The sequence below is a fragment of the Bacteroides sp. HF-162 genome (genome assembly GCF_015679285.1).
In the GTDB taxonomy this organism is placed as follows: domain Bacteria; phylum Bacteroidota; class Bacteroidia; order Bacteroidales; family Bacteroidaceae; genus Bacteroides; species Bacteroides uniformis.
Map to the genome: position 1 here is coordinate 3,631,570 of NZ_CP064937.1, position 115,343 is coordinate 3,746,912.

Genomic DNA, 115,343 nt, shown 5'->3' on the forward strand with positions numbered 1-115,343 from the left:
CAGAGACGTTGGGCATTCTTTCAAAGACCCTCTCATCCGGGTATTTGATGCCCGAAACCACCACCGGTATCTGATAAGGCAGGGAATCACCGCAATGGGTCAATGTGAAGAAAGCCTCATCGCTGGAAGTCACAATCAAGTCCGTTTTCCGTTGCCTGGCACGCTGGCAAATGCGGCGCATGATGAAACATTCGGAAGCGAAAGACCAGTAATCGGCATTCAGATATTCGGTAATGATATTGGCTCTAACTCCCCCCTTTTTCAGTCCGTTCTCCAGATTTTCTGTCAGGAGGCTGTGCCAAGGAGTATTTTTTGTATAAGACTGTATGAAAAGTACATTGTACGTACGTTCCGCAGCCGAAAGTGTTCCCGACATCAACCACAACAAGCCTGCAAGCAATGGAAAGAAAAGGCGTTTCATCATAATATAGATTTTGTATACTCAACGCAAAAACTCTTATTCGTCACGCAAATATACAAGTTATATTGAGAATGAGTACAGATTACTCAAAAAAAACTCATTCATCATGCAATGCTTCGGCAGGCTGCACCTCCATGGCCCGTGAAGCCGGATACCAGATTCCTGCAATCACCATTAGTGCCATCAATACCCAGACAATAGAAACGCATATGACAAATCTCCCCCAAGTGGCATCCGTGGCTTCTGTAAAAGTGACATCTGCCATAACCATGTTAATACATATTATCAAAGCCGGGATAGAAGCAAGCGCCAACAGCAGCAACCCTTCACCCAGCAATTGCCAACGTATCCTTCCACGGCTGCTGCCCATGGCCATGCGCAAGGCAATCTCGCTGCGACGATGGCGGGTACGGAACCAGAAAGTTCCCATCAGCCCAATGAATACATTGAAAACGAAGAATATCACAATGAGCCTTGCACTACGGATATATGGGGTGATTCCTTCGGCAGCATCCCGTTCTATCTTCTGGTCCTTATAGCTCTGTATGTCGAAAAGATAGAATGGAGCGACCTGCAGCTGCGACGTCATATCCTGATAGAAACAGGCTGCAAAATTATCCGTATCTGCCTCCGGACGTATCCGTAGGGAGATGAACGGAAGGTACTGGGCCTCATAGAACCAACCAGGGAAAGGAGTCAGAACAAAAGGTCCGTAACGGGCGTAATCATCCGTCTTCTGCAAGGCACAGACTGCAGAGACACGGTAACGGAGACCTCCGCTGTAATAATCCAGGAACTCGCGGCCCACCGCCCCAGTACTTGTCTGAAAAAGGCTGTCTGCCAGATCACAGGTCACCACGGCAGGCAAAGGACTAGCAGTGGAATTCCAGTCTACGACATTCCCCTGCAACAACGGAATGCGCATGACGTCGAAATATTCTGGAGACACATAGCGTACTGTAGTCTCGACAACATGTACGCTGTCCGTCGTATACCCCTGGTAAACACGCCCGCGGGTATAGGTATCGGTACCCAACCACATGGCCGCACTCTCCACAGCAGGATATTGCCTGATACGCCGGAGCACCTCCTCCATCGGTTTGAACCAGAAGGTCTGCAGACTGTCTTCCGACGTGCACGGTACTATCTGTGTGGGGTTGCAGGAAATCCTTATCTTATAGACATGCTCCAAATCATACCCCTTAGGCTGCCGTTCTGCATGGGTAAAGCCATAGAGCACATCCACACAATACCACATCAATGTAAATACAATCAACAGCTCGGCAAACAGCCAGCCATTACTGCGGCGCTGGTTCCATATCTGATGTAAAATAGAATGTATCATACTCGTTACTGTTTTTTTAATTGGGATTCGTTTATCCGTTCATTCTCCACCAAGAACCTCGGCTATGGGACGGCGGGTGGCATGCCAGGCCGGAATAAACACAGAAAGCAGGTTGAACAACAGGCACACCACCAATACAGCCACGAAAACCGTGGGACGGAAGAAAAGCCAGACACTTACATCAAAATTCGTTCCGGGAGCGCCATAGCCAAGCATCCAATCCTTACCCAGCCATAGGAATATGCATGAAAAGAGAAAACCGAGCAATGCGCCGGCAAATGCCAAAGCCAGATTCTCACGGAGCAACTGCACCATTAAAGTAGAACGGCTGGCACCGTATGCTTTCCTTACCGCAAGCTCAGCCATGCGACGGGACATTTGCGAAGATATAAGTCCGCTGACATTGATAGCAGGTACAATCAGTAATATCAGACCCAGAATTATGCAGGTTACGGCAGGGCTCATCGTATCATTACGGAAGAACTGCCGTTCCGTATAAGTGCTGAGATCGGGAAGTTCCAGTTTATACTCAGTCAGTGTCTCGTTGAAGCGGGCAAGCGACTGTTCTATCTGCCGCTTGAGCTCCTCTCTACCGACACCGGGCCTGACAAGGGCCACAGCCTCGAAATCTCCCCGTAGCCCTTCACTGCCCAAATCGGAATTCCGGGTGGAATAAGGCATCCACAACTCTCCATAGGCAAATGTGAACAGAGAGCTCACATCTTTGGTGACCCCCACAATGCGTTTAGGGCGAAAGTTAACAAAATAATTCTTGCCAATGGCTGCTTCGGCAGACCCGAAAGCTTCGCGGGCAAGCTGTTCACCTATAACCACAACATCCCGGCAAGCATCGAACTCTTCGGTACTGAAAAGACGACCTGCCACAAGAGGGATGTCGTAGACACGCCAATAGTTCAAATCCACCTGACGAACCGTGCGGCGCATTCCCCGCGCTGGCGACTCCCCACAGTATCTAAGATAGGTAGGTCCCAGATAGGTGACAAGTTCTGCTCCCGGAAGTTCCTTAAAAATAGCGTTGACAGCCCGATAAGACATACCCGTATTGGAATTGCTGCGGTCGGACTTACGGTAAGAATATCCATAAGAAGAATATACCATACTACTGCGGTGCGACTCAGGAGCCAAGTCAGCCGTCTGGATGTCATACACCATGTAAATGACCATGACAAAGGTGATGCTCACTGCCGTACCGATGACGGAAACAGCACTGAAAAAGGGATTCTGGCGGATAAGAGCTAAAATTTGTTTCATAACTTTCTATTCATCATGTAATGCTTCGGCAGGCTGCACCTTCATGGCACCTCTTGCCGGATACCAAATACCTGCAACAATCATGACAGCCATAAGCGACCAGGTTGCCACAACAGCTGCCAGAAAACGCCCTCCGCCGAAAGGAAGTTTCTCAACATCCACCAACTCCGCCATTCCCACATTGAAGGCAATAATGACGGCAGGAACGGCTGCAAGGGTAAGCAGCAATATACCCTCCGACATCAGACGGAGGAAGACACCTTGACGCGAACTTCCCATAGCCATACGGAGTGCCACTTCACGGCGACGCTGCTGTGTACGGAACCAGAAAGTGCCGATAACGCCCAGAAAAATATTCATCAACAGAAAGCCGAGCACACAAAGCTGGGTTTTGGCTTCATTCATGTCCTCACGTTCGCATATCTCGCGCAAATCCTTGAAAGAAGTTACATCGAGCAGATAGAGATTCCCTACTTGATAGAGGCGGTCAGCATCCTCCATAAGCTTCTCCATAAAGCCGGAATCGGCATCAGGACGGACACGAAGACTGAGAGTGATGTATCGTGGATTTCCATATTCTTTCAGTCTGTCAAGGTTAAGATGCAAAGCTGCATAAGTACCTCCCCACTCTGAAGAAGTATAGAAGTGCGACCAACGTACGGGTGTGCCGACAGCCCCTACGCGGCACCGTTCATCACTACCGAAATTCAACAGTGTAAGTTCACGGTCTTGTAAAGAAGCTGCATTGTTCAGGTGCAATTCAGGATAGGCTGCAAAAAGATTGGAAGAAACGACCATATGGTCATCCCGTATGGCAGCGGCCATGTGGGTCAACATCTCCTCATCCGAGCTACCATAACGGAACACACGGAAAAAATCAGGTTCCACCCAAAGCAGATGAACATTCTCCGATATAGTATCCAGCCCCAGATTGAGACCGTTGCTACCGTCATTATAAGGAAAGCAATTCTGAGAAAGTGCCACAGCTTCCACACCTGGACGATGCCTCAAACGTTCGGCAAGTTCCACAAGATGCCGCATATCATCGTCCTTGGTCAAATCGAAATTATAAGCAGTAGACTTGAGAGTAAGCTTACTGACTGCAATATTATAGCAATGTTCCGTATCAAAACCCATCGGGGCATTGTAAACACGAAGAGTAACCAGTGTCCAGTCCACAATGTACCAAAGCACCACAAAGACCAGCAGCAGTTCCGTAAAAAGGAAAAGGCTGGAACGCCATTCATTCTTAATCTGAACCAATATATTCTTCATATGTCATTCCCCCCTCTGATTGATTGCATCCACTATATTCATCCTCGAAGCCCTCCATGCCGGGATACCGGCTGAAAGCAAATTCATCAGCAAACAGAAACCGAAAGCCGACAGAAAAGCCCATGGAGAAAGTAACATGCCAGGTGTCAGTGAAGTGTCTCCATTTAAATAGGCATTGGCGCTATTGCCAAAGAGGAAGCCGTTCAATAAAAAAGTAGCACCGTAACTCAAAGCCAGCCCCAGCATACCCGCCAACAGAGAGAGCAGCAGGTTTTCGAAAAACACCTGTCTTACCAGTTCACTACCCGTAGCGCCGAAAGCTTTGCGTACCCCGATTTCACTCATACGCTTCCGCATCCGCGAGAGGGTCATGGAAGAAAGGTTGATGGCAGGCACCAGTAGCAAGATGGTGATGACAAGCGCGTAACGCAAAACAATCCCCTTCATATCCGGCAAATGGTCCCATTTACGATACAGATTGGCAAACACCCCATCGGGTTGGTCACGATAAAAGGTTTCCGCTTCGGATAGACCGGCGTTATACGCAAGGCGCAATCTCTCCGCCTCTTCACGAATAGCCGGAAAATCGGCCGACGAATGTGCTAATATCACAGCCTTCATCTGCCCCATCGTATTTTCCCACCAGGCAAAACCAGCAGCATCGGTCGAATTATAAGGTACCCACACTTGCCCGTATGCTGAAGTGGCAAGCATGGAAACATCGGCCACGACACCTGAAACCCGGTAATCCACATGATTCAGTTGCAATGTCTGCCCCGTTACCTCCGTAGTGCCGAACAACCGACGCGCCACGGTAGCCGAGATAACGGCACAAGGTATTCCGGCATCGCTGTCTGCCTTGCTGAAACCTTTACCACTCAAAAAACGGAAACGGAAGATGTGCCAGAACTGTTCGTCCGTCTGCACCATATCCGCTGTCAGCTTTGCTCCAGCGAGCAACGACACACGCACTTTTTCCGGTAAAGATATAAGCGTGACGGCCTCTGCCGTAGAAAGCTGTTTAAAACATCCCTTACCCGTCTGTACAGACATGTGCCCATATGCCCCATGGTCAGTTCCTTTATACCTTACTGCCATGGTAGAAACATAAAGCGAACGCGAGCGGTTTATCTCCGGCTCACAATCTACCATACGTACTTGCAGGGTGATGACAAGCACCATAATCATGCAAATGGCAAGAGCGGTACCTATCACGGACACCCAAGTGATAATGGGATTCTCCCGCAAATGGTAGAAGGCTTGCTGAAAGTAGAGACGTATCATAAATAATTAAAAATTGAAAATTAAATTATTCGTCGTGCAGAGCTTCGGCGGGCTGTACCTTCATCGCCTTGCGGGCGGGGATGCCGATGCCGATAATAATCATGAGGGCTATCAACACAAAGCTGATCGCGGCACAGAGCAGCAGACGGCCCCACTCCAATGTCGTACCGTTCCTCCAGGAGTTCAATTCCAGATTCGCCAGATTATAGTCGATGAGCAATGCAACAGGAGTGACAATTGCCAACAATAATATCCCTTCACTAAGCAGCCGGATGAAGATGGCACGGTCTGTCGCTCCATGCGCTTTGTGCAGCGCTATTTCCGAACGGCGTTGCTGCGTACGGAACCAGAATGTTCCGAGCAAGCCGAGGAAGATGTTCAGCAGCAGGAATCCCATACCCATCACATAGTTACGGATATCATTGGTCCATGCCTGCTGGAAGTTGCGGCGGATGTCCTTGAAAGAACGTATCTCCGAAATGAAGATGTTTCCTACGCGAAACTGGCTCTCACTGTCTGCCTTCAACCTCTCAATGAAGTCATTGTCCTGCCCTTCACGGACACGGACACAAAGTTCGAGACCGACATAGTAGAAATTCTGCTTCACCATCATGGAATATGAGCTTCGTGCCTGGTCGTAATCGTGATAGCGTACATCTTGCAATGCGGCACCCAGCCGGTAGGTCTTCGTTGTGTCCCCAAAGAGATGGAACCGCTGGCCCACAAAGTCGGTCATCCTACGGTCATACTTACTAAAAAGGTTGTCCGAAGCCATGAAATCTCCGCGTTCCAACATTTCAGCCAATTGTTCGGGTGTCTCGCCACGCGTGCCCCGATAGCGAAATACACGGGGAAAATCCGGTGTCACCAACCTCCGGATAGTCCAACCGGGAGAACGCAACGTATCGTAGCTCACTTCAGCGCTTGAATTGCTTCCATTGTAAGGGTACGAATTCTGTGAAAGGCTCACCGCCTCTATCTCTGGCCGGTGGCGCAGACGCTCCAGCAACTTGGCTATGTCATCGTGGGTCTGCTGAGAGGTATGCCCGGCTATGTAGTCGGGGCTTTTGGGTGTCAGTTCACCCAACTCGATGAGGTAACAATGCTCGATATCAAAGCCTTTCGGCTCCAGGTAGGTAGCGGCGCGAGTATAGAGATAGTCCACCACGTACCACATCACTACGCTCACCACCAGCAGCTCCAGCACCAACCATAGGTTTGAGAGCCATTCATTCTTTATCTGTATAAGAAGTTTCTTAGTCATTTTCTTCAGCGATTAATGTTTAGTGACACGGGATTATTTATGCAAGCGTCCACCCAATGCATTTACAATGCCTACCCTCGATGCACGCCATGCGGGAATACCGGAACTCAATAAGTTCAGCACAAAGCAGAACAGCAGTGCCCAGCCAAAAGTAGAGCCATGCAGCAATATACTTGCATCCACGGCGGGAGGGCTCAGCGTCTGGCTGAATTCCTGGGCAAACAGCAGAGTATTTCCCAAATAAGCAAACACGACGCTCAGTAACAATCCCAGAATCCCTGCCAACAGTGTCACCACCAAATTCTCTGCAATGATTTGCCTCATCAGTTCCAGTCTTGTTGAACCGAATGCCCGGCGTACACCGATCTCAGCCACACGCTGGCGCAAACGGCTCTGTGTCATCGAGCTGAGGTTGATGGCAGGAACAATCAGTAGGATGATGAAGATAATGAGGCGCTGTCTGCGCGCCTGGTCCACGTCCGGTTCGATGTTGGCAGCCATGCCCGCGGCACTCTTCTCCTGGTCGTAGGGACGGTTGCGGTAAATCAACGAATAACCGTTCTCACCGATTATCGTGTTGTACTCCTGACGGCGGCGCTCCGTTTCCTCGCGGATGGCTGGAAAATCTTCGCGGCTTTTTGCCAGGATGGTGACGCTCATCATCCCCATGTGTTCGTCGCTCCAGGTATCCTTCGTTATCTCAGTAGAGGTATAGGGTACCCATACCTGCGCGTAAGCTGTGTTGGCTAAAGTAGAAACATCCTTCACTACGCCGGCCACTGTATAAGGAGCATGGTTCAAGAGGAATTCACGGCCCACGGCCTCCGTTGTCTGGAATAGCCGGCGCGCCACACTTTCCGTAATCACTGCCACGGGCAGTCCGGCGTCGAACGTAGCCCGGTCATAGGCCTTTCCTGCAACAAACGAAAAATCGAATACATGCCAAAAGGTATCATCTGTCTGCAACAAATCGATACCCGTTGCAGGTTGTCCCGGCAGATTCACGGGGGTAGAAACCACCATGCAGGTATAAATCGTTACCGCTTCCGGTGTCTTCAGCGATTTAAAGCACTCGAGCGCCGTCTTTATACCCATCGGTCCGTTGCTGGTTCCATCGCCCCAACTCTTGTTGGTAATGCTCATATAATGGGCGTGCAGAAAGCGGTCACGGTTACTTTCAGGGGCAAACGGGGCCACCTTCACCTGCTGCATCATCACCACCAGCATGATGAGGAAGATGGCAAGTGCCGTACCGGCTATGGTGACGGCACTAATCATCGGTTGCTGCCGCAACTGTGCCCAAGCTTGTGTGAAAAATTGCTTTATCATCTCAACGGCCTATTTTCAAATTATCAGTATTTACCTCGCCTATGCCTCCTTTAGAAATGTCAGCATGCCCGGCAGTTCCACTCAAAGTAATTTCACCGACTCCACCTACTTTGGCAGAGAGATAATCGCAAACTACATGGATGTCGGCACTGCCCACACCACGTAAAGCCACCCTCAGGTCACGGCAAGTCAAATCCTTCACATGTACATCACCCACGCCTTTCACTTCAAACTCCAGCTTATCCAGCTTCAAGGGTTCCTCACAGTTGAATTCACCCACACCGATAAATTCCACCATCTTTAAGTCCGGAGCCGAGAGACGGATGGTAACACCGTCATTTTGGTTGCGCACCTTCTTATCCTTGAAGCCGATGGTGAGATGACCATCCTTCACTGTGCTCTCCGTATTCTTCACGTACTTCTCCCGTCCTTCAATCTGTAGGGAGTAACTGTCGCTCTGTGTGAAATAAACCGTACCCACAGAAGTTATCCTGATGGATGAGAATGCCTCCACCTTACGTACTTCACTCACTTTGTTATCTTGTCCCCATGCACAAATTACGCCTGCAAATGCCAATGCCAATGCGATGATAACACCTATAATATTTGTCTTCATATTCTTGCTTATTTATTACGATGATTACTTACTCAAAAAACAGATAATATATTTAGTACGAACGGATGATATATTTGCCCCAAACAAGTGATGTGTGCGATACAAACAGATGATACGTTCTTTTTTATCGTTGATATTATTTTCTTATTCTTCATGTAACGCCTCTGCCGGCTCTATCTTCATGGCTTGCCGGGCCGGATACCAAATACCCATCATCACCATCAGTGCTATCAACAGCCAAGCACCTAATGAGCCTATCAGGAAACGTATCATGCTCCACTCTACCGGCCAGGTCGCAATCAATGCAGTACGTCCAATGGTGAATTCGCCGACACCTACGTTGTAACATACCAGCATAGCAGGCAAAGTAACCAACGCCAACAGCAGTAACCCCTCCCCCATAAGAAGGGAAAAAACCTGATGCTTGGTACTACCCATCGCCAACCGTAAGGCTATTTCCGAGCGACGACGGCGCGTACGAACCCAGAAAGTGCCTATCAGCCCCAAAAAGACATTACCCAAAAGGAACAATACCACTATTGTCTGACTATTCACTTTGTCCGTATCTCCATACATCACTTCAAACTGTGCCTGCATTTGCGTGTAAGGTTCCGCATCGGCAACAAATATATTGTCCGTATCCAGCCTCGGTGCTATCTCGCGGAGAAATTGTTCCCGATAGTCCGGTCCGTCGGCTGCAGGCTTTACACGGAAAACTATCTGTGCCTGCTGACTACCGAATTCCTCACGCATAAGTTGCTCGCCCAGGCGCATAAAAATCCAATGAGCGTCATTACCATAGCGGTAATCGCGGAAACTGCCGACAATGCCACCTTGAGTAACAGTATTCACAGTATCTCCACGCCATTTCATCGGTGTGTTGAGTGAAAATTCCGGTAGCCGTTCCTTGAAGGCATCGGCAATAGCCTGACTCAACATCACATTATTGATGCCGATAGGCAAAGCGGCAAAAGTCCGTCCTTGTTCCTCCTGCATATGGAAAACCCGGGTATATCCACCGGTAGCATAAATCATACGCCCGTTCTGCCCGATGGTATCTTGTACAGCCAGCGAGTTATAACTATTTGCGCCACTCATAGGCAAACTCCAATAACTCAATGAAGCGGCCTCTACAGTCGGTTCTTGTTCCAGCCTTTTCAGGATATTCAGATACTTGTCGGCATCGAGCAATGCAGTATCACGACTCTCGCCTCCCTGAACCGTAGTAAGACGATAAACATGGTCGATATCATATCCCAACGGACGATAGAAAGTATATTTCATACATCCCAGAGAGTCGCAAAGAAACCACATCACGATGAATACCAAAAAAAGTTCGGCCAAGACCCACCCACTATTGCTCAGGCGTGCCCATATCATGCGTAAGTTGTGTAAAATGAATTTCATAATACTTCTTGTTTTATTTATCGTTCAGTGAATCTACAATTGTCCGTCTTGCTGCCATCCATGCAGGCAGTCCGGCACTAAGCGTATTGATGACCACGCAGAAAGCAAAAGCCAGCAGAAATACCCAGGGACTGAACAATGCCTCCATGCTCAAGCTAAAGTCACCGGCTGTACCGACATTCTGGCTATTGGTAAAAAGCCAGGTACGCATTCCCCATACAGCTACGTAGCTGAACAATAATCCTACCACACCACCAAGCAGTGTCAGTACCAGGTTCTCATTCAGAATTTGGCGTATCAGTACACCGCGCGTTCCTCCGAAGGCCTTACGTACCCCAAGCTCCGAGGTACGCTGCTGCATCCGGCTGTTACTCAGCCCGCACAAATTGAGCGACGGCACCAACAGAATGATGAACAATGCAATGGCATATTGCAGGTATAGCATCGTCACATCCGGTCCTACGTTAGCCCATACATGGTTCACATGCGCCACGATGTCATCCGGTTGCTCCATGATGTCTATCTGCATATCTCCCAATCCTGCATTGACAGCCTCTATCCGTTTGGCAATACCTTGACTGATAGCCGGAAAATCGTCGGATGTACGTGCCAGCACAGCAATATGAACACTACCACCATAACTCCATACCGAAGTCACTTCCAACTTATCGGCCGGATACATACTCCATACTTGTGCGTAAGCATCCTTTGCGGTGACAGAAACATCCTTTACCACTCCTATCACACGCGCCGGTTCGCGGTTCAACAATAACTGCTGTCCCACCGCATCTGTCGTACCAAACAGTTTCCGTGCCACAGAAGCACAAACCACAACAGCCTTTGTACCTCCTGCACGATCCTCTTCGCCAAAACCGTGTCCTGCCATGAACTGCAGGCTGAATACCTTCCAAAAGCCCTGATCGGTCTGCATAGCATCCACCTTTACCCGGTTGCTACCATCTGTAAGAGACACCAAAGCGGCACTGGCCGGAACAAAAGCAGTACAAGCTTCCACTTCGGATAACGGCTGTATACATTCTTTCATAAATGCCGGTGAAGGAGTATTATAGTTTTGTACCCCCTCCTCTGTCTTGCTGCTTATATGCATGGCAGAAAAGTAAAGGCACCGGCTACGGTTCACTTCCGGTTCCAAATCGGCATACTTCGTTTGCCAAATAATCACAATAGCCATAATCATGGTAATGGCAAACGCCGTACCCAGTATGGAAATTGTACTCAGCAGCGGATTCTGCTTCAAGATAGTAAAAGCTTGTCTTACGGTTTGCATTTCATTTATTGATAGTTGATAATTAATAGTTGATAGTTTCTAAGCAGTAATTATTCCACCTGACGTCCGTCGAAGAAGCGGATGGTACGCGAGGTCTGTTTGGCCTGCTCTTCATTGTGAGTCACCATCACAATGGTACGTCCGTCTTCCTTGTTCAGCTGATGCAACAGCTCCATGACTTCGGCACCCATTTTGGAGTCCAAATTACCGGTAGGCTCATCGGCGAGGATTATCTCCGGATTGCCGATGATGGCGCGGGCAATGGCTACACGCTGGCACTGTCCACCGGAGAGCTGTGTAGGCATGTGGCGCATGCGGTGGCTCAAACCGACCTTCTTCAACACCTCTTCCGCCAGACGACGGCGTTCTTTGGCAGACACCTTTCTATACAGCAAAGGCAGCTCCACATTATCCAATACATTCAGCGAGTTAATCAGATGGAAAGACTGAAACACAAAACCCAGCTTTTGGTTACGGAAAGCAGCCAGCTCCTTGTCCTTCATGCCGTCCACTTTCGTACCGGCTATTTCGATGGTACCGCTGGTGGGTGCATCCAGTAAACCCATAATGTTCAGCAACGTAGATTTTCCGCAACCGGAAGGTCCCATGATACTGAGAAATTCTCCCTTGTTCACTTCGAGGTTTACATTTTCCAATGCCACGGTTTCAATCTCGTTTGTACGATAAATCTTGTTGATGCCAGTTAACTTAATCATAATGGTAAGTATTTAATTGTTATTATTCTGTTCTGTTTCTATTCCGCACAATTTCTGCTTCAAGAGGTCAAAAGTTGTACCAAAATCGTTTATTATTGATTATCTGCTATTTATACATGCAGTAAGGTGTCCGAAAATGAACACCTTGTCCGTTTTCATCTATCCGTCACGCAGGGCTTCCGTAGGTGGAATGCGACTGATACTGCGCGCCACAGTTTGTTCTGCTTCAACAGTTCCCAGACTTATTTAAGTAAGACTTTATCATTTCAATTTCAACTTATTCTTGTTCTTATAGTTACTCATATCACTCACCACCACTTCATCACCCGGTTGCAAGCCACTGACCACTTCTACAAACTCAAAGTTGGAATCGCCCAACTGCACCTTGCGCTTTACGATTTCCTTATCGGAATTGCGTACAAAAAGTTCATACTCCCCACGTCCCACATAATAGCTGGCATTGGCTATGCGCATCACGTCTTCCTTCACCGCATTCATCACGTACACATCTGTCTTCAGACCGGAACGGAGACGGCGGTTATTATCTTCATTCAACTGCACGGTAAAGGATATTACACCATTCTTTGAAAGCGGAGTAACACTGCTTACGGAACCTTCCAACTTTTCGCTGCCAATCTTCACAATGGCCTTGCCGCCGGCAGCCACACGGTCACCGTAAGTATCGGCAATCTCGCCTTCCACCTTGAAGTGGCTCAAGTCGGAGATGACGGCAATCTGGGTCCCTTCAGGAACCTGAGCTCCAATCTGATTGTTGATATAAGTAAGGATGGCCTTCCGGGGCGAACGCACCTGCGCGTCATCGAGCGTACGTTTGGTTTCGGCCAGTGTCTTCTGGAACATGCTGAAATCCAATTCCTGCACTTGGTATTCCGCAGCCAACACTTCCTTCTCGTTGGCATACTGCTGCTGTAATTGCTCGTATTCCAGTTGTGCAACGTTGTAGCTCAGTTCTGCTTGGCGCACTTTGTCAGTGGTGCCGGAACCGAGGCTATCGAGGTACTGCTCGTTGCGCAGCTCCACCTTCATGCGGTCAAGCTTCATGGCGGAGACTTTGATTTTCATCTGAAGGTCGGTCAGCTTGGTTTGGTTGTCAAGTTTCAGCTGCTTTAGCTTGTAGCTGCGCATCTGCTCTTCGTCCAGCATCTTCTTGTAGTCGGTTTCGGCACTCTGTAAGTCCAGTTTCAGGATAGGAGTACCGACATCCACACTATCGCCACCTTTTCTGTACACCTCCAAAATGCGGGTATTGATGGGCGAGTTGATAATTTCCTCGAATGCCGGAACCACCTTGCCGGAGGCGCTGACACTGACTTCAATCGTGCCCTTGCCTACTTTGGAGAACACAAGATCTTTCTCTTTCACTCCCGCACGCATCAATGAAATGAGTACACTGACCACTACGATACCTGCCACGCCGATAGCACCGTAGCGGATAATTTTCTTATTGCGTTCTTTATTACGCACTTCTTTCGGAATTTCTCTATCCATATCTTTAAATTTTATTGTTTGCGAACATAACGCTTAATATATACTAAATTCATGCCAAAATCATAACCCACTGAAAGTAAGCGAAAAGACAAAAAAGAAGGGTGTCCGTTTTCGGACACCCTGTACATTTTCGGATAGATTCTTTATCTTAATCTCAAACGGTCGCCAATCTCCGGCACGTATTCCGCATCCTTGCGATTCATCTTATAAAGGTTCTTCAGACGAATGCCGTACTTTTGGGAAATGGAGTGCATGGAATCACCATCCTTCACAATGTAGACAGTATGGGGTTTAGCGGCTTTCTTACGCTTTTCTTTCAAGTAGATGATGTCTCCCGCCTCCAGTGTATATTCTTTATGGAGGTCGTTGTATTTCACCAGCTTCTTCCAGCTGATGTCAAACTCCTTGCCCAACACCTGGAAGGTGTCTCCGTCGCGTGCCACTACATAAGCTATATCGTTGGCAATGTACACCTGATGCGGATTGGCCAGCCAAGGCTTCTTTTTCAGTTCCTTCTCCCAGCTGCGGGCATCGCGCTTGCTCATGCCACGGCTGTCGTACTTATACAGTTCATAATCCTCGATAATGGTTATCAGTCGGTTGGCATACGACGGGTCGGTAGCATAGCCAGCCTTCTTCAAGCCGCGCGCCCAACCCTTATAATCCGTAATCTTCAGTTTGAAAAGAAAAGCATAACGTGCTCCCCTTTTCAAGAAATCGGAATGGTCTTCATAAGAGTCTTTCGGATTGCGATAAGCGCGGAAACATTCATTGCGGGCATCGTCATCATGCCTCACTGTCCGTCCGCGCCAGTTGCCTCCGCACTTGATGCCGAAGTGGTTGTTGCTCTTGCGCGCCAGCGCGCTGTATCCGGCACCGCTCTCCAACAGCCCTTGGGCCAGCGTGATGCTGGCAGGTATCTTATGACGCTGCATCTGCTCCACGGCAAGGGGGGCATACTGTTTGATATACTCATTGTAGCGGGCATTCCGGCGTTGTGCCTGCACTGTTGTAATGGAAATAAAAAGAAATGCTATGATAGCAGTCAGTCTGAAAATCCGTTTCATGCTTAAAATGTTGAGTTCTGCACAAAAGTCCGTAAAAGAATTGAAATAACCAATCTCTTTTCTATCTTTGTAACATTAATTACAATATAACCCTTTGCCTTATGAAAGAATTAAATATCGAAATCGCCGTCAAGATATACGACTATGAAGAACTGGATGCCGCCGACCGCGAACTGATGGATGCCGCCCGCGAGGCTACCAACCGCAGCTATGCCCCTTACTCCCACTTCTCGGTAGGAGCTGCAGCCAGACTGGCAAACGGTATTGTAGTGACCGGCACCAACCAGGAAAACGCCGCCTATCCTTCCGGGCTGTGTGCAGAACGCACCACCCTATTCTATGCCAACTCCCAACATCCCGACCAGGCAGTAACCACCCTCGCCATTGCTGCACGCAACGAGCACGACGAGTTCCTGGAGTCTCCCATCCCGCCCTGCGGCGCCTGCCGGCAAGTGATGCTCGAAACGGAGAAGCGCTTCAAGCAGCCAATGCGGGTGTTGCTGTATGGCAAAAAGGGAATCTACGAGCTGAAGAATGTGGGAGAATTACTGCCACTCTCGTTCGATGCTTCGGCCATGAAGTAACAGAACCAATAAAGTATTAACATCGTGTCTGCAGGAAGTTAATTTCTTGCAAACACGATATTAACTTCTTGCCGACACGATATTAATATCGCAAAAAGCCTTTGTTATTCAGTGGAAATCATTACCTTTGCGCCCACTAACCAATTAATTCCACCGATGAGAATATCCGACTAAAGACAACACATTCCGGTAAACATCACTATCAACATGCTTTTTCAGACTGAACGCTGAGCATCACCTATATAGATGTTTAGCCAATACTGTGTTTGTCTGTACCCCTCCCCTTCGAGAATTTCAATTTCGGGGAATGCTTGCATCTCCCCTATCATTCTTACTTCTAAAAACACAGTAGAAACTTATGAGCTTTATCATTAAAGACCTTAGCTATATCCATGCAGATAAGGAAATCTTGTTTTCACACCTCCACTTGAGTATCAACTCCGGAGATAAAATAGCCCTGACCGGAAATAACGGTTGCGGCAAGTCTACCCTCATGCGTATTTTGGTAGGAGACTTGTCTCCAAGTTCGGGAACGGTGCTACGCCCCGAACATCTGTACTACGTACCCCAGCACTTCGGACAATACGACCGGCAGACAATAGCACAAGCTTTGGGAATCAGCCACAAGCTATCTGCCCTGCATGCCATCCTAAGCGGTGACGCTACCGAAAAGCACTTCAATACGCTCAATGATGACTGGAACGTGGAAGAACGCGCCCAGACTTCTCTCGACAGCTGGGGACTGGACGGTATCCCACTCTCCCGTCCGATGGAAGGACTTAGCGGCGGCGAAAAGACCCGCATCTTCCTGGCAGGCATGGAGTTGCACAACCCAACAGCCATCCTGCTGGACGAACCGACCAACTATCTGGACGCGGATGGACGGGAACGTCTGTATAACTTGATACGACGGACATCGGCTACCGTGCTCGTCATCAGTCACGACCGCACGCTACTGAATCAGTTGCCTGCCATCTGCGAACTCTCCTCCCAGGGATTGACGTATTACAGCGGAAACTACGACTTCTACAAAAAACAGAAGACCCTGCAACAAAACGCCCTCACCCAACAACTGGAAGAGAAGCAGAAAGCCCTGCGCCTTGCACGCAAAGTGGCACGCGAAGTAGAAGAACGGAAGGCCAAACAGAATGTGCGGGGAGAAAAAAACTCCATTAAAAAGGGGATTCCCCGCATCATGATGGGAGCACTGAAAAACAATGCGGAAAACAGCAGCAGCAGACTCAGCAGCATTCATACGGAGAAAACGGAAAAATTGCAGGCAGAAATGTCAGGTATCAAAAGTTCACTGCCACAGACAGACAAACTGAAAACAGACTTCAATGCCTCTCATCTGCATGTGGGGAAGGTTCTAGTCAAGGCAAAGGACGTCAACTTTCATTATCCCAGCCTCGCGGCTTCTCCTATGGAGACAACCCGTCCGGAGGCAGTAAAGGAGCTCTGGTCTTCCTCCCTCACCTTCCAGCTAAGAAGCGGCGACCGCCTCAGCTTGAAAGGAAAAAACGGCAGTGGAAAAACAACCCTGCTGAAACTCATCATGGGCGAATTGCACCCCACCGACGGAGTGATGGAGCGTGCCGGCTTCACCTCCGTCTATCTGGACCAGGAATACTCCCTCGTCCGTAATGAGCGCAGCGTACTCCAACAAGCAGAAGCCTTCAACCACCGCCACCTGCCGGAACATGAAGTGAAAACCATCCTCAACCGCTATCTCTTTCCCCGCGACGTGTGGAACAAGCCGTGCAGCAAACTGAGTGGCGGCGAAAAGATGCGTCTTTCCTTCTGCTGCCTGATGATTGCCGACAACACCCCGGACATGTTCATTTTGGACGAACCCACCAACAATCTGGACATCGAGAGCATAGAAATAATAACGGCAACGATACGCAACTACGCCGGCACCGTAATTGCCATCAGCCACGACCGGGAATTTCTGAAAGACACCGGCATCGAACGGGAGATACTTTTGGAATGAATCAGTAATTTAGGTAACAACAACCGTAATTTGTATACTGCCGTTCTCATAAAACCGGCCTATTTTTGTAGCACGTAATCATTTACTAACTAACGAACAACGAATATGAGCAAAAAAGTATTAATCCTCTCCTCCAGTCCCCGCAGGAATGGAAACTCCGACCTCTTGTGCAACGAATTCATGCGCGGTGCCGCAGAAGCCGGACATCAAGTAGAAAAGATTTTCCTGAAAGACAAGCACATCAACTACTGCACGGGATGCAGCGTATGCAGCATGTACGGCAAACCCTGCCCGCAAAAGGACGATGCCGCCGAAGTGATGGAAAAGATGATTGCCGCCGACGTCATCGTCATGGCAACTCCCGTATACTTCTACACCATGAGCGCGCAGATGAAGACACTGATTGACCGTTGTTGTGCACGCTACCTTGAAATAAAGAACAAGGAGTTCTACTTCATCATCGCCGCCGCCGAAGAAAGTGTCCCCATGATGGAACGTACCATTGATGGTTTCCGTGGCTTCCTCGACTGCCTGGAAGAGCCCAAAGAATGCGGCACCATTTATGGCGTGGGTGCCTGGAAGGTAGGCGAGATAAACGACAAGCCTTCCATGCACGAAGCCTACGAGATGGGGAAAAAAGTATAAAGAACGAATACTAAACATTTATGCTACGTACCATCAGACTGACCCTTGCCGTCATCTTCTTTGCATTCATCACGCTGTTGTTCCTCGACTTCACGGGAACACTGCATGCCTGGTTCGGATGGATGGCGAAAATACAATTCCTGCCGGCCGTGCTGGCACTGAACATCGGTGTAGTACTGTTTCTTGCAGTGCTGACCTTGGTATTCGGACGCATCTACTGCTCCGTCATCTGCCCGTTAGGAGTATTCCAGGATATTGTTTCCTGGCTCTCCGCCAAACGGAAGAAGAACCGTTTCCGCTATTCGCCTGTACTGAAATGGCTACGCTACGGTGTGCTGGGAGTATTCGTACTTGCCATTATCGGCGGACTGAACTCTTTTGTCGTGCTACTGGCCCCTTACAGCTCATACGGGCGCATCGTTTCCAGCCTTTTCTCCCCGCTCTACCAATGGGCAAACAACGGACTGGCCTACCTGGCCGAACGTGCTGACAGCTATGCCTTCTATGAAACGGATGTATGGATGAAGAGTCTCCCTACCCTGCTGATTGCCACGGTCACTCTGGTGGTCCTCATCGTGCTGGCATGGCGAGGCGGACGTACCTATTGTAACACCATCTGTCCGGTAGGTACAGTGCTTGGCTTCCTCTCGAAGTATTCCTTGCTGAAACCGGTAATTGACACAAAGAAGTGCAACAGTTGTGGACTTTGTGCCCGTAACTGCAAGGCATCGTGCATCAACATCAAGGCACACGAAATAGATTACAGCCGTTGCGTGGCATGTATGGACTGTATCAGCAAGTGCAGGAAAGGTGCCATCACTTACACACGCCGCAAGCCGGCCTCCGCTGCAGTCTCTCAGGAAACCTCCGTGGCACCGGAGCAGGTAAACGACGCCCGCCGCGCATTTCTCTCTACAACCGCCGTGTTTGCTGCTACGGCAGCCCTCAAGGCACAAGAAAAGAAAGTGGACGGTGGACTGGCTGTCATCGAGGACAAAAAAATCCCCGAGCGCGCCACTCCCATCACTCCCCCGGGCTCACTGAGCGCCCGCCACTTTGCACAACACTGCACAGCCTGCCAGCTCTGCGTATCGGTATGCCCCAACCAAGTGCTCCGTCCTTCTTCGGACTTGACAAAACTGATGCAGCCGGAAATGTCTTACGAACGCGGTTACTGCCGCCCCGAATGCGCCAAGTGTGCGGAGGTGTGTCCTACCGATGCCATCCATCTGACGAGCCTCGCCGAGAAATCGGCCATCCAAATCGGTCATGCCGTATGGATTAAGGAGAATTGCATCTGCATCACAGACAAGATGGAATGTGGGAACTGTGCCCGCCATTGTCCGGCCGGTGCCATACAGATGGTTCCTTCAGACCCGGAAGACGAAGCCTCCATCAAGATACCGGTAGTCAACGCCGAACGCTGCACCGGATGCGGAGCATGCGAGAACCTTTGTCCGTCGCGTCCGTTCAGTGCCATTTATGTGGAAGGCCATGTGATGCACAGAACTGTCTAAAGCAGCTTTATCACCCAAATATCCATTTATAATTTCAGTCCTATCACAATGAAAGAAGACAAGAACAAGATAAACCGCCGCGATTTCTTCAAGCTCGCCGGTGCAGGAACGCTTGCCTCGGCAGCAGCCCTGTACGGCTGTTCGGGCAACAAGAACAACGGGGAGAGCGAATCGGCCGCGCTGGGCGAGATACCAACCGACAAGATGACCTACCGTACCAATCCCAACACGGGCGACCGGGTTTCCCTGCTAGGATACGGATGCATGCGATGGCCCACCCGCAAACGCACCGACGGGAATGGAGACGAAATAGACCAGGAAGCCGTGAACGACCTGATAGACTATGCCATTGCCCACGGAGTGAACTATTTCGACACCTCCCCCGCCTATGTGCAAGGTCTGTCGGAGCGCGCCACGGGCATTGCCTTGAAACGCCATCCACGGGAGAAATTCTTCCTTGCCACAAAGCTGTCCAACTTCAGTCCCAGCACGCACAGCCGCGAAGAGTCCCTTGCCATGTATCACCGCTCCTTCCGCGACCTGCAAGTGGACTACATCGACTACCTCCTGCTGCACGGCATCGGCATGGGCGGCATGGAAGCCCTCCGTTCCCGCTATCTGGACAACGGCATGCTGGACTTCCTGCTGAAAGAGCGCGAAGCCGGACGCATCCGCAACCTCGGATTCTCCTATCATGGAGACATCGAAGTCTTCGACTACCTGCTCTCCCGCCACGACGAACTGAAATGGGACTTCGTACAAATCCAGCTGAACTACGTAGACTGGCGGCATGCCAAAGAAGTGAATACCCGCAACACGGACGCCGAATATCTGTACGCCGAACTGGTGAAGCGAAACATCCCGGCCGTCATCATGGAGCCGCTGCTGGGCGGACGCCTATCCCGCCTGAACGACCACTTGATGGCACGTCTGAAACAACGCCGCCCGCAGGAGAGCGTGGCTTCCTGGGCCTTCCGATTTGCAGGTACTTTCCCCGATGTGCTGACCGTACTGAGCGGAATGACGTACATGGAGCATCTGCAAGACAACCTGCGTACCTTCTCCCCGCTTGTTCCATGTACGGAAGAGGAGTTTACCCTGCTGGAAGATACCGCCCAGCGAATGCTGCAATACCCCACCGTGCCGTGCAACGACTGCAAATACTGTATGCCGTGCCCCTATGGGCTGGATATTCCAGCCATCCTGCTGCACTACAACCGCTGCATCAACGAGGGCAACGTGCCGCAGAACAGCCAAGACGAGAATTACCGCGAGGCACGCCGCGCCTTCCTGATAGGCTATGACCGCAGTGTTCCCCGTCTCCGCCAAGCCAACCGCTGCACCGGTTGCGGCCAATGCAACCCGCACTGTCCGCAAGGCATCGACATCCCGGCGAAACTGCAGGAGATAGACCGATTTGTGGAAGCGCTGAAGCAGGAAACCCTTTAACGGACTTACCTTCAACCCTGGTTGTCCATTTTAAGGATTACCAATCATATACAGATTCTTCTTTTTGTATAACTTTGCAAAAAGAACCATAGATAAACGATGAATAAAAAGATTTTAATCGCAATTTTAATAAGTATCGCCCTTCCGGGTAGTATGCTGTCCGCACCTGCCGACAGCCTCCGGCTGAAAAGCTACAAGCTTGATGAAGTCGTGGTGACCGGGACAAGAAATGAAACAGACATCCGCCACCTGCCAATGACCATCTCCGTAGTGGGTCGTCGGCAACTGGAACAGACCTACCAGCCCTCCATCCTGCCTACACTGACCGAGCAGGTGCCCGGACTTTTCACCACAAGCCGCGGCATCATGGGCTACGGCGTATCCACGGGAGCCGCAGGAGGCATGAGCCTGCGCGGTATAGGCGCCGGGGTAAATGCAGCCGGAGGACCTACAACCAGCCTGCTGGTGCTGATAGACGGACACCCGCAATACATGGGCTTGATGGGACATCCCATCGCCGACGCCTACCAGAGCATGATGACCGAACGGGTGGAAGTGCTGCGCGGTCCCGCCTCCGTCCTCTACGGGTCCAATGCAATGGGCGGGGTTATCAACATCGTCACCCGCAAGATGCAGGAGGACGGGGTGAAAACCAATGCGCAGATAGGATACGGTTCCTACAACACCCTGCAGACGGAAGTCTCCAACCGCGTAAGAAAAGGGCGTTTCAGCAGCGTGGTGACCGGCTCGTACAACCGTACCGACGGACACCGTGACGACATGGAGTTTGAGCAGTATGGCGGCTATGCCAAATTGGGATACGACTTCAGCAACACCTGGAAGCTGTGGGGCGACGTGAACATCACCCGCTTCAACGCCTCCAATCCCGGCGAAGCCGACAATCCGTATATAGACAACGACTCGCGCATCACACGCGGCATGACCTCCTTCGCACTGGAAAATCGTTACGACCGCACTTCCGGCGCCGTGAGCTTCTTCTACAACTGGGGCCGGCACAAGATTAATGACGGCTACCACCCCGGAGGAGAGCCCCAGAAGTCGCACTTCAACTCCAAAGACCGGATGCTGGGCATATCGTGGTATCAAAGCGCCACGTTCTTCACCGGCAACCGCCTGACCGTAGGTTTCGATTACCAGCACTTCGGCGGAGAGTCCTGGAACAAGGTTGTCGCCATCGACGAGGCAAAACCCGGACAGCAGATTGGCGACCGTATCCCCGGTGTGGACAAGCAGATGGATGAATTTGCAGGCTATGTGGATTTCAGGCAGGACATCAACAGCTGGCTTTCACTGGACGCCGGTGTCCGCATAGACCACCATTCGCACGTAGGCACGGAATGGATTCCCCAAGGGGGACTGGCTTTCCATCTGCCGCGGCAGGCAGAACTGAAAGCAATGGTGAGCAAAGGATTCCGTAACCCCACCATCCGGGAGATGTACATGTTCCCTCCACAGAACCCCGATTTGAAAGCGGAGAGCCTGATGAACTATGAACTCTCCTTTACGGGGCAGCTTTTGGGAGGGGCCATGTCCTATGGGGTGAACCTCTACTACATCAATGGGGACAACATCATCATGACAGACCCTGCCCTGCGCAAGAACGTCAACTCCGGAGAGATAGAGAACTGGGGCGTGGAAACCAACCTCGGCTACCACATCAACCGCCACTGGCAGATAAACACCAACTACAGCTGGCTGCACATGGAGAATCCGGTACTGGCTGCTCCCGAGCACAAACTTTATGCCGGTGCGGACTTTACGCAAGGACGTTGGGGCCTGTCTACCGGTATACAATACGTGAAGGGGCTTCATACCTCAGTCACCCCGGGCAAGGAGAAGCAGGAAAGCTTCGTACTCTGGAACCTGCGTGCCAACTACCGTCTGTGCAGTTTTGCCGACGTCTTCGTCAAGGGCGAAAACCTGCTGGCACAACGCTATGAAATCAATGCAGGCTTCCCCATGCCGAAAGCCACGGTGATGGGAGGCGTAAATATCAACTTTTAATACTGTCGCGAAGGAGTATACTCCGCCCGATAGATATGGTCGAAGAATGGTGCCCACTCATTGTCCGTGATGCCAATCTGCAGACCGTAGAAGTGTGTACCGGCTTCCCGACAACGGCGAATCTCCTCCATAAAGGCAGGTGAAGAATGAGGAATCTTGAAGTCGCTGACCCAAAGCACATCGGCATTCATATACTCCTTGCCTTCTTTGAGCAGGCGGAACGTGGCTTCCAACATGCGGGTGGCATCTGTATCCCCGCAAGCTGTCTTTGAGAAGAATTCGAGCAGCCTTGCCCGCTCTTTCCTTACGTCAATCGGATGAATGGAGACGGAAAAGGCTATCAGAAAGCAGTTCCGCCGTTGACGGTCGGCTATCTCCAGGAGCTTTATCAGCAGGGAGTGGGCAATCTTCTCCGGCTTGCCAGCCATGCTTCCCGAGGTGTCCAGACAGACAATCATCGGACCTTTGGGACGGGCGGGCTTGGTTTCGATACGCCGGGCAGGCTGCATGATTTCCGATTTATAGCGGAAGGTCTGGAGCTTGCGGGTGAGGTATTTGTAGACGAACAAATCTTCCAGTTCGCTGTCGGCGGAATGGGCAAGCTCAATGGGAAGCAGGGCATTGAGGTCGTTGCCGGTACTGATACCCAGGATGTCACATTTGGAGGAGTGCTCCATTTTGTAGACGTTTCCCTCGGCAACGCGGATTTGCTCACGTCCTTCGTCGTCTGCCATACGCCCCATCTTGCGGGCCACTTTCACTATCTCGGGGCAAGAGCGCTGGATGCGCACGATTTTCCGTATACGCTCAAAGTCGACAGTATTCCACAAGCCGCTCATCATGCCCCAGGTCTGGAAGAATTCGTCCTTATCCACCCGGTTCTGGCGGATGTACTCGGGGATGTCTTTCAGATTGGAACGGAGCCTGCGCTCGAGGGCATCTTTGCGGAAAGCAATCTCTTTCTCCTTTTCTTCGTGCATCTTCAGTTGGAAGGCGTCTTCCCAGTCGTCCACCATTTTCTCCCAGACTTCATCGTCCGCATATCCTCCTTCGGTACCGAAGTGGCTGCGATAGAAGCGGGAGTCGAAGCCGTACTCCCGGTATTTGTCGGAAATCTGCTGAAGCAAGGCTTGCCAGCCGTCTTTCCGCTTTGCCATGGACCACTCCAGCACGAGTTTCATCTCATTCCGTTCCGACTGGCTTTTCCGGAGGTTGTACCTCTCCTTCTCCAAATTCAAGTGGATAAACTGAATCATGGTGTCGTAAAAGATACGTGCACAGACCTCATTGCCCAGCACCTGCACCTTGACCATGGAGTCGTTCATCACGGAGAGCAGATAGGCATACAAGGGCTCGGTGTCCGTCTCCGCACACTCTCCGGTGGCTACGAAACGGTCCAGTGCCTGCACATAGAAAGCGGTGTCATATCGGGTGGTATTCATGGCTGTCATCCTATTTGTTACCGGAGATTATTCGTCTCCATACCTCAATTTCCGCATATCCACACGCGCCCAGGCTATCTCCTTGCGGATGGTGGATACGTATTGAGCCACACTCTTTTTGTCCTCTTCGGAAACGAAGATATTGTCGGACAAGTCTCTTACCAGACGGTCTATATTCGTGGCAGCAGTGTCCAGTTCCGTCTCATAGTCGCGGTCGGTAATGGAGAGGTTCCCCAGCCAGAGCTGTTGCTCCTCACCCCGTTGCAGGCGCCGCATAGGGAAGCGCACACCGTTGATATAGAGATGCTTGTCGTCGCGGTAGAGGGTGACGCGTTCGGTGCCTTCCTCTTTCACGGCACTGGTGTCGGCAAAGGCGCGGATGATGGTACGCTTGGGATTGATGGGGTCGGCATACATTACGCCCAAGGTGAGGGCATCTTTGGCGCTGTACTCCTTCAGATTTTTGTAGTCCACGATAAAGATGTAGGTGTTGCCCGTACCATGTTTCTCCACCTGGTAGTAGAAGTGTTCCGTTATCAGCAGGTCATCGTCCCTACGGTCGCCGGCAAGGCGGGCTTTGTCGATGGCTTCGCGCACACGGCTGACTTTCAAATCGGATTTCAGCGAGGAGGCGATACCGGCAATCTGTTTTGTGTGGGACACGAATAAGGCACGGATAACGATGCCACGGATGGCAACGCTCTCATCAGGCTCACTCCATAGGCAGTGGTAGACGGGAAGCAGGTCGGTCATGGAGACTTCCGTGCGGCCGTGGACGAAGGCGGAGGCCTTGAGCAGCTTCACGATGTTCTTCCAGCGACGGTCGCTGACGTAGACATTGCGGCGCAGGTCGGAGTCTTGCATCTCTACGCTTGTCAGTCCGTGGCGAATGGCTGTGATGCAGGAAAGAACATCGAGAGGCAAGGTTACGCGGCGTATCTCAGCTTGCCATTCGGCATACTCGCGGTCGGAGATTTGCCATTCGCAGGCAGTCGTTTCCGGATGGTCGGCAGAATCGTCCAGCAGCATTTTGTAGAAAGATTCTTCCTGCTTGACACAGGTGCAGAGAATGCGGATGAGGAAACGGTCCCATAGGGCTTCCAGTCCCTCGCCTTGAGCGGGCAGTTCGTTGCTGGCAGCTACGAGCAGTTTGAGGGGGAGATGCAGTTCCTTGTCGCCATTGCGGAAAAGTTTCTCGTTGATGACGGTCAGCAGAGTGTTCTGTATGGCAGGGCCTGCTTTCCATATTTCGTCCAGAAACACGACATCGGCTGTGGGCAGATAGCCGTCGATGGCACGTTCATACTTGTCGGATTCTTTCAGTCGGCTAATGCTGACAGGACCGAAAATCTCGTCGGGCGTAGAGAAGCGGGACATCAGGTATTCGAAGGCACGGGCATCTGTAAAAGCCGACTTTAGCCGCCTGGCTACCATTGACTTGGCTACTCCCGGAGGTCCCAGGAGCAGGATGCTCTCGCCTGCCAGAGCTGCCAGCAGGGAGAGGTTTATTTCAGTTTCTTTTTCGTATACTCCCCGGTTCATTTCGGAAAGGAGGAGACGAATGCGTTGGGTTATTTCCACAATATGATTTATTTATAGTCAGTACTCATGTATAAAGAAAAGTGTGTAAAGATACAAAATAGTAGGGAAATCAGAGAGAGTCTTATTAAGATTCACTATCTTTGGAAAACAAATACACACAGACACGCATACACACGTTGTGATTTGCTTTCATTTCCTATATCTATTACCATTTCTACCTGGAGACAAATTGTCCCCAGGTAAGTGACCAGTCCTTCATCGGATCAGTCCCTATTATTGGGGATTTAACAATCCCCCCTCTTTTGCCGAAAACTAAAACTTTCCTCCCCAAACACTACCCTTCGTATCACAATATTTTATACCTTTGTTCACTAAGAAATAATCGTCCCATACCCATTTCTGTTTCGTCCGACAGCTGTCGGACGATAATTAAACAACTGTTGGACGATAATGCAACAGTTGTCGGACGATTAGTTTTTAGGAAGAAGAAAATTATCCGCTTAGCGACAAAAATAATTCCCCGAAGCGACGAGAACTGTTTATCGCTATAAACAAAAATAAATATCTTATGAGCGCGTATTACGACCTTTACGAAACGCCTTCGCCCGACGGGAAAGAAGACAAGAAATCACTCCATGCACGTATCTGCCCGAAAAGGACTTATACCCAAAAGGAGTTTGTGGAACATATCGCAACTTTCCAACATCTGCCCAAGAATGTGATAGGGGCAGCATTGGATGCCTGCATTGACGAGTTGTGCGATTTGCTGGCCAACGGAAACATCGTGGAGCTGGGAGAACTCGGATTCTTCAGCACTTCACTGAAATGCTTGCGCGAGACCGACGACGAGAAAAAGAAAATCCGCTCCGAATCCGTCCAATTCCAAAACGTACACCTGCGCATCAGCAGCACGTTCCGCAACAACATCAAGAAGAAAATGACGTTGGAACGTGTACACTCCACTACCAAGAAATCGAAAAAAGTAGTAGAGACCACCGAAGAAACAAGAAAAGCCGAACTGAAACTGTTCCTCAAGCAGAATGTATGTATCAACAAGAACGAATACATCCAATTGAGCGGACTAACCAGACATGCCGCCATAGACGAGCTGAACAAATTCATCCGGCAAGGGTTCCTGCGCCGCCGCGGAATGGGAAGGTCAACGGTCTATGTGCGGCAAGAAAAAGACACAGCAAACGAAATTTAGGGGGGCGAACACAGAGACACAAAGACATAGAAATTAATGCTTTATCTCTTTGAAAAGAATCTCTGTGCCTTGGTATTTTCGTGTTCATCCCCCCAAATAATAAAACAACAAACAATGGAAAAATCAACAGAACCCCAACCCTCCACGCAGTGGTTCGTCTTCTTCAAAGACCAACTGCTACTGAAAAAAGGATATACAGACAAAGGAGAAATAAAATACAGCGTACCCGTCAGTATAGAGCCTCCTCTGACACCGGAAGCCGGAAGTAATATACACGAAGTGTTCCCCCCCAACGGCAAGCAAGTACGTGCATTTGCCCTGAAACAGCCTGTGACCGAGAGCGACGAATGGGTAATGATAGGCCTGCGCGCATCGTACGACTACATCACCCCGGACGAATACCGTTCCGCAGGAAAGGCCTTCCAGATACTCTATTGGGACGAGCACAGCCGCTTCTGCCCCGTGTGTGGCACCGCCATGGAGCACCAGACCCCCATCATGAAGAAGTGTCCCAACTGCGGCAATGAGATGTACCCTCCCGTTTCCACCGCCATCATCGTACTAATACGCAAAGGAAACGAAATCCTGCTGGTGCATGCACGCAATTTCCGCGGGACCTTCTACGGACTGGTGGCAGGTTTCCTCGAAGCCGGCGAAACACTGGAAGAATGTGTGGAACGGGAAGTTTTTGAGGAAACGGGGCTGAAGGTAAAGAACATCACCTACTTCAGCAACCAGCCCTGGCCCTACCCCAGCGGATTGATGGTGGGTTTCATTGCCGACTACGAAAGCGGAGAGATAAAACTGCAGGAAGATGAGCTGACCGCTGCCGCCTTCTATTCCAAAGACAACCTGCCCGAAATACCACGAAAGCTGAGTATCGCAAGAAGGCTGATAGACTGGTGGATGGAGAACAATTAAAAATTAAAGAATTAAAAAGAGGGGGGAAGAAATTTAAAAAAGCAAATTGCGGAAAACACACACTCACAAACGAACAACTACGAATGAAACGACTCTCATTCACATCAACCAATCGGTGTGTAACCGCAATCTGCATATACTAAACTTCCCTGCAAACGTTTTGTTCATCAACCATCGGGTTTAAGTCTTTATTTAAGTTTTCTTTCAACACAGAAGCAAAAAGAAAAGGCGCAGCCCTCACGGGTTACGCCTCTCCAAACACTATATACACATTTTTTCCTCTTTCCTATCAAATGCCGAGTGACTTGCGCACTGCCTCCACTTTCTTTTCAGCTTCGGCATCAGCGCCGGCATAGCATTTCGGACAACCCATCTCGCCCTTCACCTCGATATAGAACTTAATCTTCGGTTCCGTACCGGAAGGACGGACAGAAATCTTCGTGCCGTCTACAGTGAAATATTGAAGTACATTGGAAGTCTCGGGCATATCCAGCTTGCTTACATTACCCCGGACATCGGTAGCCTCCAATGTCTTGTAATCCTTAATCAAGCTGACAGCCGAACCGCCGATTTCCTTCGGAGGATTGGCACGGAAGTTATCCATCATCGCCTTGATTTCTTCGGCACCGCTCTTACCGGGTTTCACCACGTTCACGGTGGTTTCCTTTGAGAATCCGTATTCTACATAGATTTCCATCAATACGTCATAGAGTGTCTTGCCCTGGTCTTTGGCCCAAGCACAGATTTCGGCCAGCAAGGAGCAGGCAGAAACCGCATCTTTATCACGGACAAAGTCTTCGGCCAGGAAGCCATAGCTTTCTTCACCACCACCGATATACTGCTGCTTGCCTTCGCTCAGACGGATTTCGCGGGCAATCCACTTGAAGCCGGTATAGCAATCGCGCATTTCAATCTTGTTCTTATCTGCCACAGCCTTGATAAGTTCAGTGGTCACGATGGTCTTCACGATGAAGTCATTCGGCTGCATCTTGCCCATTGCAATACGGTTCTTGATGATGTAGTACAAGAAAATGAGACAAGTCTGGTTACCATTAATAAGCACCCACTCGCCCTTATCGTCCTTGCAGGCCATACCGACACGGTCGGCATCCGGGTCACTTGCCATCACGATGTCAGCGTCAATCTTCTTGGCCAGCGCAATGGCCATGGAAAGGGCTTCGGCATTTTCGGGATTCGGAGAAACCACCGTCGGGAAATTGCCGTCCTTCACCATCTGTTCGGGCACGCAGTTGATATTCTCAAATCCCCACTCCTTCAATGAGTCCGGAATGAGCACGCGGCCTGCGCCATGAAGCGGAGTATACACAATGCTGAGGTCTTTCTGGCGACGGATGACTTCGGGGTCGATGGAGATGGAGTGAACCATGTCCAGATAAACCTTATCCACTTCCTTGCCGATAATCTGAATCAAGTCCTTGTTGCCGTTGAACTTGATGTCGGCCACCGTCACCTTATTCACCTCGTCTATGATGGCTGTATCGTGCGGAGCGAGCACCTGCGCACCGTCATCCCAATAAGCCTTGTAGCCGTTGTATTCTCTGGGGTTGTGGCTGGCTGTAATGTTGATACCGCTCTGGCAACCGAAGTGGCGAATGGCAAATGAAACTTCGGGCGTAGGACGAAGGTCATCAAAAAGATATACCTTGATGCCGTTTGCAGAGAAGATGTCGGCAGAAATCTTTGCGAACTTGTCGCTATTGTTGCGGCAGTCGTGCCCCACAACAACGGAAATATCCTTCTTTCCGGCAAAACATTTGTTCAGATAGTTGGACAAGCCCTGCGTTGCGGCACCTACGGTGTAGATGTTCATGCGGTTTGTACCGGCACCCATGATGCCACGCAGACCACCCGTTCCAAACTCCAGGTCTTTGTAAAAACTGTCTATCAATTCGGTTTTATCTGGATTTTCCAACATGCGTTTCACTTCTGCCTGAGTTTCGGCATCATATGCCGGGGTAAGCCATTTTTCGGCTTTCTCAGTCACCTGCTTAATCAGTTCCTGATTTTCCATAAGACTGTTATTATTTTAAGGGTTAATATAAACTTTTTTGTAAGACACAAATGTAGAAGAATAAGTTCAAATATCCTAATTTTATTCAGGCATTTTATATCTGTCTCCCGTCTGCTTAACATACTCTTCAAGGAACTCCTTCGGGTATCCCGGGCGGATTACGCCTGCCGGCTGGCCAATGGAATTACGTTCGAATTGACCGTTTTTCATACGTTTGACAACGCCGTCATTATACTTTACGACAAGAAACTCGCCAAGACGTTTCCAAGTATCGAAGGTACTTTGAGCGGTCATGTTCGTATAGTTGGTAAGAAATGCCTTTGCTTTGGCAGGATCTTTTTCCAGCAGTTTGGCAGCAGCAGCCTCAACGCCTTCCTGCGCTTCGTTGAAGGTTGTCTCCAACTCTGTCTGAGTGGCACGCACGTCGCCCATCATCAAGTCATAACGGGGATAAACCATATTGGCCACCCAGTTGAAAATCCAGAAAGCGGAGTTCCAGGAGAAAGTGATGTAATCGGCGCCGTCCACACGGGTGTAGCATACGGGAACCTTGTCCGTACAGCAGTATACAGGTGTAAATACCGTCATATTGGCATCATCCGTGCCGAACCACAATACTCCACCGATAGGGTCGGGCAACTCGGAACGCATCTGTGCCACGAATACGAAACCGCTCTGCTGGGTGGAGATGGGACGCTCATTGAAGTATTCCTGGTCACCCACCTTGAAAGAGAGTGGAGAAAGGCGGTACGGGGTATGATACGGGCCTGCGCCGAAATCTTTGCTGATGTCGAGAGGAGTACCTTCATAATGGTCGCGCATGGCGTTCTTCACATCCTGCACGGAAACCTTGCGGTTGGGCTTCACAAACAGAGGCATCGGAGTGTCCGTCTCACCCAATATATAAGGCAGGAACTCGTTGCCGCGGTCGGTAAACATATTAAAATAGCTCCATACGCGTGCCTCGCAATAGCGACGGGCACCGAAATCGAGCGGAGCGTAGGCATCGGCAAAGCTGAAATCCTTGTTCACACCGTCAAAATAGCCCTTCTCGCGTGCAAAAGAGATGACGTCGGCAGAGTACATGCAGTTTTCCTTGTCATTCATATTGAACTGATGAATGCGGCTCTGATTGGCATGTGCGGAGATACAATCATCGGGCACGCGGACAGCTACCCATACGGCACCGCGCACACCGGGTCCCTTGCCAATCATCTCCATAATCCATATCTCGTTGGGGTCGGCAATGGTGAAGGATTCTCCACTACTGTAATAGCCATATTCCTGCACCAATTCCGTCATCACCTTGATAGCCTCGCGAGCAGTGCGTGAACGTTGCAGTCCGAGATAAATCAAGCTACCGTAGTCGATAATACCGGTAGTGTCTACCAGTTCGGGGCGTCCGCCGAATGTCGTTTCACCGATAGTGAGCTGGAATTCGTTCATATTGCCGATGACATTGTACGTCTGACGCGCCTGCTCTATCTGCCCAAGGTATTTGCCGGTGTCCCACTCGTGTATGTCAATCAGCGTACCTTTCTTGTGCATACCGGCAGAATAATGATACAACTCGCCGAACAAACCATAAGAATCGGCAGAATAGGAAACAATGGTAGAACCATCCGCAGAAGCGTTCTTGCCCACGATAAGATTGGTGCAGGCCAGCGCATTCGCCACGGCTGCCACAACAAACAAGACGGAAAGAGTCAGTCTTTTACTTTTCATACTTCTAAATTATAATGTTACTAAATATTTCAGTCTTTACCATACAAAATCAAACTGTTCGGTGGTACGGTTGCCACAGCCATCCGTCACCGTCATCTCCACCACGTGCTTGCCGCCTTTCTCCACATGTTTCGGGTCGAGCTCGCACACCAGGTTACCGCTGATGGAATTGGGCTTTCCAAACAAGGCATACTTCCCGTCAATCGTACCCCGATAGGTATTGATGCCGGTTTCCTTGTCCTTGGCCTTGAAGATGATTTTTCCCGTACGTCCCCATTGGGCTTGGTTTACGGGAGTTATCACCGGCGGAACCGTATCCACCGCTACGGTATAAGTCCCCAAATCCCGTATACGCACTTTCATGACACCATCCTCATACTTACCGCCGATGCGGTATTTTCCACCGCGCGCCGTTACGCCCGCCACATAATATTTGGTCATATCCTCTACCGGACGCCGGCGCAAGCCGATACGCAAATCGCAGGCACCGTGCATAGGAATACGGGTATCGTTCAATTGATAGGTGAAAGCGATGTCGCCACTATCAGCCCGCACGGAGTAGTTCAGCAAGACGTCATCGTAGAGCATTCCTTTCGGGATAACCAACTCCAGCCCCGGCTCCTGCAGATAGTTCACCTTATCCCATTTGAGGGCGTATTTCTCACGATGTTCCACCGGAGCAATTATCGTCTTCTGTCCCTGCACTGTGAAGCGGACCTTGGAGATATTTCCCAGCGCATCTCTCAGCGTATAGACAAACCGGTAAGGGTGTTCTTCGTTGATGTCCACCAGTCCGCGATTGCCGTTGGATGCCTGTAGCATGCGCAAGTGGTTGCCCGGCTCTATGAAAGACTTCATGTACTGGCCGTGTGTCCACGAATTGATATAGCGGTTCTCCTCATAGGCAAAGCGATCTACCGTACTGCGGAAGACTTCCTCGCCGTCCACTTCGAGAATCACCGCCTTCACGCCATATTTATTCTGCACTCCGTCCATATAGTCGTAGGCACGGATACCTGCACCAATCAGTCCCCAGGCGGTAATGGGTTTTGTTGGATGTGCCGGAAAAGCCCGTCGCGTCTGCTTGCCCTCCACCACTCCTTTTCCCGGCTGTGGAAACAGCATGATACCTTCGGCACGCGGGGCAGTCTTGTCTTTCACCTTGTTCATGAAGAAAGGCAACGGGTCTATATATTCGTCCGTAGCCGTCTCTATCATATCCAGATGCAGGTGCGGACCGAAAGAGTAACCGGTGTTTCCGCTTAAAGCTATTATCTGACCGGCCTTCACGGGATATTCATCGGGGTCGGGAGTTATTTCCACCTCCCAGCTTTCTTTTTCATATTGTAAATCTTCTATCCGACGGGCAATGTCACCCACAAAAGCACTCAAATGGCGGTTTATCGTCGAATAGCCGTTGTCATAAGTTACATCGAGCACATAACCTGAGCCGTGGGTGACGCGGATACGCGAAATATATCCGTCTGCCAGAGCGCGTACCGGCTTGCCTATGGTGCCACCTGTCTTGAAATCCAGTCCGCCATGAAAATGGTTGGCACGTATCTCGCCGAAGTTACCGGAGAAAGTGATGGGAAAATCAAAAGGCGGGATGAAGGAAGGCTTGTCTGTATCGGTTTCTTGGGCATAGCCGCTTTGCACACTACCAATAAAGAACAAAAGAGAGAAAAATATAGAATATTTCATATTTTGTACAGTCAATATTATTTTAAATGCATGCAAATATAAAAAGAATAGTTCTCTCTACCTACAGAAAGCTACAATTATCATTGATTAAAACATGCATAAAAATTCTGTTGAAGAACATAGATGCACCGATAACACCCAAGCCGGGAAATCGCTATATTGCGCCATGTTTAACCCCCCAATTAAAACTTTAAGGTTATGATTATCGGAGTACCTAAAGAAATCAAGAACAACGAGAACCGCGTGGGAATGACCCCTGCCGGAGTAGCCGAATTGGTGAAAAAAGGTCATACGGTGTATGTGCAGGCCACAGCAGGCGTAAACAGCGGTTTCTCCGACGATGACTACATCGCCGTAGGTGCAAAGACTTTACCGACCATTGAAGACACGTATGCCGCAGCCGACATGATTGTCAAGGTAAAGGAACCTATTGCACCGGAGTACAAACTGATTAAAAAGGGACAAGTGGTATTCACCTATTTCCACTTTGCAGCCGATAAATTACTAACCGAAGCCATGATTGAAAGCGGTGCCGTCTGCATTGCCTACGAAACCGTGGAAAAAGAAGACCACTCACTTCCGCTACTTACTCCTATGAGTGAGGTGGCAGGACGCATGGCTACACAAGTAGGAGCCCGCTTCCTTGAAAAGCCACAAGGCGGCAAGGGAAAACTGATGGGCGGAGTAACGGGCGTACGTCCCGCACGCGTACTTATCCTTGGAGGTGGTATCGTGGGCACCAATGCCGCACAGATAGCTGCCGGAATGGGTGCCGAGGTACTGATTGCCGACATCAACCTTCCCCGCCTGCGCTACCTGAGTGAAGTGATGCCGAAAAACGTAAAGACACTCTATTCTTCCACCCATAACATCAAGATGGAATTGCCGAACATCGACTTGGTAATCGGTTCCGTCCTCATCCCCGGTGACAAGGCCCCACACCTCATCACCAGCGAAATGCTGAAGATGATGAAACCCGGTACGGTACTCGTAGACGTAGCCATCGACCAGGGCGGTTGTTTCGAAACCTCCCACCCCACCACGCACAGCGACCCTACCTACATTGTGGACGGAATTGTACACTACGCCGTTGCCAATATCCCCGGCGCCGTACCCTTCACCTCCACCATGGCACTGACAAATGCCACCCTGCCCTACACCGTAGCCCTGGCATGCAAAGGCTGGAGACAAGCCTGCAAGGACGACCCGGCTCTGGCGCAGGGATTGAACGTAGTGGAAGGCAAAGTAACATACAAAGCTGTAGCCGACGTCTTCGGGCTGAAATATGAAGCCATTGAGTGATAAGTGATGAGTGATTTGTTGGTGTTTTTCTTTCAGCATGATAGCGCAGCACAATTACCAACAAATCACTCATAACTCCTCCCCAACAAAGAATCCTTCTTCCTCGCATACTCCCACCACATAGCGAGCAGTGTGATGCAGAGGTTGAAAATAAACGGAAATTCCTTGGAATTAGTGTGGAACAAGGTCTGAAAGAAATCTGTAATGAACGGGGACAATAGAATCGCCAGATAATTCATCACCATTACAAAGGCCAGTGCCAAAGTTGTTTTTTCCGGTATGGCCGTATCTACTGTCTCGTCATAAATCAGCGGTTGAATGACACCATATCCCAAACCAACCAACATACATCCCGGTATTATCAGCCATTCTTTAGGCGAAATCCATATCAAGAGCAAACCCACTGCAATGGACAAAAGGCTGTAGAACTTTGTGTGTTTCCCCATCCACTTCACAATATGCCCCAGGAAGAAACCCGGAGCCATAATGGCAAGGAAGAATAAGGAGATCATCAATCCGGAATTTCCGCTGGAGAAGTGATGGGCCTCCATCAAAAAAGGCAAGTCAAAAGTAACCGCCAGCACTACATACGTAGTGACGCCATAAAACAGCATCAACTGTAGCAGATGGCGGATATGGATGCCGTATTTACCGGGAACCGCACGCTTGGATTCCTCCGGAACAACGGCAGCCGTATCTTCTGCTATCTGCGGCTGACCGGTATCCCCCTTCAAATATCCGACAAGCAGCAGAGAAATCAACGGAAGCAGATATACCACGAAAGGCAAGTGCCAGTTTACCTCTGCCAGATACCCAGTCACCGCCGTTGCCACAACCAGCGTCACATTGGTGATGGCAGAACTGTAACCAAACTGCTTCACCCGATATTCCCCCATGAAATAACGTGAAACCAGACCAGTGGACAACGGAATAATCACCCCCGAACCGATGCCAAGCAAAGCGCTGACCACCATCAACTGCCACATTTTGTCCGAAAAAAGATAAAGTACCCCACTGGCGGCAAACATCCAAAGTCCCGCTTTCAGCAGACGCACAAAGTCACGTTTCTCGGCCAGCTTGCCCGCCAACAGCACAAAAGGAATTATCAGCAGCGAAGGCAGGGAGGTAAGCATCTGTATATCCAATTCCGTGGCATGTGGAAAAATGGTGGTAAGCTGTCCCAAAATAGGTGACACGGCCAACCCCGGCAAGGAAGTCAATGCAGAGACAGACCAAATGCCGACAAGCGTGATTAGGGGGATTGTACCCCTTCCGGTATTGATTTTCATATAGTAGTATATTAATTAAATGAATAATGTGGGAACAACAAACCCACCTTCAGAATGTTCGTTTTTTAAGATTTTACTACGCTGCCCTTTAATAAACGCCAAATAATGCAAAACCCCGGAACTTTCATCCGCAAACCCCGTTGTTGTGGGATATTCGACGGGGAAAAGCCCCGCCGCCTAAACCTTTAAAAAACTTATTAATATGGAAGATTTGAATTTCAGAAAAGGAGATGCAAAAACTGAAGTATTCGGCTCAAACCGTATGTTACAACCCTCACCCGTAGAAAAGATTCCCGACGGACCTACTACCCCGGAAATCGCCTATCAGATGGTGAAAGACGAGACCTTCGCTCAAACGCAGCCTCGCTTGAATCTGGCTACATTCGTCACTACCTATATGGACGAATATGCCACCAAGCTGATGAACGAAGCCATCAACATCAACTACATCGACGAGACCGAATATCCGCGCATCGCCGTAATGAACGGTAAATGTATCAACATCGTGGCCAACCTCTGGAACTCTCCTGAAAAAGAAACCTGGAAAACCGGCGCACTTGCTATCGGTTCCTCGGAGGCATGTATGCTGGGTGGTGTGGCAGCCTGGTTGCGCTGGCGCAAGAAACGTCAAGCACAAGGCAAACCGTTCGACAAACCCAACTTCGTTATTTCAACCGGTTTCCAGGTGGTATGGGAAAAATTCGCCCAATTGTGGCAGATTGAAATGCGTGAAGTGCCTTTGACACTCGACAAGACCACGCTCGACCCCGAAGAAGCCTTGAAGATGTGTGATGAGAACACCATCTGTATCGTGCCTATCCAAGGTGTTACATGGACAGGACTGAACGATGACGTCGAAGCCCTCGACAAAGCCCTCGATGCCTACAATGCAAAGACCGGCTACGACATTCCTATCCACGTGGATGCCGCCAGCGGCGGTTTCATCCTCCCGTTCCTCTATCCCGAAAAGAAGTGGGACTTCCGTCTGAAGTGGGTACTCTCCATCAGCGTCAGCGGACATAAATTCGGCCTGGTTTATCCGGGGCTGGGTTGGGTTTGCTGGAAAGGCAAGGAATATCTGCCCGAAGAAATGTCATTCAGCGTAAACTACCTCGGTGCCAACATTACTCAGGTAGGCCTGAACTTCTCCCGTCCTGCCGCACAGATTCTGGGTCAATATTACCAGTTCATCCGTTTGGGATTCCAGGGTTACAAGGAAGTACAGTACAACTCCCTGACCATCGCCAAGTATATCCATGACGAAATCGGCAAGATGGCTCCGTTCGTAAACTATTCCGACGAAGTTGTGAACCCGCTGTTCATCTGGTACTTGAAACCGGAATATGCAAAAGCTGCCAAATGGACTCTCTATGACCTGCAGGACAAGCTGTCACAACACGGTTGGATGGTACCCGCCTATACTCTGCCTTCAAAGCTGGAAGACTATGTCGTAATGCGTGTCGTTGTTCGCCAAGGATTCAGCCGCGACATGGCAGACATGCTGCTGGGTGACATCAAGAATGCCATCACGGAGCTGGAGAAACTGGACTACCCGACTCCCACCCGTATGGCGCAGGAAAAGAACCTGCCGGTGGAAGCCAAAATATTCAATCACGGATGCCGTACACATAAAAAGTAACAGCTAATATGGAAAAGAAAATATCAATTTCACAAATAAAGGAGGTTGCCCAAGAAGCCTACAACGAGGTGAAGGGCAGTACGGGAGGCAAGAATGCGGATTATATCCCCTACCTTGCCAACATAGACTCCAAACTGTTCGGACTCAGCATCTGCCTGATGAACGGGCAGACCATCAATATAGGCGATACAGACTATCGTTTCGGTATAGAGTCCGTCTCGAAGGTACACACAGCCATCCTTATCCTGCGCCAATACGGCGCACAGAAAGTGCTGGACATGATAGGTGCCGATGCCACGGGACTACCGTTCAACTCCATCATCGCCATTTTGCTGGAAAACGACCACCCTTCCACTCCGTTAGTAAATGCCGGTGCCATTTCAGCCTGTTCCATGGTGCAGCCAGTAGGAAACTCCGACAAGAAATGGGATGCCATTGTACAGAACATTACCGAGCTATGCGGCTCTGCCCCGCAACTCATCGACGAACTGTACAAATCGGAAACGGCTACCAATTTCAACAACCGCTCCATTGCCTGGTTGCTGAAAAACTACAACCGCATCTACGATGATCCGGATATGGCACTCGACCTCTATACCCGCCAGTGTTCTCTCGGCATCACGGCCCAGCAACTGGGCATTGCCGCAGGAACCATCGCCAATAACGGTGTGAACCCAGTCACCAAACAAACGGTGTTCGAAGCCAGCCTGGCACCGAAAATCACGTCGATGATTTCTACCGTAGGCTTCTACGAACATTCAGGCGACTGGATGTACACCGCCGGCATACCGGCCAAAAGCGGTGTGGGCGGCGGCGTAATGGCCGTATTGCCCGGTGTCATGGGGGTATCGGCCTTCGCTCCTCCCCTGGACGAAGCGGGAAATTCCGTAAAGGCCCAATCGGCAATTAAGTTCATCATGAACAAGCTCGGTCTGGGTGTGTTCAACGGTGATAACGTGACAATTACAGAATAAGATTTTTTAGTTATGAGTTATAAGTGATGAGTTATTTGTTGGTATATGCATCGTAATTAGCAAATAACTTATAACTAATAACTCATAACTTCATAATGGACTTCATCATGAAAATGGCTCTATCAGAATTTGTATTGCGGGAAAAAGGTATTTACGGCATATTACATGTCATCATACTGATACTTTCGTTATTTTTAGTCATCAGTATCTCTGTCGACACGTTCAAGGGGATTCCCTTTTACGAACAGTCAGTCTACATGAAAGTACAGCTGTGGATATGCGCTCTGTTCCTGGCTGATTTTGTGTTGGAATGGTTTCTGGCAGAGAAGAAGGGGCACTATGTAGCCACACATTTCATTTTCCTACTGGTAGCCATACCTTACCAAAATATCATTGCCTATATGGGATGGACTTTCTCACCGGAAATAACCTATATGTTGCGCTTTATCCCATTAGTACGGGGTGGATATGCCATGGCTATCGTAGTGGGTTGGCTGACGTACAACCGTGCATCGGGACTGTTCGTTTCCTATCTTACCATGCTGCTGGCCACCGTCTATTTTTCCAGCCTGGCCTTTTATGTCATGGAGCATGGTCCCAATCCTCTGGTCAAAGGATATGGAGATGCTTTGTGGTGGGCATTTATGGATGTGACGACGGTAGGTTCCAATATCATAGCAGTCACTCCCACCGGACGGGTACTGTCTGTACTGCTGGCTGCGCTGGGCATGATGATGTTCCCTATCTTTACAGTGTATGTAACGAGCCTGGTCGAACGGCGCAATAAGGAAAAAGAAGAGTTCTACAAGAAAGCGGCACAGAAGCCCGCGCCTAAAGCTGATGCTTCCTGAATAGTTAAAACCGGAATTTTCACTTATCCGTTGGGAACAACTCTTCCCAAGTGTTGTTATAGACGCTGATTTTGAATATATTTTTCATCTAAAACCTTAACTTATGGCAAATATTAAACAAACAGTGAAGCTGGGGGTATTTACCCTGGCAATCATGAATGTGACGGCAGTAGTATCCCTACGTGGACTTCCTGCCGAGGCCGTGTACGGAATGAGTTCGGCCTTCTACTACTTATTTGCAGCCATTGTTTTTCTGATTCCGACGTCACTTGTCGCCGCGGAACTGGCTGCCATGTTTCAAGACAAGCAAGGCGGTGTGTTCCGCTGGGTAGGCGAAGCCTACGGAAAAAAGCTGGGCTTCCTTGCCATCTGGGTACAATGGATTGAAAGTACAATCTGGTATCCTACCGTATTGACATTCGGTGCCGTATCCATTGCTTTCATCGGCATGAACGACGTACACGACATGTCACTGGCCAACAACAAATATTACTCGCTCGTCGTTGTCCTCATCATCTACTGGCTAGCCACATTCATCTCCATGAAGGGTATGAGCTGGGTAGGTAAAGTGGCAAAAGTCGGCGGCCTGGTCGGGACCATTATTCCTGCCGCACTGCTGATTATCCTAGGTATCATCTACCTTGCCACCGGCGGACACTCCAACCTGGATTTCCACAGCAGCTTCTTCCCCGACTTGACGAACTTCGACAACGTGGTGCTTGCTGCCAGTATCTTCCTCTTCTATGCCGGTATGGAAATGGGCGGTATTCACGTAAAAGACGTGAACAATCCCTCCAAGAATTATCCGAAGGCAGTGTTCATCGGTGCGGCCATTACGGTTATCATCTTCGTACTCGGTACTTTCTCACTGGGTATCATCATCCCGGCCAAAGACATCAGTCTGACACAGAGTCTGCTTGTAGGCTTCGACAACTACTTCCATTACATCCGTGCTTCCTGGCTGTCACCGATTATTGCCATCGCTTTGGCATTCGGCGTACTGGCAGGTGTATTGACATGGGTTGCCGGTCCGTCCAAAGGTATCTTTGCCGTAGGAAAAGCAGGCTACATGCCTCCGTTCTTCCAAAAGACAAACAAGCTAGGCGTACAGAAGAATATCCTTTATGTACAAGGTGGTGCAGTAACCGTGTTGAGCCTTCTATTCGTAGTCATGCCTTCCGTACAGAGTTTCTACCAGATTCTGTCACAGCTGACTGTAGTCCTCTATCTTATCATGTATATGCTGATGTTCTCCGGAGCCATCGTGCTGCGTTATAAGATGAAGAAGCTGAACCGTCCGTTCCGTATCGGCAAGAATGGCAACGGATTGATGTGGCTCATCGGTGGTCTTGGTTTCTGCGGATCATTGCTGGCATTCGTACTGAGCTTTATCCCGCCCAGCCAGATTTCAACAGGCAGCAACACAGTATGGTTCTCCGTACTCATCATCGGTGCGCTGATTGTAGTCATTGCCCCATTCATTATTTATGCTTCCAAGAAACCGTCCTGGGTTGACCCGAACAGTAGCTTCGAACCGTTCCATTGGGAAGAACAACCCGCTGTACAGACAACCGGTAAAAGTGTTACAAATATGGCTACCGGTAGCGCCACTACCAGCAACAATGGCACAAGTAATTCTACCACAAGTGGAAATATGGCAAAAGACACAACCAATATCCCCAAAGGATAAAAGGTTATAAGTTGAAACTAAAAAAGGAATATTCCCGGTGATTTCGGGGATATTCCTTTTTTAGTGTTATATGATACCAGAAGACGGGAATAGTCAGAGATCCAATTCCTGCATTCTCTCCCACGCCCTTCTGCTCTCCTCCACCAACTCTTGCATGACCGACGCCACAGACTGCACTCCCTTTCCATGCAGCAAGGCAGATACCTGCCCTATTTCCAGTTCCCCTTCTTCCAAGTCACCCTCAAAAATACCACGTTTGGCACGGCCGCGCCCTAAAAGGATACGAAGTTCTTCCTCTGAAGCTCCCACAGCCTCAGCAGCCTCTACGGCGCTGCGAAAGTTATTGCGCACCAGACGCACCGGAGCCAACTTCTTCAAAAGCAGACGGGTATCCCCTTCTTCCAAATGCAAGCAGTAATCCTTGAACACCTCGCTTGCAGAACTCTCTGCCGTCAAGGCAAAGCGTGTACCAATCTGCACACCTTCCGCACCCAGCACCCGGGCAGCCAACATGGCCTCACCCGTTGCAATGCCACCGGCGGCAATCAGCGGAAGTGTAGTAACTGCACGTACAGCAGGTATCAGACACAGAGTGGTAGTCTCCTCCCTCCCATTATGCCCACCGGCTTCGAAGCCTTCGGCAACTATTGCATCAACACCCGCCTCTTCAGCCTTCACGGCAAAACGCGAGGACGAAACAACATGCACCACCGTGATGCCACGCTCGTGCAACCAACCGGTCCATTTCTTCGGGCTGCCGGCAGATGTAAATACAATCTTCACTCCCTCGTCGGCCACAATCTGCATTATCTCTTCTATCTGGGGATACATCAAGGGAATGTTCACACCAAAAGCATGATGCGTAGCCTCACGGCATTTCCTAATATGCTCCCGCAACGTTTCGGGATGCATCGAACCTGCGCCGAGCAAGCCCAGCCCTCCCGCATTGCTTACAGCAGCAGCAAGTCTCCAGCCGCTACACCACACCATACCACCTTGAATTATCGGATATCTTATTCCGAATAGAGAAGTCACTCTGTTCATTATTACTTTTTTTAAAGGTTTACTAATGAAAACAAGAAGGGGAGAAAGAAAGTTCAAAATTTGACAAAAAGTGATAAATTACTGTTGTTCCAAAACAGTTATCGAATCTCCATACGCCTTCAATACTTCCAGCGTACGGGCACGGCGCTTGCAACCTTTGAAATTCCAAAACTCACGGGTAAAAGGCGCCATCAGGTCTAAACCGGAAATTCCACCGCCACTGGTACCCTGCCAACCGCCCACAGCCATATTATTGGCCCGCTCCGTCACCCGGTAACGCAAACCGGTTGCTTCAATCTGCTCCACCGTCTCACGCGGACCAGCATCAAACGGATGTTTAGCCCAGTTCGTAGGAATCATCAGAATCTTAAGTGCATAAAATTCGTCTCCCCGCCAAGTATCTTTGTCCACCTTAATCTTTTTCTGGTAAATGGGGTCCCAATTATATTTAGTATTGGCCGTATAAGGGCGTAGGGTAAGCACAACCTTTTTCTCGGGCACTTTCGGTATGACGGGCAGCGAATTATCAAAATCCATCCATGACTTGTCCGTCACCGCTTTCGGAGTACCTAAGGAACTGTTCATTTCAAGTTCCTTCAATACCTCCGGATTCAGCTTCACCTCCCCTTCTCCCTTCAGCAACCGGTTCAGCCTCAACGAGTCTTGAGAAGTCCAATTTTGGGCATAAAAAGGGAAGGCTACTGCACAGAGCAGCCCCATTACAAGTATAAATCTCTTCACTTGACAGTTTGATTACTTAATACCTAATCCTTAATCCCTAATCCCTAAAAACATTTCACCACCACATATATCCACTGCCACAAAGTGGTTCGTCATAGCAGGGATCAATCGTCCACATAGTCCGTGGATACTTACGGGTTTCCCACCAACGGCGGTAGCGCGAGGCGGCATCCAGCACCTCTTCGTCCGAAAGGAAGTAAATACCTTCATAATTCTCCGCATCTGTATGCACCATCTTGCATCCCATTGAAGCGTTGTTCCCGAGACGGATAGTCTCTACCGTCCACAAGATGCATTCGCCCAAACGCAACTTACCACCTGCCGAATAGGATACCGGAGCCAAGGGGAAAGAGGGAATAACCGTCAAGTCCTCGGCATACTTCAGCAATTCCTCTATATCTTCGGAAGTGAACTTGGGCATATTACTCAATCCATCCGGACTTTGGGTAGAATATTTACCAGCCTTCAACTGCTTGACAAACAAGTCTACATCCGGATGGTTGTAGTCCAACGTTTCTTTGCTGCAAGAGCCCAAAAAGAGAACAGAAAGAGTAAAGAATATGAGCAGCATAGTCTGCCCGAATATATGTAATTTATTGTATAGAGTCTTCATATTTGTATGGTATTTAAGATTAATAAGTCATGCGCACGCCGCACAACAGATTCAGATTGGTGGGCCGTTCCGTACGCAAGGTTCTTGTCTGCGAGTCCGTATCGAAATGATGGGATACAGACGGCTCTGCAAACAAGGCAAAACGGTCGTTCATTTTATAGCGTACCCCTACTCCGGCAGCAACCGACAACTGTACCGGCTCTGCGCCGAAACCATTGTCCGGAGCACCTGCAATGCATTTCTCGGCTGCTCCGCCTACCATAGCATAGAAATCCACTTTCGGCGTACTGGCCAGCATCATGTTCAGCCTTACCGGAACTTCCAGCGTATGCAACGTATGGTCACCATCCAAGCAATTATACTGAAGACCGACTTCCAAGGAGAAATGCTTGTTCAAACGACGTTCCACGCTTACCCCGGCCGTGAACGGCATATGAAAATTCCCTTTCGGCAGGGAAATGCCGATGCCTGCTTTCAATGCCCAATTACGGGGCTTGGATGGCGATACAGCCACAGACTTTGCCGGTTCTTCCTCAGAAGATGGCAGCATTCTATCTATATCAGCATCCTTATGGCCAGGATTTGAATGGTAGTTTCCGTTTCCGGCCGGAGTTCCGTTACTGTAATAACCGTTTCCCGGCTGCTGCCGGTTTCCGTACACCCGTTGGGTAATCCGGATGGAAACATGGACAGACACGGATTCATCCTCATCGGCCTGCGCCGTCAATCCTGCCGGAATGCCGTTGGCGGGATGCTGTGTACCGGGCTTTTGTGCCATGGGGTTGGCCTGATGGATAGAGGGAAAACTTTCCTGCACCACATCCCCGTTCAAGTTACCTTCCGGCGTCATGGCCGCCACTTGTGTAAAGGCCTCCTTGATTTCCTCTTTCGGAGAGAAATACCAGAAAGCGGCAGAAGCAGCTCCCAGTACAAATACAACAGAGGCGGCTGCGGCTACGCGGTGAAACCTCGGAGAAAGAAAAAGCTGCCTCCTGCCTTTTGCGGCAACCGGTGACGGCAAGTCACGTTGCAACCCTTCCCAGAAGTCCTCCCGCACTGTCATCTCTGCGCCGGCAAGACGACTGCGGAATAAACCGGTTATTTCATCATTTTCTCTCATATTCAGTATATTCTTTAATTCTTTTTATCAACAAACACTTGGCACGATGCAACTGCGAGGTAGACGAATGCTCTTTGATGTGGAGGATTTCGGCTATTTCCTTGTGCGATTTCTCCTCAAAGACGTATAAGTTGAATACAGTACGGCATCCATCGGGAAGTTCCGCCACGAACGCCATCAGCATTTCTTCGGAAATGCGGCCTCCGGTTTCGGCAATGCCCGCTTCATCCGGAATGTCGGGCAATTGTTCCTCATTCACCACCAGTTGGCTGAAACGTTGCTGTTTCCGCAGGTAGTCTATCGCCTGCGTCACCATTACCCTTGTCACCCAGGTACCCAATGCACATTCGCCACGGAAGGTGAAGTGGGTGAAAATTTTGATGAAGCCATCGTGCAATACGTCATGGGCCGCATCGACATCGCCCGTATAGCGGTAACATACCGCCAGCATCTGCTTGGAGTAGAGGGTGTATAATTCCTTTCGGGCGGAATCCTTTCCTGCCCGGCAGCCCTCAATCAGTTCTATCTCATTTTCCAATGTCAGTGCTCGTTTTACGGACGCCTCTTCGCGTCGTTTGTTAGTTAGACGCAGCATTGCGGAAAATGCTGCTGAATTAATTCTAAAAAGAAGTTAAAGAACGGAGATTATTTATATTTGGCTCTCAAAGCCTGTATTTGCTTGTCCAGCATCTCATCCAATTCATCAAATTCATGCCAATACAGAAAACCGGGAACCATGTTGACGTAATTGATAAATTTCTTATACTGCACAAGAAACAAGGCCTGGTCCCGAAGACTGTCGTCACCATCAAAAACATGCGCCAACTCCCTGGACATGGCAGCACTCATAAGAGCATCTGTTTTCGTTGCATAGTAATCACTGACATCCTTTTGTTTCCTGCCCAACTCAAAATAAGTCTGCAATACATCCTGCAACATACGTTTGTCCGGTATATACTGCATCAATGAAGAACCTTTCAGCACGTCCAGCGCATCTGTCCTATAAGAGAATTCATCCATATTATTGAAAAGCTTGCCATACTTCCACAGAGTATCTATCGGTATCTTGGATACATCCATATCATGTTCCCTCAACAACAGACTCATGTGTATGTCAATATCCAACAAGTGCTTTATATTACGGAGCTCCTGCCTATTATATTCCAACTCTTCCGTTACCAACTGCATCGTAGCACGCACTTCCTTTTGACGGGCATTCTCGGTAATCCGGTCACTTCCCCAGAAAGTGACAATGATACCCGCAGCCACAATACTGAACTGACGGAAATAATCACCTATGTGCCAACTTTTTACCGTATGGTTCAGCCTATTAAAGTTTATCTTTCCCATATCTTTTTATTCTAAATGATACTTCTTTTCAAGCGCTTGTATTGCCTCGTCTATACGTTTTCCCACACGTTCTACATAGTCCGGCGTGAAATAGTTCTGCGCTACCCTGACAAAGTTCCGTACCGACCTGTCCGACAAGTAAATATCCCACGCCTCATATCCTCCACGATTTATCTGGTCCGTCTGTTCGTCAGTCAATGCCAAATGGAAAGGAACCATAATTTCGTCCTTCATATCGTAATAGCCATTCATAGTTGCCTTAAATCCATCCAATACCTCATAGATTCCGGTCAACTGCAACAGTAGCTCTTTATCTGAAATCTTCTGCATCAACATGGAGTTTTTAAGTATATCCAATGCATTCTGACTATAATAAAAACTGCGGATATGCCCCATAAGAAAGCGGAACTGTATCAATGAATCTTCCGGTATCGTCCGATGCTTTAAGTCATGCTCCACCAATAAGCTGGAAAGACGTTCATCCTCTCTAAACTCTGAAACGATACTCTTATAATTTTCCCGGTTACTTTTCAGTTCATCCCTAATCAGCGACATGGTGGCTTGAATATCCTTTTTCTCGGAGTTTTGAGTAACCAACTCACTACCGACAAAAGTAATCAGTACGCCAATCACCACAATGGAAGTCTGCCGGATGTAGTCTCCCACTTGCCAATCTTTGACAGTTGTTTTTACTTTATTCCATGTTATGTTTTTCATATCTTCCTACACTATTATCCATTACTATGAAACACATCATCCGTTATAGCCAAACGCATCATCTATCCGTCCCAAACAGACCATCTGTTTCACCCCAATACACCTTCTGTTTTTCCAAGAGCCACTACTTTGCTAGTTACCAATAGAAAGCCTCTCATAAATCTGCCGTAATGCAGCATTCTTTATGAGAGGCTTTCCTTATTATTCTGCAATAATGCTTTCCGCCTTTATCAACATGCTTTAAAGCTCATGTCCAATCCTTTCACGGAGTGAGTCAAAGCTCCTACGGAAATAAAGTCTACACCGCATTCGGCATAGTCGCGGAGCGTATCAAACGTGATGCCACCGGAAGATTCCGTTTCATAGCGGCCACCTACCATCTCCACAGCTTTCTTTGTCATTGCCGGGGTGAAGTTGTCAAACATGATACGGTCTACGCCACCCAGGTCGAGTACTTGCTGCAATTCGTCGAAGTTGCGCACTTCTATTTCTATCTTGAGGTCCTTACCTTTTTCCTTGCAATATTCCTTCGCACGGTTGATGGCCTTGTCAATGCCTCCCGCAAAGTCCACATGGTTGTCTTTCAGCAAAATCATGTCGAACAAGCCGATACGGTGGTTTACACCGCCACCGATTTTCACCGCCATTTTCTCGAGGATACGCATGCCCGGAGTAGTCTTGCGGGTATCGAGTACACGGGTATTCGTACCTTTCAATTGCTCGGCATACTTATGTGTCATGGTGGCAATGCCACTCATGCGCTGCATGATGTTCAGCATCAGACGCTCCGTTTGCAACAAAGACTGTATCTTGCCTTCCACAATCATGGCCACATCACCCGGCTTTACGGCTGTACCGTCATTAATAAACACTTCCACCTTCATGGTAGGGTCGAAACGACGGAACACCTCCTTGGCTATCTCGATACCGGCCAGTATGCCCGGTTCTTTTATCAGCAGTTTGGACTTGCCCATTGCCGTAGCAGGAATGCATGAAAGGGTTGTATGGTCTCCATCGCCTATATCTTCGGCGAAAGCCAGGTCTATCAGCCTGTCAATCAATTCTTCTTCCTTATTCATCTGTTTTATCTATCCTTATTTGATGTATAACATATTTGTTCTGTACTTTTCTGAAGAAACAATTCACCCGAAAGTTTCCATTTGCGGTCGTCAAGGTACCAATGACGAAACCAGACTCATCACGTTTCCCCTGATGGTTCACATTAAAACTGCCAACCTTGTGGTTGGAGAAGAAAGCAGCCATTGTGCCCTCTGCCGTCCGCTTGTCGGCGTGGGTCGACTTATTCTGAATGATTAAATCGACCTTGTCACCCAGATACTTGTTGAGTTCCTGAGAGCTTCCTTCCTTGAAGGCCCCAATCACTCCCTCGGAAACGTTCTGGGCCAGCAGCACAGACGTCCAAATGAAGAGACCGGTCAACAAAAAGACTACCCGTTTTTTCATTTTCACAAGTATTTATGATAGGCAAAGGTAAGCATTTGTCTCAAAATACAATAAAAAAATGCTAAATTTGTGCGCTAATCAAAACAGAACCAGTATGAAAACTACTCTGCTCGTCGTAGGACGGACTGTAGAACAACACTTTATAACAGCCATCAACGACTATGTGCAACGCACCAAGCGCTATCTCTCATTCGAGATGGAAGTCATCCCCGAACTGAAAAACACCAAAAGCCTCTCTATGGAAGTTCAGAAGGAAAAAGAAGGGGAACTGATACTGAAAGCTCTCCAGCCGGGAGATGTGGTCGTACTGCTGGACGAAGGTGGAAAAGAGATGCGTTCCATAGAGTTTGCAGACTATATGAAGCGCAAGATGAATACCGTAAACAAACGGCTGGTATTTATTATCGGAGGCCCTTACGGATTCTCTCAAAAAGTATACGAAGCGGCACACGAGAAGATGTCCCTCTCACGCATGACCTTTTCCCATCAGATGGTACGCCTCATCTTTGTGGAACAACTCTACAGGGCAATGAACATACTAAATGGGGGGCCGTATCATCATGAATAATTAAAATGCTCGGGCAGCCAGCGTACAATAGAACGCAACACTATGCGGTGTTCTACGCAAGGTTTGATGTACACTTGTAAAGGTGCTGCCCGTTCAGCTCAATAGCAATACTCACCACATTCTCACAGGTAAACAAGGAGTAAGGCAGAGTGTTCGTCCATCCTCCCACCATATCCATACGTACGGAGCTATGTCCCCCATACTATTTGGAATGGCTTTTCCAATCAAGTTCGTTATTTAAAACAGAGAAAAGAATTGATTAAGAGTTAAGAATTGTCGAAAAAATATTATTAAGGATTCTTAGTAAATTTCTCAGTAATAAAAGATGGAAATACACATGAACAAATACAAACAATTAATAGCGTGCAATACACGATACTAACAACATGTCGTGCAAGAAGTTAACAACGTGTCATACAAAAAACAAATATCGTGTTTGCAGGATATTAACCTCCTGCAAACACGATATTAATTTGCTTTTATACAAAGCTATACGAGGCTGACCACCTGCTGCAACAGCCCCGGCAATTCAAAAGTAGCATTCTTGATATCCGAAATCCGGTTCTTGCCTTCTGTCGTAAGAAAAAAACGCATCTGACGCTTATCTTCCTTACCTATCAGACGGGTAATGAGTTTCTTTTCCTCTACGGAACGAATGACCTTTGAAGTGTTGGAGGCAGACAAACCCAGTGCCTCAGCTATCTCACTGGAGGTAAGCTTAGGAGTATTGAGCAGCGTGCACAACAGCATTCCTTCATTCAGTGACAAATCGTACATCTGCGTAAACTGCACCTCGAATTCGGCAATAGCCCGATAAATATCACGAATTTTACATAAAGTCTCCATATCTTTTTCTCCTATATAAATAAGTTCACATTTGCTTTGTCCGCACGTTCCATATAGGTAGCCACGCCACCGATGGTTACTTCATCCAGAAGTTCTTCGTGCCGGATGCCCATCATATCCATAGACATCTGGCAAGCGATGAATTCCACTCCTTGCGCCAATGCTTGCGAGCGCAACGACTCCAGAGAATCCACACCCTTGCGCTTCATCAGGAAGCGCATCATGCGACTGCCCATGCCAAACATATTCATCTGCGACAACTTCAGTTTCAAAGAACTGGACGGCAGCATCATGCCGAACATCTTGCCGAAGAAATCTTTCTGCACGCTGGGTTTCTGCACTTTCTTCAAGACGTTCAGTCCCCAGAAGGTGAAGAAAATGGTTACTTTCTGTCCCGTTGCCGCTGCTCCGTTTGCCAAAACGAAGGTTGCCAGCGCTTTGTCCAGGTCGTCACTGAACAGAATCAGCGTCTTTCCCCTCCCCCCGGCTACGGGAGTGTTGGAAGCGGATGTACAAGCCGGAGCGCCTTTTTCGATGACTACCGTATAGCGTCCTTTCTCGTCATGCTTCTCTATCAATTTATTTCCCGTTGTATCGCACCAGGCAGAGGCGTCGCGGGCAAAACCGGCATCGGTAGCCACAATCTCCACACGCTCGCCCACAGCAATGCTATCCATCGCCTTCTTCACCTGCATGATAGGTCCCGGACATTGCAAGCCGCAAGCGTTTATCTTCAACGGTTCCTTTTTGGAGACAGATGCCGCCGCAGGAACATCGTCGTTGTCAGCAGAGGCAGCCGAAGAAGCAGAAGAAGAGTCACCTCCTGCCGGAGCAGATGGAGACGGCAGAGGCGCTGTTGCCATGGAATAGGTCTTATAACCACCTATCAGATTGCGCACATTGCGATAACCGCGTCCCATCAGGATGCACAGGGACAGATAACCACGCAAACCCACAGCACAGAAAAGCACTACCGGCTTGTCCGTAGGTATCTCTGCCAAATGCTCGCGCATTTCATCCAACGGAATATTGACAGCTCCCGGAATGGTGCCGAAAGAGAACTCCTCGGGCGTACGGGTATCTATCAGCATCACTTTATCCTTCTCTTCCACCAACTCGCGCCAAGAGATGACGGGTATAGCACCGCTAATAATATTCGATGCCACATATCCGCCAATGGCGATGGGGTCTTTGGCTGAGGAGAAAGGAGGTGCATACGTATGCTCCGTCTCCATCAAATCGTAGACTGTGCCACCCCGCTTGATGAGTCCGGCAATCTGGTCGATTCGCTTGTCCACCCCCTCGTAACCGATACATTGCGCGCCATAGAGTTTACCGGTTTTAGGATGGAAAGTCAGTTTCAAAGTCAAAGGCAGGGCATCCGGATAGTAACCGGCGTGAGATGCCGAGTGGGTCACCGAGCTTTGGTATTCCATGCCCCACTGCTTCAAGCGTTTGGCTGCAAGACCCGTAGAAGCTACCGTCATGTCGAATACTTTGGCAATGGAGGTGCCGATAGCTCCTTCGTAGGAGACGGTATTGCCAAACACCATATTATCGGCAACGATACGTCCCTGGCGGTTGGCAGGGTTTGCCAGGTAATTGAGCCACGGCTTTCCGGTCAGCGGATGAGGATATTCGATGGCATCGCCCACGGCATAGATGTCTTTTTCGGAAGTCTCCAAGTGTTCGTCTACCCAGATACCGCCCATCTCGCCCAACTTCAAGCCGACTTGTTGTGCCAATGCAGTGGCAGGACGCACACCGATGGAGAGCAACACCATATCGGCAGGAATGGTCTTTCCGCTTTTCAGGAATACAGTGATTCCGTTGTCCGTACGCTTGAAATGGGTCACGCCTTCTTCCAGATAGAGGGAGACGCCTTTCTGTAACAAATGCTGATGGATGGGTGCCGCCATGGAGAAATCGATAGGAGCCATTACCTGATTACCCATTTCGACTACGGACACATGGACACCTGCATGATGCAGGTTCTCTGCCATCTCCAATCCGATGAAACCGGCACCTACCACCACGGCGCGCTTCACCTGCTTGTCTGAGATATAAGCCTTGATATGGTCGGTATCTTCTACATTGCGCAACGTGAAGATGCCTTCGGAATTGATGCCTTCCAAGGGGGGCTTCACGGGGTTGGCACCGGGAGAAAGCAAAAGTTTGTCATAGCTTTCGTCGTACTCCTTGCCTTCCGCGTTGCGTATGGTAACAGTCTTGTTTTTGGGATGGATGGCGATTACTTCATTCTGCACACGCACATCAATGCGGAAGCGCTTGCTGAAAGATTCGGGTGTCTGTACCAGCAGCTTCTCACGCTCTGCTATCACTCCGCCTATATAATAAGGTAAACCACAATTAGCATACGAGATGTAAGGGCCTTTCTCCAATAAAAGGATTTCAGCCATTTCGTCCACTCTTCTCAGTCGGGCGGCTGCCGTGGCTCCACCTGCTACACCGCCAATGATTACATATTTCATAATTCTTCGTTTTTTAAGTTTGACGATGCAAAGAAAATAATTATTTTCAATAAAACATAATTTCCAAAGGAAAATATTATTAAAAGACTCATTTTTAATAAGAATAGGCATAAAAAAACGGATTATTACAAGTTTTTACACCTATAATAATCCGTTCAGTATGCAAGTTTTTATAAGCTTACCAACCAAGCCGAGCAAGACCGACAGCACTATACCATAAGGTAGAACGATAAGCGGCATTAGCAGCTTGAGCAGCAGCAGAAGTGGCAGTGGAAGGTATATAATGGCTAACCCCATTTGCCCGCTTCATGGAGAACATACCAACAGACATCGAATAAATCATCGGCGTTTTTTTCCAACAGACAGAAGCTGCATCATATGCTTGCTTCCATTCATCCAAGGCAACTTCATCCACAACGAGTTTTTCCATCATTTCTACGAAATCATAATAGCCTACATAATAAGACGATCCTACTTTACGCTGATCATAATCAAAGACCGATGACCGAAGAACTTCTCTATCTGCTGTCACTCCCGACAAAGCATTTGCTGTAGCAGCAGCTAAGTTCTCAAGCTCAGAAGATTTCAGCACATCTATAGCAGTGCCCATTGTCCAATTGCTATTACTTCCTATTTTTCCAGTATAAATTTCATCATAAGCAGCAAAAGTCCCAATAGCCATTTCTACCGCTGCACCTTTCTGAAATATAAATGGAAACATTCTATCATAGGCAGCACCAGGACCTGGATTCTCAGCAGGGAAACCAATATAGTAATCGCAACAATCACGCAACTCATACGCGACTTCCACCGACTGCATAAAGCAAGCATCAAACATAATAAAATCAAAATGAGGAGCGTTCTGTAATACTAACTTCAAGTCCTCAATATTCATATAATGCCCTCCTCCAGTCTTATCATTTCCTATCCAGCGAGTAGAAGGCAATGGAGTAGGTATCCATCCTTCCCCATGCGACCAATAAATCAAACCATAACTTTCCGCTTTATATAAAGAATTCCCAAACACATCATTGAATACCTCTTGCGTCTCAGCGACTCCGCACGAATTTCTATCTTCGTATTCTTTGACTATTGTTTCAACAACAGTACCACCTTTATTTTCAATTTCAATCAAACGAGGAAATCCCGTATCTATATACACCAATAAATGCATATCAGATGTATTATCAATTGAAGCCATCCCAGCTTTCAATTCCTCCAAATCCCCATCCGTAAAGCTAGCCAATGGATTTATACTATTATCCGCTGCCATATATACCAGCACAGTACGTTTCCCATCAATCGGAGGATCAGGTATCGGGTCATCACCACGACACGCCGACATGAACAAGGGGAAAACGAAGAAAAAAAGAAGATATAGTTTTGTTTTCATACTTGAAATCTTATTCCTGCGGTTTTGCAAATGTGAAAGCCTCAGGCTTCACCACCTGCAAAACCATATTCTTACTCTTCTTATACTTACCTTTTACCTTTACAGCCTCTTTTTCCAACTTTTTCCTGTTTTCAGAGAAATAAATCATGCAAGTATAGTCCGGCTTCTTCAGATTATACTCCAGATAATTCTTGAGCTGGTAAGTGTATAAATCACGCTTGGGCAAGAATCCATTCTTATCCAGCTCTACGCTGTCCAATACCTGGATGTCTGTATAATATACGATGGAGTCATTGAAAGAAGCCGCCACACCAAAAGCATATACAGCCTTTTCCTTATCTTTCATTGTAAAAGCCGAGCACAACGCAAAAACCAAAGCTACGGCACAAAGTATACGAACGTATTTCATTGAGTTATGAGTTATAAGTTATGAATTATCAATGGGGCAAAGATATAAAAAAAACCGCACGCCTACTAAAGACGTACGGTTTTTTAATTCCTTCTATTTGTCGGAAACTAATATTTCTTATTTATCCCAAATAAGATTTGAGCAATTTACTACGATTACTTTGTCTTAATCTTCTAATAGCCTTTTCCTTAATCTGACGCACACGCTCACGGGTCAAGCCGAATTTGTCGCCGATTTCCTCTAATGTCATTTCCTGCTGTCCGATACCGAAAAACATCTGTATGATTTCTTTTTCCCTATCGGTTAACGTAGAAAGAGCTCTATCAATTTCCCTCGCAAGAGACTCGTTCACCAAAGAGCGGTCGGCCATAGGGGAGTCGTCGTTGACCAGTACATCGAGCAAGCTGTTGTCCTCTCCTTCTACAAAAGGTGCGTCCACCGAAATGTGACGGCCGGACACCTTCAGCGTATCAGAGATTTTGTCAACAGGGATTTCCAGTTCATCGGCAAGCTCTTCAGGAGACGGACGACGTTCGTTTTCCTGCTCGAACTTGGAGAAGGCCTTGCTGATTTTATTCAGCGAACCTACCTGGTTCAACGGAAGACGTACAATACGCGACTGCTCTGCCAAAGCCTGCAGAATGGACTGACGTATCCACCATACTGCATAACTGATGAACTTGAAACCACGTGTTTCATCGAACTTTTCGGCAGCCTTGATCAGTCCTAAATTACCCTCATTAATCAAGTCGGGCAAACTCAAACCTTGGTTCTGGTACTGCTTGGCCACAGATACAACGAAACGCAGATTGGCACGTGTCAATTTCTCCAGTGCAACACGGTCACCCTTGCGGATGCGCTGAGCGAGCTCCACTTCCTCTTCAACAGTAATGAGGTCTTCGCGACCGATTTCCTGCAAATACTTGTCAAGAGAAGCGCTCTCTCTGTTAGTGATACTTTTTGTAATTTTAAGTTGTCTCATTCTTATAATACAGATTTGGGTTGCAAAGGTACGACAAATTATTTTGTTACAATAATTTCATCCCAACTTTTTCACCTTATTTATATCTTATCCTATATAACAAAAAGGATGCCGGTATGTATTGTACCGACACCCCCTTTTTCGCTATTGTTAGCTAATATTACAATCTTCTTACCTAACTATCCCTATTTTTTATTCTTGAGTCAAATCAACGGCATACATTGCACGTTTTCCTGACGGGAACATACCGGTGATGAACAAACCTTGCTCAGGAGACTTTCTTGCCTCTTTCATCGCCTTTTCCAAATCGTCCACCGTCTTCATCGGCACTCCGTTGGCTTTCAGAATGATGAAGCCCTTGCGAATACCTGCATCGGCCATCTTGCCATTGGTAACCCCGGTAACTTCCAGACCGTAACCCAGGTTCAACTGCTTCTTCAGCTCGGAAGATACGGGCTTGAAGGCTGCACCCAAGATTTCCATTCCGGCATCCTTCACTACCTTCGTAGTGCCTTGCTCATTCTTCAGCGTGATTTCGAATTCCTTTTCCTTCTTGTCACGAACCACTGTTACCTTCACTTTGTCGCCCGGACGGTGTTTTGCCAGTATTTCCTGCAAATCCGAGAACTTGTGAATCTTCTTGCCGTTCAATGCTATGATTACATCATTTTCCTTTAAGACGCCGGCAGCGGAACCACCTTCAACAACTTCGGCCACATAGATACCCTCTTTCACACCAAGTTCGTCGGCCTTCTTCTTCAGTTCTTCGGTCCAGCGTTCGTCCATCTGCAGGTCTGTGCTCAAATCACTACCCTTGATGCCAAGGAGCGCGCGCTGCACGGTACCAAACTGTTTCAAGTCGGCTACCACCTTTGTCATAATGCTGGTAGGAATGGCAAAACCATAGCCGGAATAAGCACCCGTGGGTGAGTAAAGCATGGCATTGATACCAACCAGCTCGCCTTTGGCATTCACCAACGCACCACCACTATTACCTTGGTTGATGGCAGCATCCGTCTGAATGAAAGACTGGATGTTTGCAGCTTGTCCATTGGAGGCAGAAGAGCCAATGGAACGGGCTTTTGCACTGACGATACCAGCTGTTACGGTAGAGTTCAGGTTGAACGGATTACCTACTGCCAATACCCATTCTCCCACCTTCAACTGGTCGGAGTCACCAACCGGAATTGTCGGGAAGTCATCCCCTTCAATCTTAATCAATGCCAAGTCCGTGCTGGGGTCAGTACCGATGATGCGTCCTTTCAGCTCACGGTCGTCATTCAGTTTCACAGTGATTTCATCAGCACCTTCCACCACGTGATTGTTCGTCACAATATATCCGTCTTTGGAGATGATGACACCCGAACCGAAACCTACACGCGGCTGGGTCTGTATCTGGCGCTGGCGTCCACGACCGTCTCCAAAGAAGAAGTCAAAAATATCCGGCTGTTCTTGTACCGTCTGGGTCTTACTCAACTGAGTGGCACGTATATGCACTACAGCATGGAGCGAACTCTCCGCTGCTTGTGTCAAATCCACAGGCTGGGCATCCGTTGCATGGAAAGCCGCCGGTAGCAGATTATTGGGGTTCTGTTGGAACAACTCGCTGAATGCGGCAGGCTTTTCCTTATTCAGCATCTTATAAGTGGTCAATCCAGCCACTCCAGAGCTCAGGAGCACGATAGCCGCAACTCCAAGGATGTTTTTTGTTGTCTGTTTCATACTATTCTTCCTATTCTTTAAATTGTTAATATTCAAGTTTCGTTTAACATTACGACGTTAAAATAACGACAAAAAACGTTCAGTTATTCCGCTTGTCACTCTTTTTTGTTCTCTTTTAACAGAGGATATTTAGGGCTTAACAGCGGTTAACGGCAAAGACTGACAAATTAGCATTTATGTACGATTGCTGACTGTTAAAGAACTGACAGATAGGGCATAAAAAGACGCATCACCCGTTGCGGCCGAAACGGATGATGCATCTGTTTTTAGAGGGCAGATAGTACCTTAATAATTCAAGTAATCAATGTCCATGTGGTAGTCCCACTGTGGGAAGTAGAGGTTACCTCCCTCCCACTCCACCTCGCCACGCTGAAAGTCGACAGTCTCGCTGCGGGGATACTGCTTTTCGGGCTGTAGCGGCATGCCGTAATCAGTGTTCACAATCATGCGCCAGGAGTCGATACCACCCAGGAAGAAATATTCTTCGTCGGCATTGCAGGCAAAGGCAGGAATGCCGAATGACTGGTCGACAGGCACCCAACCCACACCCTCAAAATAGACTTCTGCCCAATCGTGCAGATTCCATGCACGGGGATGCATCATGAAGCCGCTCTGGAAATGTGCGGGAATTCCACTGATGCGGCAAAGCGTAATGAACAGCAGGCTGACTTGGCCACAGTCTCCGTGACGGTTGTCCAACACATATTCCGGGATATTCTCAATGGTGGAATATTCGCGTGCAGAAGCCCACGGGAAGTTGTCATTCACCCAACGGAAGATACGTTTGGCTTTCAAGTAGGGGTTGGTTTCACCGGCTGTCAATTTGGCAGCAAGTTCGCGCAAGCGCGGGGAAAAGACGATATGCTTCTCACGCTCGGCAGTATATTCCTTATAAAGAGCGGTCGTCGTATCATAGGGCTGCACGTCTTCCGGCTTCAGATTATGCCATTCGCCGTTGGCGGTAAACTCAAAGGTTTCGGAGAATACGGTAGGTTCGCCTTCGACAGCACGTTTCTCCATGTACAATGTACTGTGACGGCACTCGGGCGACGAAAAGGTGTATTGCGGTTCACTGGCCGAAATGAACTTGACATCCTGCTGCCGGGCCTGGTCCTGACGGGGATAGGGCAACCAGCAACGGATGATTTTCCCGGCAGGTACGGCATTGGTATCCACGGTCAACGTGTAGGTGACGCGCATGCGCTTCGGCTCAACAATGGCCTTGCCCTCCTTCTTCACAGCAGAAATGATTTCGGGCAGGTTCTCCATATTCACTTTCTCGCTGCCACTCGGCGAAGTACCTTCCTTGGCTATCTTGATGTCATAGCAAGTGGAGTCCACACGAAACAGATTAGGTCCGGCATTACGGAAATAGCGTTTCTCTCCATCCAGCATCATGCACTCCAAAGCTTTGGAGGCTTCCCACTGGCGCATCTGCTCATCGGTCACGTCGGGAATATACTTGCGGATATAGTCCTTCACCTGGGATTCCGTCATACAGAAGTCCGTAAGCAGACGTTGGTGCAGGTCGTCCTCCCAATTGTAGGGCTTGCTCTCGGGCTTCGTGCTGCATGCAGAAGCCATCACAAACAGAGCGACGGTATACAATAGCTTTCTCATAACTTCACCACTCCAATACCCGGCAATTCGGGCAACGTTATCTTACCTTTCACAACCTCCATACCCTTGAAACGGTCGTTCGCAATCAGCAGACTACCGTCCAAGTCAGCAAAGTCCACTGCCGGAGAGAATTGGGAGGCAGCGGTAATGGCACAAGAGGTCTCGGTCATACAGCCTACCATCACTTTCATGTCCAATGCACGTGCCAAAGTCACCATCTTCCAGGCTTCGCGCATGCCGGTACATTTCATCAGCTTGATGTTGATGCCCGTAAAGGCGCCCTTCAAGCCTGCCACATCCTTCAGACGCTGGATGGACTCATCGGCAAATATGGGTAACGGGCTTTGCTGAGCGACCCATGCGATATCGTCCAATTGTTCCTTGGGCATCGGTTGCTCTATCATGACAATTCCTTTTTCGTGCAGCCAATGTATCATATCAAGCGCATGATGTTTGTCTTTCCAGCCCTGGTTGGCATCAATGGCAATCGGAAGGTCCGTCACCGAACGGATGGTCTCTATCATTTCTTTGTCGTTCTCCCGCCCCAGCTTTACTTTAAGGATATTGAACCGGTCGGCACACTCTTTCGTCTTTTCACGCACCACGTCGGCCGTATCAATACCGATGGTGAAAGTTGTAAAGGGAGTCTTCTCCTTGTCCAACCCCCATATCTTATACCAAGGGGCTTGCAACAGTTTGCCCACAAGGTCGTGCAAGGCGATGTCCACAGCAGTTTTAGCAGCGGAATCCCCTGCCGAGAGGCTGTCTATATAAGCCAGTATATCTTCCAGCTGAAAGGGGTCTGAGAATTGACCGATGACATTCTGCACCTTCTTCAAAAAAGCTAATACACTGTCCATCGTACCTAGTTCGTGTTGCAGGTACGGGGGCATGGAGGCTTCACCATAACCGATAATGCCATCATATTCTATCTCGACCTGAACGTCGGGAGTGGTAGTACGCGAGTAGGTGGCCACTGTAAAGACATGGCGCAATTTCAGTTCATAGGGGAAGAAACGCAGTTTCATTTTTGGGGTTACACCTGCCCTACTGTTCACGTTGAACAAGGAAGGAGCGTCATTTCCTCCGGCAAATACATGATTGATTGCCATGCCTGAGCCGAGTGCGGCAAAAGCGGCGGTTTTCAGGAAATCTCTTCTGTTTGACATAATTGTGTGTGTATTAAATGTGCCAATATGCTAATGTACTAATATGCCAATGGGCTGCACTATATATACTACGTCATGTTTGCACCGTCACGCCGAGGTCATTGGCATATTGGCACATTAGCACATTATTACATTGAATAAAATGGATTCGTTTCCGTTGTATTGAGCGACGCCTCCTTATTTATATAAGGTAACACGCGCGTAGCGAACAACAGTCTACCGAGATTGTATTCATCGAACAGCTCGTCGTCGGGGCTGAAGCTATTGACGCGCACATCGCCTTGCGAATGGATGAAACGCTTGTTGCCGATATACATGCCGACATGTACCACACGTTCCTTGCGTTCCGGCGTCGCCTTACGCCCGAAGAAAATCAAATCGCCCGGCTGGAGGTTACTGAAATCAGGAGCGATATCGATATGCTTGCCCACGTATGCCTGCTGGGAAGCATCCCGCGGAATGATGATGTCGTGCATGAAAAGAACGGTGCGCATGAAGCCGCTACAATCCACCCCTTTGGAGGAAGTGCCAGCCCAAAGATAAGGGATGCCCATCATGCTATGCGCCGTAGCTATAATGCTGGCTGCGTCCTGCTTCAAGGCTGCCCGCCATTTTTTTTCAGGCATAGAGATGGATTTGGAGATATATCCCTGGCGGCCGTCGGGATAAGCCACCTTATAAAAGGCACCTTTTGTCCCCTCCCACTTCAGGCGGTTTCCGGCAGCAACATCAGAGACGGTCTGCGATACCTGGCTGGGCTGTGAGTAGACAAAGCCGTAATGCGAAGTCACCACTATTTTCTCCGCATTGTTCCAAGCGGCCAGTTCTTCCCGCGTGACGGGATGTATGCCTACCCGGTGTACCCATGCAATGTAATTGTCCGGTGTCTGGATACGGTACCAGCCGTCGCGCTGCAACACCCGCACCGGCATCCCCATCAAGCCTTGCGTCATCATTTCTGAAGAGAAATCCGGGTCTACCCGAAGATTGCACACAGACACATTGACAATGCCATACGTCTTGCCTTCAAGTCCGGTCTCATCCGGAAGCACTTGCAGACAATCCATCACCGCATATCCTTTCTTTGCCAAACCATCCAGCAAAGCCGTCTTTGCCTCTGCCGAAGTGGTGACACCACGCAACATCACATTCTTTCCGGAGAAAGAGTAATCTACATCGAACAAAGCTACGCGCTTGTCCGGTGCAAACTTTTGTTTCAAACTGTCAGCGAGTTGCGCCACCTCTGCAGGGATGGTACGGTCACCCACTTCCGAAGCGACAGCAAAAAGCGGGATTAACAGAAATAAAGGAAAAAGAGAGGATAACTTTTTCATTGGTCAAAAGGATTTGGGGGTTATTACTAATAGCAAAGCTACGAATTTATTCCGAAATAGATACATGTTTTTAAGATAATTAAGGGTAAAGAATGAAGAATGAAGGATTCATCCGTACTGCATCCGCACACTGCACAACAAATTCTTCATCCTTCATTCTTCATTCTTCATTAATATTCCGTATCTTTGTACCCCTATAAAAGCAGTTGGTCGGTCTGTCGCTTGCGCCTTCGTGCGTATGAGGAAAGTCCGGGCAACACAGAGCGTCCCACTTCCTAACAGAAAGCTGTCCGTGAGGGTAGAGTAACGTAGAAGAAAATAACCGCCGTCGCCCTCGGGCTATGGTAAGGGTGAGAAGGTGGGGTAAGAGCCTACCAGTCTTGTGGCGACACAAGGGCTGTGCGTCTTGGGAGTTGTAAGGTCATGTAAACCGACGTTATGAGAGTTGCTCGCTCCATGTCGGAGGGTAGACCGCTAAAGCTTGTATGGTGACATGCGGCTCAGATAAATGACAGACACTTCTTTTAATGAAGAATGGATAATTCCTAATTAGACTTTTTCAGGAACAGAAGAACAGAACCCGGCTTACAGACCGACTGCTTTTTTATTTCTTTTCTCCTATCTGTGATAATCCCCTTTATCTTTAATCAGTATGACCTTCAGTTGGGGGTCTTTCAACATCTGCCGTCCCTTATGTGAAGCCAACAATGCAAGTTGGGTAGTCCGGTGTCTCCAAGTCAGCAAGTCAATGGGACGGTTCAGTTCCTCTTTTATGACAGAATACCACCAGCCCGGAAAAGACAATGCACGAACAGCACCTCCATCAACAATCTTCTGCAATTCAGCAATGCAAGCATCCAGTTCCCTATCGCTCAAATCATTAGGTTTATCAAAAGCTACATAATAAGATGTATAATATCCGTTTTCTGTAAAAAGCCTCAATGCTTCCCAATTGGAACTTTCAATAATCAACTCATCTTTCTCCATACGATAAGTTTCAACCAACTTATTCAATTCAGCGAGTATTTCCGTCTTGTTGCCTGCCTTCAAGTTCTTAATATCCAACCAAATTTTACCATCAGTCTCATTCATATAAGAGAAATAAGGCTCCAGAACCAGATTAAAACTTGTATCCACATCATGCGTCACATCAAACTTCCGGTTTTTCCGAAAAACGACATCAACTTCCACGTTAGGATACTCGTCACCTTGCTCATAAAGTTTTTCTATCGAATTACATCGATGCAGCCATATCTTTTCGGGATAATCATTCATAAGTAGGGCTCCTATAACTAAATTACTCCCCACCCATGCTAACAATACAGCCAACAAAACTACCAGAATTCTCTTTTTGCGCATATTTTCAGTCTTTTTATCTCTAATAAACTTTCTTTCCCGCAAAATACATAAAAAGAATATTCTTAAACAAAACCTCCACTCCATTTCTACCTTTTTATTCGTTTATTCCAGAAATTTTATATAATTTTGCACTTCATATAAACAGAGATCATTGAGAATCCGTTAAAGATAACTCTTTGAACTTACGCTAATTAACATTTTATGAATAGACGTATTGCAGCCTTCTGGAAGTTTCTTACTTACGACATCTGGCGTATTACAGAAGATGAAGTTACGCGAACCACTTTTTCCGTATACAATATCATCAAGACCATCTACCTTTGTGTCAACCGCTTCACCAAAGACCGGATAGTAAACAAAGCCTCGGCACTGACTTACAGCACCTTGCTTGCCATTGTACCGATTCTCGCTATATTGTTTGCCATCGCACGCGGTTTCGGATTCGACAATCTGATGGAAAGTCAGGTTATCAACGGGTTCGGAGGTCCTACAGAAACCACAGAGGTTATTCTACAGTTCGTAAACTCATATCTCTCACAAACCAAAAGTGGAATATTCATCGGCATCGGGTTGATTATGTTGCTGTGGACAGTCCTGAACCTAATCAATAATATGGAAGTCACCTTCAACCGCATCTGGCAGGTAAAAAAGGCGCGCAGCATGTACCGCAAAATAACGGATTACTTCTCCATGCTTCTGTTGATGCCCATTCTGCTGGTAGTGTCCGGTGGTCTTTCCATCTTCATGAGTACGATGGTGAAGAACCTCGAAGACTTTACCCTACTGGCACCCGTCGGCAAGTTTATGGTACGCCTCATCCCCTTCGTACTGACCTGGTTCATGTTTACAGTACTGTACGTCTTTATGCCGAATACAAAAGTCAAACTAAAACACGCACTCATATCCGGTATTCTGGCAGGTACGGCACATCAGGCATTCCAGTTCCTCTACATCAGCAGCCAGTTGTGGGTTTCCCGTTACAATGCCATCTATGGTAGTTTCGCCGCCCTCCCGATGTTTCTGCTATGGTTGCAGGTATCTTGGACTATCTGCCTGTTCGGTGCCGAATTGACCTACGCCGGACAGAATATCCGGAACTTCAGCTTCGACAAGGATGCGCGCAACATCAGCCGTCGCTACCGCGACTTTATCTCCATCCTGATAATGTCCCTCATAGCCAAGCGTTTTGAACAAGACGCCCAACCCTATACAGCCGAGGAGATATCCGAAGAGTGCCAGATTCCCATCCGGCTGACACACGAAACTCTTTATGAATTGCAAGAAATCAACCTCCTGCATGAAGTGGTGACCGATGAAAAAAGTGAAGACATCGCTTACCAGCCTTCCATGGACATCAACAAGATGAATGTGGCCCTCCTGCTGGACAAGCTGGACACACACGGCTCAGAAGACTTCAAAATTGATAAGGAAAATGAATTTAACAGCCAATGGGGAGCATTGCTGAAGGCACGGGAGGAATACTACAAGAATGCAAGCAAGGTGCTGCTAAAGGATTTGTAGTTTGGTTTAAACACGGAGGCACAGAGATTTTTTCTCGTCTATTGGTTTAATCCCTGCACCTCTGTGTTCTTCTGCTAATGCTAATACTTATTATAAGATACTGTCTTCTCTTTTGGCTTCCGCGATTTCTTCCGTTTTTCCTTCACCGGATAGCCAATCGTAATATCTAGCAAAAGGCGTTTACCGGCCGGGATACCGACAAGTTTCTTTATCTCCTTCTCATCAAACCAGCCCAAAATGCAGGAACCCAGCCCTTCATTTTCTGCCGCCAACGTGATATGTGCGGCAGCGATACCAATATCAATCAATGGGAAATACTTACCCTTGATTTTTGCACCCAGAAAGGAAGTGGCATTCATGGACTCCTCCACCACCAGAATATGAACGGGAGCATCCTTGGCAAACTTGTTCATCCCCAATCCTGCAGCAGCCTTGCCCACCTTGGCAGACAGCTCCGGTTCCGTAACTACCACGAACTTCCACGGTTGTGCATTGCAGGCGGACGGAGCCAGACAAGCCGCTGCCAATATCCGTTCCAACTTCTCGGGCTCCACAGCACGAGTCATATCATAGGCACGGTCACTCTGACGGGATGCCACTAATTGCAGGAAATCGTTCATAGCGCCGTTACCTTATTTATATTGTATCATACGACTGATGTACTTACCAATGATATCGAACTCCAAATTCACCACACTGCCCACTTTGAAAGCATGAAAATTGGTATGCTCGAAGGTGTAAGGAATAATGGCCACCTGAAAAGTATCGTCGGTGGGATTACACACGGTCAGGCTGACACCGTTAACCGTTACCGAGCCTTTGTCTACCGTGATGTAGCCGCGCTTTGCCATCTCCTTGTCAAAAGCATACCGGAAAGTAAAGTAATAGCTTCCTTCCGCATCCTTTATATCAATGCAAGTGGCAGTCTGGTCCACATGTCCTTGAACGATATGGCCATCCAGCCGGCCGCTCATCATCATACTACGCTCCACATTCACTTCATCTCCCACCTGCAACAAGCCAAGATTGGAACGGTCCAGCGTTTCCCTCATGGCCGTCACGGTATAGGTATCATCCGTCAGGCTGACTACCGTCAGGCAAACACCGTTGTGAGATACACTCTGGTCTATTTTTAATTCACTGACGAATGAACACTTGAAAGTAAAATGTACATTCTCCTGGTCTTTGACCATCGCCACCAATGTGGCACATTCTTCTACTATTCCGGAAAACATGGTTCTATATACTTTTAGATTATACATGATTTATTATTAATATGCGCAAAGATACAAAAAGCCCTTCGTATAGGTACAAAAAAAGGAAGCTTTTCACAAAGCCTCCTTTTTCAGTTTTCAATAGGTATTAGTTTTTTTTTTAAGGTAAAAAGATTGTTTTCAGGATAACGATGCAAATATAGGCGCTTTTCGTGATACTAACCAAATTAAAAAACATGTCTTATAACATCTTTTTGAAAAAAAACATTTAAGTTTATTATCATTTCAAAGCACTTTTCTACACCTGCAATCGTTTTCAATGGACAAATATAAGGCTATTTTCCATGAAACACTGAAATTATCCTAAAATTTTGTTTATTTCTTATCATTTAAGTAGTGTTCATCTGTCCGCCCGCTATGTTTTAACACTTTTGCGTCGATAAAGAACACTATTTCTTCGGCAATATTCGTGATGTGGTCGCCGGAACGCTCCAATTTGCGGAACACGCTCACCAGATTCAGACAAGAGAGTGCACTCTCCGGATGCCGGCTGATGTAGTCGGCAAGGATGGCAGTGGCATCAGCATTGATTTCGTCCAGCATATTGTCCTTGGCAAACACAGCGGTAGCCAATTCCTGGCTCTCCTCCTGAAGTGCCTGCTTGGCAAGCTCGAGCATGGAGAGCACCTGGGCTATCATCTCTTCAAGACGGAGTTGCTTGACCAACTCAGTATCCAATGCCGGTTCATGGCAGTTGAGGGCAAAGCGGGCGATGCCTTCTGCAAAGTCGCCCAGACGCTCCAGGTTCGTATTGATTTTGAGCATGGCAAGCACAAAGCGCAGGTCGATGGCAACGGGGTTGTAAAGGGCAATGATGTCCTCCACGTCGCTGTCTATTTTCAGTTCGAAAGCATTGACGCGACGTTCGCGCACCAATACCTGCTGAGCCAGCTCCCGGTCCAGCGTAAGCACGGCATCACCTGCACGGTCGAGCTGATTATATACCAGGGTCCACATTTCGTCTATTTCCTTTTTCAGCAAGACGAGTTCAGATTCGATAAACTTCACCATAATGTTTCTATTTTAAGATTACTTTTGTACAACTTATTTTTGCTTGTATGGAACAATCCGCTACCCGAAGCGTCCCGTGATGTAGTTCTGCGTTTCCACCTTGTCGGGATTCGTAAATATCTTCCGGGTATCTCCAAACTCCACCATCCGCCCCATATAGAAGAAAGCCGTATTATCACTGACACGCGCTGCCTGCTGCATGTTGTGGGTAACGATGACGATGGTGTACTGCTTCTTCAACTCGTGGATAAGCTCTTCCACCTTGGCAGTGGAGATGGGGTCGAGAGCGGATGCCGGCTCGTCCATCAGCAGGACCGAAGGAGACACCGCCATGGCACGGGCTATGCAGAGACGTTGCTGCTGACCGCCGGAGAGGGCGTAGGCGGAGACTTTCAGCTTGTCCTTCACCTCGTCCCAAAGGGCGGCGCCTTTCAGGGTTTCTTCCACCCGCTGACGGATGAAAGCGTTATCGGTGATGCCATTTACACGGAGTCCGTAGGCAACGTTCTCGAAGATGCTTTTTGGGAAAGGATTGGGGCGCTGGAACACCATGCCCACGTTCTTGCGGAGTTCATCCACTTGCACTCCTTTTCCATAGATGTCTTGTCCGTCAATGCGTATCTCGCCGGTCAGACGGGTGTCGGGAATCAAATCATTCATGCGGTTTAGCAGGCGCAGGAAGGTAGACTTTCCACAGCCCGAGGGACCGATGAAGGCTATCACAGACTTCTCCTCAATGTCCATGCTGATGCCTTTCAGGGCATGGAAATCGCCATACCAGAAGTTCACGTCACGGGTTTCTATCTTGTTCTTCATACCTATTGTATATGTTTTCAATTCGTCTTAATCTTCTTCTCAAAGTATTTCCGCAGGGCGTTCGCCAGCAGGTTCACCAGGAGAATAATGAGTATCAGCACCAGTGCCGTGCCGTAGGCAATAGGAAGCTGCGCTTCCATATCGGTGCCGCTGGTAGAGATGACGTAGAGGTGATAAGGAAGCGCCATGCACTGGTCGAAGATACTTGCAGGCAGCTGTGGCAAGAAGTAGGCGGCACAAGTGAAAAGGATGGGTGCCGTCTCGCCCGAAACACGCCCCAACGCCAGAATCAGTCCGGTGATGATATTGGGCATCCCCATCGGCAGGATGACATGCCAGATGGTCTGAAGCCTGGTAGCTCCCAACGCGCGGCTTCCCTCACGCATGCTGTCGGGAATGGCTTTCAGCGCTTCTTCCGTGGTGCGGATAACCAAAGGCAGACTCAGCAGGCCCAGTGTCAACGAACCTGCCAGGATGCTGTCTCCAAAATCCATATAGTTGACGAACAGAGCCATGCCAAACAGACCGAACACGATGGAAGGGATGCCGCTCAAATTGTTCGTCATCATCCGTATGAAACGTACCACCCAGCCTTTCGGCACATACTCATTCATATAAATGCCACTCATCACTCCCACCGGAAAAGCAAACAAGGCACTGCCCACCATCAAGCAGAACGTACCTACAATGGCAGGAAGGATTCCGCCGGCAGTCATACCGTTGGCAGGAGCCGTAGTGAGGAACTCCCAATCGATGACTCCTATACCTTTATATATAATGAAACCGAGGATAGCAAAAAGAATTCCCACCACACTCAGACTCAACAGACGGAACAAGCCGAATGCCACGTTTTGCGAAAGATGCTTTCTATTGACCATATCTACCTTCTTTTATTTTCGTCTTGGCGAAACTGCTTCCACCGTGAAATTTATCAATAAACTGATGAAAAACAGCACGACACCCAGTAGGAACAATGCTTCGTAGTGAGGTCCGCCGGCAGGTGCCTCGCCCAGCTCCGCGGCAATCGTAGCCGGAATAGTACGCAACGGCTCCAGAATGGTATGGGGAATGACGGCAGCATTGCCCGTCACCATCAGCACAGCCATCGTCTCGCCCACCGCACGGCCGATGCCCAACACCACTCCGGAGGTGATGCCCGAAATGGAGTAAGGAATCACCACCTTATATATAGTCTGCCATTGCGACGCTCCCAGTGCCAGACTGGCTTCGCGCATGGCACGAGGGCAGTTTCTCATCGCATCTTCCGTCACCGTAATGATGGTGGGCAGTGCCATAATGGCAAGCACAATACTGCCCGCCAGCCCACTCTCGCCGACCGGCAAGTCGAAGACCTGCTGCAAAAAAGGCACAATGACAATCAAACCGAAAAAGCCGTAAACCACCGACGGTATGCCACTCAGCAACTCAATGATAGGTTTCAGCAGATTCCTTACCCGGGAATTGGCTACCTCCGACATATAGATTGCCACCGACAGACCAAACGGCAGTGCAAAAAGGATGGCAAACAGACTGACCCACAACGTCCCCGTAATGAGCGGCAAAAAGCCGAACTGTGCAGCAGGTGTTGCCGTGGGAAACCATTCGGCACCGGCAAAGACGTCCTTCACCGAAATGGTGTTGTCTTTCAGCAAATGCACTGAGTCCGGACGAACGATGAACTGCTGCGGTACAAAGGCTATAATACCGGGCGTACGCTCCACCAGCTCCGTAATGCAAGCACCTGCATTTTCATAGGAAGCGCCCAACTGCTCTTCCGTATAATACTGTGTGATGTCCTCCAAACGGAAAAGGCGGATAGGAAGGTCCTCCCCTCCCACTTCGTTCCAGTTTGTCAGCTCTTCATCAAAGACGTCCTTTATCTGTGCCGGAGTCAGTTCGCCCACCCGATTCTCCTTATTCAAAGCCAATACATACCCTTCTTCTATCACCTTGCTGCTGAACAAGCCTAGCGCTTCGGAAAAGAGGAACACGACGATAAGTACGATGGTAAGGCTCGTCACAAAGCCGCTACAAGCCAGTATACCTTCTACAATCTTCTCAAAAATCTTTTTCATGTTGCCTATTGATTTCTGTATGCAAAGGAACGGACCGGATGTTAAGGCAGTGTGACTAACGTTTGAAAGAAATATTTCAAAGGTGTTACAAAACTGTTACAACGACCCAAAGCACATTCCATGTAACACATTTGTAATATCCATTACCTTAATTTGCATCATGTGTTTACCCAATTTGTACCATGTGTTTTATGAAGACAAGAAAATTACTCCTACTCCTCGCCCTGGCAGCTGCCACCACCGGCATGCAGGCGCAACGCATCAAAGGCAGCGACACCGTGCTCCCCATAGCGCAGCAGACCGCCGAACGCTTTATGACCCTAAACCCGTCTGCCCGCGTCACCGTGACCGGTGGTGGAACAGGTGTCGGTATTTCAGCCCTGCTGGACCAAACCACGGACATCGCCATGGCTTCACGCGCCATCAAGTTCAGCGAAAAGATGAAAGTCAAAGCTGCCGGAGAAGACTTGGCAGAAGTTCCCATCGCCTACGACGCCCTTGCCGTAGTGGTTCACCCCTCCAACCCGGTGAAACAACTGACCCGGCAGCAACTGGAAGACATCTTCCGGGGCAAAATCACCAACTGGCAACAAGTGGGTGGAGACGACCGCAAAATCGTAGTCTACTCCCGCGAAACTTCCTCCGGTACCTACGAGTTTTTCAAGGAAAGCGTACTGAAAAACAAGAACTACATGAGCAGCAGTCTCTCCATGCCTGCCACTGGAGCCATTATCCAATCCGTCAGCCAGACACGCGGTGCCATCGGATATGTGGGCCTAGCCTATGTATCGCCGCGTATCAAGACACTCGCCGTTTCATACGACGGGCAGCATTATGCCGCTCCCACACTGGAGAATGCCACCAATAAGACTTATCCGATAGTGCGCCCGCTATACTATTATTATAACCGGAAAAACGCCTCGGTCGTAACCCCTCTGCTCGATTTCATCTTGTCTGCCGCAGGACAGAAAATCATCAAAGAGAGCGGATATATCCCGGTACATAAAGAATAAATCTTCATTCTTCATTCTTCATTCTTCATTTTTTTACCCTATCTTTGTCCCCACGATACGAAAATAGTAACATTATGGCAGAAATAAAGAGCGAAGAAATAAGCGAAAAAAAGAGCTTGAACTTCATTGAGCAAATAGTAGAAAACGATTTGAAAGAGGGTAAAAACGGGGGAAAAGTACAGACACGCTTCCCGCCCGAACCGAACGGTTACCTCCACATCGGACACGCCAAGGCCATCTGCCTTGATTTCGGTATTGCCGCCGCACACGGCGGTGTCTGCAACCTGCGTTTCGATGACACCAATCCCACCAAAGAAGATGTGGAATACGTAGAGGCCATTAAGGAAGACATCCAATGGCTGGGCTACAAATGGGGTAACGAATATTACGCTTCCGACTATTTCCAGCAATTGTGGGACTTCGCTATCCGCCTCATCAAAGAGGGCAAGGCATACATCGACGAACAGACTTCCGAGCAGATTGCCGCCCAGAAAGGCACCCCCACCCAGCCCGGTGTGGAAAGCCCTTACCGCAACCGCCCCATTGAAGAGACACTGGATTTATTCCAGAAGATGAACAGCGGCGAGATTGAGGAAGGTGCCATGGTGCTCCGTGCCAAGATAGACATGGCAAGCCCCAACATGCACTTCCGCGACCCCATCATCTACCGTGTAGTGAAGCATCCGCACCATCGCACGGGTACCACTTGGAAGGCTTATCCGATGTACGACTTCGCCCACGGACAAAGCGACTTCTTCGAAGGCGTGACACACTCGCTCTGCACACTGGAGTTTGTGCCCCACCGTCCGCTCTACGACCTCTTCGTGGACTGGGTGAAGGAAGGCAAAGACCTCGACGATAACCGCCCCCATCAGTATGAGTTCAACAAACTGAACCTCAGCTATACGCTGATGAGCAAGCGCAACCTGCTGATGCTGGTCAAGGAAGGCTTGGTAAACGGTTGGGACGACCCCCGTATGCCGACCATCTGCGGTTTTCGCCGTCGCGGTTACTCTCCGGAGTCCATCCATAAGTTCATCGACAAGATTGGCTATACCACATACGACGCCCTTAATGAATTCGCCCTGCTGGAAAGCGCCGTGCGCGAGGACCTGAACGACCGCGCCACCCGCGTATCCGCCGTATTGAACCCCGTGAAGCTCATCATCACCAACTATCCCGAAGGACAAGTGGAAGAGATGGAAGCCGTCAACAACCCCGAACATCCCGAAGAAGGCAACCACGTCATCGAATTCAGCCGCGAACTTTGGATGGAGCGCGACGACTTCATGGAAGATGCTCCGAAGAAATATTTCCGCATGACACCGGGACAAGAGGTACGTCTGAAGAACGCGTACATCGTGAAGTGCACCGGCTGCAAGAAGAACGACGCCGGTGAAATCACCGAAGTATATTGCGAATACGACCCCGATACCAAGAGCGGTCTACCCGGAGCCAACCGTAAGGTGAAAGGCACCATCCATTGGGTAAGTTGTGCCCACTGCCTCGAAGCAGAAGTGCGCCTCTACGACCGTCTGTGGAAAGTGGAGAACCCGCGCGACGAGCTTGCCGCCATCCGCGAAGCGAAGAACTGCGACGCACTGACAGCCATGAAAGAAATGATCAACCCCGACTCCCTGAATGTGCTGCCCTGCTGCTACATCGAGAAGTACGCTGCCGGCATGCAGCCCCTCTCCTACCTGCAGTTCCAACGTATCGGTTATTTTAATGTTGACAAAGATTCTACGCCAGAAAAAATGGTATTCAACCGTACTGTAGGTCTGAAAGACGTTTGGGGTAAAATCAATAAATAAGAATATGAGTAAAAAAAACCTGCTGTCCGGAAGAGACAAAGAACTGCAAGAAATGGCAGAACAATATGAAGCTGCCAAAGCAGAGAACAGAACCATCTATCTGGACGCAGACGACTTAGCCGACCTCGCAGACTGGTATGCCGTGCATCATAAATATGCCATGGCTACCGAGGTCGTAGAGTATGGCTTGGGAATACATCCGAATAATACAGCCCTGCTGGTGGAACAGGCATACTTGTTCCTCGACACCCAGCATAAAGAGCAAGCCAAGGATATATTGGAACGGATTGCCGAAGAATCTTCCGAAGTGAAAGTGCTGAAAGCCAACCTACTGTTGGGCGAAGGCAAAGAAGAAGAAGCGGAAGCGATACTCGATAGTATAGACGATAAGGACGACCTAGCCAACATCGTCGATGTATCCTATATGTACATAGACATGGGATTCCCGGAAAAAGCATTGACATGGCTGACGCGCGGACTCGAAAAATATGCCGAAGAAGAAGCCTACCTTGCCGTCACTGGCGATTGTTACTACGCCCAGGGACTGTTTGAAAAAGCCACCTTCTTCTTCAATAAGCTGATTGACAAGAATCCGTATTCAGCTCCTTACTGGTTTGGACTGGCCCGTTGCTACTTTGACCAGCAGATGTTCGACAAAGCAATCGAAGCATGCGACTATGCCACGGTGGCCGATGACGAGTTTGCCGATGCCTACCTGATGAAAGGACATTCCTTCTTCCAATTGGGAAATGAGGAAAGTGCCATGGAGAACTACCTGCAGGCCGAAAAATTCCATCTTGTCTCCCACGGTTTCATCAACACCTTCATCGGTCTGAACAAAGCCTCCAAAGGAGAATGGAAAGAAGGATACGACTATCTGGAAAAAGCCATAACGGCCGAAGACAGCCATGACTTCGCCTTGCCTTCTCTTTATGCCAATGCAGCCCTATGCCTGCACAAGATGGGAAAGAAACGCAAAGCACACCAGTATTGTAAAAAAGCATACGACCTGTCACCCGAAGAGATAGACCCGTACCTGATTGAGGGGCGCATCTACATGGAAGAAGGTGAGTATGAGAAAGGTGTGAAAAAATGGGCCAAAGCCTTAGAGTATGCCCCCTATGCGGATACCTGGCACGAAATAGGCATGTGTAGCATGGAGATAGGACAACTGAGCTATGCCAAGCTGGCCTTTGAACATGTCAAAGAGATGGAGCCGGACTTTGAAGGTATCAACGAAAGGCTGACCTCTCTGTATATGCTGCTCAAAGACAAGGAGAACTTCATGAAGTACAACCAGCTGTGCGAACATCCGTTCAGGCTGGAAGAGTTGGACAAATTGCAACAGATACTACAAGAAGATAACCAGGAAGAGCTGGCCCTAGTGATGAAGAATATTTTCAATGCATTACAATAACAGTAATTATATACCACTAATCTAGCAAATGGAATCAGTAGCCTTTATCCAATGGTGTCTCGACCACCTCAATTACTGGACCATCACTTTATTGATGGCCATTGAAAGTTCGTTTATTCCCTTCCCTTCGGAAGTTGTAGTCCCTCCTGCCGCTTGGAAAGCCGCCAACAATGACAACATGAATATATATCTGGTGGTATTGTTTGCAACCATAGGGGCAAATATCGGAGCCTTGATAAACTACTATCTGGCAAAATGGCTGGGACGCCCCATCATTTACAAGTTTGCCAACAGCCGTTTCGGGCACATGTGCCTCATCGACGAAGCCAAAGTGCAGCATGCGGAAGAATATTTTGACAAGCATGGAGCCGTATCAACCTTTGTCGGCCGCCTGATACCTGCTGTTCGCCAGTTGATATCCATCCCTGCCGGTCTGGCACGCATGAAACTGGGAACTTTCTTGCTGTACACTACCTTGGGTGCGGGCCTTTGGAATTCCATCTTGGCTTTCATCGGATATTACTTGTCCACAGTACCCGGCATCGAGAACGAGGAACAGCTGCTTGCCAAAGTAACGGAATACAGCCATGAGATAGGTTATGTATTTATCGGCATCGGTGTACTCATCGTGGCATTCTTCATCTATAAAGGAATGAAGAAGAAATAAAAAAGAAAACGGCATGATAATAAAAAAGCGGTGGACAGCATGATAAATTCTGTCCACCGCTTTTTATTGCTTAGCCCAAACCCAAACTTTCTACTTTACGGCTGCAATAGCTTTATCATAGTCTGGTTCTTGCGTAATTTCAGGTACCAATTCCGTATAGGCAATCTTTCCATCCTTACCGATAACCACTACCGAACGTGCCAGCAAACCGGCAAGCGGTCCGTCTGCCATGCGTACCCCGTAGTTTTCATCAAAATCGGAAAAACGGAAATCAGACAAAGGAATCACATTCTCAATACCCTCCGTTGTACAGAAACGTGCATGTGCAAAAGGCAAGTCCTTGGAGATTGCCAACACCACGGTATCGGGCAGGCCGGCAGCCAGTTTGTTGAACTTACGTACAGAAGTAGCGCACACACCAGTGTCAAGGCTGGGGAAAATATTCAAAATAACATTCTTCCCGTTCAGTTCCTTCAAAGAGAATGAAGACAAATCTGTTTTTACCAATTCGAAATCGGGGGCAACAGAGCCCACCTTTATAAATTCACCGATAACCTTTACCGGTTGTCCTTTAAATTTTGTTGTAGCCATAGTTTTATCAAATTATATGTATACATAACAAATTACATACAGAAAAAGTTCACCCGAAACTTTTTTCCGGATAAACTGTTATTCTACAGACGAATTAATGATAATCACTTAAAAAATTAAATTCACATGAAAACTATTTTTGACGAACTTCAGCAGGAAGTAAAGAATTGGTGGATTTCACTCATTCTTGGTATTCTTTATGTAATAGTGGCTATAAGCCTGATGTTCTCCCCTCTCAGCGGGTATGCGGTATTGAGCATTCTGTTCAGCGTCTCCATGTTGTTCAGCGGTCTGCTGGAAATATCCTTTGCAGTAAGTAACCGTAGAAGGGTATCCAGTTGGGGATGGTATCTGGCTGGAGGCATCATCGACATGATTCTGGGATTCTACCTGATAGCCTATCCGATGCTCAGCATGGAAGTCATTCCGTTCATCATCGCCTTCTGGCTGATGTTCCGCGGCTTCTCATCCGTAGGCTATGCCATGGACCTCAAAAGATATGGGACAAGAGACTGGGGATGGTACGTTGCTTTCGGTATTCTTGCCGTCATCTGCTCGCTCATCATCTTGTGGCAACCGGCAGTAGGCGCCCTTTACGCCGTGTACATGATTTCGTTTGCATTCCTGATTATAGGTTTCTTCCGTATCATGCTGTCATTCGAGCTGAAAAACCTGCACAAGCGCGGGAAAGAGTGGAAGGAAAAGAAAGAAGTATCAGCCGAATAAGTAGCCCACACGAAGCGTGTCAAAAGGAATCCCACCTTTGACACCTTCGTTTAGCTGAATTGCTCAATAGTGTCTCAGAAAACGGAACATCGTAGTCCGTGACACTCCCATCTGCCGGGCAAGCTCAGCACACGACTCTCCTCTTTGGTGCTCCCTTACAAGCTTCCTCTTGTTCGCATAGAGTATCTTCATTTTGGGTGTGTCCCCTTTCTTCCTGCCCAGATGTTTTCCTTCTTTCCTCCGTCGTTCCAAGGCTTCTTTGGTGCGCATGGAAATCAGATTACGCTCTATCTCGGCCATCAGTCCAAAAGCAAATCCTAGCACTTTGCTATTGATGTCATTCTGGAACACATACCCCTCTTTGGTACTGTACAGCACCACTCCCCTTTTGATGCAGGAGTTAAGAATGGTCATTATCTCCAGCAGTGTCCGGCTAAGCCGCGAAATCTCCGTTATAATCAAGGAGTCTCCCGGTTTCATCCGGTCCAACAAGCCCGCCAGTTTACGCTCTTTGCTACTCACTTTTCCGCTGACCGTCTCCATGTACCATCTGTCGATGCTCAACCCGTTCTTCTCCGCAAAGCGTATAATTTCCTCGCGCTGATTCTCTAAAAACTGTTTTTCTGTACTTACTCTTAAATAAGCTACTACTGCCATAATTGATAAACGTTTATTGGTTATTATTCACCGCCAAAGAACGGTTATTCAAATAAGAGTGGCAACACACAACTATGGCTCTCTATCAAAGAAGATCACATTATGGATATCCCCCGAAGTCAGAGAAGATTCTCGGTACCCATCTCAAATATGCCTATAAACAAAGAAAACAGCCCCACTGAAGCTGTTTTCTGAAATTAGTTCATAAAAAATTGATACTATGTAGATTTCATAGTATACTCTCCTTCATTTCATTCACTATGTATCTCACATCCTCATCCGTCACATAAGGACCACTCGGCAAGCAAAGACCACGCCTGAACAAACCCTCACTGACACCATTCACATAGGCAGGATTAGCTGCATAAACCGGCTGGAGATGCATAGGCTTCCATAAGGGACGGCTCTCGATACCGGCTCTGTCCAAGCAAATACGCATGGCTTCCACATTACGGTTGGGCTCACAAGAGGTATGGGCACTCATTGACTCATGCGTAACACCCGCGGCACCACCAACGGCACCTTTCACTGTCTCACGGTAGGCATCCTCCTCACCTCTCACATGCAGATTCCCGTCAAGCAGTACCGTGTTCAGCCAATAATTGCTGTCATAACGTCCGGAAGGATTCTCATGAAGCGTGATTCCCTCCACATCGGCCAACAACTTACGATACAGACCGCACAGATGCTTATGGTGTGCTATATGCTCATCCACCACCGTCATCTGACCTCGGCCGATTCCGGCACAAATGTTACTCATCCTATAATTATAGCCTATACGCTCATGCTGGTAGTAGGGATAGGACTCACGGGCCTGGGTAGCATAGAACATTATCTCACGCTTGGACTCTTCATCAGGGCAAATCAAAGCACCGCCACCACTGGTGGTTATCATCTTGTTGCCATTGAAAGAAAGCACACCATATTTGCCAAAAGTTCCAAGAACTTGCCCGTCAAACTTGCTTCCAAAGCCTTCGGCGGCATCCTCTATGACCGGAATATCATATTTATCTGCCACTGACATGATTTGGTCTATCTTGTAGGGCATCCCATACAAAGCTACCGGAACAGTTGCTTTGGGTTTCCGACCGGTCTTGTTGATACGATCCCTGATAGCCTGCTCCAGAAGTACCGGGTCCATATTCCATGTATCAGCCTCAGAATCCACGAATACCGGAGTGGCACCGAGGTAGGTCACCGGATGGGAAGAGGCACAAAAGGTAAAGCTTTGTACTATCACTTCGTCACCCTGACCAACTCCGCAAGCGAGCAGGGCCAGGTGTACCGCTGCTGTACCTGCACTCAAGGCCACCACCTTTTTATCCTGTCCCACGAAGCGTTCCAAATCCTGCTCGAAGGCATTCACATTCGGTCCGAGAGGAACAACCCAGTTGGTATCAAAGGCTTCTTGTATGAAGCCCATCTCCTTGCCGCTCATGTGAGCGAGGCAAAGATATATTCGTTTGTTCATAAAGTTATAAATGAATTTCTTTTCAAAGAAGTGCAATGAATATTATGAAGATATCTCTCTTTTTACATAATATGGAATTAGCAAAAAAACAAAGATTTTACAGAGCTTTTTCCAAAGCCGTTTCATATCTAAAACTATATAATTGTTTCTTTTTTAGCAAGGGTTACTTTCTCAAGATGTCCTGGACATAATATCCGAGACTCAGCCAATCGAATTATTAGTGCTTTCGATTTATCCGCCTCCTTCTTATTACCATTGGGAAGATTAGTTACAACATTATATCCCGGTATATATGAATCCCCAGAAAAAACATAGCTCCCTATGAGATAAGTAATGCAAGTTGGACTGTGCCCTGGCGTTTCTATTACCTTTGCATTTATCCCATCTAATAAGGTAATGGAATCTTCTTCACGAACAACTTTAATATTCTTTCCTGAATATATTATTGGTTTATCATGGTATTTAGATAGATTCAGTTTTGCGGAAGCCAAAGCCTCTACACCTGCTTCGTTAGTATAGATTATTGCACCAGGAAATATCCGTATTAAAGCAGGTAATCCATAGATATGATCATAGTGAATGTGTGTCAACAGAATACCCTTCAGCACTTTGCCGTCACCCGCAGTCTCCATAATTTGTTCAATATCCCCAGGATCGACAATCCAGAATTCAGTTCTGCTAACTTCAAGAATATATGTTCTTGATTCTAAAACAGTATTGATAATGGATTTTACGATTAGCATTATATTAAGGATATTGAGCAAAATCAATATACATCACAATTAACACCCGATACATATTGAATCACCGACTATCAGTACAATCTTCTATAATTAAAAATATATTATCAATAAATTGATAACCATTTCCTCCATGCTGGAAAATTGTTGAACATATCCGTAAAATTATCAGGATTTTTAAACCCTTCCCAATTTCTATATTTTTTAGGCAGACCTCTTTGTGCAACAAATGAATTATAATTCAAGCACTTACCTTTATTCAAGGAAGTAATATCAGCCATTTCATCGACACTCAGTTCAAAGTCTAAAATCGAAATATTTTCTTTCAAATGAACTACATTCCAAGTTTTAGGAATCACAATAATCCCCCTTTGAATAAGCCAGCGCAGGACTACTTGAACGGTGCTCTTACCATGTTTTTTTGCGATTGCCAAAATCAAAGGATGTTCAATAATCTCCAGTCTTGGTTCTACTGAACGGAAATGGCTAAATGTCGACATAGATTCAACTGCAATTCCCCTATCCTGACAATATTTTATTAACTCAATCTGAGCGTTTAACGGACTAATTTCTATTTGATTCACAGCAGGAACAACATCCGAAATCTCACTCAAAGCTTCAATATGTGGCTGCAGAAAATTGGAAACCCCAATAGCCCTGATTCTTCCCTCTTTATAGAATTTCTCAAGAACCTTCCACATATCCATGAATATTTTCCAAGGATTATGAATCAAGAACAAGTCTATATATTCCGTATCAAGGTTATCAAAAGATTTTTGAACAGCTTGTTCAATACTGACATTATTCCTTCGATTAAGAATTCTATGAATTCCATACTTATATCCTCCACAGTAAAGCGCATCAATATTCACTTTTGTAGTAATAAACACATCTTCACGCTTGATACCATGTTTTTTGAAAATCCGAGCAATATCAGCCTCGTTATAATATCTCCAAGCTGTATCAAACTGTCTGTAACCCATGTCATAGGCTTTTATCAGAGTATCCTCCAGCTTATCCTTCGGTATAAGAAATGTTCCTAGACCAATTTGTGGCATTTCAATACCATTATTCAATTTTATATATTGCATATCCATATAATTATTAGTTCATATACTATTTCCACGCTTGCATTTTATACCATAAACCACATCCAGATGCAATTTGAGTTATATCTTCTCCTGGAGGAATATTACCTTCTAACAACTCTATCCCATTTTGAGCTATAGCTAAATCCCATCCAACGTATCTTGCATCAGGTTCATAATAAACAATTTCTTTTATAATTGAGATACATTCATCAAAATGTGGAATAATAAAACCATCAAATTTAATATGAGAATAAGGATGAACCTCATATCTTGCACAGTTCATGCCATAAGCATCACCTTTCAAAATGCTTTTTTCAGAGTCTATCACACAAGCCATACCACCATCATGATAATTATCAGTTAATGCAACCCCATTGCCCATACGCAATAATGCGGCCAGTATGTGTAATTGTTTTTCCCGATCTAATACGGTAACAATACGAATCGTATTCAATGAACCTGGCGCTAAGTTCTTTAGTTTCTCACAATTTGTTATAATTTCCTCTATTATAAATTGTTCTCCAGTAATAATCTTTTGCTCCAAAATATCTAGTACATATTTATAGTTATCAGAAGAAGTACATATTCTAAATACACCATGCCCTCCGTAATCTTTTAAAGGTTTAGCAATGACATCTCTATATTGAATTATAAATTTCACAATTTCATCCCAGCTCTTATTTACTGTTGTTAACCATCCCCTATTTATATATTTCCGAAATCGTTGATTAAATTTAGCTTTATCAAGAAACAATTCATACACTTCTGGAGTACTAAAAGTATATCTTAGAACATCATTTCTGCGCAATGATATATATGCTTTTCGTTCAGCTATTGATTTATTCCAAAATGTAAAAGTACAATAGTCATTAAAATCATTACCATAAAAAATATACCAATATAATAAATCAACAAATACACTGAATCTACTTTTTGAAGGACATTGTTTTATGACAAATGCACTATTATCCCAACTATTTCGACAATAATTCAATACTGTTGATATACGATATAATTTCAACTTCCTTACTATTGCATTCATATGCCAATTTTTCTTAGTATTCCACCAATTCAGAAACAACAATATTATCCACATTAAACTCCATACATGCCCAAGCAAGTCCTACCCCAAATCCACAAGCCAAGCAATGGTTCTTTTTGTTACATAATGCTTCTGCAGTACGGGTAACCATGGTCAAAGGAATGGAGGCACTTGTCACATTGCCGAAATCTTCCAAGCAATAAGGAACTTTCTCTGCAGGTATCTTCACCGATTTGCGAATCTTCTCGTCAATGAATTTATTTGCTTGATGTAAATAGAGATAATCTATTTCATCCACATTGATATGATAAGCCTCTATAAGTTCTTTCAACGAACGAGGCGGTGTCTTGATAGCAAACGCAAACACATCCATACCATTGACTATCATATCAGTTCCCTTGCGGACAATGCCCGGTTCTATTTCCTTTTCAACAACCGCTTCAACAGTTGTCGGATATCGCATTCCTCCATACTTTGTCCACACAGCCTGATAGCCAGAACCATCCACTCCAAATACAAAATTAAAAGGTTTGCCGAATGAAGCATCATATTCAAATGCTGTTACCGTGGCAGCGTCGCCAAACAAAGGTTTAACCGTCCTATCTTTAGAATTTCGGTTGATGGAATTTGTCTCAGCTGCAATCAACAAACCTTTTTTAAAAGAGCCATGTGACATTAAAGAGCCTATCACACTAATCCCATAAATCCATCCTGAGCACCCTAAAGGTAAGTCCATTACGTAACAATCGTTACGTAATCCCAAGCGGTTTTGAAGGATACATGCTGTTTGTGGAGCAATAAAATCACGAGATGTACATACATAAATCAAGCAATCCACTTCTGAAATCTCCCAACTCAAATCGGTCAATATCCGATGAACAGCAGCTACTGTAAGATCAGATGCTGTCGTTCCTAATTGTACCACTCGTCGCCTTTCGATGCCAGTCGATGCCATAACTTTCTTTGCTTCACTTTCATCCTTGAAAATAGGAAGTGACAAATTTTCTTCTACCCGTGATGGGACACAAGCTGCCATTCCTGCTATTCTCACATTTCTGATTGTCAATTGTGACATAAAGCTAATCGTTGTTTTTTTCCCGATGAAGTCATTGGAATTTTATCAATCCATTCAAACTTCACCGGCATTTTATAATTCTCAATTTTGTTTCCCAACAATGTATCGATTTCTTCTAAAGATTTGGTAGTTCCCTCCCTTAGTACATATACTTTAGGCACCTCACCAACCAATCCTCTTGGATCTTTCATTGCAACACAAATACAGTCCGATACACCTCCCAAAGCTATAATTGCATCCTCTATTTCAATAGGACTCACTTTCTTACCACCGACATTAATCATCTCTTTTTTACGGCTCACCAAATAGAAATTTTCATTTTCCGATTTATATGCATAATCACCTGTGCGGAAATATTCTCCCCAAAAAGAATCTACAGTATCACCGTCCACCAGATAAGACTTCATCACCATATTCCCCTTTATGCACAATTCACCGGATTCTCCTATCGGAAGTTCCAGACCTTCATCACTGAAGATTTTCACATCCACCTCCTTTGTTACAGGCTTTCCGATAGTAACCAAATCGTCAGCATATTCATGAAATTCCATAAAGAGTGAACGGGATGCCTCTGTCAATCCGTAATGCATACAAATACGAGTGTTTGGAAACATTTCCATCAGTAACCGCTTGTTCTCCACACTCATTGCCGCACTACCAATTTCAATATAACTCATCTGACTTGCAAACTTTCCAAAAACATTTCCACTCAATTTCTTGATATACTCCCATACAGCAGGTACCATGCCTATCCCTGTCACATGATATTGTTCCATCGTGTTAAACAATAACTTTAGATTAGCAAAACTACCCAATAAGATAAATGTTGCTCCTAACAACATATTACAACGTAATCTACCCAAACCAAACGAATGGCAAATAGGTAAACCCAATACCTCTACATCATCGGCTGTATTCCCGATATATCGATTAATATTATTGGCAGAGCCACTAATATTGGCATGTGACAAAAGCACGCCTTTTGGTTTTCCGGTAGTACCGGTTGTGAACATAATATCAGCTATATCTTGAGCAGAAAGCAGTCCGATGTCAGTAGGTTTTCCCACCAAAGAAACCTCAGAATACCCAATACCTCCCTTAAGACCAAAGACTCTTTTCGGACGAACCGTTTCAATGATATATTTTTTTCTTTCCTCATTCGAGGTCGGGTCAACTATCACATTAACCAGTCCCAACAGATGAGCAGCAAAATATAAATATACAAATTCAACATCTTTCAAAGCAGAAAGTAAAATACAGTCACCTTTCTCCAATCCCAATGATTGAAGACAAGCCGCCGCACCAAGTATGTTTTTCCACAGCAATGCATAACTCACCGAAACGCCCTTTGCTATGATAGCCGTTTTATCCGCACTCTGCACCGAATACCGATAAATAGCTTGCAGTAATTGGCTATGTGTTAAACTACACATTCTTCAACTCAATAACTTTATTTACAATACTTCCTACCGTGTTTAGCTCAAAAAGGTCTTCTACTGGAAAATCCACATTTAATTCATTTTCAATAGTCGTAAGAATAGCCACGTTACCCATCGAGTCCCATTGTTCAATATCACCGGCAGCCATTTCCATAGTAATCACTGATTCTTCAACATTCAGTGTTCTAGCAATTACTGATATTATTTCACATTTTATATCCATTTTTATTCTTAGCTTTAAATTGACACTCCACCATCCAACACCATCGAATGACCAGTCAGCCACGAGGAGGCATCAGACAGTAAATACACCACACCATATGCAATGTCCTCAGGTACTCCATAACGTTTCAGAGGATAACGTTTCATATCCTCCTGTAATTGCTCTTCGCTGACTGTACCTCTATGAATTAAAGGAGTATCAACCATCCCTGGACAAATACTATTTACACGTACTTTTCTCGATGCAAACTCTTTGGCACAAAATTTCATAATGGAATTCAAGGCAGCCTTCGATGCACCGTAAATACAGTTACCACCGCTGAATACCTCTGTTCCACCCAATGAAGCCAATATCACGACAGCCCCCTCTTTATTGATTTGCTTCTTTTTATAAAGCACGCGCATTAATTCAATAGGAGCATAAAAATTGGTCTCAAAAATATCATCAAACTTATCACGGCTCGAAAACTGGAACGGCAATGTCAGTCCTTTACCCGAACAAAGCACCAGTCCATCTATCTTACCAGCTTCAGATATCAGATTTTCCACTTGTTCCACCACCTGCAAATCAGCTACCACAACCTTGTGTGCCTGCCCGTTCTTCACATCCAAATCAGCAAACGTAGCATTGAGACGTTCTTCATTGCGTGCCGTTATAATAAGGTTAGCCCCCATCTTGGCACATTCTGTAGCAGTAGCTTTTCCTATACCGGATGAAGCTCCCGTGACAAGTATTGTTTTTCCCTCTAAAGAAAAAGGATTATAATGCAACATAACTTTTAAAGTTCTTGTAATTCAGAAATCACTAAATTTTCATCTGTATGAAAAAGAATCGTCCCCCATGAAAGTCCTACTCCAAAACCACAGCCTACCAAAGTAACTGCTTTTCCATATAGCTGTTCCCTCAATTCTGTCACAACAGTAAGTGGAATGGATGCTGATGAAGTGTTGCCAAACCGTCTCAAGCTATAAGGAACTTTTTCGTCCGTCAATTTCAACTTTTTCTTGATAGTTTCGAGCATTTTTATGTTTGCCTGATGAAACAATACATAATCCACTCCATCCATGGTAATACCACACTCTGCAAATACCTTTTTAATGGATTTAGGAGCAGTGGTAATCCCGAATGCAAATACATCCATGCCGTTCATTCTCGTTTGACAAGCATGACGCTTACGTCCATCCTCGCAATCCTGCAACTCTAACGAAGCTGGCGTTATAGGATTACGGGCCCCACCACCAGGACGGATTATCGCATCATATCCAGTTCCATCACTTCCCAAATCAATAGTGATAGGTTTTGCCTTTTCATCATATTCGAGAGCAGTAGCAGTACCTGCATATCCAAAAAGTTGGTCGTGTTCTTCCGGAACTTGTTTACGTGCATCACCAGCTAATACTATAGCACGTTTTATTCTGCCACAAGTCATTAACGAGAGTGCAACTGACATTGCATATACCCATCCCGAACATCCAAGATTAATGTCAAAGCAGAGACAGCTTTTCTTTAATCCTAACTTTCCATGCAACACACATGCTGTTGCTGGCAATATATAATCCGGAGTTTGAGTTACAAGCATCAGTAAATCAATGTCTTCGTTTTCCCAGTTCAAATCCCACATAAGCTTTTTTGCCGCTGCTTCACATAAATCCGAAGAAGTAAATTCATTAGAAAAACGTTTTTCCCTCACTCCAACAGACTCAATGTAAGCTTCGTCATCATATTTATCTGTTGTAGATACAGTCTTTACAATGTTTCTTGGAACACCAGCTGCAATACCTGCTATACGGATATTATTTATATGAATGATAGCCATATTCTTTTTATCAACAAGCTTATTAAAGTTTACTTGCCACAGTGTTATAAATATCCGCTATTGTTTCCGATTTTTTAATGTCGTCTCCTTTTAGAGTCACATCATATTCCTCATCCACCATGGCAATCACGCTAAGAGCAACTAATGAAGACCACTCCTCAATCTCTCTAAAGCGAGTTTCCGGAGTAAATACACTTTCTTCTGTTTCATCAAACTGAGCAGCAAAATTGCTCACAAATTCTTTCATTTCCATAAACTGTTTTTTTAGTCATTACTTATCTTTACACCTATAGTTTCAATACTTTCGCCGGTACTCCTAAATACACATTTCCTTCTTTAGGTTTAGTCATAAGCACACTTCCGGCAGCAAGTTTTGTATCATTTTTTATTTTTAGTTGTTGCAATACAATGGAACCCACTCCAAAGAAATTACAGTCGCCCATCACCACTTCACCGGATATTCTGACAGAAGGCATTAATACATTGTAATCTCCTATCTTCACATCATGTCCTAAGACAACAGCCCCGTTGAATATATTAAAGTCTCCAATTATTACATCACAAGATACGACACAACCGCCTTGTATAATGTTCCCTTTCCCTATTTTGAAGGTTTCAACATCTTTTATGACAATATTAGGGGCTATAATATTGGGAAACAGAATATTTATATTGGCAATTAACGAAGAGAGTTTACAAAGTACTTTATTGTTAGCAATTGCAAAAACCACACTCAAAGACTTATTCCATGAATTAAGGGTATCCATTCCTCCTAACACTTTACCATAATGCGATATTTGAGTTTCACATTCTACTCCATCATCAAAAAAACCTATCAAATTCCACTGAGGTTTCACCTCATTTATCCAATAAATTAAACAAGCAATCTCTTTACCGAAACCGCCTGCACCATATATAGCAATATCATTCATGATTAATCAACTTAATTATATCCGTCAAATGGAATTGTAGTAGCTTGACCTTCTTTGGAAATACTATCCCTCATAAACACTTTCTTAATCGTTAGAAAAAAAATTTTCACATCAAGTTTCAAAGAGCAATGGTCTACATACCACACGTCCAATTCAAATTTCCTCGTCCAAGAGATAGCATTGCGCCCATTCACTTGTGCCCAACCCGTAATCCCCGGACGGACTTCATGACGACGAGCTTGTTCTTTACTATAAAGCGGTAAGTATTGAGGTAATAAAGGACGAGGACCTATCAAAGCCATGTCCCCTTTCAATACATTAATCAGTTGTGGCAATTCATCAATACTTGTAGAACGCACAAAACGCCCTACCTTAGTCAAACGCTGTGCATCCGGCAGCAGATTACCATCCGTATCCCGTTCATCAGTCATCGTCTTAAACTTTATCACTTGGAATATCTTTCCATCTTTTCCCGGACGCTCCTGAGTAAAGAATGCTCCTGCACCTTTGTTGGCAAAATGTAACCATAGGGCAAAAAGAAGGAGTATCGGCCAAATCAAAGCCAACACACAAAACACAAGGATGAGGTCAATCACTCTTTTAAAAAAATGAGAGTACATGATTAAAAAAATAAAATTATGTGCGAAAGGACTGTACAGTTCATCTCGAATTTATCTTCATCAGATAATTATCGAGCTAACTCTAAAATCGGTTTATTACCTAGATGTATTTATAATGTTACTCTGTAAACATTACCCAAAATTATCTTCTATATTATGCAATACTAAATCTTACTTTCCCAAAGAACGGTACTCTTCCAATAGCGCTTCCCAAACCTTACGCTGTTCGTAACGTTCTACAATCATAGGGCGAGCGCGCTTTGCCATTTCTTTCACTTCATCATCACGATGTTCATAGAACCACTTCATCGCATGGTATAAAGCCTCTTCATCACAAGGAGGAATTATTTTGCCATTAACGCCATCTTGGATTATTTCATTACAACCTATTATGTCAGTAGTTATACACGGAATTCCTAATGCTCCTGCCTCCATAAGCACCATGCCAAAGCCCTCACGATAAGACGGCAAAACAAATACATCTGATTGGTTCATATATGGTCTTACATCTGGTTGAAAACCAACGGTATGAATACGAGTATTCACTTGCATCGTGTTTTTAGTAATTTCTGCTATCGGATTTTGTTCATTCTCTATCGAGCCTACCACAACCAAATGTACATCTTCATTCTCAGTCGATAATCGGTCAAAAGCAGTAATCAGTTCATTCACCCCTTTATCCTTAACAATACGCCCAACAAAACAAAACACAAAACCACCTTTCGAGATTTGAGGAAGAACTATTGTACCTATTTTTTGTTTATCAAATCTATTTAGATTAATACCATTTGCACTACCATAAGCTATAACTTTCAGTTTTTGCTTCTTACATATATGGTCTGCCAACAATGTCTGTTTCACTCCAACAGAAACACATATCACTTCGGTCGCGCACACGCACGAAATCCTCTCCATCATTTGAAGCAATTTTTTCATTAGTCCACCATATCCCTGATAACGAAGTCCATGACATATATAAATACGTACAGGAACATTCGTAATTTTTGCTGAAAGCATTGATAAGAAACCGCCTTTGGGGGTATTTCCATGTACTATGTAAGGATTAGACTTCAGAAAAAACACAATAAAACGATAAAAGCTAATTATATCTTTACACAAAGATATAGGTCTTTGCATTGGAATACAATGAACAGAAATCCCCTCTTTCTGCCCAACTTCTTCTAAGTTTTTTTTATCTGAAGATATAGCCATCACCTCGAAAGTTTTATTCAGAAAGTTCAATTGCCCTTCAAAAAATCGAAGAGAGGCAGGAATTGTCGTTACAACAATAAACTTTTTCCTCATTCAGTTCTCTTTATTATGATTCTTGTTTTGGCAATACCACCGTTGCCCCATCTGGCACATCCTCCACCGCCACACAATTAGCACCTACTTTAGCATTATTACTATTGAAACATTAGGCAATATCTTTGCATCATCTACTAAACTATTTACGACTAATAGATTTTATCAAATCTTCTTTAGATAACAATTTTGTTCCCGGTAATGGCATTCTATGTCTTTTACTAACCAGTATATCTGTCTTATCAAACAGGTCAAATATTATATAAGCAACAATCTTTACTACAGCATACAAACTATTTTTCAACCACCAAAAGCAAGATTTCTCATATTTTTCATAACGCAAAAAGATTCTAAGTAAAGTTTTTTGCGTTTGAATATATTTCTTTGTTACAGGCACACCAAACTCCCTATAGAATAAAAGAGGCTTATCTAAGGCCCAAAAATTACTTTTAGAAGCTGTTCTACTCCATAATTCCATATCTTCAGCCCTTAATGCCCAACCACAATAGGGGTTAGCCCTAAACCACTCCGACTTCCCCATCACTGTAGGATGAATAAAAGCATTAACCTTTCCATCATGCATATTAGACCCCACAATATTATTCTCATTATCAATTATCATAATAGAAGTACCTAATACATCTACATCAGGATGAGATTCCAAAAACCTTACTTGTTCTTCAATACGAGTAACATACATGATATCATCTGCATCCATTCGAGCATAATACTTACCTATAGCCGTCTCTATTGATTGATTCAATCGAGTAACCAAGCCCTTGTTTTGTCCATCATCTATCACTTTAATTCGAATATCATTCAAAGCATACTCTTGCATAATAGCTAAAGAGTTATCAGTACTCCCATCGTTTATGAGATATAACTCCCAGTCTTGAAAAGTTTGATTTACTACAGATTGTATTGCATCTCTCAGATAACTTTCTCCATTATAAACAGGAATAGCGATAGTAACAAGCATAAGATATCAAATTTTAGTATCCAATTTTAATGTATCAGATCACTAGTATTCCGTTAAAATCAGTCTCACATTTCTTATATTATTGATATTCAATAAATTAAAGTCACATATAAAGCAGATGGATTTGAAATGAAGATTACAATAATACTCAGTCTATAGAAATTATTATTCCCTAAATATCAAATAGTTACGATTTTAATTTTCTCAAAAATGACATGAACGAAAATTTAACGGAACACTAGTGGTATCATATAAAAACTACTTTTAAAAAATCTTCTTCTATAAATAAACAAGATAATTATCTTCAAAAATTACCGTCCCAATAATTGCAAACAATATTCACTTATAATTTCTATATTACTGATAGCTCTATAAAAGTTCCTATAAAAACAATCCTATACAAATTTTAATACTGATTCATTTCTGTAATAAGCAAAAAAACTACTATATAAGAATTATACATTTTGTAATTAGAATTATGAACGTTAAGTTTATCAAGAATTAACACAAAATGTTGCAATTGGATATTTAGCACATAAATTATATGTTTCATTCTGCTTCACCAACAATGCAATTGAGATAAAAAGAAATAATTCGACCTCCCATAATGCATACGGTCTCTGCCAAAAAGAAGCAGCATACAACAATAATAAACCTTTAATAAATGGAGATTTAGAATACAAAGCAATAGTAACAAAAAAGAGTGCTAATAGTACAAGTCCCAAAATGCCATGTTGAACAATAAAAACTTTATATGAACTGTTACCACCTTTATCAGAAATATCACCAAGGTCACTACCAATACCCCAAAGAACAGACTCTGTTTTATAAAATTTGTTATCATAATAATACTCAAAGCCCTCTGTTGTCCGATTATTTCCTATAAACCCCTTATCCTTATCATATTCCAATCTAAGCAATATAGCTTGAGAAAAATACGAATTTGGGAGAAAACTATAAATCAGAGTACATGTCATTATTATCATTAAAAACAGAGTGATAGTTTTAAAAAAATTCCCCAAAGACAATTTATAAATAATCATCCCTAAAAATAACAGCATATATGAAGCTAATGACATTGACAATAATGAAGACAACAAAATAATTATACCTTGCCATGATTTAATATTATACCTTATTGTATATAATATTAAAGATGAAATCATACCAACATGACCTGGTTCTAAAAAAATTGATTGAAATCGATAATATGGTAATGAAGGCATAGGGAGTATCAAAAACAAACAATTTCTAAATCCCCATGAATAATATGGATCACTAATAGGAACTTCATAAGAGTAAACTGGCACCCCCAATATCACTATAAAATATATTATTAAAGAAAGTAAAAGAACCCCAGCATAAAGATTTATAAATATTTTTATCAATGAAGCTCTTTCTTCAGACAAGAATAATATAACCAATGAAACACAAATTAAATGTCTAAAAATATACTCTACAAATCGCTTTACATCATTGATATGAGGAATATCGACAACTGTATACACTATAAAACAAAGTATCAATAAGAAACAATACTTTTTATTGATGCTTCGTACAAAAATCAATCGAGTTAATATAAATAACACAACCAGAATATACAAGATAATAGGACTATTCCATACAAACCAAGGTTTCATGGAACAAAGCATTATAAAAGATACTAAATATAATGATATACGACTTATTCTGGTTTTAGAGATTCTCATACAACTAATTTTTACCAATCACGTGTTTGAATCCCGCTTTTCTTTTCTTGAATAGTTTCAAAAAACATTCTAGAAGATCCTCCATAAACAATAAATAAGCTCCCTGATAGTGTTGACAAATGCACATAAAGCGAGACAATAACACCACTAAACCAAAATTTGAATAAAATTTTAAAAACACACAGACATTAAATCTATATCTCAAAAGCCCCCTACCTTTCAAAAAATCATTTATTCTAAAAGCAGCAGCTAATCTTTCGTCACATCGTTCTTTATTCACAAACAATTCTAATGAACCTTTACGTACTGTAAGACAATAAATCATAGTCCTATCAGCAATCACTTTTTGCGCATAAAAACCAGATGTAATAGAAAACCATATATCATTTGCAACAGTACGCTCCTCAAAATATAAAGAATTTTCCACAACCAATCTTCTTGCTATCATCTTAGACATCGGACCATACAGTTTAAAACGAAGCGGATTAAAATCATTAGTCAATATTGCTCTCTCTACAAATTCATTAACTCTCTCACCTCTATTAGTAATTTTCAAACTATCTGAAAATACACTATTCACTCCAAAATAGATAATATCATATAAAGAATCTCTATATTTATCAATACTATATAAAAAACCACAATTAAAGAAATCATCAGCATCAGCAAATATCAACCACTTTCCTACAGCATGTTGTAATCCTATATTTCTAGCATATCCTGCGCCTTTACCCTCTTTAGTAAAATATACTTCTACACACTCCTCATTCATCCCTGGAAAATGCGAAAAATCAACCTTATCCAAATCGCTATTATCATCTACTACAATAATCTGAAGATCTACACGACGAGGTATGGAATCTAAGCAACGCTGAAGGAGTTCTGGGATATTTTTATGAGGAATTATGATACTATAATTTATTGTATTACAATCCATTATTTCCCAATACACTTATATTCAACACCTAATCTATTCATTTCTTCAACATCATAGATATTTCGTCCGTCAATCACCAAAGAGTATTTCATACTCCTTTTAATAACTTCCCAAGAAGGCAAACGAAATTGTTTCCACTCTGTTAATAACAATAATGCATCCGCATCAACTACCGTATCATACATATCATTAGCATAAGTTACCACATCACCGATACGGCGTCTACATTCATCCATAGCAACTGGGTCATAGACTCTAACCTTGCAACCCGCTTCCAACAACAACGTAATTGTTACCAAAGAAGTAGCCTCACGCATATCGTCTGTCTCAGGTTTAAAAGCAAGCCCCCATAAGGCAATGGTACGACCTTGCAAGTCACCTTGATAAAAGTCATGAAGTTTATTAAAAAGTACAGACTTTTGTTTCTCATTCACTTCTTCCACAGCTTTTAGAACTTTCATTGAATAGCCATTCTTTTCTGCAGTCTTTATAAGCGCTTTTACGTCTTTTGGGAAACAGCTACCACCATATCCACAACCCGGATAAAGGAATTTGCTGCCAATACGGCTATCACTACCTATACCCTTACGAACCATATTCACGTCGGCACCCACCAACTCACAAAGATTGGCGATGTCGTTCATGAAGCTGATACGGGTAGCAAGCATAGAATTAGCCGCATACTTTATCATTTCCGCAGAAGGAATATCGGTAAAAATGACACGAAAGTTATTGAGCAGAAAAGGACGGTAAAGTCTAGTCATCATTTCTTTGGCCCTTTCGCTCTCTACACCTACCACTACACGGTCAGGACTCATAAAGTCCTTGATTGCAGCGCCTTCTTTCAAAAATTCCGGATTACTTGCTACATCAAAAGATATCTCTACCCCTCGTTGCTGCAACTCTTCTTCAATAACAGCTTTCACCTTTTTAGCAGTACCAACGGGAACCGTAGACTTAGTTACCAATACCGTATATTTTTTTATATTTTGCCCAAACTGACGTGCTACGGCAAGTACATATTGAAGATCAGCACTACCATCTTCATCCGGAGGCGTGCCTACGGCACTAAAGACAATATCCACATCATCAAGCACTGAGGTCAGGTCTGTAGTAAAGTTCAAACGCCCCTCCCGGTAATTGCGCAAGACCATTTCATCAAGTCCCGGCTCATAGATAGGAATTTGTCCACTGATAAGCGCATTAATCTTTTCTTCGTTCACATCCACACAGGTGACATGAACGCCCATTTCTGCAAAACATGTTCCTGACACCAGACCTACATAACCGGTGCCGACAATTGCTATATTCATTTTCTAAATTTTAATAACACCAAATGGCCCATAACATAATAAACTCACTTGTATATCCGATGAATTACCAACTCCACCTTCCGCTTTATCATGCTACGCTCAACAGATGACAAGCCAAAAGAAAAAACAAGCACTAAAAGAATAACCACTGAAATCAACGAAGTAAAAATAACAGTAAAGAATGTATCTGGAAAAAAGCTATGGATATAGTTACAAATTATCCAAGTTGTAATTCCAATAGCCATACTACGAGCAAATACTGCAAATAAATAATGTGATATATTGCATTCTGGTATATATCTTTTTAAGAGAAAAATACGGAAAAAAATAGCAATTATACCAGTTAAGATGCCAGGACATAATGCATAATAAGGTGGATAACCATATGACAAAAGGATATAACCAATAGGTAATTCCGACAACATGATAACACATATACCTATCTGAAACCACTTAATCTCTCCAGTTGCCTGCAAAGCAGTAGTCACTGTACCGGTAACCGTATAAAGAATAGATACAACCATAGATATTATCAAAAATATAGAAGTATATTCAGGTACATTCCCTAACCATAACATCAGTACATAATCCACATTTATTAAAAATGGAATGGAAATCAGAGCTAATAAATAAAAAGTATATCGTGCACCGGAATATACCAGATCCAAACAGTTTTCTACATTTCCACCGGCATATTGCTTGGTTATTTGAGGAAACAAAGCCATTGAAAAATTAGATGAAAAAGTGGAGACCAAGCCACTCACCTGCATAGCTATGCCCCTTGCCGCATTGATAGGAGTACCATAGAACAAATTAAGAATGATATTTGATCCCTGATCCTTGAATGAAAAGCCTAAATTACCCAAAACACTCCATCCAGCAAAAGAAAACATCCTTTTCAGTAATCCCCCGTCCATCATAAAGCTGTATGTACACTCCTCAAAATGCCTTTTACAATAGAAACTATAAAGAATACGAACTGCAATACTTACAGCAAAAACACCAAAAGCATAAAATATCAGTTTATCATAGGGGAAGGCTAATAATAAGAATACCACTGCCAACCTCAAACATGCGTCAACAATACCTATATAAGCAAACGCCCTCATATGCTCGTGCGCAACTATACATGAATTATAAGGGACACTTAACACAGTTACCATAAAAGTCAATACAGAAAACTGATAGACCCAATTGGCAGCCACCATTCTATCCGCATCAATTACCAACTGAGTATTGACAAACCATAATCCGATAGTTTCAGCCAATAGAAAAATGATGACCGCTATAATTATATGGATATTTATTGACGTACAAAATACAAGATTCAGCCTTTCCTTGTCTCCACGTCCCAATTCATACGAGATAAACCTTTGTGAAGCAGCAACCATAGCAGAATTCAGAAAAGCGAACATGGAGACCATGCCCCCAACGACATTGTACACTCCATAATCTGAGACTCCCAATGTTTTCAATATAACTCTACTGGTATACAAGCCAATAAGTATCATTAAAAACATACGGACATAGAGCAGCAAAGTATTTTTAGCAATACGGCGTTTATCTAGATTTTGCTCTGTCGTCACTATTGTATTAAACTTTTTTGCTTTTTGTTTATTACCTAATAACCAAAATATTAAACCATAGTTTTGCTTATATTCTCAAAGGAAGGAAAAAACACAATGGGCTCTACGGCTTACATTCCACTACCTCAAATGGATATGGATTCTCTTCGATATTTTTCAATTCTTCGATGATTGCAGTTTGTTCCGAAGTCAAATTATCTTTGTTCCAACCTTCAATAATCGCATAGGCTTCTTGAAACAAGACCTCTTCATAAACCTCCCCATATGTATAAGTCAGTAGTCGAACTTTAAGCAAAGAAGCAGGCAACTGCTCCAAAACATGACAAATCCGATTCAATACCATTTGTTTCTTTTGCTCCTTATCCCCATCATCATAAATGGTAGCATTATACCCCATCAAAAGAGCCAGACACAAATTCGCCTCTTCTTCAACATCGGAACTCTGAGCAGAAAAAAGAGAATCAGACTTAACAAGCACTTCCTTATTCAACCGGCAAAAAGTGTCGGAATAGACCGGCTCACCGTCCATACCAAGATACATCAGCTCATGAGCTGCATGCTGAAGCTCAAGAGCACGGGAAGTTAAATCATTCATTATTATGATATATGATTAAAATATAAGATTATATTTATTTAGAAGTCACCCGATTATTTTCAGATAGGATTTAGGGACTTTGATACTTGCAGTCAAAAGGTCTTTAATACGGATGACGACGTATGTTTTATTGGCTTCGACGGCAACTTCACCTTCAATACCGCTGAGTTCGCCTTTGATAACTTTTACTTTATGCCCAACAGTAAGAATTTCGCTATCAAGGCTGACACCGTCAGGATTCAGATCCATCACGAACATAAAGTCCTCCATTTGCTTATCCGGTACCACTAGCATGGAATGCGTGGCAAGATCCTTCATATAAAAAAGGGGGACATTATAAATGTTGGAAATATCGCAGGCTGTCTGCTTGGAGGAATGAACAAACACCAGATTACGGATTACCGGAACTTCGCTACGCTTACGGCGATATTTCAATTGAGAAATGACAAAACGCGTGGGAAGATAATAGTCAAAATCCAAATGCTCTTCCGATTTGAGTCGGTCCAGAGATTTCCGGACTGTGAATTCCTGCTTGTCACGGGTGCGGGCTGCAAACCAATATTTCTGTTGTTCAGTCACTTAGGGATTTCCTTTCGAATGAATCAGCTCAGTTCCGGGTGCGCTTCGCGGTTTGAACGAGACATTTTCTCACCCAAACCGTATTGCACACTTTTGCAATGATAATAAGCTATTAAAGAAGATATTAGACTCATATAAGTGTCCAATAAACGTTCGTTTAATGAACGCAAAGATAAGCCGTATTTTTTGAACTAACAAAATGTTTAATAAAAATATTTCCAAAGTGTTTCCTGCTTTATTATAATATGCTGAATAACAGTAGTATATATCTAACATTTGACATCTTAAAGTTCTGTTCCTTTTTAACTTTTATGCCTCTACTTATTTTCTTAAAAATAGACGTTCATTAAACGAACGTTTAAAAAACACCTCATCATTTCCAATATATCATTCTACATTCCAACATCTTACCCTCATAAATGCATTATTGAAGTTACGTAAGTAAGTATGTCCACTGTTGCATAGGGAATTAATAACGCCTAACGGCCATGAACAGCTCTGCTAATGGCCATGAAGCAATCGTTTAACGACCATAAGCAGGGTTGTTCATGGCCGTTAGGCGTCACTAACTCCAAGGCTTTTACAGATGAAGTACGTAGCCCGCGCCTATTGCGCACAAGGTGCAAACGTATTGTACAGCAACTTAAAAGACATCAGACTCCACTATTCATAGTCGGGCAAACTCGAAAATGCAGGAAAACTACACTGACCGATTTATGTAACCCACGCGCGGTATTATATTAAAGAACAATAAGTTACGACAAAACTCAGACGTTTTCGGCAGGTGGAAGCAAATTTTGCTTCCACCTTTTCAGGTTGCTTCCACCGCAGAGTAAATGCCGATGGATAGGGAGATGCAGGAGGTGGGTGGAAGTGTGGAAGCAAAACAGATGCAAATTTATGTTTCAGCAACACGCCTCAAGTTTTAAAAAAGATGTAGTACAAAGGCATAAAATATAATAAGTGTTACAAATACACATTTTATGCCCCGACACTCTTGCAAATGTCGAAAAAGTCCGTACCTTTGCAATGTGTTTTTCATAGTATTAGATTTAAGGTTAACAAAGGTTGGAGTACAGCGGTACTCCTTTTTTTATGCCCATACGTACCGTCCCGGTTCTCCAATAAATTTTTCACGTAAAATGCAAGGCAACTTTTTATATCCATTTAGTTTTTGGCTATCTTTGCACTGCTTTCGGCGGGCATAGGCACGCATAAAGCAACTTAACTAACAATAAATCAATAATTAAAAACAGAAAATTATGGCAATGCATACATGGTTTGAATGTAAGATCCGTTACGAGAAAACAATGGAAAATGGAATGAACAAGAAGGTGACCGAACCGTACCTGGTGGATGCCCTCAGTTTTACGGAAGCGGAAGCACGCATCATCGAAGAGATGACGCCGTTCATTTCGGGAGAGTTCACCGTATCGGACATCAAACGTGCCAACTATAGCGAATTGTTCCCCAGCGAAGAGGAAGCTGCCGACCGCTGGTTTAAATGTAAACTGGTTTTCATCACACTGGACGAGAAAAGCGGTGCGGAAAAGAAAACCTCTACCCAGGTATTGGTGCAGGCTGCCGACCTGCGTGATGCAGTGAAGAAACTGGATGAGGGCATGAAAGGCACAATGGCCGACTATCAGATAGCATCTGTAGCGGAAACCGCCATTATGGATGTATATCCGTACAGTGCAGAGCCCGACGACAAACCGGAAGTTTAATTTAAGTGATGAGTTATAAGTTATGAATTATTATTGCGAGCCATAACTTATAACTCATAACTCATAACTCAAAAAAACGATGATTGCAGAGAATTTAAAACAAGTACTGAGCGAACTGCCTGAAAAGGTACGGCTGGTGGCTGTTTCCAAATTTCACCCCAACGAGGCGATAGAAGAAGCGTATCGTGCCGGCCAGCGTGTGTTCGGAGAAAGTAAGGTGCAGGAAATGACTGCCAAATACGAAAGTCTGCCCAAAGACATAGAATGGCATTTCATCGGGCATCTGCAAACAAACAAAATAAAATATATCGTTCCTTACGTAGCGCTGATTCATGGCATAGACTCCTACAAGCTGTTGGCCGAAGTGGACAAGCAGGCTGCCAAAGCCGGAAAAACCGTCAACTGCCTACTGCAGTTGCACATTGCCCGAGAAGAGACCAAGTTTGGATTCAGCTTTGACGAATGCCGGGAAATGCTGGCAGCCGGTGAATGGAGAGAGCTCAAGCATATCCGGATATGCGGATTGATGGGCATGGCCACAAATACGGACAATGACGAACAAATCAAAACAGAGTTTTGTTCTTTAAATAGCTTCTTCAATGAAGTGAAAGCCAAGTGGTTTGCCGATGCAGAGTCATTCCGGGAACTGTCCATGGGAATGTCTCACGATTACCACGAAGCCATTGCAGCCGGGAGCACCTTGATACGTGTAGGAAGCAAGATTTTTGGAGAAAGAAACTATTAACCATAAAAAATCATTATCATGGCAACATTAGAAACTACTTTTGCAGGGCTGAAACTCAGAAACCCCATTATCGTCAGCAGCTCCGGACTGACAGACAGCGCCGCCAAGAATCAGAAACTATCTGAGGCCGGCGCAGGTGCCATTGTGCTAAAATCACTCTTTGAAGAGCAAATCATGATGGAGGCTGACTGGATGGGAGACCCGAACATGTACCCCGAAGGCAGTGACTACCTTGTAGGATATATCCGCGAACATAAGCTGGGTGAATATCTGAACCTGATTAAGGAAAGCAAAAAGGTTTGCAATATCCCCATCATAGCCAGCATCAACTGCTATCAGAATGCCGACTGGGTGGAATTTGCCGCCAAAATAGAAGAAGCCGGCGCAGACGCACTGGAAATCAATATCCTTGCACTGCAGACGGATGTACAGTATACATATGGAACCTTCGAGCAACGCCACATCGACATTCTGAGCCACATCAAGAAGACGGTCAAGATACCCGTCATCATGAAGCTGGGCGACAACCTGACCAATCCGATAGCTCTGATAGACCAGCTGTATGCCAACGGTGCCGCCGCAGTAGTGCTATTCAACCGCTTCTACCAGCCGGACATCAACATTGAGAAAATGATACAAGTATCCGGCAACGTATTCAGCAATGAAACCGATTTGTCCAAAGCCCTGCGCTGGATAGGCATCGCTTCGGCAGCCGTAAACAAACTCGATTATGCTGCTTCCGGTGGTATCCACTCGCCCGAAGGCGTTGTCAAGGCAATATTGGCAGGTGCTTCGGCCGTAGAGATATGCAGTGTACTTTATCAGAATTCAGCTACCATCATTGAAGAATACATCCGCTTCCTCAACTTGTGGATGGACCGCAAAGGTATGGAAACCATCAGCCAGTTCAAAGGTATTCTGAACGTAAACGACCCGAAGGGAGTCAATACCTTCGAACGTACACAGTTCTTGAAATACTTCTCTTCACATGAATGAGACAAAAGGGTGACAAGAAGACAATAAAAATGAAAGGGTGATAACATCATTGCAGTGTTATCACCCTTTCATTTTATACTTACCCTATCTTTTTATTTCTTCTTATCCAGCGCCTCAAAGCAGGAATTCTTGCTCACGAACTCCGGAACAATATCCTTCATGGCAGCAACAATTTTCATCTGGTCATAAGTGTAACTTACATCAATCAGCTTCTGGATACGCTCCTTCACCTCGTCATAGTCATACTCACGCACCGTGGCAATCATAATCTTCTCATGATAGGTGGGCTTTGTAAGCTCCTTCACATTCAAGAGTTCCTCGTAGAGCTTCTCGCCATGACGGAGACCGGTAAATTCAATCTTCACATCCGTACGTCCGGAAAGGCTGATCATACGCTTGGCAAGGTCCACAATCTTCACCGGCTTACCCATGTCGAAGATATAGATTTCACCGCCGTTGCCCATACTGCCAGCCTCAAGAACAAGACGGCAAGCTTCGGGAATGGTCATGAAGTAACGGATTATCTCAGGATGGGTCACCGTCACCGGACCGCCACGCTGAATCTGGTCACGGAAACGGGGAATGACAGAACCGTTGGAACCCAGCACATTGCCGAAACGCGTAGTGATGAACTGAGTGGCATGGCCTCCCTCCTTTTGCAACTTCTTCGCAAGAGACTGCACATAAATCTCGCAGATACGCTTGGAACAGCCCATCACGTTTGTAGGGTTAACAGCCTTGTCCGTAGAAATCATCACAAACTTCTCGGCACCGTATTTCACGGCTAGATCAGCAACGGTGCGCGTACCGAATACGTTCACCTGGATGGACTCGGAAACGTTGTCCTCCATCATCGGCACATGCTTGTAGGCGGCCGCATGGAAAATATACTGAGGCTTGAACTCCCTGAAGATATCCTCCATGCGCGTGGCATTGGAGATGTCGGCTATGATGGTCTCAGCATCGATGTCGCGCCAACGGTCCTGAAGTTCCAGACGGATGTCGTGCAGAGGAGTCTCGGCCTGGTCCACTAAAATAAGCTTATAGGGATTGAACGAAGCCACCTGGCGCATGATTTCGCTGCCGATGGAGCCGGCGGCGCCCGTAATCATCACACGCTTGCCCTCCAGATGAGAGGCAACCTTATGGATATCTATCTCGATAGGATTGCGCTGAAGCAGGTCCTCAATCTGAATTTCCTTCAACTGCGTGCGGCTCAATGCCTGGCCGTTCCACTCGCTCAAGGGAGGCGCGGTCATCAGTTTGATGTTATGCACCAGCAGGCGATCAGCCATGTCGGACTTCTTCAGTTCCTCCATCTTGGCGGGAGAAATGATAATGGTCTGCACATCGCGGTCGTTCAGCACATCAATCAGCGTATCATCGTTGGGGAACACCTTGACCCCCATCATCACCTTATTGATAAGCTCAGGTTCGTCCGCAATGAATCCACGCAGACGGTAGTGGTTGCGCAGATTGACACGCAATGCCTTGGCAATGTTGACCCCGGCTTCCTTGGCACCGTAAATGAACACATTGGCACTATGGGTGCCGTCAAAGTTCAGCGCCTCAAAGAAAGTCTTGACAACCACACGGGAGCATGCCATCATGGCAAAGCTGATGATATAGGACATGAACAGCACGCTGACCGGAGCCAGGTTAAACTCCAAATAGCTTTCCGTCAGGACACTCGTTATCATCAGCAGTGTATACGACACAGTCAATGACACAAAAATTCGCATGATATCCACAAAGGAGGAAAAGCGCAGCACATTGGAATACGTACGGAAAACACGGAAGAAAATCAAGTTGACAGCAACCGTCCATAAAATGGTCTTGTCAATGGTAGAGGATTCAAAAAAAATGCTTCTGAAATCATATCGGAGAGCATAGGCCAACATACTGGATATGACGATGATAAATACGTCAATTAATAGAATAGTCCATATCGGAAGCACTTTCGCGGAAAGATACCGATGAAAAAAATTTCGCTTCATTTTGCTTGACAGTTTTGTTTTAGGCGAGGCAAAGATACACTATTTTAGTCAAAACGGGCAAAAAATCGATAAAAAAATGTTATAATAATTATCTATCCTCTATAAAGAAACCATCCCGCCTTCCCCTGTTTTAGCAGCCGGAAAGCGGGATAGAAATAGTTTTACCCCGGAAAATGCGATATCCGCTACATCAGATTACTTGCCAACTCGCTCAACTGGCTACGTTCTCCTTTCACCAGATTGACATGGGCAAACAAGTTCTGGTCCCTCATACGGTCTATCATATAGACAAGTCCATTGGACTGACTGTCCAGATAGGGTTGGTCTATCTGCTGAATATCACCGGTAAACACCATTTTCGTGCCCTCACCGGCACGGGTGATGATGGTCTTAATCTCATGTGGAGTCAGGTTCTGGGCTTCATCAATAATACAGTAGGTTTCGCTCAAGCTGCGCCCGCGGATAAAGGCCAATGCCTCGATGACCAATTGTTCACTTTTTTGCATATCCTCCAAGCGTTTCACTTCAGAGGAATTGGCAGCGAACTGATGCTTGATTACATTCAAATTATCAAACAAAGGCTGCATGTAAGGAGCCACTTTCTCATTGGCATCACCGGGAAGGAATCCAAGGTCCTTATTGGATAGGGCTACGATGGGACGTGCCAGAAGAATCTGCTTGTAGTCGGTAAGTTTTCCCAATGCAGCGGCCAGTGCCAGCAGGGTCTTGCCGGTTCCCGCCTTACCAGTCAGGGCAACCAGCTTGATGTTCGGGTCATTCAGCACCTCAAAAGCAAAGCTCTGCTCAGCATTGCGCGGTTCAATGCCATAGTTCTTTGTCTTGTTGACCCGGCAAATCGAATGGGTAAAGGGATTATAACGTGCAAGCACACTGCTGCGGTCACTCTTCAGCACAAAGCATTCATTAGGACGAATGATGTCCTTAAAATCAAACTCGTTGATGTCCAGTCCTTCTTTGGAAGAATAAATGCGGTCTATCAGCGCAGGGTCAATACCCTCGAACACTTCATTCGACTTTTCGAATATATCCACATTGATTACCTTATCATTGATGTAGTCTTCGCACAGCAAACCGATGGAACGCGCCTTCATGCGCAGATTCACGTCTTTCGTGACAAGGATGGTTTTCATTTTAGGCTTTTTGGTAGAAAGCCAGTCCACTACCGACAGAATCTGATGGTCGGGAATGCGTTCGGGAAAGGAATCACGTACCCGGGGAGAGTCCACCATGCCTGCCACCACAAACAGACGGCCTAAGCCCTCGCCCAATGGCGCTCCTTTGGTGAACAGATTGTCATCGGTAATCAAATCTAGCTCACGGACGAACTCACGCGCATTGAAATTAATCTGCTCATTACCTTTCTTGAATTTGTCCAGTTCTTCAAGGACTACGATGGGAAGATAAATGTCATTCTCTTGAAAATTCTTCAAACAGTTATAATCATGAAGAATCACATTTGTATCAATCACAAAATTTTTCTTAGCTCCCATACACGTTAAATTTAAATTGTTAATACCTTTGCATAAGCTTAAGATAAGCTACACTGCAAGCAATTTCAAGCAAGCTTGATTGCGTTCGGTCTGCATTATCTTTGTCGCTTTTAAAGATAACAAATTAATAGGGAGAAAGGATTGCTTCTCCGTTAAATATTATAAAAGATGGATTATCAGGACACTTTAACTTACTTATATAACAGTGTACCCATGTTTCAGCAAGTGGGCGGCTCAGCATACAAGGAAGGATTGGAAAACACTCTGACCCTGGACGCACACTTCGAACATCCCCACCGCAGTTTCCGCAGTATTCATGTGGCCGGTACCAATGGAAAAGGTTCCTGCTCACATACACTTGCCGCCATACTGCAAGAGGCAGGATACAGGGTCGGGCTCTATACCTCGCCCCATCTGGTGGATTTCCGGGAGCGCATCCGGATTAACGGACAGCCTATACCCGAGGAATACGTCATCCGTTTTGTAGAGCAGGAACGTGGCTTCTTCGAACCTCTCCATCCCTCTTTCTTTGAGCTGACCACCGCCATGGCCTTCCGCTACTTTGCTGATGAGAAGGTGGATGTAGCCGTAATCGAGGTGGGACTAGGTGGACGCCTGGACTGTACCAATATCATCCATCCGGATGTATGCATCATCACCAACATCAGTTTTGACCATACCCAATTTCTGGGGGACACCTTGGCAAAAATCGCAGGAGAGAAGGCAGGAATCATTAAAGGTGGTATTCCCGTTGTAATCGGCGAAACCACTCCCGAAACGAGACCGGTATTTCTGGAAAAAGCACAGACAACGGGTGCCCCCATCTACTTTGCCGAAGAGAATGACCGTGAGGACTATCCCGGAATAGAATACGAACTGAAAGGGCTCTACCAGCAGAAAAATGCCCGGACCGTCCTCACTGCCCTCCCGCTACTGAAAGAAGCCGGCTACCGGCTGGACGGACAAGCGGTGCGCAGTGGCTTTGCCCGTGTGGTGGAACTGACAGGCTTGATGGGACGCTGGCAAAAACTGCAGGAGTCGCCCACCCTGATTTGTGACACCGGCCACAATGTGGGAGGCATCACCTACATTACAGAACAACTGAAACAGCAAACTTACCGCCAGCTACACATCGTCATAGGCATGGTCAATGACAAGGATATACGGGGGGTACTGGCCCTGCTGCCCCGGGAAGCGACCTACTACTTCACCAAAGCCAGCGTGAAGCGGGCATTGCCCGAAAGCGAACTGCAGAAGCTTGCCGAAGCAGCAGGTCTGGAAGGAGATTGCTATCCTGATGTACCCGCCGCTGTGCGGGCCGCACAAGAAAAAAGCCTCCCGGAAGATTTCATCTTCGTGGGAGGCAGCAGTTTCATTGTGGCCGACTTGTTAGCGAACCGCGATGCACTCAATCTCTACTAAGGCGTCTTTAGGCAGCGCCTTCACTGCCACAGCCGAACGTGCCGGGAAAGCACCGTCAAAATAAGTGGCATATACCTTGTTCATATCAGCGAACAAGGACATGTCTGCCAGGAAAACGGTTGTCTTCACAATATTCGCCATACCCAGCCCTGCCTCTTCCAGGATATGCTTTATATTCTCCAAGGACTGGCGGGCTTGCGCTTCCGCACCTTCAGCCATCATTCCGGTAGCTGCGTCAATGGGCAACTGACCTGATACAAATACCATTCCGCCAGCTTCGATAGCCTGGCTATAAGGGCCTATGGCGCCCGGTGCCTGCTGGCTGCAAATCACTTTCTTCATAATTGTTAAAGTTTGTTTTTATTAATAATCGAGTCTATTTTCTTTTTTGAAATAAAAAAATCAGAAGTATATGCAGTATTCCGGAAATCCACGCATTTTATAAATAAAACAACGTAATTTCACTCATAACCTGTTATACCTAGACTTAACTCATTTAACACGGGGGAGTTCCCCAAAACAGAGGCTCTGCTTGCGAAAGCAGAGCCTTTATTCTATCCCATCCCTTTACTTGCAATGCTTCTCAATCAAAGCATCCACATTGGGATCACCCAATTCCTTTGCCTTGGCAAAGCTGGTACAAGCTTCCTTGTCCTTCTTCATCTGCAGCTGGGCGATACCCATCAGACGGTAGGCCTCGGCATACTTAGGGTCTTTCTCCAAGGCAGCCTTCAGCACATTCAACGCCTCCTCGTAACGTCCCACGCGAAGATTCACCACTGCCAGTTCGGCACGGTAGGTCAAATCCTCCGGATTCAATTCGATGGCCTTCGCCATATCGTCCAGCGCACGCTGGTACTGCTTGGCCTTCAAAGCAGCCTGCTCACGGTAATAGTAGAACATGTCGTTCACTTTACCGTTCACGGCATTGTAATAGGCGTCATAATCCAGCATGGCATTGCGCGCCTGGTCTGCATTCATGCGGGCTTGGGCACGCTCCAACAAATAAGGGGCGGCTTCCTCCGTATAGGGCTGGGTAAAGCGGGCCACACAGCTGTCCATCAGAGCCAGTACCTCTTCGGCAGGTACCTGCATCAGTTCCTTGGTCTTGGCGGCACTGAAGAAGGTAGCCGGAGATGCCAGAATGGTCTTATTCACTTTATCATAGCTGGTAAATGCCGACGGATACTCCTGCTTGGCAAACAGGATGTCACCCTCCAACTGGACATAAACCGGAAGTTCGTCAATGGCTATCGCTTTCCGTACCTCGTCCAGAGCCTTGTCGAGCGACCAGTCCTTATAAACTTTCTCGGGCTTGCCCAATGCATAATTATAGATTATCTTGGCCCGGTTGTAATGCACATCATCTTTCTTTGCGGCAACCTCCAAAGCCTTATCCATGTCTGCAGCAACCTTATCCATGGAAGCATCTTCACGGGACATGAACAGATGCTGGGAAGCACGGCGCAGATAACCGTCGGCACTGGCAGGATATTGTGCAATGAAATCGTTCAGAGTCTCCATATACTTCTCCGGAGACAGTTGGGAAGAAGCCATGTAGAGGAACACCAAAGCCTGCTCCTCGGTATCGGGCAATGCCTTCTTGATACCGATGCCCTTCAATGACATATCTCCATAAGACAATGCGGAGATATTCTGCGACATGGCGAAATTAGCGTCAATGGCATAGCAGATGGTAGCCGTGTCTTGTCCGGAGGACTTCTGCGCCAGGCCGAAGACCTGCCCGTCCACAGTCATCAGCGGACAGCTCACCATCTTGTCCTTCAGACGCATATCGAGCGTATAATAGGAATAGTTGCCGGAAATCTTATCAGCCTCCTTTACTTTCCCGGTAGTAAAAGAACGGTCCTTCTGGGTGGAATAAGGCAGCAAATATACATCCGCGCCGACAGCCGGAGCCACAGCAGCCAAAGTGAGCGCCGTGACTTTCTTTCCGGGGATGCCGACACGGAACTTGACAACATCGTACATATCATCAGCTCCCATAATGGCCTCCACCGGCATCTGTGCCCCGTCCAAGCTCATCACAACGGCGCGCTGGGCACCTTTGAACAAGGTGTAGTCAGAAAGCGCAATGCCATCTTCAGTGACAAAAAAGCCGTTTCCAGTATTCAGTATCTTATCGTTCTGGTCGTAAGTCACTACCGAGAAAACCGCACGTTTGGCTTTGTATACCCACTTCGGGGCTTGTGCCACACTCCACTGAGCCAATAAACAGAGAGTGAGCATCAACAGCAATTTCTTTTTCATATCTTAGTTGGTTCTTTGTTTTACCGCTTCATAAATCAAAATGCCGGCTGCAACGGAAACATTGAGGGACTCGATGGTTCCCAACATGGGAATCTTCACCCACTCGTCACACAACGCCAGGTTGTCATAGGACACCCCCTTGTCTTCGGCACCCATAATGATACACATCGGACCGGTATAGTCGGCTTTGGTATAGTCGTAATCGCCTTTCTCCGTGGCTGCCACAATATGGAAACCACTATTCTTGAGGAATTGCAGGGTCTCTTTCAAGCTGTGTTCGCGGCAAACGGGCAAGGTGTGCAAGGCTCCCGCCGAGGTTTTCATGGCATCTGCGTTGACAGATACACTGTTCCGTGCGGGGATAATCACGGCATCTACCGCCGCACACTCGCAAGTACGGGCAATGGCGCCGAAATTGCGGACATCCGTGATGCCGTCGAGCATCACAAACAGAGGATTCTTGCCCTGCTCGAAAAGGAAAGGTACCAAGTCCTCCGTCTTCTGGTAAGTGACTGAAGAGATGAAGGCAATCACTCCCTGGTGATTCTTACGCGTCACGCGGTTGATGCGTTCCACCGGAACGCGCTGTACCGGTATCAAAGTCCCTTTCAAGACAGCGAACAGCTCTTTTGACAAATCACTCTGAATGTCCTTCTTTACCAATATCTTGTCTATCTCTTTTCCTGCCTGAATGGCTTCTATCACGGCACGGACGCCGAAAATCATTTCACTGTTATCAACCATATATGGGTATTTACTATTTGACAATTTGCTATTTACTATTTGATACTTCCAGCAATGCTCTGGCATTGTTCAGTGCGGCTTCGGTCAGCTTAGCGCCACTCAGCATGTGGGCTATTTCTTCCACGCGTTCATCGTCGGTCAGACGACGGATGTGGCTGTTTGTTTCCGTCTCGTTGTCCTGCTTGTACACCTTGTAATGGGCGCGTCCGCGGGCAGCAATCTGGGGCAGATGGGTAATGCTGATTACCTGGCGGTCCTGCTCACCCATCTCCTGCATGATATCCGCCATGCGGTCGGCTATCTCGCCGGAGACTCCGGTATCTATTTCGTCGAATACAATGGTAGGAAGCTTGACGGCACCGGCTATCATTGCTTTGATGGAGAGCATGACGCGAGCTATTTCACCACCCGAAGCTACGGAGGAGACGCTTTGCAATGCCCCGTTCTTATTCGCAGAAAACAAAAAGTTCACAGTATCCGCCCCGTGTATGCCCGGCTCTTTGCGGGCACCTATCTCTACTTGGAAACGGACATTGGGCATGCCCAACGGAATCAGCCGCGCAGCCATCTGCTTCTCCACTTCACGGGCAGCGGCAGTACGCGCCTTGGTGAGGACAGCAGCCTGCTTTTTCACCTTATTATATAAAGCGTCGCAACGCGCTTTCAGTTCCTCTATGTGCTCGTCGGACGAAGTGATAGCAGAGAGTTTGGCGGCGTATTCATCCGTCAACGCCAGAAGTTCGCCGACAGTGGAAACGCGGTGCTTCTGTTGGAGCGTATAAATCAAGTTCAGACGTTCGTTCACTTCTTCCAGACGTTCGGGGTTGAACTCTATTTCATCCTCCTTACCCGACACTTCCTGCGAAATATCCTTCAACTCGATATAAGTGCTTTCCATGCGTTCGGCAAGTTCTCCGGCAACCGGATAAACCCTCTGCAGGCCGAGCATCGTGTTCAAGCACTCCTTCAGCCCGGACAACAAGCCTCCTTCGTCCGAGTAGAGCGTCTGCCCCACCCGATAGAGTCCGGCCTTTATCTCTTCCGCATGGCTCAGCGTATCCGCCTCTTGCTCCAGCTCCTCCTGCTCACCGGCAGACAAGTGTGCCTCTTCCAACTGTTCCAGTTGGAAACGGATATAGTCTTCGTCCGACTTATCCTGATTGGCACGGGCAACAAGGGCCTCCAAATCCTGCTGTGCCTGCTTCCATGCTCCGAAGATATGCTGGTAAGCAGACAAGGCATCTTCGTTATGCGACAAGATGTCCAGTACATTCAACTGAAATCCTTCCTTGTTCAACAATAGGTTCTGATGCTGGGAATGCACGTCAATCAGCTGTTCTCCCAGCTCCTTCATCTGAGCCAATGAAGCAGGCGTGTCATTGATGAATGCCCGGCTCTTGCCCGAAGCAGACACCTCGCGGCGCAGGATGCATTCTTCCTCGTACTCCAACTCATTCTCCTCAAAGAAAGGCTGCATACCGTAAGCGGAAATATCAAAACGGGCCTCGATAATGCACTTCGAAGCTCCTACACGAATGGCTTTCACATCGGCACGCTGTCCCAGCAGCAGACCGATGGCACCCAGAATAATGGATTTTCCAGCACCGGTCTCACCCGTTATCACCGAGAAACCGCTGCTGAAGCTGATATCGAGCTTTTCAATAAGCGCATAATTCTGTATGTAAAGCGAACGCAACATAAGGATATTGACGATTTACTATTTACTATTTAAATCTTTCACCAGACGGTCTACGATGTCGGCAGCCACTTCGGCTTTGGACTTCAAGGGGTAGTCCGTCTTTCCCTGGTGGTCTATGATACTGATTTTATTGGTATCGCAACGAAAACCGGCTCCCTTGTCGTTCAGGGAGTTCAGCACGATGAAGTCCAGATTCTTGCGGTTGAGCTTGTCTTCCGCATTCATCTGCTCGTTATGAGTCTCAAGGGCAAAGCCTACGAGGAGGCGCCGTTGGTACTCTGTATCGTTCTTCAGATTGCCTAAGAAAGCGGCTATGTCGCGGGTAGGTTTCAAGTTCAAACTCATCTCCCCGGTCTTTTCACGTTTGATTTTCTCATCGGCAACTTGTTCGGGAGTATAGTCTGCCACAGCAGCCGTCAAGATGGCGGCATCGGCATGGACAAAGGCTGCGGATGCAGCATCGAACATCTCCTGCGCCGACTCTACCACATGGTATTGATGCATCGGAAAATAAGTGGTCTGCTGCACCGGACCGGCAATCAGTATCACCTTGGCTCCCCTTGCAGCACATTCGTCTGCCAAGGCAAATCCCATCTTACCGGAAGAATAGTTGCCGATAAAGCGCACCGGGTCTATCTTCTCATAAGTAGGTCCTGCGGTTATCATCACTGTCTTCCCCACCAGGTCTCCCTCTTTGGCAGCAAAGTACATTTCCAGATGGCAAATGATATTCTCCGGTTCCTCCATACGGCCTTTCCCCACCAGATGGCTGGCGAGTTCTCCCGTAGCGGGTTCTATGATGTGGTTTCCATAAGAACGGAGTATATCCAGATTCTTTTGGGTGGAAGGATGGGCATACATGTCCAGGTCCATGGCAGGCGCCACAAACACCGGAGCTTTGGCGGAAAGATAGGTGGTAATCAGCATATTGTCTGCCACGCCATTCGCCATCTTGCCGATGGTGGAAGCCGTAGCCGGGGCTATCAGCATGGCATCTGCCCACAGACCGAGGTTCACATGACTGTTCCAGGTGCCATCACGTTGTGCAAAGAACTCACTGATAACCGGTTTGCTAGTCAGAGCAGAGAGCGTGATGGGGGTAATAAATTCCTTACCGGCAGGCGTAATGACCACCTGCACCTCTGCACCACGTTTAATCAGTCCGCGAATAATATAACATGCTTTATAGGCTGCAATGCTGCCAGTAATGCCCAATACTATTTTCTTCCCTTTCAGTATATTTGCCATTTATTTCTGAGTCATTTCACGCAGACGTATCTTGGTCAGCGTGGCTTTGGTATTCAAAGTAAAATCACTGTTCAGAATCCAACTGTAATAGCCGGGATCGCGCTTCAGGACATCGGATACCGACATGCCCTTGTACTTGCCGAAGTTGAATACTTCCACACCTTTGTCATCGTAAACCATACGGCCGGCAAAGTCCACATTCTTGTTGAAGCTGGAATAGTCGGCAAGGAAAGCCACGTCATTCTGCAACTCCGGATAGCGGTCCAACTGAGACATCAGCACCTCGTAAGTGGCACGTGTATCAGCCTCTGCCGTATGGGCGTCTTCCAGATTCTTGCCGCAATAGAATTTATAGGCAGCAGACAGCGTGCGTTGCTCCATCTTGTGGAAAATGACCTGCACGTCCACAAACTTGCGGCGGCTCATGTCAATGTCCACACCGGCACGAAGGAACTCTTCCGCCAGGACGGGGATATCAAAACGGTTGGAGTTGAAGCCCGCCAAGTCGCATCCTTCAATGTCATTGGCAATGTTGCGCGCCACTTCCTTGAATGTGGGGCAGTCGGCTATATCGGCATCGTAGATGCCATGAACGGCAGATGCTTCGGCAGGAATGGGCATTTCGGGGTTGATACGCATGGTTTTGGACTCCTCATTCCCGTTGGGATATACCTTGAGGTAACAAATTTCGACAATTCGGTCTGAGTTGATATTGGTACCCGTAGTCTCCAAATCAAAAAAGACTATCGGATTTTTCAGATTCAATTTCATTGTTTTTTCGTTTTATAAGCTCTGGCTATGAGCTATAAATTATAAGTTTAACTTACAAGCCACGAGCTACAAGTACCGTGCGGCATAATTGCGCAGCCACTTGTAGCTCGTAGCTCATAATCCGATTGCTAATATTCATCAGTCATTCAGCATCATCGGCATCAGCAGCATCAGCAAGTCTTCGTTCTCTTCCTGCTCTACCGGAATAATGACACCTGCACGTGAAGGATCTGCCAGTTCGATAACGATTTCATCGGCAGAAATGTTATTCAGAATGTCAATCAGGAAAGTGGACTTGAAACCGATGCTCATCGGATTGCCCGCATATTGGCAAACCAGTGTTTCTTCGGCCGATGTAGAGAAGTCGATGTCCTGTGCGGAGATGACAATCAGATTCTCCTGCATACGGAGCTTGATAAGGCTGCTTGCCTGCGAAGAGAAGATGGACACGCGGCGCAAAGCACCGAGCAGTTGCAGGCGGTCTACCGTCACTTTATAAGGGTTGTTCTGCGGAATCACAGAGTTGTAGTTGGGATAGCGACCTTCGATAAGACGGCACACCATGCGGTAGCTTTCCAGTGTGAACACAGCGTTGCGTTCGTCGAACTCGATAGTCACCATGCCTTGCTCTTTCGGCAGCAGATTCTTCATCAGCGAAGCCGGCTTCTTGGGCAGGATAAAGGCGGCACGTTCGTTACCTTTGGCGGCCAGTGTCTTGCAGCGCACCAGCTTATGACCGTCTGATGCCACCATCGTGATGTCCTCCGTTGTGATATCGAAATAGATACCGTTCATCACGGGACGAAGCTCGTCATCAGCCGTAGCAAACACGGCACGGTTGATACCACCCAGCAACACTTGTGCATCCATTTCCACACGTACGGCATTGTCACCCAACATGGCAGACTGCGGGAACTCGTCCGCATTCTGCCCCATCAGGCTGTATTTACCGTTCTGATACTGTACCGTGATTTCAAGGGAATCCGTATTGATTTCAAAAGTCAACGGTTGTTCGGGAATTTCCTTCAAAGCGTCCAAAAGGGTTTTGGCTGTGACGGCAAAACGGCCGTCCATATCACTTTCATTCACTTCGACTGTAGTGACCATCGTCGTTTCACTGTCGGAAACAGTTGCAGACAAGGTTCCGTCTTGCAGTTCAAAGAGGAAACAATCCAAAATAGGCAACGCATTCTTCGAATTAATCACACGGCTGATAGCCTGCAAATGACTGGAGAGCGCAGTACTCGAAACGATAAATTTCATATCTTCTGTATATTTAAGTTTTTTATTTTGCTAACGTCTTAGAAACCGTTTTTATATTTTTCAAACTGACGGACAAAGTTAAAAAAAGAATTCCCTACGACAAAGAAATAGCAAGAAAAAACAGCCGAATATTCGTCTCATATTCCTAAAAAATTGTAACTTCGCCGCATCATTTAAAAAGAAAACAATGGAATTTACAGGAAAAATCATCGCTATACTCCAGCCCAGAGGCGGAGTTTCCAAGTCGGGTAACGAATGGAAAGCACAGGAATATGTGATTGAAGATCATGGTCAATACCCGCGTAAAATGTGTTTTGACGTGTTTGGAGCAGACAAAATAGAACAGTTCAATATTCAGATGGGTGAAGAGTTGACAGTATCTTTTGATATAGACGCACGCCAATGGCAAAACCGTTGGTTCAACAGTATTCGCGCATGGAAGATAGAACGCGTAAGCACTGCCGCACCCACTCCGGGCGCTCCCGTTCCGCCGCCAGCTCCCACTGCCGCACCGGAATTCCTCGCAGGGGATGCAAAGGATGACTTGCCGTTCTAAAACTAAGTTATAACTCACCACAAAATTGTACAGATTAACGCATATTACCCTAAAACATTGATAATCGACATCTTCAATTGCAGCAATCTGTGTAATTCTGTGGTGAATGTATATTTTGACTTTCCTTGTGCCTATTATCCCTCAGCACACTACAGCACGACTGATTAATCATCCCCCTTATAAAGCAATACAATATTCGGATAAACCACCCCTTCTGTACAAGTGAACTGTACTGCAAGCATGAAGTGACGGAAGAAGTTGGATTGGCGGAAGAAGAAGTTCGGTATCAGACGCACATACGTTTCCGGCTGACTCAGCATCATCTCCATATCCACCATCATTACAAAATTATATATGGGTGAAAGACTGCCGATACCCTCTTCATACACCGGTGTTCCGTCCAATACATCTCCACTCTCCACCGCTTCAATATAGGCAGAAAGGCTCAGTGCATCAGGAGCCAGCAACAGACTACCCCGATAGAAACAGGCAAAGGTATAAAGGGCAGACTCCGTGATACCCGTCAACTGGGTAAGCAGCGTGTTACGGGGCAGCACATATTTAGAAAACCTCCTTGCTTTGGGATACAACGAATTATTTGAAACCACCTTCGGCATAAGCGGAGCATCCTCTTCCTTGGGAGTACTGTAAAGCAAAGACTGCAAGCAGCGTTCCGCTGCCAGCTCATCCTTGAGAGGAATACACATCACGGCGCAAGGCAGCTTGTCCAACGTGTCTTTCGACTGAAACAAGCAAGACATCACGTTCTCCCCCGCATGCTCATTCAAGTAAGCAATCCACTCTTCGTCGCGCTGCTTGATATAGTCTGAATAGGTGGCCTTGGCATACTCCTGACTGGCAGTGAAGCCAAACCAGGCATCTCTGTCAGACATTGCCCAGCGATCGTAAAAGAAAGTGGAAGACGGAAGCAGAGACCCGGAAAATCCGTCCTCTACCGGCTGCTGCACCCGCAAGGCATTGATAAACGTCTGTGTGGAATCCGATCCGTGGCTGACACCGGAACAATAGATGGCATCTTCATTGAACTTCATGTCAAACTCTGCCCAACTGCCCAGCTGCGTCTGCGAACGAATACCGTCCGTAGTTTTCCCCATACCCACTCCTTTCATACGCACATAGACTGTGGCAGCTACATTGTTGTGTTTGCCCGCGTGCATAGTACGGAAAGAAGGGAGGTTCATCAGGGACTTTTTGCTGCGCCGCGCATCAATCACATGTTCTATCAAACGCTTCTGGAAACTTACAACCAGAAAATCGGGAGTGAAGTAGGCAGCCAGAAAACGACCGTCTGCCATGGGATAGATACGTATCTCCTCTCCCTTGTAATCGAAATACTTGGAAGGGAACGAACTGGAGCAGTACTTCTCCACAAAAGACTCCACTAACTCATAATCACCCGAACCCAAACTGCAATACAATACTTGGTTCATCGGTGTATCTGGCTCGTGAAAGCTAATCAGCATCTTGTTCATCTGTTTACTCAGTCCATGTGGAGTATCTTCCACCAAAGTATACAAATACTTCTTCAAGTAAACAAAAAGCTCCGATACGTATAGAAAATGATTGTCTTTGCTGCAATTCAACTCATTGATATCTTCCACGAGGTCTGCCATACGGTCGGTTTCGAGTATGGCTGTGGCATCTTGCGGCACCAAAGTATAAAGATTGAAATCCTGCCGGTTCTCCACCGAATTCAACCGCAGGAAAGAATACACGCCAAAGCCGGTACATAGCAGCACTATGGACACAACGACAGCTATCTGTATGAGGAGTCGGAGTTTCATGGCATTTATTCATCAACTTTTGGCAAAAATAACATTTTCTACTAATAAAACAAAACAAATGTTTCAAAAAGTTTAGAAATCTATTTCAAGTCCATCGTAGGCAAAGTGCACATGGGGTGGCAGCCGCTTTTCGATGTCAGTATGAAGCCCTGCATGATGGCTCATATGGATAAAATAGGTCTCTTTGGCACCAATACGTCCGGCAGCCTCCAACGCCTCCGAAATACTCTGGTGCGTAGGATGCGGCTTTGGCCGTAAAGCATTCATTACCAAAACATCCAAGCCTTTCAATTGTTCATAAGATTCCTCAGGCATTGTGTGCATATCCGTGATATATCCCAAGCGGCCGCCAATGCGGTAGCCCAGGATGGGAAGCCTGCCGTGCATCACCCGTAAAGGCAGCACCTCCGTCCTGTTGATGTGAAACACTTGCCCCGCCTCCACTTCCTGCAGATAAATACGCGGAACTCCCGGATATACTTTATCGACAAAACAGTAAGGCATCCTTGTCCGCAGATGGGCAGCAGTGTAGGCATCGGAGTAGATAGGAATATCGGCAAAACGACCGAACGGGCGCAAATCATCCAGACCGCCCACATGGTCATAATGTTCGTGTGTCACCAGTACGCCGTCTATCTTCTCAAAAGAAGAGGCGCACAGCATCTGTTCCCTGAAGTCAGGACCACAATCTATCAATATCACCGCATCATCCGTATGCAGCAGGGATGACGCACGCAAGCGGTTGTCCCGCGGGTCAGTGGAAGTACAGACCGGACAAGTACAGCCTATCTCAGGCACACCGGTCGAAGTCCCGCTTCCTAATATTCTGAGTTTCCCCATTGACTAAATCAAATAAATTTCTAAAATCAGGTTATATACAACGATGTTTGGGTGTGTCAAAACTCTCTTACTATTTTATCAAACAAACTTCCGGGTGAATATCAATGCCGAATTTCTCGCGGACAGAAGCGCGCACGGCATCTGAAAGAGCGACAATATCCGCTCCCGTGGCACCACCCGAATTCACCAGTACCAACGCCTGCCGATCGTGCACCGCAGCAGGCCCCAGCGCTTTACCTTTCCAGCCACACCGGTCTATCATCCAGGCAGCCGGTATCTTTACCCGGCCGGCATCCACATCATAGTGGGGCATGTCCGGATATTCCCGTTGCAAGGACTCCAACTGCCGACGCGGCACAATGGGGTTCATAAAAAAACTACCCGCATTGCCCAGCACCTTCGGATCGGGCAATTTGCTTTGACGGATGTCTATAATCACCCGGCGCA

Annotated in this window: 103 protein-coding genes, 1 other RNA gene and 1 pseudogene (2 of these 105 only partly in view); 26 read left to right on the top strand and 79 right to left on the bottom strand. The window is 46.5% G+C overall.

Annotated elements, in window-relative coordinates:
• The 13 genes from ITJ87_RS15290 to ITJ87_RS15350 form a co-directional block, all read right to left on the bottom strand.
• Positions 1 to 424: the beginning of a PAS domain-containing sensor histidine kinase gene (locus ITJ87_RS15290; RefSeq protein ID WP_117601239.1), read on the bottom strand. Its footprint begins 2,180 nt before the window's first position; the window shows 424 of its 2,604 coding nt (coding positions 1–424); its start codon is at positions 422 to 424; its stop codon lies off the left edge, out of view.
• A gap of 94 nt (positions 425 to 518) precedes the next feature.
• Entirely contained in the window at positions 519 to 1,766 is a 1,248-nt protein-coding gene (locus tag ITJ87_RS15295) for an ABC transporter permease (protein WP_117601240.1), read from the bottom strand.
• A 39-nt stretch (positions 1,767 to 1,805) separates the two neighbouring features.
• The gene (locus tag ITJ87_RS15300; protein WP_117601241.1) at positions 1,806 to 3,038 is read right to left on the bottom strand and encodes an ABC transporter permease; all 1,233 of its coding nucleotides are present in this window, start codon (positions 3,036 to 3,038) and stop codon (positions 1,806 to 1,808) included.
• A 6-nt stretch (positions 3,039 to 3,044) separates the two neighbouring features.
• Positions 3,045 to 4,313, bottom strand: coding sequence for an ABC transporter permease (locus tag ITJ87_RS15305; protein ID WP_117601242.1), 1,269 nt, complete (start codon positions 4,311 to 4,313; stop codon positions 3,045 to 3,047).
• A gap of 3 nt (positions 4,314 to 4,316) precedes the next feature.
• Entirely contained in the window at positions 4,317 to 5,597 is a 1,281-nt protein-coding gene (locus tag ITJ87_RS15310) for an ABC transporter permease (protein WP_117601243.1), read from the bottom strand.
• 25 nt (positions 5,598 to 5,622) lie between these two features.
• The gene (locus ITJ87_RS15315; protein ID WP_117601244.1) at positions 5,623 to 6,861 is read right to left on the bottom strand and encodes an ABC transporter permease; all 1,239 of its coding nucleotides are present in this window, start codon (positions 6,859 to 6,861) and stop codon (positions 5,623 to 5,625) included.
• A gap of 33 nt (positions 6,862 to 6,894) precedes the next feature.
• Entirely contained in the window at positions 6,895 to 8,190 is a 1,296-nt protein-coding gene (locus ITJ87_RS15320) for an ABC transporter permease (RefSeq protein ID WP_117601245.1), read from the bottom strand.
• Between the two features lies 1 nt (position 8,191).
• Positions 8,192 to 8,806 carry a GIN domain-containing protein gene (locus ITJ87_RS15325; RefSeq protein ID WP_117601246.1) on the bottom strand — a complete coding sequence of 205 codons (615 nt, stop codon included), beginning with the start codon at positions 8,804 to 8,806 and terminating at the stop codon, positions 8,192 to 8,194.
• Between the two features lie 144 nt (positions 8,807 to 8,950).
• Positions 8,951 to 10,213: an ABC transporter permease gene (locus tag ITJ87_RS15330; protein WP_117601247.1), complete on the bottom strand. Its 1,263-nt coding sequence runs from the start codon at positions 10,211 to 10,213 to the stop codon at positions 8,951 to 8,953.
• Positions 10,214 to 10,226: 13 nt separating this feature from the next.
• Positions 10,227 to 11,501, bottom strand: a complete 1,275-nt coding sequence (locus ITJ87_RS15335) for an ABC transporter permease (RefSeq protein ID WP_117601248.1) — start codon at positions 11,499 to 11,501, stop codon at positions 10,227 to 10,229.
• A gap of 50 nt (positions 11,502 to 11,551) precedes the next feature.
• Positions 11,552 to 12,217, bottom strand: a complete 666-nt coding sequence (locus tag ITJ87_RS15340; RefSeq protein WP_117601249.1) for an ABC transporter ATP-binding protein — start codon at positions 12,215 to 12,217, stop codon at positions 11,552 to 11,554.
• 261 nt (positions 12,218 to 12,478) lie between these two features.
• The gene (locus tag ITJ87_RS15345; protein ID WP_117601250.1) at positions 12,479 to 13,726 is read right to left on the bottom strand and encodes an efflux RND transporter periplasmic adaptor subunit; all 1,248 of its coding nucleotides are present in this window, start codon (positions 13,724 to 13,726) and stop codon (positions 12,479 to 12,481) included.
• A 143-nt stretch (positions 13,727 to 13,869) separates the two neighbouring features.
• On the bottom strand, positions 13,870 to 14,793 hold the full coding sequence (locus tag ITJ87_RS15350; protein ID WP_016274394.1) for a glucosaminidase domain-containing protein: 924 nt from the start codon (positions 14,791 to 14,793) through the stop codon (positions 13,870 to 13,872).
• Between the two features lie 101 nt (positions 14,794 to 14,894).
• Between ITJ87_RS15350 and cdd the strand changes: the two genes are divergently transcribed.
• The 6 genes from cdd (at position 14,895) to ITJ87_RS15380 (ending at position 23,006) form a co-directional block, all read left to right on the top strand.
• Positions 14,895 to 15,377, top strand: coding sequence for a cytidine deaminase (cdd, locus tag ITJ87_RS15355; protein WP_005837423.1), 483 nt, complete (start codon positions 14,895 to 14,897; stop codon positions 15,375 to 15,377).
• Positions 15,378 to 15,735: 358 nt separating this feature from the next.
• Positions 15,736 to 17,370: an ABC-F family ATP-binding cassette domain-containing protein gene (locus tag ITJ87_RS15360; protein WP_117601251.1), complete on the top strand. Its 1,635-nt coding sequence runs from the start codon at positions 15,736 to 15,738 to the stop codon at positions 17,368 to 17,370.
• Positions 17,371 to 17,475: 105 nt separating this feature from the next.
• On the top strand, positions 17,476 to 18,015 hold the full coding sequence (locus tag ITJ87_RS15365; RefSeq protein ID WP_117965785.1) for a flavodoxin family protein: 540 nt from the start codon (positions 17,476 to 17,478) through the stop codon (positions 18,013 to 18,015).
• Between the two features lie 20 nt (positions 18,016 to 18,035).
• Positions 18,036 to 19,532 (top strand): 4Fe-4S binding protein, encoded by a 1,497-nt coding sequence (locus ITJ87_RS15370; protein WP_117601252.1) that lies wholly within the window; start codon positions 18,036 to 18,038, stop codon positions 19,530 to 19,532.
• A gap of 48 nt (positions 19,533 to 19,580) precedes the next feature.
• Positions 19,581 to 20,981, top strand: coding sequence for an aldo/keto reductase (locus tag ITJ87_RS15375; RefSeq protein ID WP_117601253.1), 1,401 nt, complete (start codon positions 19,581 to 19,583; stop codon positions 20,979 to 20,981).
• A gap of 153 nt (positions 20,982 to 21,134) precedes the next feature.
• The gene (locus ITJ87_RS15380) at positions 21,135 to 23,006 is read left to right on the top strand and encodes a TonB-dependent receptor (RefSeq protein ID WP_370540413.1); all 1,872 of its coding nucleotides are present in this window, start codon (positions 21,135 to 21,137) and stop codon (positions 23,004 to 23,006) included.
• Here ITJ87_RS15380 and ITJ87_RS15385 read toward each other — a convergent pair.
• Together ITJ87_RS15385 and ITJ87_RS15390 are read right to left on the bottom strand one after the other, a co-directional pair.
• Positions 23,003 to 24,448, bottom strand: coding sequence for a hypothetical protein (locus ITJ87_RS15385; RefSeq protein ID WP_117965868.1), 1,446 nt, complete (start codon positions 24,446 to 24,448; stop codon positions 23,003 to 23,005). The genes ITJ87_RS15380 and ITJ87_RS15385 overlap by 4 nt on opposite strands.
• Positions 24,449 to 24,475: 27 nt before the next feature.
• Positions 24,476 to 26,029 carry an AAA family ATPase gene (locus ITJ87_RS15390; RefSeq protein ID WP_117601255.1) on the bottom strand — a complete coding sequence of 518 codons (1,554 nt, stop codon included), beginning with the start codon at positions 26,027 to 26,029 and terminating at the stop codon, positions 24,476 to 24,478.
• Positions 26,030 to 26,558: 529 nt separating this feature from the next.
• On the opposite strand from ITJ87_RS15390, the gene ITJ87_RS15395 reads away from it, so the two are divergent.
• Both ITJ87_RS15395 and nudC read left to right on the top strand, forming a co-directional pair.
• Positions 26,559 to 27,197: an HU family DNA-binding protein gene (locus ITJ87_RS15395; RefSeq protein ID WP_117601256.1), complete on the top strand. Its 639-nt coding sequence runs from the start codon at positions 26,559 to 26,561 to the stop codon at positions 27,195 to 27,197.
• Positions 27,198 to 27,311: 114 nt separating this feature from the next.
• A complete protein-coding gene (nudC, locus tag ITJ87_RS15400; protein ID WP_117601257.1) occupies positions 27,312 to 28,118 on the top strand; it encodes an NAD(+) diphosphatase in 807 nt (268 codons plus the stop codon).
• A 289-nt stretch (positions 28,119 to 28,407) separates the two neighbouring features.
• On the opposite strand, the gene ITJ87_RS15405 is transcribed toward nudC, so the two are convergent.
• From ITJ87_RS15405 to ITJ87_RS15415, 3 genes are all read right to left on the bottom strand, one after another.
• On the bottom strand, positions 28,408 to 30,150 hold the full coding sequence (locus ITJ87_RS15405) for a phospho-sugar mutase (RefSeq protein WP_035448791.1): 1,743 nt from the start codon (positions 30,148 to 30,150) through the stop codon (positions 28,408 to 28,410).
• 81 nt (positions 30,151 to 30,231) lie between these two features.
• Complete coding sequence (locus ITJ87_RS15410) at positions 30,232 to 31,875, bottom strand: C69 family dipeptidase (RefSeq protein WP_117965790.1); 1,644 nt, start codon at positions 31,873 to 31,875, stop codon at positions 30,232 to 30,234.
• 36 nt (positions 31,876 to 31,911) lie between these two features.
• Positions 31,912 to 33,579, bottom strand: a complete 1,668-nt coding sequence (locus ITJ87_RS15415) for a M23 family metallopeptidase (protein WP_226791191.1) — start codon at positions 33,577 to 33,579, stop codon at positions 31,912 to 31,914.
• Between the two features lie 198 nt (positions 33,580 to 33,777).
• On the opposite strand from ITJ87_RS15415, the gene ald reads away from it, so the two are divergent.
• Positions 33,778 to 34,881, top strand: coding sequence for an alanine dehydrogenase (gene ald / locus ITJ87_RS15420; protein ID WP_117965796.1), 1,104 nt, complete (start codon positions 33,778 to 33,780; stop codon positions 34,879 to 34,881).
• A gap of 65 nt (positions 34,882 to 34,946) precedes the next feature.
• On the opposite strand, the gene ITJ87_RS15425 is transcribed toward ald, so the two are convergent.
• Positions 34,947 to 36,170 carry an MFS transporter gene (locus ITJ87_RS15425; protein ID WP_117965799.1) on the bottom strand — a complete coding sequence of 408 codons (1,224 nt, stop codon included), beginning with the start codon at positions 36,168 to 36,170 and terminating at the stop codon, positions 34,947 to 34,949.
• A gap of 202 nt (positions 36,171 to 36,372) precedes the next feature.
• Here ITJ87_RS15425 and ITJ87_RS15430 point away from each other — a divergent pair, with 202 nt between their 5' ends.
• From ITJ87_RS15430 to gadC, 4 genes are all read left to right on the top strand, one after another.
• Positions 36,373 to 37,809 (top strand): glutamate decarboxylase, encoded by a 1,437-nt coding sequence (locus ITJ87_RS15430; RefSeq protein WP_117965802.1) that lies wholly within the window; start codon positions 36,373 to 36,375, stop codon positions 37,807 to 37,809.
• Between the two features lie 8 nt (positions 37,810 to 37,817).
• The gene (gene glsA / locus ITJ87_RS15435) at positions 37,818 to 38,783 is read left to right on the top strand and encodes a glutaminase A (RefSeq protein WP_117601263.1); all 966 of its coding nucleotides are present in this window, start codon (positions 37,818 to 37,820) and stop codon (positions 38,781 to 38,783) included.
• A 107-nt stretch (positions 38,784 to 38,890) separates the two neighbouring features.
• On the top strand, positions 38,891 to 39,634 hold the full coding sequence (locus tag ITJ87_RS15440; protein WP_117601288.1) for a potassium channel family protein: 744 nt from the start codon (positions 38,891 to 38,893) through the stop codon (positions 39,632 to 39,634).
• A gap of 103 nt (positions 39,635 to 39,737) precedes the next feature.
• Positions 39,738 to 41,324 (top strand): putative glutamine/gamma-aminobutyrate antiporter GadC, encoded by a 1,587-nt coding sequence (gene gadC / locus ITJ87_RS15445; protein WP_117601264.1) that lies wholly within the window; start codon positions 39,738 to 39,740, stop codon positions 41,322 to 41,324.
• 93 nt (positions 41,325 to 41,417) lie between these two features.
• Here the strand turns inward: gadC and ITJ87_RS15450 are convergent, their stop codons facing one another.
• From ITJ87_RS15450 to ITJ87_RS15490, 9 genes are all read right to left on the bottom strand, one after another.
• The gene (locus ITJ87_RS15450; protein ID WP_117601265.1) at positions 41,418 to 42,368 is read right to left on the bottom strand and encodes a nitronate monooxygenase family protein; all 951 of its coding nucleotides are present in this window, start codon (positions 42,366 to 42,368) and stop codon (positions 41,418 to 41,420) included.
• 78 nt (positions 42,369 to 42,446) lie between these two features.
• Positions 42,447 to 43,109, bottom strand: coding sequence for a DUF4858 domain-containing protein (locus tag ITJ87_RS15455; RefSeq protein ID WP_117965805.1), 663 nt, complete (start codon positions 43,107 to 43,109; stop codon positions 42,447 to 42,449).
• 55 nt (positions 43,110 to 43,164) lie between these two features.
• Positions 43,165 to 43,722, bottom strand: coding sequence for a DUF4943 family protein (locus tag ITJ87_RS15460; RefSeq protein ID WP_117965808.1), 558 nt, complete (start codon positions 43,720 to 43,722; stop codon positions 43,165 to 43,167).
• A gap of 19 nt (positions 43,723 to 43,741) precedes the next feature.
• Complete coding sequence (locus tag ITJ87_RS15465; RefSeq protein ID WP_117965811.1) at positions 43,742 to 44,842, bottom strand: outer membrane beta-barrel protein; 1,101 nt, start codon at positions 44,840 to 44,842, stop codon at positions 43,742 to 43,744.
• Positions 44,829 to 45,437, bottom strand: coding sequence for an RNA polymerase sigma factor (locus ITJ87_RS15470; RefSeq protein WP_117601269.1), 609 nt, complete (start codon positions 45,435 to 45,437; stop codon positions 44,829 to 44,831). Before ITJ87_RS15470 ends, ITJ87_RS15465 begins: the two co-directional genes overlap by 14 nt.
• Positions 45,438 to 45,487: 50 nt before the next feature.
• Positions 45,488 to 46,192: a hypothetical protein gene (locus ITJ87_RS15475; RefSeq protein WP_117601270.1), complete on the bottom strand. Its 705-nt coding sequence runs from the start codon at positions 46,190 to 46,192 to the stop codon at positions 45,488 to 45,490.
• Positions 46,193 to 46,198: 6 nt separating this feature from the next.
• Positions 46,199 to 46,909 carry a hypothetical protein gene (locus ITJ87_RS15480; protein WP_117965814.1) on the bottom strand — a complete coding sequence of 237 codons (711 nt, stop codon included), beginning with the start codon at positions 46,907 to 46,909 and terminating at the stop codon, positions 46,199 to 46,201.
• Positions 46,910 to 47,139: 230 nt separating this feature from the next.
• Positions 47,140 to 47,988, bottom strand: coding sequence for a carboxylating nicotinate-nucleotide diphosphorylase (nadC, locus tag ITJ87_RS15485; RefSeq protein ID WP_117866338.1), 849 nt, complete (start codon positions 47,986 to 47,988; stop codon positions 47,140 to 47,142).
• Entirely contained in the window at positions 47,981 to 48,373 is a 393-nt protein-coding gene (locus tag ITJ87_RS15490) for a DUF4783 domain-containing protein (RefSeq protein WP_117965817.1), read from the bottom strand. The genes nadC and ITJ87_RS15490 overlap by 8 nt, the downstream gene beginning before the upstream one ends.
• A 94-nt stretch (positions 48,374 to 48,467) precedes the next feature.
• Here ITJ87_RS15490 and rlmH point away from each other — a divergent pair, with 94 nt between their 5' ends.
• On the top strand, positions 48,468 to 48,941 hold the full coding sequence (gene rlmH, locus ITJ87_RS15495) for a 23S rRNA (pseudouridine(1915)-N(3))-methyltransferase RlmH (protein ID WP_117601274.1): 474 nt from the start codon (positions 48,468 to 48,470) through the stop codon (positions 48,939 to 48,941).
• A gap of 26 nt (positions 48,942 to 48,967) precedes the next feature.
• Here the strand turns inward: rlmH and ITJ87_RS19020 are convergent.
• From ITJ87_RS19020 to ITJ87_RS15540, 10 genes and pseudogenes are all read right to left on the bottom strand, one after another.
• Positions 48,968 to 49,150, bottom strand: a pseudogene (locus tag ITJ87_RS19020) (hypothetical protein); the annotation flags it as partial.
• A gap of 280 nt (positions 49,151 to 49,430) precedes the next feature.
• Positions 49,431 to 49,787 carry a MarR family transcriptional regulator gene (locus ITJ87_RS15500; protein ID WP_117965820.1) on the bottom strand — a complete coding sequence of 119 codons (357 nt, stop codon included), beginning with the start codon at positions 49,785 to 49,787 and terminating at the stop codon, positions 49,431 to 49,433.
• A gap of 11 nt (positions 49,788 to 49,798) precedes the next feature.
• Positions 49,799 to 52,279 carry an FAD-dependent oxidoreductase gene (locus ITJ87_RS15505; RefSeq protein WP_117965823.1) on the bottom strand — a complete coding sequence of 827 codons (2,481 nt, stop codon included), beginning with the start codon at positions 52,277 to 52,279 and terminating at the stop codon, positions 49,799 to 49,801.
• Between the two features lie 178 nt (positions 52,280 to 52,457).
• Positions 52,458 to 53,672 carry a clostripain-related cysteine peptidase gene (locus ITJ87_RS15510; protein ID WP_117965826.1) on the bottom strand — a complete coding sequence of 405 codons (1,215 nt, stop codon included), beginning with the start codon at positions 53,670 to 53,672 and terminating at the stop codon, positions 52,458 to 52,460.
• Positions 53,673 to 53,682: 10 nt separating this feature from the next.
• The gene (locus tag ITJ87_RS15515) at positions 53,683 to 54,081 is read right to left on the bottom strand and encodes a hypothetical protein (protein WP_009038255.1); all 399 of its coding nucleotides are present in this window, start codon (positions 54,079 to 54,081) and stop codon (positions 53,683 to 53,685) included.
• 121 nt (positions 54,082 to 54,202) lie between these two features.
• Positions 54,203 to 55,063 (bottom strand): RNA polymerase sigma factor RpoD/SigA, encoded by an 861-nt coding sequence (locus ITJ87_RS15520; protein ID WP_002561589.1) that lies wholly within the window; start codon positions 55,061 to 55,063, stop codon positions 54,203 to 54,205.
• Positions 55,064 to 55,255: 192 nt separating this feature from the next.
• Positions 55,256 to 56,785: a Do family serine endopeptidase gene (locus tag ITJ87_RS15525; RefSeq protein WP_117965829.1), complete on the bottom strand. Its 1,530-nt coding sequence runs from the start codon at positions 56,783 to 56,785 to the stop codon at positions 55,256 to 55,258.
• Positions 56,786 to 57,070: 285 nt separating this feature from the next.
• Positions 57,071 to 58,405, bottom strand: a complete 1,335-nt coding sequence (locus ITJ87_RS15530; protein ID WP_117965831.1) for a transglutaminase family protein — start codon at positions 58,403 to 58,405, stop codon at positions 57,071 to 57,073.
• Complete coding sequence (locus tag ITJ87_RS15535) at positions 58,402 to 59,574, bottom strand: dipeptide epimerase (RefSeq protein ID WP_117965834.1); 1,173 nt, start codon at positions 59,572 to 59,574, stop codon at positions 58,402 to 58,404. Before ITJ87_RS15535 ends, ITJ87_RS15530 begins: the two co-directional genes overlap by 4 nt.
• 128 nt (positions 59,575 to 59,702) lie before the next feature.
• The gene (locus ITJ87_RS15540) at positions 59,703 to 60,908 is read right to left on the bottom strand and encodes an NlpC/P60 family protein (protein ID WP_117965837.1); all 1,206 of its coding nucleotides are present in this window, start codon (positions 60,906 to 60,908) and stop codon (positions 59,703 to 59,705) included.
• 202 nt (positions 60,909 to 61,110) lie between these two features.
• Here ITJ87_RS15540 and rnpB point away from each other — a divergent pair.
• Positions 61,111 to 61,512, top strand: an RNA gene (rnpB, locus tag ITJ87_RS15545) — RNase P RNA component class A.
• A gap of 14 nt (positions 61,513 to 61,526) precedes the next feature.
• Here the strand turns inward: rnpB and ITJ87_RS15550 are convergent.
• Positions 61,527 to 62,267, bottom strand: a complete 741-nt coding sequence (locus tag ITJ87_RS15550; protein ID WP_226791193.1) for a hypothetical protein — start codon at positions 62,265 to 62,267, stop codon at positions 61,527 to 61,529.
• Between the two features lie 201 nt (positions 62,268 to 62,468).
• Between ITJ87_RS15550 and ITJ87_RS15555 the strand changes: the two genes are divergently transcribed.
• The gene (locus ITJ87_RS15555; protein WP_117965840.1) at positions 62,469 to 63,788 is read left to right on the top strand and encodes a YihY/virulence factor BrkB family protein; all 1,320 of its coding nucleotides are present in this window, start codon (positions 62,469 to 62,471) and stop codon (positions 63,786 to 63,788) included.
• Between the two features lie 80 nt (positions 63,789 to 63,868).
• On the opposite strand, the gene ITJ87_RS15560 is transcribed toward ITJ87_RS15555, so the two are convergent.
• From ITJ87_RS15560 to pstC, 6 genes are all read right to left on the bottom strand, one after another.
• Complete coding sequence (locus tag ITJ87_RS15560) at positions 63,869 to 64,408, bottom strand: nitroreductase family protein (RefSeq protein WP_117965842.1); 540 nt, start codon at positions 64,406 to 64,408, stop codon at positions 63,869 to 63,871.
• Between the two features lie 12 nt (positions 64,409 to 64,420).
• Positions 64,421 to 65,023 (bottom strand): riboflavin synthase, encoded by a 603-nt coding sequence (locus tag ITJ87_RS15565; protein WP_117965844.1) that lies wholly within the window; start codon positions 65,021 to 65,023, stop codon positions 64,421 to 64,423.
• 354 nt (positions 65,024 to 65,377) lie between these two features.
• A complete protein-coding gene (phoU, locus tag ITJ87_RS15570) occupies positions 65,378 to 66,073 on the bottom strand; it encodes a phosphate signaling complex protein PhoU (protein WP_057282083.1) in 696 nt (231 codons plus the stop codon).
• Positions 66,074 to 66,133: 60 nt separating this feature from the next.
• Positions 66,134 to 66,889, bottom strand: coding sequence for a phosphate ABC transporter ATP-binding protein PstB (gene pstB / locus ITJ87_RS15575; protein ID WP_055288615.1), 756 nt, complete (start codon positions 66,887 to 66,889; stop codon positions 66,134 to 66,136).
• A gap of 17 nt (positions 66,890 to 66,906) precedes the next feature.
• Positions 66,907 to 67,767, bottom strand: coding sequence for a phosphate ABC transporter permease PstA (gene pstA / locus ITJ87_RS15580; protein ID WP_117965847.1), 861 nt, complete (start codon positions 67,765 to 67,767; stop codon positions 66,907 to 66,909).
• Between the two features lie 12 nt (positions 67,768 to 67,779).
• Positions 67,780 to 68,964 (bottom strand): phosphate ABC transporter permease subunit PstC, encoded by a 1,185-nt coding sequence (pstC, locus tag ITJ87_RS15585; protein ID WP_005832300.1) that lies wholly within the window; start codon positions 68,962 to 68,964, stop codon positions 67,780 to 67,782.
• Positions 68,965 to 69,155: 191 nt separating this feature from the next.
• Here pstC and ITJ87_RS15590 point away from each other — a divergent pair, with 191 nt between their 5' ends.
• From ITJ87_RS15590 to ITJ87_RS15605, 4 genes are all read left to right on the top strand, one after another.
• On the top strand, positions 69,156 to 69,977 hold the full coding sequence (locus ITJ87_RS15590) for a PstS family phosphate ABC transporter substrate-binding protein (RefSeq protein WP_117965850.1): 822 nt from the start codon (positions 69,156 to 69,158) through the stop codon (positions 69,975 to 69,977).
• 74 nt (positions 69,978 to 70,051) lie between these two features.
• Positions 70,052 to 71,791 (top strand): glutamine--tRNA ligase/YqeY domain fusion protein, encoded by a 1,740-nt coding sequence (locus tag ITJ87_RS15595; protein ID WP_117965853.1) that lies wholly within the window; start codon positions 70,052 to 70,054, stop codon positions 71,789 to 71,791.
• Between the two features lie 4 nt (positions 71,792 to 71,795).
• Positions 71,796 to 73,208, top strand: a complete 1,413-nt coding sequence (locus ITJ87_RS15600) for a CDC27 family protein (RefSeq protein ID WP_117965856.1) — start codon at positions 71,796 to 71,798, stop codon at positions 73,206 to 73,208.
• Between the two features lie 28 nt (positions 73,209 to 73,236).
• Positions 73,237 to 73,875 (top strand): DedA family protein, encoded by a 639-nt coding sequence (locus tag ITJ87_RS15605; RefSeq protein ID WP_005831315.1) that lies wholly within the window; start codon positions 73,237 to 73,239, stop codon positions 73,873 to 73,875.
• A gap of 90 nt (positions 73,876 to 73,965) precedes the next feature.
• Here the strand turns inward: ITJ87_RS15605 and tpx are convergent, their stop codons facing one another.
• Positions 73,966 to 74,466 (bottom strand): thiol peroxidase, encoded by a 501-nt coding sequence (tpx, locus tag ITJ87_RS15610; protein ID WP_005831317.1) that lies wholly within the window; start codon positions 74,464 to 74,466, stop codon positions 73,966 to 73,968.
• Positions 74,467 to 74,592: 126 nt separating this feature from the next.
• On the opposite strand from tpx, the gene ITJ87_RS15615 reads away from it, so the two are divergent.
• The gene (locus ITJ87_RS15615) at positions 74,593 to 75,192 is read left to right on the top strand and encodes an HdeD family acid-resistance protein (protein ID WP_005831320.1); all 600 of its coding nucleotides are present in this window, start codon (positions 74,593 to 74,595) and stop codon (positions 75,190 to 75,192) included.
• A gap of 63 nt (positions 75,193 to 75,255) precedes the next feature.
• Here ITJ87_RS15615 and ITJ87_RS15620 read toward each other — a convergent pair whose 3' ends face one another.
• The 21 genes from ITJ87_RS15620 to ITJ87_RS15720 all read right to left on the bottom strand — a co-directional run bounded on the left by ITJ87_RS15620 (position 75,256) and on the right by ITJ87_RS15720 (position 95,301).
• Positions 75,256 to 75,849 carry a master DNA invertase Mpi family serine-type recombinase gene (locus ITJ87_RS15620; protein ID WP_057089503.1) on the bottom strand — a complete coding sequence of 198 codons (594 nt, stop codon included), beginning with the start codon at positions 75,847 to 75,849 and terminating at the stop codon, positions 75,256 to 75,258.
• A 229-nt stretch (positions 75,850 to 76,078) separates the two neighbouring features.
• Positions 76,079 to 77,320 (bottom strand): DegT/DnrJ/EryC1/StrS aminotransferase family protein, encoded by a 1,242-nt coding sequence (locus tag ITJ87_RS15625; RefSeq protein WP_117974385.1) that lies wholly within the window; start codon positions 77,318 to 77,320, stop codon positions 76,079 to 76,081.
• 134 nt (positions 77,321 to 77,454) lie between these two features.
• A complete protein-coding gene (locus ITJ87_RS15630; protein ID WP_117965258.1) occupies positions 77,455 to 78,063 on the bottom strand; it encodes an MBL fold metallo-hydrolase in 609 nt (202 codons plus the stop codon).
• Positions 78,064 to 78,167: 104 nt separating this feature from the next.
• Positions 78,168 to 79,157: an aldo/keto reductase gene (locus ITJ87_RS15635; RefSeq protein WP_310591133.1), complete on the bottom strand. Its 990-nt coding sequence runs from the start codon at positions 79,155 to 79,157 to the stop codon at positions 78,168 to 78,170.
• A 19-nt stretch (positions 79,158 to 79,176) separates the two neighbouring features.
• Positions 79,177 to 80,193, bottom strand: coding sequence for a sugar-transfer associated ATP-grasp domain-containing protein (locus tag ITJ87_RS15640; protein WP_171030457.1), 1,017 nt, complete (start codon positions 80,191 to 80,193; stop codon positions 79,177 to 79,179).
• Positions 80,194 to 80,206: 13 nt separating this feature from the next.
• Positions 80,207 to 81,268: a ketoacyl-ACP synthase III gene (locus ITJ87_RS15645; protein WP_117965260.1), complete on the bottom strand. Its 1,062-nt coding sequence runs from the start codon at positions 81,266 to 81,268 to the stop codon at positions 80,207 to 80,209.
• Positions 81,256 to 82,701: a class I adenylate-forming enzyme family protein gene (locus ITJ87_RS15650; protein ID WP_117965262.1), complete on the bottom strand. Its 1,446-nt coding sequence runs from the start codon at positions 82,699 to 82,701 to the stop codon at positions 81,256 to 81,258. Before ITJ87_RS15650 ends, ITJ87_RS15645 begins: the two co-directional genes overlap by 13 nt.
• Positions 82,694 to 82,930 carry an acyl carrier protein gene (locus tag ITJ87_RS15655; protein ID WP_098032745.1) on the bottom strand — a complete coding sequence of 79 codons (237 nt, stop codon included), beginning with the start codon at positions 82,928 to 82,930 and terminating at the stop codon, positions 82,694 to 82,696. Before ITJ87_RS15655 ends, ITJ87_RS15650 begins: the two co-directional genes overlap by 8 nt.
• 14 nt (positions 82,931 to 82,944) lie before the next feature.
• The gene (locus ITJ87_RS15660; RefSeq protein ID WP_117965264.1) at positions 82,945 to 83,703 is read right to left on the bottom strand and encodes an SDR family NAD(P)-dependent oxidoreductase; all 759 of its coding nucleotides are present in this window, start codon (positions 83,701 to 83,703) and stop codon (positions 82,945 to 82,947) included.
• Between the two features lie 5 nt (positions 83,704 to 83,708).
• Positions 83,709 to 84,746: a 3-oxoacyl-ACP synthase III family protein gene (locus ITJ87_RS15665; RefSeq protein ID WP_117965266.1), complete on the bottom strand. Its 1,038-nt coding sequence runs from the start codon at positions 84,744 to 84,746 to the stop codon at positions 83,709 to 83,711.
• A gap of 22 nt (positions 84,747 to 84,768) precedes the next feature.
• A complete protein-coding gene (locus ITJ87_RS15670) occupies positions 84,769 to 84,999 on the bottom strand; it encodes an acyl carrier protein (RefSeq protein WP_117965268.1) in 231 nt (76 codons plus the stop codon).
• Positions 85,000 to 85,033: 34 nt separating this feature from the next.
• Positions 85,034 to 85,678, bottom strand: coding sequence for an acetyltransferase (locus tag ITJ87_RS15675; protein ID WP_117965269.1), 645 nt, complete (start codon positions 85,676 to 85,678; stop codon positions 85,034 to 85,036).
• A gap of 11 nt (positions 85,679 to 85,689) precedes the next feature.
• Positions 85,690 to 86,298, bottom strand: coding sequence for a sugar transferase (locus tag ITJ87_RS15680; RefSeq protein WP_117965271.1), 609 nt, complete (start codon positions 86,296 to 86,298; stop codon positions 85,690 to 85,692).
• Positions 86,299 to 86,469: 171 nt separating this feature from the next.
• Complete coding sequence (locus ITJ87_RS15685; RefSeq protein WP_117965273.1) at positions 86,470 to 87,603, bottom strand: glycosyltransferase family 4 protein; 1,134 nt, start codon at positions 87,601 to 87,603, stop codon at positions 86,470 to 86,472.
• A gap of 142 nt (positions 87,604 to 87,745) precedes the next feature.
• Entirely contained in the window at positions 87,746 to 88,582 is an 837-nt protein-coding gene (locus ITJ87_RS15690) for a glycosyltransferase family 2 protein (RefSeq protein WP_117965275.1), read from the bottom strand.
• A gap of 494 nt (positions 88,583 to 89,076) precedes the next feature.
• Positions 89,077 to 90,222 (bottom strand): hypothetical protein, encoded by a 1,146-nt coding sequence (locus tag ITJ87_RS15695; protein WP_147336725.1) that lies wholly within the window; start codon positions 90,220 to 90,222, stop codon positions 89,077 to 89,079.
• A 73-nt stretch (positions 90,223 to 90,295) separates the two neighbouring features.
• The gene (locus tag ITJ87_RS15700; RefSeq protein WP_117965279.1) at positions 90,296 to 91,228 is read right to left on the bottom strand and encodes a glycosyltransferase family 2 protein; all 933 of its coding nucleotides are present in this window, start codon (positions 91,226 to 91,228) and stop codon (positions 90,296 to 90,298) included.
• On the bottom strand, positions 91,228 to 92,541 hold the full coding sequence (locus tag ITJ87_RS15705; protein ID WP_117965281.1) for a UDP-glucose/GDP-mannose dehydrogenase family protein: 1,314 nt from the start codon (positions 92,539 to 92,541) through the stop codon (positions 91,228 to 91,230). Before ITJ87_RS15705 ends, ITJ87_RS15700 begins: the two co-directional genes overlap by 1 nt.
• Before the next feature lie 44 nt (positions 92,542 to 92,585).
• Positions 92,586 to 94,127, bottom strand: a complete 1,542-nt coding sequence (locus tag ITJ87_RS15710; RefSeq protein ID WP_117965283.1) for a lipopolysaccharide biosynthesis protein — start codon at positions 94,125 to 94,127, stop codon at positions 92,586 to 92,588.
• Positions 94,128 to 94,230: 103 nt separating this feature from the next.
• Positions 94,231 to 94,722 carry a UpxZ family transcription anti-terminator antagonist gene (locus tag ITJ87_RS15715; RefSeq protein WP_117965285.1) on the bottom strand — a complete coding sequence of 164 codons (492 nt, stop codon included), beginning with the start codon at positions 94,720 to 94,722 and terminating at the stop codon, positions 94,231 to 94,233.
• Between the two features lie 45 nt (positions 94,723 to 94,767).
• Complete coding sequence (locus ITJ87_RS15720) at positions 94,768 to 95,301, bottom strand: UpxY family transcription antiterminator (RefSeq protein WP_117965293.1); 534 nt, start codon at positions 95,299 to 95,301, stop codon at positions 94,768 to 94,770.
• A 1,262-nt stretch (positions 95,302 to 96,563) separates the two neighbouring features.
• Between ITJ87_RS15720 and ITJ87_RS15725 the strand changes: the two genes are divergently transcribed.
• The 3 genes from ITJ87_RS15725 (at position 96,564) to ITJ87_RS15735 (ending at position 98,769) form a co-directional block, all read left to right on the top strand.
• A complete protein-coding gene (locus ITJ87_RS15725; RefSeq protein ID WP_005831367.1) occupies positions 96,564 to 97,028 on the top strand; it encodes a DUF4494 domain-containing protein in 465 nt (154 codons plus the stop codon).
• 79 nt (positions 97,029 to 97,107) lie between these two features.
• Positions 97,108 to 97,773, top strand: coding sequence for a YggS family pyridoxal phosphate-dependent enzyme (locus ITJ87_RS15730; RefSeq protein WP_057256432.1), 666 nt, complete (start codon positions 97,108 to 97,110; stop codon positions 97,771 to 97,773).
• 18 nt (positions 97,774 to 97,791) lie between these two features.
• Positions 97,792 to 98,769 carry a dihydroorotate dehydrogenase-like protein gene (locus tag ITJ87_RS15735; protein ID WP_117965295.1) on the top strand — a complete coding sequence of 326 codons (978 nt, stop codon included), beginning with the start codon at positions 97,792 to 97,794 and terminating at the stop codon, positions 98,767 to 98,769.
• A gap of 92 nt (positions 98,770 to 98,861) precedes the next feature.
• On the opposite strand, the gene ITJ87_RS15740 is transcribed toward ITJ87_RS15735, so the two are convergent.
• Together ITJ87_RS15740 and ITJ87_RS15745 are read right to left on the bottom strand one after the other, a co-directional pair.
• A complete protein-coding gene (locus ITJ87_RS15740) occupies positions 98,862 to 100,766 on the bottom strand; it encodes a nucleoside-diphosphate sugar epimerase/dehydratase (RefSeq protein ID WP_196096289.1) in 1,905 nt (634 codons plus the stop codon).
• 185 nt (positions 100,767 to 100,951) lie between these two features.
• The gene (locus ITJ87_RS15745; protein WP_005832353.1) at positions 100,952 to 102,277 is read right to left on the bottom strand and encodes a PhoH family protein; all 1,326 of its coding nucleotides are present in this window, start codon (positions 102,275 to 102,277) and stop codon (positions 100,952 to 100,954) included.
• Between the two features lie 168 nt (positions 102,278 to 102,445).
• On the opposite strand from ITJ87_RS15745, the gene ITJ87_RS15750 reads away from it, so the two are divergent.
• On the top strand, positions 102,446 to 103,699 hold the full coding sequence (locus ITJ87_RS15750) for a folylpolyglutamate synthase/dihydrofolate synthase family protein (protein WP_117965299.1): 1,254 nt from the start codon (positions 102,446 to 102,448) through the stop codon (positions 103,697 to 103,699).
• On the opposite strand, the gene ITJ87_RS15755 is transcribed toward ITJ87_RS15750, so the two are convergent.
• The 7 genes from ITJ87_RS15755 to dnaN all read right to left on the bottom strand — a co-directional run bounded on the left by ITJ87_RS15755 (position 103,667) and on the right by dnaN (position 111,695).
• Positions 103,667 to 104,041, bottom strand: a complete 375-nt coding sequence (locus tag ITJ87_RS15755; RefSeq protein ID WP_008664867.1) for a RidA family protein — start codon at positions 104,039 to 104,041, stop codon at positions 103,667 to 103,669. The two genes, ITJ87_RS15750 and ITJ87_RS15755, sit on opposite strands and share 33 nt — an antisense overlap.
• Positions 104,042 to 104,266: 225 nt before the next feature.
• Positions 104,267 to 105,970, bottom strand: coding sequence for a serine protease (locus ITJ87_RS15760; RefSeq protein WP_117965301.1), 1,704 nt, complete (start codon positions 105,968 to 105,970; stop codon positions 104,267 to 104,269).
• 3 nt (positions 105,971 to 105,973) lie between these two features.
• Positions 105,974 to 106,714, bottom strand: coding sequence for a 23S rRNA (guanosine(2251)-2'-O)-methyltransferase RlmB (gene rlmB, locus ITJ87_RS15765; RefSeq protein ID WP_005831382.1), 741 nt, complete (start codon positions 106,712 to 106,714; stop codon positions 105,974 to 105,976).
• Positions 106,715 to 106,742: 28 nt separating this feature from the next.
• Positions 106,743 to 108,413: a DNA repair protein RecN gene (recN, locus tag ITJ87_RS15770; protein ID WP_117965303.1), complete on the bottom strand. Its 1,671-nt coding sequence runs from the start codon at positions 108,411 to 108,413 to the stop codon at positions 106,743 to 106,745.
• Positions 108,414 to 108,431: 18 nt separating this feature from the next.
• Positions 108,432 to 109,661 carry a bifunctional phosphopantothenoylcysteine decarboxylase/phosphopantothenate--cysteine ligase CoaBC gene (gene coaBC / locus ITJ87_RS15775; RefSeq protein ID WP_117965305.1) on the bottom strand — a complete coding sequence of 410 codons (1,230 nt, stop codon included), beginning with the start codon at positions 109,659 to 109,661 and terminating at the stop codon, positions 108,432 to 108,434.
• Positions 109,662 to 110,432 (bottom strand): 3'-5' exonuclease, encoded by a 771-nt coding sequence (locus ITJ87_RS15780; RefSeq protein ID WP_005831385.1) that lies wholly within the window; start codon positions 110,430 to 110,432, stop codon positions 109,662 to 109,664.
• A 138-nt stretch (positions 110,433 to 110,570) separates the two neighbouring features.
• Entirely contained in the window at positions 110,571 to 111,695 is a 1,125-nt protein-coding gene (dnaN, locus tag ITJ87_RS15785) for a DNA polymerase III subunit beta (RefSeq protein WP_005831387.1), read from the bottom strand.
• Between the two features lie 187 nt (positions 111,696 to 111,882).
• On the opposite strand from dnaN, the gene ITJ87_RS15790 reads away from it, so the two are divergent.
• Positions 111,883 to 112,251 (top strand): DUF3127 domain-containing protein, encoded by a 369-nt coding sequence (locus ITJ87_RS15790; protein WP_117965307.1) that lies wholly within the window; start codon positions 111,883 to 111,885, stop codon positions 112,249 to 112,251.
• A 164-nt stretch (positions 112,252 to 112,415) separates the two neighbouring features.
• Here the strand turns inward: ITJ87_RS15790 and ITJ87_RS15795 are convergent, their stop codons facing one another.
• From ITJ87_RS15795 to murB, 3 genes are all read right to left on the bottom strand, one after another.
• Positions 112,416 to 114,056: a DUF3352 domain-containing protein gene (locus ITJ87_RS15795; protein WP_117965309.1), complete on the bottom strand. Its 1,641-nt coding sequence runs from the start codon at positions 114,054 to 114,056 to the stop codon at positions 112,416 to 112,418.
• Positions 114,057 to 114,128: 72 nt separating this feature from the next.
• Positions 114,129 to 114,896 carry an MBL fold metallo-hydrolase gene (locus ITJ87_RS15800; RefSeq protein ID WP_117600318.1) on the bottom strand — a complete coding sequence of 256 codons (768 nt, stop codon included), beginning with the start codon at positions 114,894 to 114,896 and terminating at the stop codon, positions 114,129 to 114,131.
• Positions 114,897 to 114,966: 70 nt separating this feature from the next.
• Positions 114,967 to 115,343, bottom strand: the end of a protein-coding gene (gene murB / locus ITJ87_RS15805) for a UDP-N-acetylmuramate dehydrogenase (protein ID WP_117965311.1). Its footprint extends 610 nt past the window's final position; the window shows 377 of its 987 coding nt (coding positions 611–987); its start codon lies off the right edge, out of view; its stop codon occupies positions 114,967 to 114,969.

Excerpts from the sequence above, each read along its gene's own strand:
- ITJ87_RS15480 (WP_117965814.1), bottom strand. The coding sequence starts at position 46,909 with ATGAAAAACATAACATGGAATAAAGTAAAAACAACTGTCAAAGATTGG.
- ITJ87_RS15350 (WP_016274394.1), bottom strand. The coding sequence starts at position 14,793 with ATGAAACGGATTTTCAGACTGACTGCTATCATAGCATTTCTTTTTATT.
- ITJ87_RS15565 (WP_117965844.1), bottom strand. The coding sequence starts at position 65,023 with ATGTTTTCCGGAATAGTAGAAGAATGTGCCACATTGGTGGCGATGGTC.
- ITJ87_RS15730 (WP_057256432.1), top strand. The coding sequence starts at position 97,108 with ATGATTGCAGAGAATTTAAAACAAGTACTGAGCGAACTGCCTGAAAAG.
- ITJ87_RS15705 (WP_117965281.1), bottom strand. The coding sequence starts at position 92,541 with ATGAATATAGCAATTGTCGGCACCGGTTATGTAGGTCTGGTGTCAGGA.
- ITJ87_RS15440 (WP_117601288.1), top strand. The coding sequence starts at position 38,891 with ATGAAAATGGCTCTATCAGAATTTGTATTGCGGGAAAAAGGTATTTAC.
- ITJ87_RS15685 (WP_117965273.1), bottom strand. The coding sequence starts at position 87,603 with ATGAGGAAAAAGTTTATTGTTGTAACGACAATTCCTGCCTCTCTTCGA.
- ITJ87_RS15670 (WP_117965268.1), bottom strand. The coding sequence starts at position 84,999 with ATGGAAATGAAAGAATTTGTGAGCAATTTTGCTGCTCAGTTTGATGAA.
- ITJ87_RS15555 (WP_117965840.1), top strand. The coding sequence starts at position 62,469 with ATGAATAGACGTATTGCAGCCTTCTGGAAGTTTCTTACTTACGACATC.
- rlmB (WP_005831382.1), bottom strand. The coding sequence starts at position 106,714 with ATGGTTGATAACAGTGAAATGATTTTCGGCGTCCGTGCCGTGATAGAA.
- tpx (WP_005831317.1), bottom strand. The coding sequence starts at position 74,466 with ATGGCTACAACAAAATTTAAAGGACAACCGGTAAAGGTTATCGGTGAA.
- ITJ87_RS15690 (WP_117965275.1), bottom strand. The coding sequence starts at position 88,582 with ATGCTTGTTACTATCGCTATTCCTGTTTATAATGGAGAAAGTTATCTG.
- glsA (WP_117601263.1), top strand. The coding sequence starts at position 37,818 with ATGGAAAAGAAAATATCAATTTCACAAATAAAGGAGGTTGCCCAAGAA.
- ITJ87_RS15590 (WP_117965850.1), top strand. The coding sequence starts at position 69,156 with ATGAAGACAAGAAAATTACTCCTACTCCTCGCCCTGGCAGCTGCCACC.
- ITJ87_RS15330 (WP_117601247.1), bottom strand. The coding sequence starts at position 10,213 with ATGAAATTCATTTTACACAACTTACGCATGATATGGGCACGCCTGAGC.
- ald (WP_117965796.1), top strand. The coding sequence starts at position 33,778 with ATGATTATCGGAGTACCTAAAGAAATCAAGAACAACGAGAACCGCGTG.
- ITJ87_RS15795 (WP_117965309.1), bottom strand. The coding sequence starts at position 114,056 with ATGAAACTCCGACTCCTCATACAGATAGCTGTCGTTGTGTCCATAGTG.
- ITJ87_RS15385 (WP_117965868.1), bottom strand. The coding sequence starts at position 24,448 with ATGAATACCACCCGATATGACACCGCTTTCTATGTGCAGGCACTGGAC.
- ITJ87_RS15460 (WP_117965808.1), bottom strand. The coding sequence starts at position 43,722 with ATGAAGACTCTATACAATAAATTACATATATTCGGGCAGACTATGCTG.
- ITJ87_RS15640 (WP_171030457.1), bottom strand. The coding sequence starts at position 80,193 with ATGAATGCAATAGTAAGGAAGTTGAAATTATATCGTATATCAACAGTA.
- ITJ87_RS15540 (WP_117965837.1), bottom strand. The coding sequence starts at position 60,908 with ATGAAAAAGTTATCCTCTCTTTTTCCTTTATTTCTGTTAATCCCGCTT.
- rlmH (WP_117601274.1), top strand. The coding sequence starts at position 48,468 with ATGAAAACTACTCTGCTCGTCGTAGGACGGACTGTAGAACAACACTTT.
- gadC (WP_117601264.1), top strand. The coding sequence starts at position 39,738 with ATGGCAAATATTAAACAAACAGTGAAGCTGGGGGTATTTACCCTGGCA.
- phoU (WP_057282083.1), bottom strand. The coding sequence starts at position 66,073 with ATGGTGAAGTTTATCGAATCTGAACTCGTCTTGCTGAAAAAGGAAATA.
- ITJ87_RS15325 (WP_117601246.1), bottom strand. The coding sequence starts at position 8,806 with ATGAAGACAAATATTATAGGTGTTATCATCGCATTGGCATTGGCATTT.
- pstC (WP_005832300.1), bottom strand. The coding sequence starts at position 68,964 with ATGAAAAAGATTTTTGAGAAGATTGTAGAAGGTATACTGGCTTGTAGC.
- ITJ87_RS15780 (WP_005831385.1), bottom strand. The coding sequence starts at position 110,432 with ATGAAATTGAATCTGAAAAATCCGATAGTCTTTTTTGATTTGGAGACT.
- ITJ87_RS15665 (WP_117965266.1), bottom strand. The coding sequence starts at position 84,746 with ATGGCTATCATTCATATAAATAATATCCGTATAGCAGGTATTGCAGCT.
- ITJ87_RS15510 (WP_117965826.1), bottom strand. The coding sequence starts at position 53,672 with ATGAAAACAAAACTATATCTTCTTTTTTTCTTCGTTTTCCCCTTGTTC.
- ITJ87_RS15490 (WP_117965817.1), bottom strand. The coding sequence starts at position 48,373 with ATGAAAAAACGGGTAGTCTTTTTGTTGACCGGTCTCTTCATTTGGACG.
- ITJ87_RS15790 (WP_117965307.1), top strand. The coding sequence starts at position 111,883 with ATGGAATTTACAGGAAAAATCATCGCTATACTCCAGCCCAGAGGCGGA.
- ITJ87_RS15755 (WP_008664867.1), bottom strand. The coding sequence starts at position 104,041 with ATGAAGAAAGTGATTTGCAGCCAGCAGGCACCGGGCGCCATAGGCCCT.
- coaBC (WP_117965305.1), bottom strand. The coding sequence starts at position 109,661 with ATGGCAAATATACTGAAAGGGAAGAAAATAGTATTGGGCATTACTGGC.
- ITJ87_RS15515 (WP_009038255.1), bottom strand. The coding sequence starts at position 54,081 with ATGAAATACGTTCGTATACTTTGTGCCGTAGCTTTGGTTTTTGCGTTG.
- ITJ87_RS15700 (WP_117965279.1), bottom strand. The coding sequence starts at position 91,228 with ATGGATTGTAATACAATAAATTATAGTATCATAATTCCTCATAAAAAT.
- ITJ87_RS15425 (WP_117965799.1), bottom strand. The coding sequence starts at position 36,170 with ATGAAAATCAATACCGGAAGGGGTACAATCCCCCTAATCACGCTTGTC.
- ITJ87_RS15305 (WP_117601242.1), bottom strand. The coding sequence starts at position 4,313 with ATGAAGAATATATTGGTTCAGATTAAGAATGAATGGCGTTCCAGCCTT.
- ITJ87_RS15395 (WP_117601256.1), top strand. The coding sequence starts at position 26,559 with ATGAGCGCGTATTACGACCTTTACGAAACGCCTTCGCCCGACGGGAAA.
- ITJ87_RS15380 (WP_370540413.1), top strand. The coding sequence starts at position 21,135 with ATGCTGTCCGCACCTGCCGACAGCCTCCGGCTGAAAAGCTACAAGCTT.
- ITJ87_RS15525 (WP_117965829.1), bottom strand. The coding sequence starts at position 56,785 with ATGAAACAGACAACAAAAAACATCCTTGGAGTTGCGGCTATCGTGCTC.
- ITJ87_RS15740 (WP_196096289.1), bottom strand. The coding sequence starts at position 100,766 with ATGAAGCGAAATTTTTTTCATCGGTATCTTTCCGCGAAAGTGCTTCCG.
- ITJ87_RS15695 (WP_147336725.1), bottom strand. The coding sequence starts at position 90,222 with ATGAAACCTTGGTTTGTATGGAATAGTCCTATTATCTTGTATATTCTG.
- ITJ87_RS15320 (WP_117601245.1), bottom strand. The coding sequence starts at position 8,190 with ATGATAAAGCAATTTTTCACACAAGCTTGGGCACAGTTGCGGCAGCAA.
- ITJ87_RS15735 (WP_117965295.1), top strand. The coding sequence starts at position 97,792 with ATGGCAACATTAGAAACTACTTTTGCAGGGCTGAAACTCAGAAACCCC.
- ITJ87_RS15680 (WP_117965271.1), bottom strand. The coding sequence starts at position 86,298 with ATGTACTCTCATTTTTTTAAAAGAGTGATTGACCTCATCCTTGTGTTT.
- ITJ87_RS15300 (WP_117601241.1), bottom strand. The coding sequence starts at position 3,038 with ATGAAACAAATTTTAGCTCTTATCCGCCAGAATCCCTTTTTCAGTGCT.
- ITJ87_RS15760 (WP_117965301.1), bottom strand. The coding sequence starts at position 105,970 with ATGAAAAAGAAATTGCTGTTGATGCTCACTCTCTGTTTATTGGCTCAG.
- ITJ87_RS15625 (WP_117974385.1), bottom strand. The coding sequence starts at position 77,320 with ATGAACAAACGAATATATCTTTGCCTCGCTCACATGAGCGGCAAGGAG.
- ITJ87_RS15410 (WP_117965790.1), bottom strand. The coding sequence starts at position 31,875 with ATGAAAAGTAAAAGACTGACTCTTTCCGTCTTGTTTGTTGTGGCAGCC.
- ITJ87_RS15745 (WP_005832353.1), bottom strand. The coding sequence starts at position 102,277 with ATGGGAGCTAAGAAAAATTTTGTGATTGATACAAATGTGATTCTTCAT.
- ITJ87_RS15310 (WP_117601243.1), bottom strand. The coding sequence starts at position 5,597 with ATGATACGTCTCTACTTTCAGCAAGCCTTCTACCATTTGCGGGAGAAT.
- ITJ87_RS15505 (WP_117965823.1), bottom strand. The coding sequence starts at position 52,279 with ATGAAATATGTAATCATTGGCGGTGTAGCAGGTGGAGCCACGGCAGCC.
- ITJ87_RS15620 (WP_057089503.1), bottom strand. The coding sequence starts at position 75,849 with ATGGCAGTAGTAGCTTATTTAAGAGTAAGTACAGAAAAACAGTTTTTA.
- ITJ87_RS15715 (WP_117965285.1), bottom strand. The coding sequence starts at position 94,722 with ATGAATGATTTAACTTCCCGTGCTCTTGAGCTTCAGCATGCAGCTCAT.
- ITJ87_RS15465 (WP_117965811.1), bottom strand. The coding sequence starts at position 44,842 with ATGAGAGAAAATGATGAAATAACCGGTTTATTCCGCAGTCGTCTTGCC.
- ITJ87_RS15615 (WP_005831320.1), top strand. The coding sequence starts at position 74,593 with ATGAAAACTATTTTTGACGAACTTCAGCAGGAAGTAAAGAATTGGTGG.
- dnaN (WP_005831387.1), bottom strand. The coding sequence starts at position 111,695 with ATGAAATTTATCGTTTCGAGTACTGCGCTCTCCAGTCATTTGCAGGCT.
- ITJ87_RS15500 (WP_117965820.1), bottom strand. The coding sequence starts at position 49,787 with ATGGAGACTTTATGTAAAATTCGTGATATTTATCGGGCTATTGCCGAA.
- ITJ87_RS15635 (WP_310591133.1), bottom strand. The coding sequence starts at position 79,157 with ATGGATATGCAATATATAAAATTGAATAATGGTATTGAAATGCCACAA.
- ITJ87_RS15605 (WP_005831315.1), top strand. The coding sequence starts at position 73,237 with ATGGAATCAGTAGCCTTTATCCAATGGTGTCTCGACCACCTCAATTAC.
- ITJ87_RS15660 (WP_117965264.1), bottom strand. The coding sequence starts at position 83,703 with ATGTTGCATTATAATCCTTTTTCTTTAGAGGGAAAAACAATACTTGTC.
- ITJ87_RS15335 (WP_117601248.1), bottom strand. The coding sequence starts at position 11,501 with ATGCAAACCGTAAGACAAGCTTTTACTATCTTGAAGCAGAATCCGCTG.
- ITJ87_RS15530 (WP_117965831.1), bottom strand. The coding sequence starts at position 58,405 with ATGAGAAAGCTATTGTATACCGTCGCTCTGTTTGTGATGGCTTCTGCA.
- nudC (WP_117601257.1), top strand. The coding sequence starts at position 27,312 with ATGGAAAAATCAACAGAACCCCAACCCTCCACGCAGTGGTTCGTCTTC.
- nadC (WP_117866338.1), bottom strand. The coding sequence starts at position 47,988 with ATGAATAAGGAAGAAGAATTGATTGACAGGCTGATAGACCTGGCTTTC.
- ITJ87_RS15630 (WP_117965258.1), bottom strand. The coding sequence starts at position 78,063 with ATGCTAATCGTAAAATCCATTATCAATACTGTTTTAGAATCAAGAACA.
- ITJ87_RS15520 (WP_002561589.1), bottom strand. The coding sequence starts at position 55,063 with ATGAGACAACTTAAAATTACAAAAAGTATCACTAACAGAGAGAGCGCT.
- ITJ87_RS15295 (WP_117601240.1), bottom strand. The coding sequence starts at position 1,766 with ATGATACATTCTATTTTACATCAGATATGGAACCAGCGCCGCAGTAAT.
- ITJ87_RS15345 (WP_117601250.1), bottom strand. The coding sequence starts at position 13,726 with ATGGATAGAGAAATTCCGAAAGAAGTGCGTAATAAAGAACGCAATAAG.
- ITJ87_RS15315 (WP_117601244.1), bottom strand. The coding sequence starts at position 6,861 with ATGACTAAGAAACTTCTTATACAGATAAAGAATGAATGGCTCTCAAAC.
- ITJ87_RS15750 (WP_117965299.1), top strand. The coding sequence starts at position 102,446 with ATGGATTATCAGGACACTTTAACTTACTTATATAACAGTGTACCCATG.
- ITJ87_RS15535 (WP_117965834.1), bottom strand. The coding sequence starts at position 59,574 with ATGTCAAACAGAAGAGATTTCCTGAAAACCGCCGCTTTTGCCGCACTC.
- ITJ87_RS15415 (WP_226791191.1), bottom strand. The coding sequence starts at position 33,579 with ATGAAATATTCTATATTTTTCTCTCTTTTGTTCTTTATTGGTAGTGTG.
- ITJ87_RS15645 (WP_117965260.1), bottom strand. The coding sequence starts at position 81,268 with ATGTCACAATTGACAATCAGAAATGTGAGAATAGCAGGAATGGCAGCT.
- cdd (WP_005837423.1), top strand. The coding sequence starts at position 14,895 with ATGAAAGAATTAAATATCGAAATCGCCGTCAAGATATACGACTATGAA.
- ITJ87_RS15675 (WP_117965269.1), bottom strand. The coding sequence starts at position 85,678 with ATGAATGATATTGCTATATATGGTGCAGGCGGTTTCGGTAAAGAGATT.
- ITJ87_RS15405 (WP_035448791.1), bottom strand. The coding sequence starts at position 30,150 with ATGGAAAATCAGGAACTGATTAAGCAGGTGACTGAGAAAGCCGAAAAA.
- ITJ87_RS15470 (WP_117601269.1), bottom strand. The coding sequence starts at position 45,437 with ATGCTGCGTCTAACTAACAAACGACGCGAAGAGGCGTCCGTAAAACGA.
- ITJ87_RS15725 (WP_005831367.1), top strand. The coding sequence starts at position 96,564 with ATGGCAATGCATACATGGTTTGAATGTAAGATCCGTTACGAGAAAACA.
- ITJ87_RS15800 (WP_117600318.1), bottom strand. The coding sequence starts at position 114,896 with ATGGGGAAACTCAGAATATTAGGAAGCGGGACTTCGACCGGTGTGCCT.
- ITJ87_RS15475 (WP_117601270.1), bottom strand. The coding sequence starts at position 46,192 with ATGGGAAAGATAAACTTTAATAGGCTGAACCATACGGTAAAAAGTTGG.
- pstA (WP_117965847.1), bottom strand. The coding sequence starts at position 67,767 with ATGGTCAATAGAAAGCATCTTTCGCAAAACGTGGCATTCGGCTTGTTC.
- ITJ87_RS15655 (WP_098032745.1), bottom strand. The coding sequence starts at position 82,930 with ATGGATATAAAATGTGAAATAATATCAGTAATTGCTAGAACACTGAAT.
- ITJ87_RS15450 (WP_117601265.1), bottom strand. The coding sequence starts at position 42,368 with ATGAACAGAGTGACTTCTCTATTCGGAATAAGATATCCGATAATTCAA.
- recN (WP_117965303.1), bottom strand. The coding sequence starts at position 108,413 with ATGTTGCGTTCGCTTTACATACAGAATTATGCGCTTATTGAAAAGCTC.
- ITJ87_RS15595 (WP_117965853.1), top strand. The coding sequence starts at position 70,052 with ATGGCAGAAATAAAGAGCGAAGAAATAAGCGAAAAAAAGAGCTTGAAC.
- ITJ87_RS15650 (WP_117965262.1), bottom strand. The coding sequence starts at position 82,701 with ATGTGTAGTTTAACACATAGCCAATTACTGCAAGCTATTTATCGGTAT.
- ITJ87_RS15360 (WP_117601251.1), top strand. The coding sequence starts at position 15,736 with ATGAGCTTTATCATTAAAGACCTTAGCTATATCCATGCAGATAAGGAA.
- ITJ87_RS15370 (WP_117601252.1), top strand. The coding sequence starts at position 18,036 with ATGCTACGTACCATCAGACTGACCCTTGCCGTCATCTTCTTTGCATTC.
- ITJ87_RS15365 (WP_117965785.1), top strand. The coding sequence starts at position 17,476 with ATGAGCAAAAAAGTATTAATCCTCTCCTCCAGTCCCCGCAGGAATGGA.
- ITJ87_RS15375 (WP_117601253.1), top strand. The coding sequence starts at position 19,581 with ATGAAAGAAGACAAGAACAAGATAAACCGCCGCGATTTCTTCAAGCTC.
- ITJ87_RS15550 (WP_226791193.1), bottom strand. The coding sequence starts at position 62,267 with ATGCGCAAAAAGAGAATTCTGGTAGTTTTGTTGGCTGTATTGTTAGCA.
- ITJ87_RS15600 (WP_117965856.1), top strand. The coding sequence starts at position 71,796 with ATGAGTAAAAAAAACCTGCTGTCCGGAAGAGACAAAGAACTGCAAGAA.
- ITJ87_RS15340 (WP_117601249.1), bottom strand. The coding sequence starts at position 12,217 with ATGATTAAGTTAACTGGCATCAACAAGATTTATCGTACAAACGAGATT.
- ITJ87_RS15430 (WP_117965802.1), top strand. The coding sequence starts at position 36,373 with ATGGAAGATTTGAATTTCAGAAAAGGAGATGCAAAAACTGAAGTATTC.
- pstB (WP_055288615.1), bottom strand. The coding sequence starts at position 66,889 with ATGAAGAACAAGATAGAAACCCGTGACGTGAACTTCTGGTATGGCGAT.
- ITJ87_RS15560 (WP_117965842.1), bottom strand. The coding sequence starts at position 64,408 with ATGAACGATTTCCTGCAATTAGTGGCATCCCGTCAGAGTGACCGTGCC.